The sequence below is a fragment of the Streptomyces filipinensis genome, from assembly GCF_014649495.1.
In the GTDB taxonomy this organism is placed as follows: Bacteria; Actinomycetota; Actinomycetes; order Streptomycetales; family Streptomycetaceae; genus Streptomyces; species Streptomyces filipinensis.
This window is the reverse complement of sequence record NZ_BMTD01000015.1, coordinates 55480-169579: the sequence shown is the minus strand read 5'-3', so window position 1 is coordinate 169579 and position 114100 is coordinate 55480. Positions and strand designations below refer to the sequence as shown.

97 protein-coding genes and 14 pseudogenes (2 of these 111 running past the window's edge) are annotated in these 114100 nt (G+C 69.2%); 63 read left to right on the top strand and 48 right to left on the bottom strand.

Annotated elements, in window-relative coordinates:
• From IE244_RS29530 to IE244_RS29500, 7 genes are all read left to right on the top strand, one after another.
• Positions 1–274: the end of a hypothetical protein gene (locus tag IE244_RS29530; RefSeq protein WP_191876601.1), read on the top strand. Its footprint begins 749 nt before the window's first position; 274 of the gene's 1023 nt are visible here — the last part of the coding sequence; its start codon lies beyond the left edge, outside the window; its stop codon occupies positions 272–274.
• A gap of 1135 nt (positions 275–1409) precedes the next feature.
• A complete protein-coding gene (locus IE244_RS29525) occupies positions 1410–1991 on the top strand; it encodes a hypothetical protein (protein ID WP_191876600.1) in 582 nt (193 codons plus the stop codon).
• A complete protein-coding gene (locus IE244_RS29520) occupies positions 1988–3760 on the top strand; it encodes a ThiF family adenylyltransferase (protein WP_191876599.1) in 1773 nt (590 codons plus the stop codon). Before IE244_RS29525 ends, IE244_RS29520 begins: the two co-directional genes overlap by 4 nt.
• Complete coding sequence (locus IE244_RS29515; protein WP_191876598.1) at positions 3757–6138, top strand: ATP-binding protein; 2382 nt, start codon at positions 3757–3759, stop codon at positions 6136–6138. Before IE244_RS29520 ends, IE244_RS29515 begins: the two co-directional genes overlap by 4 nt.
• Positions 6135–6824, top strand: a complete 690-nt coding sequence (locus tag IE244_RS29510) for a hypothetical protein (RefSeq protein ID WP_191876597.1) — start codon at positions 6135–6137, stop codon at positions 6822–6824. Before IE244_RS29515 ends, IE244_RS29510 begins: the two co-directional genes overlap by 4 nt.
• Before the next feature lie 35 nt (positions 6825–6859).
• Entirely contained in the window at positions 6860–7843 is a 984-nt protein-coding gene (locus tag IE244_RS29505; RefSeq protein WP_191876596.1) for a hypothetical protein, read from the top strand.
• Between the two features lie 172 nt (positions 7844–8015).
• The gene (locus tag IE244_RS29500; RefSeq protein WP_191876595.1) at positions 8016–9233 is read left to right on the top strand and encodes an acyl-CoA dehydrogenase family protein; all 1218 of its coding nucleotides are present in this window, start codon (positions 8016–8018) and stop codon (positions 9231–9233) included.
• Here IE244_RS29500 and IE244_RS29495 read toward each other — a convergent pair.
• Positions 9217–10344, bottom strand: coding sequence for an FAD-dependent oxidoreductase (locus tag IE244_RS29495; RefSeq protein WP_191876594.1), 1128 nt, complete (start codon positions 10342–10344; stop codon positions 9217–9219). The two genes, IE244_RS29500 and IE244_RS29495, sit on opposite strands and share 17 nt — an antisense overlap.
• Positions 10345–10415: 71 nt before the next feature.
• Between IE244_RS29495 and IE244_RS29490 the strand changes: the two genes are divergently transcribed.
• The 3 genes from IE244_RS29490 to IE244_RS29480 all read left to right on the top strand — a co-directional run bounded on the left by IE244_RS29490 (position 10416) and on the right by IE244_RS29480 (position 12357).
• Complete coding sequence (locus IE244_RS29490) at positions 10416–11096, top strand: TetR/AcrR family transcriptional regulator (RefSeq protein ID WP_191876593.1); 681 nt, start codon at positions 10416–10418, stop codon at positions 11094–11096.
• 326 nt (positions 11097–11422) lie between these two features.
• Positions 11423–11632 carry a hypothetical protein gene (locus IE244_RS29485; protein ID WP_191876592.1) on the top strand — a complete coding sequence of 70 codons (210 nt, stop codon included), beginning with the start codon at positions 11423–11425 and terminating at the stop codon, positions 11630–11632.
• Complete coding sequence (locus tag IE244_RS29480; protein WP_191876591.1) at positions 11629–12357, top strand: restriction endonuclease; 729 nt, start codon at positions 11629–11631, stop codon at positions 12355–12357. The genes IE244_RS29485 and IE244_RS29480 overlap by 4 nt, the downstream gene beginning before the upstream one ends.
• Positions 12358–12583: 226 nt before the next feature.
• On the opposite strand, the pseudogene IE244_RS29475 reads toward IE244_RS29480, so the two are convergent.
• Positions 12584–12951: pseudogene (locus IE244_RS29475) on the bottom strand (FtsX-like permease family protein); the annotation flags it as partial.
• Between the two features lie 129 nt (positions 12952–13080).
• Positions 13081–13467 (bottom strand): annotated as a pseudogene (locus tag IE244_RS43055) (AfsR/SARP family transcriptional regulator); the annotation flags it as partial.
• A 441-nt stretch (positions 13468–13908) separates the two neighbouring features.
• Between IE244_RS43055 and IE244_RS29465 the strand changes: the two are divergent.
• The 7 genes from IE244_RS29465 (at position 13909) to IE244_RS29435 (ending at position 25539) form a co-directional block, all read left to right on the top strand.
• A complete protein-coding gene (locus IE244_RS29465) occupies positions 13909–14463 on the top strand; it encodes a PASTA domain-containing protein (RefSeq protein ID WP_191876590.1) in 555 nt (184 codons plus the stop codon).
• Between the two features lie 212 nt (positions 14464–14675).
• Complete coding sequence (locus IE244_RS29460) at positions 14676–17939, top strand: hypothetical protein (protein WP_191876589.1); 3264 nt, start codon at positions 14676–14678, stop codon at positions 17937–17939.
• Between the two features lie 5 nt (positions 17940–17944).
• Positions 17945–22543 carry a peptidoglycan-binding domain-containing protein gene (locus IE244_RS29455; protein ID WP_191876588.1) on the top strand — a complete coding sequence of 1533 codons (4599 nt, stop codon included), beginning with the start codon at positions 17945–17947 and terminating at the stop codon, positions 22541–22543.
• A 35-nt stretch (positions 22544–22578) separates the two neighbouring features.
• Positions 22579–22995 carry a hypothetical protein gene (locus IE244_RS29450; RefSeq protein ID WP_191876587.1) on the top strand — a complete coding sequence of 139 codons (417 nt, stop codon included), beginning with the start codon at positions 22579–22581 and terminating at the stop codon, positions 22993–22995.
• On the top strand, positions 22964–23464 hold the full coding sequence (locus IE244_RS29445) for a hypothetical protein (protein ID WP_191876586.1): 501 nt from the start codon (positions 22964–22966) through the stop codon (positions 23462–23464). The genes IE244_RS29450 and IE244_RS29445 overlap by 32 nt, the downstream gene beginning before the upstream one ends.
• Before the next feature lie 1145 nt (positions 23465–24609).
• Complete coding sequence (locus IE244_RS29440; RefSeq protein WP_191876585.1) at positions 24610–24861, top strand: hypothetical protein; 252 nt, start codon at positions 24610–24612, stop codon at positions 24859–24861.
• 207 nt (positions 24862–25068) lie between these two features.
• Positions 25069–25539: a hypothetical protein gene (locus tag IE244_RS29435; RefSeq protein WP_191876584.1), complete on the top strand. Its 471-nt coding sequence runs from the start codon at positions 25069–25071 to the stop codon at positions 25537–25539.
• Positions 25540–25676: 137 nt separating this feature from the next.
• On the opposite strand, the gene IE244_RS29430 is transcribed toward IE244_RS29435, so the two are convergent.
• Positions 25677–26024: a hypothetical protein gene (locus IE244_RS29430; RefSeq protein ID WP_229854401.1), complete on the bottom strand. Its 348-nt coding sequence runs from the start codon at positions 26022–26024 to the stop codon at positions 25677–25679.
• 2 nt (positions 26025–26026) lie between these two features.
• The gene (locus IE244_RS29425; RefSeq protein WP_191876583.1) at positions 26027–27148 is read right to left on the bottom strand and encodes a carboxylate-amine ligase; all 1122 of its coding nucleotides are present in this window, start codon (positions 27146–27148) and stop codon (positions 26027–26029) included.
• A 342-nt stretch (positions 27149–27490) separates the two neighbouring features.
• On the opposite strand from IE244_RS29425, the gene IE244_RS29420 reads away from it, so the two are divergent.
• Positions 27491–27661, top strand: a complete 171-nt coding sequence (locus tag IE244_RS29420; RefSeq protein WP_229854400.1) for a hypothetical protein — start codon at positions 27491–27493, stop codon at positions 27659–27661.
• Between the two features lie 71 nt (positions 27662–27732).
• On the opposite strand, the gene IE244_RS29415 is transcribed toward IE244_RS29420, so the two are convergent.
• Positions 27733–28467 carry a dienelactone hydrolase family protein gene (locus IE244_RS29415; RefSeq protein WP_191876582.1) on the bottom strand — a complete coding sequence of 245 codons (735 nt, stop codon included), beginning with the start codon at positions 28465–28467 and terminating at the stop codon, positions 27733–27735.
• Between the two features lie 506 nt (positions 28468–28973).
• Between IE244_RS29415 and atpF the strand changes: the two genes are divergently transcribed.
• A complete protein-coding gene (gene atpF, locus IE244_RS29410; RefSeq protein WP_191876581.1) occupies positions 28974–29483 on the top strand; it encodes a F0F1 ATP synthase subunit B in 510 nt (169 codons plus the stop codon).
• A gap of 193 nt (positions 29484–29676) precedes the next feature.
• Here atpF and IE244_RS29405 read toward each other — a convergent pair whose 3' ends face one another.
• The 5 genes and pseudogenes from IE244_RS29405 to IE244_RS29385 form a co-directional block, all read right to left on the bottom strand.
• Positions 29677–30111, bottom strand: coding sequence for a VOC family protein (locus tag IE244_RS29405; protein WP_191876580.1), 435 nt, complete (start codon positions 30109–30111; stop codon positions 29677–29679).
• 273 nt (positions 30112–30384) lie between these two features.
• Positions 30385–30987, bottom strand: coding sequence for a dihydrofolate reductase family protein (locus IE244_RS29400; protein WP_191876579.1), 603 nt, complete (start codon positions 30985–30987; stop codon positions 30385–30387).
• A 791-nt stretch (positions 30988–31778) separates the two neighbouring features.
• Positions 31779–34703, bottom strand: coding sequence for an AfsR/SARP family transcriptional regulator (locus IE244_RS29395; protein ID WP_191876578.1), 2925 nt, complete (start codon positions 34701–34703; stop codon positions 31779–31781).
• 502 nt (positions 34704–35205) lie between these two features.
• Positions 35206–35452: pseudogene (locus IE244_RS29390) on the bottom strand (helix-turn-helix domain-containing protein); the annotation flags it as partial.
• Positions 35453–35514: 62 nt separating this feature from the next.
• Positions 35515–36312, bottom strand: coding sequence for an alpha/beta fold hydrolase (locus IE244_RS29385; protein ID WP_191876576.1), 798 nt, complete (start codon positions 36310–36312; stop codon positions 35515–35517).
• Between the two features lie 36 nt (positions 36313–36348).
• Between IE244_RS29385 and IE244_RS29380 the strand changes: the two genes are divergently transcribed.
• Positions 36349–36969 carry a TetR/AcrR family transcriptional regulator gene (locus IE244_RS29380; RefSeq protein WP_191876575.1) on the top strand — a complete coding sequence of 207 codons (621 nt, stop codon included), beginning with the start codon at positions 36349–36351 and terminating at the stop codon, positions 36967–36969.
• A 371-nt stretch (positions 36970–37340) separates the two neighbouring features.
• On the opposite strand, the gene IE244_RS29375 is transcribed toward IE244_RS29380, so the two are convergent.
• Positions 37341–38222 carry an AraC family transcriptional regulator gene (locus IE244_RS29375; RefSeq protein ID WP_191876574.1) on the bottom strand — a complete coding sequence of 294 codons (882 nt, stop codon included), beginning with the start codon at positions 38220–38222 and terminating at the stop codon, positions 37341–37343.
• A gap of 338 nt (positions 38223–38560) precedes the next feature.
• On the opposite strand from IE244_RS29375, the gene IE244_RS29370 reads away from it, so the two are divergent.
• Positions 38561–39676 (top strand): serine hydrolase domain-containing protein, encoded by a 1116-nt coding sequence (locus IE244_RS29370; protein WP_191876573.1) that lies wholly within the window; start codon positions 38561–38563, stop codon positions 39674–39676.
• Between the two features lie 493 nt (positions 39677–40169).
• Here the strand turns inward: IE244_RS29370 and IE244_RS42320 are convergent, their stop codons facing one another.
• The 3 genes from IE244_RS42320 to IE244_RS29360 form a co-directional block, all read right to left on the bottom strand.
• A complete protein-coding gene (locus tag IE244_RS42320) occupies positions 40170–41015 on the bottom strand; it encodes an endonuclease/exonuclease/phosphatase family protein (protein WP_229854399.1) in 846 nt (281 codons plus the stop codon).
• Entirely contained in the window at positions 41012–41662 is a 651-nt protein-coding gene (locus IE244_RS42315; RefSeq protein ID WP_229854398.1) for a fascin domain-containing protein, read from the bottom strand. Before IE244_RS42315 ends, IE244_RS42320 begins: the two co-directional genes overlap by 4 nt.
• Positions 41663–42288: 626 nt before the next feature.
• Entirely contained in the window at positions 42289–43152 is an 864-nt protein-coding gene (locus tag IE244_RS29360) for a LysR family transcriptional regulator (RefSeq protein ID WP_191876572.1), read from the bottom strand.
• A gap of 92 nt (positions 43153–43244) precedes the next feature.
• Here IE244_RS29360 and IE244_RS29355 point away from each other — a divergent pair, with 92 nt between their 5' ends.
• From IE244_RS29355 to IE244_RS29335, 5 genes are all read left to right on the top strand, one after another.
• Positions 43245–43979, top strand: a complete 735-nt coding sequence (locus IE244_RS29355; protein WP_191876571.1) for an SDR family oxidoreductase — start codon at positions 43245–43247, stop codon at positions 43977–43979.
• A gap of 420 nt (positions 43980–44399) precedes the next feature.
• A complete protein-coding gene (locus tag IE244_RS29350; protein WP_191876570.1) occupies positions 44400–45215 on the top strand; it encodes a phosphotransferase in 816 nt (271 codons plus the stop codon).
• A gap of 154 nt (positions 45216–45369) precedes the next feature.
• Positions 45370–46116, top strand: a complete 747-nt coding sequence (locus IE244_RS29345) for a phosphotransferase family protein (RefSeq protein ID WP_191876569.1) — start codon at positions 45370–45372, stop codon at positions 46114–46116.
• 446 nt (positions 46117–46562) lie between these two features.
• Positions 46563–47114 carry a GNAT family N-acetyltransferase gene (locus IE244_RS29340; RefSeq protein ID WP_191876568.1) on the top strand — a complete coding sequence of 184 codons (552 nt, stop codon included), beginning with the start codon at positions 46563–46565 and terminating at the stop codon, positions 47112–47114.
• 553 nt (positions 47115–47667) lie between these two features.
• On the top strand, positions 47668–47838 hold the full coding sequence (locus IE244_RS29335) for a hydrophobic protein (RefSeq protein ID WP_191876567.1): 171 nt from the start codon (positions 47668–47670) through the stop codon (positions 47836–47838).
• Between the two features lie 203 nt (positions 47839–48041).
• On the opposite strand, the gene IE244_RS29330 is transcribed toward IE244_RS29335, so the two are convergent.
• Entirely contained in the window at positions 48042–48269 is a 228-nt protein-coding gene (locus IE244_RS29330; protein WP_191876566.1) for a hypothetical protein, read from the bottom strand.
• A gap of 565 nt (positions 48270–48834) precedes the next feature.
• Entirely contained in the window at positions 48835–49989 is a 1155-nt protein-coding gene (locus IE244_RS29325) for an oxygenase MpaB family protein (RefSeq protein WP_191876565.1), read from the bottom strand.
• Between the two features lie 726 nt (positions 49990–50715).
• Here IE244_RS29325 and IE244_RS29320 point away from each other — a divergent pair.
• Positions 50716–51052 (top strand): annotated as a pseudogene (locus IE244_RS29320) (hypothetical protein); the annotation flags it as partial.
• A gap of 674 nt (positions 51053–51726) precedes the next feature.
• On the opposite strand, the gene IE244_RS29315 reads toward IE244_RS29320, so the two are convergent.
• A complete protein-coding gene (locus tag IE244_RS29315) occupies positions 51727–52260 on the bottom strand; it encodes an RICIN domain-containing protein (protein ID WP_268252917.1) in 534 nt (177 codons plus the stop codon).
• A 532-nt stretch (positions 52261–52792) separates the two neighbouring features.
• On the opposite strand from IE244_RS29315, the gene IE244_RS29310 reads away from it, so the two are divergent.
• Both IE244_RS29310 and IE244_RS29305 read left to right on the top strand, forming a co-directional pair.
• Positions 52793–53128, top strand: coding sequence for a cupin domain-containing protein (locus tag IE244_RS29310; protein WP_191876563.1), 336 nt, complete (start codon positions 52793–52795; stop codon positions 53126–53128).
• Positions 53129–53356: 228 nt separating this feature from the next.
• The gene (locus tag IE244_RS29305) at positions 53357–53872 is read left to right on the top strand and encodes a hypothetical protein (protein ID WP_191876562.1); all 516 of its coding nucleotides are present in this window, start codon (positions 53357–53359) and stop codon (positions 53870–53872) included.
• A gap of 1157 nt (positions 53873–55029) precedes the next feature.
• Here IE244_RS29305 and IE244_RS29300 read toward each other — a convergent pair.
• A pseudogene (locus IE244_RS29300) lies at positions 55030–55698 on the bottom strand (Orn/Lys/Arg family decarboxylase); the annotation flags it as partial.
• Between the two features lie 240 nt (positions 55699–55938).
• Between IE244_RS29300 and IE244_RS29295 the strand changes: the two are divergent.
• The 5 genes and pseudogenes from IE244_RS29295 to IE244_RS43240 form a co-directional block, all read left to right on the top strand.
• Entirely contained in the window at positions 55939–56079 is a 141-nt protein-coding gene (locus tag IE244_RS29295) for a hypothetical protein (RefSeq protein WP_191876561.1), read from the top strand.
• Positions 56070–57083, top strand: a complete 1014-nt coding sequence (locus IE244_RS29290; RefSeq protein WP_191876560.1) for a DNA topoisomerase IB — start codon at positions 56070–56072, stop codon at positions 57081–57083. The genes IE244_RS29295 and IE244_RS29290 overlap by 10 nt, the downstream gene beginning before the upstream one ends.
• A gap of 384 nt (positions 57084–57467) precedes the next feature.
• Positions 57468–57971 (top strand): P-loop nucleotide/nucleoside kinase family protein, encoded by a 504-nt coding sequence (locus tag IE244_RS29285; protein WP_229854397.1) that lies wholly within the window; start codon positions 57468–57470, stop codon positions 57969–57971.
• 97 nt (positions 57972–58068) lie between these two features.
• Positions 58069–58245, top strand: a complete 177-nt coding sequence (locus tag IE244_RS29280; protein ID WP_373305788.1) for a hypothetical protein — start codon at positions 58069–58071, stop codon at positions 58243–58245.
• 78 nt (positions 58246–58323) lie between these two features.
• Positions 58324–58422, top strand: a pseudogene (locus IE244_RS43240) (IS5/IS1182 family transposase); the annotation flags it as partial.
• Between the two features lie 564 nt (positions 58423–58986).
• On the opposite strand, the gene IE244_RS29270 reads toward IE244_RS43240, so the two are convergent.
• Positions 58987–59481 (bottom strand): cupin domain-containing protein, encoded by a 495-nt coding sequence (locus tag IE244_RS29270; protein WP_191876559.1) that lies wholly within the window; start codon positions 59479–59481, stop codon positions 58987–58989.
• An 81-nt stretch (positions 59482–59562) separates the two neighbouring features.
• On the opposite strand from IE244_RS29270, the gene IE244_RS29265 reads away from it, so the two are divergent.
• Positions 59563–60414, top strand: coding sequence for a LysR family transcriptional regulator (locus tag IE244_RS29265; protein ID WP_229854396.1), 852 nt, complete (start codon positions 59563–59565; stop codon positions 60412–60414).
• Between the two features lie 944 nt (positions 60415–61358).
• Complete coding sequence (locus tag IE244_RS29260) at positions 61359–62018, top strand: hypothetical protein (RefSeq protein WP_191876558.1); 660 nt, start codon at positions 61359–61361, stop codon at positions 62016–62018.
• 392 nt (positions 62019–62410) lie between these two features.
• Here the strand turns inward: IE244_RS29260 and IE244_RS29255 are convergent, their stop codons facing one another.
• From IE244_RS29255 to IE244_RS29230, 6 genes are all read right to left on the bottom strand, one after another.
• Positions 62411–65455, bottom strand: coding sequence for an ATP-binding protein (locus IE244_RS29255; RefSeq protein WP_229854395.1), 3045 nt, complete (start codon positions 65453–65455; stop codon positions 62411–62413).
• Positions 65456–65547: 92 nt separating this feature from the next.
• Entirely contained in the window at positions 65548–66120 is a 573-nt protein-coding gene (locus tag IE244_RS29250; RefSeq protein WP_191876557.1) for an RNA polymerase sigma factor, read from the bottom strand.
• Positions 66117–66389 carry a hypothetical protein gene (locus tag IE244_RS29245; protein WP_191876556.1) on the bottom strand — a complete coding sequence of 91 codons (273 nt, stop codon included), beginning with the start codon at positions 66387–66389 and terminating at the stop codon, positions 66117–66119. The genes IE244_RS29250 and IE244_RS29245 overlap by 4 nt, the downstream gene beginning before the upstream one ends.
• Positions 66390–66643: 254 nt before the next feature.
• Entirely contained in the window at positions 66644–67822 is a 1179-nt protein-coding gene (locus IE244_RS29240) for an acyl-CoA dehydrogenase family protein (RefSeq protein WP_191876555.1), read from the bottom strand.
• A gap of 507 nt (positions 67823–68329) precedes the next feature.
• Positions 68330–68527: a transposase gene (locus tag IE244_RS43235; protein WP_191876554.1), complete on the bottom strand. Its 198-nt coding sequence runs from the start codon at positions 68525–68527 to the stop codon at positions 68330–68332.
• Between the two features lie 158 nt (positions 68528–68685).
• On the bottom strand, positions 68686–69612 hold the full coding sequence (locus tag IE244_RS29230; RefSeq protein ID WP_229854394.1) for a dihydrodipicolinate synthase family protein: 927 nt from the start codon (positions 69610–69612) through the stop codon (positions 68686–68688).
• 71 nt (positions 69613–69683) lie between these two features.
• Between IE244_RS29230 and IE244_RS29225 the strand changes: the two genes are divergently transcribed.
• The 5 genes and pseudogenes from IE244_RS29225 to IE244_RS29210 all read left to right on the top strand — a co-directional run bounded on the left by IE244_RS29225 (position 69684) and on the right by IE244_RS29210 (position 75225).
• Positions 69684–70667 carry a LysR family transcriptional regulator gene (locus IE244_RS29225; protein ID WP_191876552.1) on the top strand — a complete coding sequence of 328 codons (984 nt, stop codon included), beginning with the start codon at positions 69684–69686 and terminating at the stop codon, positions 70665–70667.
• A 514-nt stretch (positions 70668–71181) separates the two neighbouring features.
• Positions 71182–73239, top strand: coding sequence for a hypothetical protein (locus tag IE244_RS29220; RefSeq protein ID WP_191876551.1), 2058 nt, complete (start codon positions 71182–71184; stop codon positions 73237–73239).
• A 142-nt stretch (positions 73240–73381) separates the two neighbouring features.
• Positions 73382–73807 carry an HIT family protein gene (locus tag IE244_RS29215; RefSeq protein ID WP_191876550.1) on the top strand — a complete coding sequence of 142 codons (426 nt, stop codon included), beginning with the start codon at positions 73382–73384 and terminating at the stop codon, positions 73805–73807.
• Positions 73808–73917: 110 nt separating this feature from the next.
• A pseudogene (locus IE244_RS42305) lies at positions 73918–74329 on the top strand (site-specific integrase); the annotation flags it as partial.
• A gap of 65 nt (positions 74330–74394) precedes the next feature.
• Positions 74395–75225, top strand: a complete 831-nt coding sequence (locus IE244_RS29210; protein ID WP_229854393.1) for a TetR/AcrR family transcriptional regulator — start codon at positions 74395–74397, stop codon at positions 75223–75225.
• Between the two features lie 502 nt (positions 75226–75727).
• Here IE244_RS29210 and IE244_RS29205 read toward each other — a convergent pair.
• Both IE244_RS29205 and IE244_RS29200 read right to left on the bottom strand, forming a co-directional pair.
• On the bottom strand, positions 75728–76576 hold the full coding sequence (locus tag IE244_RS29205) for an inositol monophosphatase family protein (RefSeq protein WP_191876549.1): 849 nt from the start codon (positions 76574–76576) through the stop codon (positions 75728–75730).
• 169 nt (positions 76577–76745) lie between these two features.
• Positions 76746–77423, bottom strand: a complete 678-nt coding sequence (locus IE244_RS29200; protein WP_191876548.1) for a macro domain-containing protein — start codon at positions 77421–77423, stop codon at positions 76746–76748.
• Positions 77424–77536: 113 nt separating this feature from the next.
• Between IE244_RS29200 and IE244_RS29195 the strand changes: the two genes are divergently transcribed.
• Positions 77537–79153: an ADP-ribosyltransferase domain-containing protein gene (locus IE244_RS29195; protein WP_191876547.1), complete on the top strand. Its 1617-nt coding sequence runs from the start codon at positions 77537–77539 to the stop codon at positions 79151–79153.
• A gap of 326 nt (positions 79154–79479) precedes the next feature.
• On the opposite strand, the gene IE244_RS29190 is transcribed toward IE244_RS29195, so the two are convergent.
• Positions 79480–79773 carry a DUF1330 domain-containing protein gene (locus tag IE244_RS29190; protein WP_191876546.1) on the bottom strand — a complete coding sequence of 98 codons (294 nt, stop codon included), beginning with the start codon at positions 79771–79773 and terminating at the stop codon, positions 79480–79482.
• A gap of 188 nt (positions 79774–79961) precedes the next feature.
• Between IE244_RS29190 and IE244_RS29185 the strand changes: the two genes are divergently transcribed.
• On the top strand, positions 79962–80864 hold the full coding sequence (locus IE244_RS29185; RefSeq protein ID WP_191876545.1) for a LysR family transcriptional regulator: 903 nt from the start codon (positions 79962–79964) through the stop codon (positions 80862–80864).
• A gap of 1321 nt (positions 80865–82185) precedes the next feature.
• Here IE244_RS29185 and IE244_RS43225 read toward each other — a convergent pair.
• The 3 genes from IE244_RS43225 to IE244_RS29170 all read right to left on the bottom strand — a co-directional run bounded on the left by IE244_RS43225 (position 82186) and on the right by IE244_RS29170 (position 85007).
• Entirely contained in the window at positions 82186–82629 is a 444-nt protein-coding gene (locus IE244_RS43225; protein ID WP_191876544.1) for a GNAT family N-acetyltransferase, read from the bottom strand.
• 96 nt (positions 82630–82725) lie between these two features.
• Positions 82726–83262 (bottom strand): SMI1/KNR4 family protein, encoded by a 537-nt coding sequence (locus IE244_RS29175; protein WP_191876543.1) that lies wholly within the window; start codon positions 83260–83262, stop codon positions 82726–82728.
• Positions 83263–83792: 530 nt separating this feature from the next.
• Positions 83793–85007 (bottom strand): cytochrome P450, encoded by a 1215-nt coding sequence (locus IE244_RS29170; RefSeq protein ID WP_191876542.1) that lies wholly within the window; start codon positions 85005–85007, stop codon positions 83793–83795.
• Between the two features lie 675 nt (positions 85008–85682).
• Between IE244_RS29170 and IE244_RS29165 the strand changes: the two genes are divergently transcribed.
• On the top strand, positions 85683–86027 hold the full coding sequence (locus tag IE244_RS29165) for a hypothetical protein (RefSeq protein WP_191876541.1): 345 nt from the start codon (positions 85683–85685) through the stop codon (positions 86025–86027).
• Between the two features lie 212 nt (positions 86028–86239).
• On the opposite strand, the gene sigJ is transcribed toward IE244_RS29165, so the two are convergent.
• Entirely contained in the window at positions 86240–87157 is a 918-nt protein-coding gene (sigJ, locus tag IE244_RS29160; protein WP_191876540.1) for an RNA polymerase sigma factor SigJ, read from the bottom strand.
• A 100-nt stretch (positions 87158–87257) separates the two neighbouring features.
• On the opposite strand from sigJ, the gene IE244_RS29155 reads away from it, so the two are divergent.
• Positions 87258–87626, top strand: coding sequence for a hypothetical protein (locus IE244_RS29155; protein WP_191876539.1), 369 nt, complete (start codon positions 87258–87260; stop codon positions 87624–87626).
• Between the two features lie 223 nt (positions 87627–87849).
• On the opposite strand, the gene IE244_RS29150 is transcribed toward IE244_RS29155, so the two are convergent.
• A complete protein-coding gene (locus tag IE244_RS29150; protein ID WP_191876538.1) occupies positions 87850–88452 on the bottom strand; it encodes a hypothetical protein in 603 nt (200 codons plus the stop codon).
• A 341-nt stretch (positions 88453–88793) separates the two neighbouring features.
• Between IE244_RS29150 and IE244_RS29145 the strand changes: the two genes are divergently transcribed.
• Positions 88794–89531 carry a hypothetical protein gene (locus IE244_RS29145; protein ID WP_191876537.1) on the top strand — a complete coding sequence of 246 codons (738 nt, stop codon included), beginning with the start codon at positions 88794–88796 and terminating at the stop codon, positions 89529–89531.
• 65 nt (positions 89532–89596) lie between these two features.
• Here IE244_RS29145 and IE244_RS29140 read toward each other — a convergent pair whose 3' ends face one another.
• Positions 89597–89929, bottom strand: coding sequence for a helix-turn-helix domain-containing protein (locus IE244_RS29140; RefSeq protein WP_229854391.1), 333 nt, complete (start codon positions 89927–89929; stop codon positions 89597–89599).
• Between the two features lie 238 nt (positions 89930–90167).
• Positions 90168–90449, bottom strand: a complete 282-nt coding sequence (locus IE244_RS29135) for a metal-sensitive transcriptional regulator (RefSeq protein WP_031174001.1) — start codon at positions 90447–90449, stop codon at positions 90168–90170.
• Between the two features lie 356 nt (positions 90450–90805).
• On the opposite strand from IE244_RS29135, the gene IE244_RS29130 reads away from it, so the two are divergent.
• The 5 genes and pseudogenes from IE244_RS29130 to IE244_RS29110 all read left to right on the top strand — a co-directional run.
• Positions 90806–92164, top strand: coding sequence for an MBL fold metallo-hydrolase (locus IE244_RS29130; protein WP_191876536.1), 1359 nt, complete (start codon positions 90806–90808; stop codon positions 92162–92164).
• A 39-nt stretch (positions 92165–92203) separates the two neighbouring features.
• Positions 92204–92569, top strand: a complete 366-nt coding sequence (locus IE244_RS29125) for a rhodanese-like domain-containing protein (protein WP_191876535.1) — start codon at positions 92204–92206, stop codon at positions 92567–92569.
• Complete coding sequence (locus IE244_RS29120) at positions 92566–93309, top strand: sulfite exporter TauE/SafE family protein (protein WP_191876534.1); 744 nt, start codon at positions 92566–92568, stop codon at positions 93307–93309. Before IE244_RS29125 ends, IE244_RS29120 begins: the two co-directional genes overlap by 4 nt.
• 173 nt (positions 93310–93482) lie before the next feature.
• Positions 93483–94088 carry a rhodanese-like domain-containing protein gene (locus IE244_RS29115; RefSeq protein WP_191876533.1) on the top strand — a complete coding sequence of 202 codons (606 nt, stop codon included), beginning with the start codon at positions 93483–93485 and terminating at the stop codon, positions 94086–94088.
• A gap of 109 nt (positions 94089–94197) precedes the next feature.
• Positions 94198–94462: pseudogene (locus IE244_RS29110) on the top strand (transposase family protein); the annotation flags it as partial.
• A 100-nt stretch (positions 94463–94562) separates the two neighbouring features.
• Here the strand turns inward: IE244_RS29110 and IE244_RS29105 are convergent.
• A complete protein-coding gene (locus tag IE244_RS29105; protein ID WP_191876532.1) occupies positions 94563–95039 on the bottom strand; it encodes a hypothetical protein in 477 nt (158 codons plus the stop codon).
• A 570-nt stretch (positions 95040–95609) separates the two neighbouring features.
• On the opposite strand from IE244_RS29105, the gene IE244_RS29100 reads away from it, so the two are divergent.
• The 3 genes from IE244_RS29100 to IE244_RS29090 all read left to right on the top strand — a co-directional run bounded on the left by IE244_RS29100 (position 95610) and on the right by IE244_RS29090 (position 98057).
• Positions 95610–96353: a TIGR03084 family metal-binding protein gene (locus IE244_RS29100; RefSeq protein ID WP_229854390.1), complete on the top strand. Its 744-nt coding sequence runs from the start codon at positions 95610–95612 to the stop codon at positions 96351–96353.
• 560 nt (positions 96354–96913) lie between these two features.
• Positions 96914–97141: a hypothetical protein gene (locus IE244_RS29095; RefSeq protein ID WP_191876531.1), complete on the top strand. Its 228-nt coding sequence runs from the start codon at positions 96914–96916 to the stop codon at positions 97139–97141.
• A gap of 496 nt (positions 97142–97637) precedes the next feature.
• Positions 97638–98057, top strand: coding sequence for a hypothetical protein (locus IE244_RS29090; protein ID WP_191876530.1), 420 nt, complete (start codon positions 97638–97640; stop codon positions 98055–98057).
• 160 nt (positions 98058–98217) lie between these two features.
• On the opposite strand, the gene IE244_RS29085 is transcribed toward IE244_RS29090, so the two are convergent.
• Positions 98218–100011, bottom strand: coding sequence for a TnsA endonuclease N-terminal domain-containing protein (locus IE244_RS29085; protein ID WP_191876529.1), 1794 nt, complete (start codon positions 100009–100011; stop codon positions 98218–98220).
• 81 nt (positions 100012–100092) lie between these two features.
• Between IE244_RS29085 and IE244_RS29080 the strand changes: the two are divergent.
• Positions 100093–100293: pseudogene (locus IE244_RS29080) on the top strand (transposase); the annotation flags it as partial.
• A 127-nt stretch (positions 100294–100420) separates the two neighbouring features.
• Here IE244_RS29080 and IE244_RS29075 read toward each other — a convergent pair.
• Both IE244_RS29075 and IE244_RS29070 read right to left on the bottom strand, forming a co-directional pair.
• Positions 100421–101008 (bottom strand): histidine phosphatase family protein, encoded by a 588-nt coding sequence (locus tag IE244_RS29075; protein WP_191876528.1) that lies wholly within the window; start codon positions 101006–101008, stop codon positions 100421–100423.
• Positions 101009–101479: 471 nt separating this feature from the next.
• Positions 101480–101917 carry a cupin domain-containing protein gene (locus IE244_RS29070; RefSeq protein WP_191876527.1) on the bottom strand — a complete coding sequence of 146 codons (438 nt, stop codon included), beginning with the start codon at positions 101915–101917 and terminating at the stop codon, positions 101480–101482.
• A gap of 310 nt (positions 101918–102227) precedes the next feature.
• Here IE244_RS29070 and IE244_RS29065 point away from each other — a divergent pair, with 310 nt between their 5' ends.
• Entirely contained in the window at positions 102228–102518 is a 291-nt protein-coding gene (locus tag IE244_RS29065) for a nuclear transport factor 2 family protein (protein WP_229854389.1), read from the top strand.
• A gap of 68 nt (positions 102519–102586) precedes the next feature.
• Here the strand turns inward: IE244_RS29065 and IE244_RS29060 are convergent.
• A pseudogene (locus IE244_RS29060) lies at positions 102587–103322 on the bottom strand (transposase).
• On the bottom strand, positions 103295–104476 hold the full coding sequence (locus IE244_RS29055) for a serine hydrolase domain-containing protein (protein ID WP_191876526.1): 1182 nt from the start codon (positions 104474–104476) through the stop codon (positions 103295–103297). The pseudogene IE244_RS29060 and the gene IE244_RS29055 overlap by 28 nt, the downstream one beginning before the upstream one ends.
• A 220-nt stretch (positions 104477–104696) precedes the next feature.
• On the opposite strand from IE244_RS29055, the gene IE244_RS29050 reads away from it, so the two are divergent.
• The 4 genes from IE244_RS29050 to IE244_RS42285 all read left to right on the top strand — a co-directional run bounded on the left by IE244_RS29050 (position 104697) and on the right by IE244_RS42285 (position 106778).
• Complete coding sequence (locus tag IE244_RS29050; protein WP_191876525.1) at positions 104697–105341, top strand: dihydrofolate reductase family protein; 645 nt, start codon at positions 104697–104699, stop codon at positions 105339–105341.
• Positions 105342–105674: 333 nt separating this feature from the next.
• A complete protein-coding gene (locus IE244_RS42295) occupies positions 105675–105938 on the top strand; it encodes a transposase family protein (RefSeq protein WP_229854388.1) in 264 nt (87 codons plus the stop codon).
• Positions 105939–106037: 99 nt separating this feature from the next.
• Positions 106038–106349 carry a transposase gene (locus IE244_RS42290; protein WP_229854408.1) on the top strand — a complete coding sequence of 104 codons (312 nt, stop codon included), beginning with the start codon at positions 106038–106040 and terminating at the stop codon, positions 106347–106349.
• 246 nt (positions 106350–106595) lie between these two features.
• Positions 106596–106778, top strand: coding sequence for a hypothetical protein (locus tag IE244_RS42285; protein WP_229854387.1), 183 nt, complete (start codon positions 106596–106598; stop codon positions 106776–106778).
• A gap of 248 nt (positions 106779–107026) precedes the next feature.
• Here IE244_RS42285 and IE244_RS29035 read toward each other — a convergent pair whose 3' ends face one another.
• From IE244_RS29035 to IE244_RS29020, 4 genes and pseudogenes are all read right to left on the bottom strand, one after another.
• The gene (locus IE244_RS29035) at positions 107027–107995 is read right to left on the bottom strand and encodes an SGNH/GDSL hydrolase family protein (protein WP_191876523.1); all 969 of its coding nucleotides are present in this window, start codon (positions 107993–107995) and stop codon (positions 107027–107029) included.
• Between the two features lie 800 nt (positions 107996–108795).
• Positions 108796–109113 (bottom strand): annotated as a pseudogene (locus IE244_RS29030) (transposase); the annotation flags it as partial.
• A gap of 8 nt (positions 109114–109121) precedes the next feature.
• Positions 109122–109199: pseudogene (locus tag IE244_RS29025) on the bottom strand (hypothetical protein); the annotation flags it as partial.
• 153 nt (positions 109200–109352) lie between these two features.
• Entirely contained in the window at positions 109353–109502 is a 150-nt protein-coding gene (locus tag IE244_RS29020) for a hypothetical protein (protein WP_191876522.1), read from the bottom strand.
• A 338-nt stretch (positions 109503–109840) separates the two neighbouring features.
• Between IE244_RS29020 and IE244_RS29015 the strand changes: the two genes are divergently transcribed.
• The 3 genes and pseudogenes from IE244_RS29015 to IE244_RS42280 all read left to right on the top strand — a co-directional run.
• The gene (locus IE244_RS29015; protein ID WP_191876521.1) at positions 109841–110971 is read left to right on the top strand and encodes a methyltransferase; all 1131 of its coding nucleotides are present in this window, start codon (positions 109841–109843) and stop codon (positions 110969–110971) included.
• A 356-nt stretch (positions 110972–111327) separates the two neighbouring features.
• Positions 111328–112911, top strand: a complete 1584-nt coding sequence (locus IE244_RS29010) for a hypothetical protein (protein WP_191876520.1) — start codon at positions 111328–111330, stop codon at positions 112909–112911.
• A gap of 127 nt (positions 112912–113038) precedes the next feature.
• Positions 113039–113233 (top strand): annotated as a pseudogene (locus IE244_RS42280) (aminoglycoside phosphotransferase family protein); the annotation flags it as partial.
• Positions 113234–113407: 174 nt separating this feature from the next.
• Here the strand turns inward: IE244_RS42280 and IE244_RS29005 are convergent.
• Both IE244_RS29005 and IE244_RS42275 read right to left on the bottom strand, forming a co-directional pair.
• Positions 113408–113764: a hypothetical protein gene (locus tag IE244_RS29005; RefSeq protein WP_191876519.1), complete on the bottom strand. Its 357-nt coding sequence runs from the start codon at positions 113762–113764 to the stop codon at positions 113408–113410.
• Between the two features lie 176 nt (positions 113765–113940).
• Positions 113941–114100, bottom strand: a pseudogene (locus IE244_RS42275) (IS5/IS1182 family transposase); its annotated part runs 35 nt beyond the window's last position; the annotation flags it as partial.

Genomic DNA, 114100 nt, shown 5'->3' with positions numbered 1-114100 from the left:
TGTGGACACGGCGGCCGTGTACGGCGTGATCCCCCTGTTCATACGCGACCCGAAGGCCGCCACGGAGGTCGTCAAGACACGCTGGCAGGTGCTGAACGGGCTGTTGAACGAGTACGCCGACATGCTCCCGTTCGCGGCCGAGGAACTCGGCGTCACGCCGACGCAGTTGCTGCAGAGCCTGGCGCAGGGCCGCGTCCCCACAGCCGACCGGGACGCCGGCCCGTCGTCCCCCGACGAGATCGGACAACTCGACGAAAGGAGGCGTCCCGCATGAACTCCGGACCTCACCTTCAGCAGGAGAACGGCCGGGACGAAGAGCCCGGCGTGGGCGGCACCGGCACGGACCCGCATCCGGCACACGCCCCGGGGGACGCTCGCGGTGGTGGCCCCGGCAGCGGCGGCGGACCACACGGCACGACACGCGGGGGGAACCGCGTCCGGGGCAGCGAACACCTTCCGCACGAGGTGAACGACCCTCCCGAGCAGCGCAGGCGCTGGGGCCGGCAGGATGCCGGGGCCGGGCAGGACGGCGGTCAGGGGCGGCCGGGTCGGACGCGTGGGGGAGAGGGCACGGGGCATTCCCCTGAGGGTTCGGGACAGCGTCGCGAGGGCGGCGGCCGGGGTCAAGAGCGTGGAGGGGAGCGGGCCGGGCAGGAGTCCGGTCAGGGGCGGCCGGGTCGGACGCGTGGGGGAGAGGGCACGGGGCATTCCGCTGAGGGCCCGGGAGAGCGTCGCGGCGGCCGGGGCCAGGAAGGTGGCGGAGAGCGGCCCGGGCAGGGCACCGGGCGCCCGTCCGAACACCCCGTCAACCAGAGGGGACAACAACAGGAGCCCGGTGGCGGAGGATTCGTGCCGAGCTGGCCCGCGCCCAGGCAGCGAGATGTGCACGCTCCGGGCGGCTGGCACATCGAAACCCGCGCGGAGCTGGAACAGCGGAGCCGGGGGCACCGCCCGGAGCAGGGCGAGGGTCAGGCCGCGCCACCGGGTGACCACCGGCAGCCGGCTCGCGACGCCGGAACACCTTCGCACGGCGGCACACCCCAGCGACTGCGCTCGAACGACGCGGCCGACGGAAACCCGACCGACGCGTACAAGACCTTCGACGAACGCCGTGGTACGGGAGGTCGTGCCGATTCGTGGCAGAAGGAGACGGACCCCAAGCAGAGCGGCCGCGCTGAATCGACGCAGCGGGACCGGACGGACTTCTCCTCCCAGATCCCGCGGCCCGGCGAGAAGGGGCCCGGGGCGCCGGGAGACGCTCACCGGTCGACGGAAAACCGGCCGCAGGAAACCGCTCCGCAACAGCGGACGGACTTCCACACCTCGATCAGCGGATCCCGCGCCGAGGGAACGAGCAGTTCCCACGACGACAAGCCGCCCTCGGGCTCGGGGATCGGGGGGCACCGCGGATGAGCAGGAACTCCGGCGACCTGAACGAACTGCGAGACATCATCATGCAGGCGCAGACCAGGCAGGACCCCTACCCGCAGGATCCGGCGGCACGGATCACCGTCGGGCGGGACGGGCAGATCTACCGGGGCGATCCGACGGACGACGAACCGGTCTCCCGCGTGCACCACGGCACCTTCGCCGGGGCACGGGCCCTGTCGCGGCGCCTGGCGGCGGACCAGCGGTTCGCACGGACGCGCATGCCGGTGGGCACCGTGTACGTCGACGAACCGGACGTGTGCGGATGGGCGTACTCGATCACGACCGAACTCGCCGAGCATTACACCCTTTTCGCGTTCTTCGACGGGCGCGAGTACCGCGTCAAGCTGGTCGAGCCCGCGCTGGAGCAGCTCGTCCGGCTCGGGATCATCGGGGCGCACGACGGTCATCTGTACGCCGACGGGACGATCTGCCTGTCGGAGACGCGCGGCGCGGGTCAGCCGACGCTTGAGGAGGCGTACTCCAAGTCCGTTCTGTGGGCGCTGGGCATGGGATTCGTACGCAACGGCCACAGGTTCCCGTTCGCGGCGGAAGGGCGGTGATCCCCGTGATGCGGGTCAGGGTCACCGATCACGCGCTCGCCGCGATCGTCGACCGGATCGGCGCGGTGGCACCGGAAGCGGGCGGTGCCCTGCTCGGGCCGCCCGGGACCGATCTGGTCACGCATCTCCTGCCGGACGAGGAGGCCACCGTCACCCATGTGCGGTACCGCACCAGCGCCCGGCTGATCGAGGAGGTCGAGCGCCTCCAACACAGGGGTGCGGCCCGGTTCAAGGGCATCGTGCACTCGCATCCCGCGGAACTGCCGGAACCGTCGGACCAGGACCTGCGCGAGTTCGGCCGGTCGTTGGCGCTGAATCCGCACCTGGGCCGCTATCTGGCGCCCGTGGTCACTCATGACGAAGGGCCGCCGGCCGCCCACGAGGTGGTCAGCCGTGGGGTCCGGGTGTCGTGGTTCGGCGCGGTGAGCGTGGCGGGTGAGACCGAGGTGCTGCCGATGCATCCGCTCGTGCTGCCGGTTTCGGCCTCACTGACCCGGGCCGGCGCCCAGGAAGTGGGGGAGCCGGAGGTGCTGACCGTGCAGGAGGTCCCGGTGCTGGCCGTGCGCGCCCGCTTCGACCAGCTGCCCTCGGTGTCGGCGGTGCTCTTCGGCGTGGACTTCCCGGCCACACCGCCGACGCTGGTCGCACATGGCTCGCCCATCGCGCTCCCGTGGAATCCGGCGGCCGCGGCCGCCGACCGGCTGGCTCTGGCCGTCACGGCGGCCAGGCGGCCACGCCGTCGGTCAACCGCGCCTGGGATCGCGCGGCTGCGCGAGGCTCCGGCCAGGGCGTCGGCCCTGCTGACGCGCCGGCACGCGCGCCGCGGCGGGAGCCGCCTGTTCGCACGGAGTGCGGGCCTGCTCGCCCCCGAGCTGGCTGGACGTCACGTCGTCGTGGCCGGGGCGGGATCGGTGGGAGCGTACGTCGCCGAGTGCCTGGTCCGCTCGGGTGTCGGTCGGCTGACCCTCATCGATCCGGAGTCCGTGGCCGCGGAAAACCTCGGGCGCAGCCCGTACGCGGTGCGCGACATCGGCCTCCCGAAGGTCCGCGCCCTCGCCTCCCGTCTCGTAGCCGTGAATCCGGAGCTGGTGGTCCGCGCGGTGCGGCGGCCCGTTCACGGCCTCGGCGCGCGGAGCCTGGCCGAACTGCTGGGCGGCAGCGATCTGCTGGTCGCCGCCACCGACGACAGCCGGGCCCAGCGCCACCTGGATCATCTCGCGTACTGGAAGGGGGTTCCGGCGGTGTTCCCCGGGCTGTACCGGGGCGCGGCAGGCGGCGAAGTGATCATGACCTATCCGGACGCGGCGTGCTGGGGCTGCGCCACGGCAGGCGTGCGCGACCTGTCGACCGGCACCTCCCTCGCGCAGCCGACCGACTACGGTACCGGCCGTCTGATCGCCGAACCGGGCCTGGTCGTGGACATCCAGCATGTCGCGGCCGCGGCCACCAAGATCGCGCTGGCCCTGTTGCATCCGCCCGACGGAGAGAGCGGGGACGCGCGCATCGCACGGTTCCTGACCGTCGCTCGCGAACGCGGCCAGTCCTATGTGGCCTTCGGCACCGAGCCCGGCTACTGGCTGTTCGGACACGTGCTGCGCGAGGCGCCGGGCCAGCATGCCTTCCAGAGTGTCTGGATGACGGTCGAACGCAGGCCCGACTGCCCGGTGTGCGGTGCCGAGGACACCAGGACCGACCCGCTGGCGGCGACGGCTCAGGACGTCTCCATCGGCCGCCTGCGCCATCTCCTGCGAACAGGTGGGCGATCATGAGCGCCCCACGGGAACCGGGCGGTTCACCGACGGTGGCCGGCGTCACCCTCGCGGTCGTCCGGCTGCCCGCCCAGGCCACGGTTCCGGCACCCGAGGGCGCGCCGCGAACGGTCGACGACGTGCTGCGGCTGAGGCTGACGGAGTTCCTCTCGGGCATACGGCCCTGCGACAGCGTCGCCGTACACGCCCGGGTCCGGCGCGATCCGGCGGCGGGGACGGCCCGGGTCACCCTGCGGCTCACAGGGCAGCCCCAGACGGTCGCCGGCCACACCGACCGCTTCCGTGACCTCCTCGCCGGACTGACCGATCTGGAGACGACCGACGGCGGGCGGACAGGTGCTGACGGCGCGCTGGTGTGGCGGTTGAGCGCCGGACCCGCCGGGCGGACGCCGGGCCGGCGCCTCGCGTTCTGGCCGCCCGACGGTTTGCGGTGGGCCCCTCTGCTGGACGCCGTCGAGCGTGCGGCCGGGGCCTGCGCTGTCCGGGTGGCGCTGACACCGCTCGCGCCACCGCGCACCGTTGTGCCGGTGCTGCGCCGGGCGGTCCGGCGCCTCGCCGGGCAGCCGACCGCCGCCGCACCGGACGAGGCGGGAGCCGGCGAGGCGGCGGCCCAGGCGGCTCCGATGGCCGCGCTGGACGCCTTGGACCGTGCGCTGGTGGCCTTCCACGCGACCCTCACGGTCACCGCGGACGCCCCCGCCGTGGCGGCGGAACTGGCGGCGGCGCTCGGCGCGCCCGGTCTGTCGCCCGAGCCCGTCCCCGCCCTGCCCCGCTCCGGCAACCTGGAGCTGGTCCGCGCCGGGGCGATCGTCGCTCCGCACACCGCGGCCGGCCTGCTGCCGTTGCCCGCGCTGCCCATGGAAGCCGTCACGCGCCACACCCGGCGCCCCGCGATCGTCTCCCGCTACGCCCCGGAGCCGGAGGGGCCGGGGGTATGGCTCGGCCGGTCGGCCGGCGGCCGGCCGTACCGACTGCGGATGCCGGATCTGAATCAGCATCTGCTGGTCACCGGGATGACCGGATTCGGCAAGACGACCACGGTGATGACGCTGCTACGGCGCATGTGGCGCGAACACGCTGTGCCCTATCTGGTCATCGATCCGGAGAAGACCGTCTACCTCCCGTTGGCCGCCCGAGCCTTCAGGCTCGGTCACGACGGGACTCAGATCAACCCGCTGGCCGTCCCCGAGGGGGTGGACCGGAGCGCGTTCGCGGACACCGTGGCCGAATGCCTGGACTCGGCCACGGGGTTGTCGGCCTCCTGGCCATTCGCGGCGGCGGCGCTGCGCAACGCGGTCAGTGATCTCTTCCAGAGCGACGAACCCGCGACCGTGGCCACGCTCTACCGGGCCGTCCTGGAACAGGCGTCTGTGCATGGCGGCACCGGCGAGCAGGCGGCCAACCTGCGCGCCTCGCTCGGACAGCGGGTGCAGAGCCTGTTGGCGGGAGCGGGGGGCGACGCGCTGGCCGGTGGCCCGGGGGCCGGACTGGACTGGGGACGGCTGCTGGCCGAGCCCTCGGTGATCACGCTGGCCGACTTCGGCGACCGTGCCGCCAGACAACTGGCCTTCGGTCTGCTGCTGGCCGGGCTCGTGGCCTATCGGCGAGCGCATCCCCTCGCGGGCTTCGGTCATCTGGCCGTCCTGGAGGAGGCGCACCTGCTGCTCGGCGGCGGCCATACGCCCGGCCCGAGCGGGCCTCAGTCGTCGGCCGCCGCGGAGGCGGCCGCGACGGCGATCGCGACCCAGCGCTCCTACGGCCAGGGGTTCGTCCTGGTCACCCAGAGCCCGAGGCAGCTTCCCGAGGCGGTGACCGGTCTGTTCCCCAATCTGCTCACGCACCGGCTCCACGGGGAACCGGGGCCCGGCGCGGTCGGCCAGGTGGCGGAGCAGGTACCGATGCTGGGCCGGGGCGAGGCGTTCGTGGTGACGGCGGGCGGCCACCCGGAGCCGGTATGGGTGTCCGTGACCCCCGAACCAGCCAAGCCTGCGGACCCGTTCGACCCGGCTGTGTCCGGTCCGCCTGCGAGCGGGCGGACCGAGCCGGCCGAGCGGATCTGGTGCCAGGCCTGCCCTCGCCCCTGTGCGGCCCGGCACTGGCTCCGGCTGCTGCCCGAGGTCGAGGACGAGCTGGCGGGTGTCCCCCAGGAAGCCCAGGCGGAGGCCGCTTTGGGGGCACTGGGGGACCGGGTGAGGCGTGACGCCATGCGCTTCACCTACGAGGAGCTGCACGCCGGTTTCTACTGCGTCATCGCCCGGGCACTGACCCGGGCGCGCGCCGCCGACCGGCGCGGGGCAGCGGCGGCGGTACGAGAAGCGCGCGTGATGGCCGACCGCGTGGCGGCCGACACCCGACGAGGCGCGGAGCACGACTCATGACCGCCAACGAAGACCTGAACAGGATCCGGCAGGCGATCACAGGCCGGCCCGGCCCCGCTCCTGTCGCGGGGGGACCAGGTGCCCTCACCGGAAAGGGAGGGACACCGGGGGCCGCGGGGAAGGACAAGAAGAAGGGCGGTCCGGCCCCGCTGCCGTCCCGCCCCGCCCCCCTGCCGCCCCGTCCGGCCCCGCCGCCACCCCCGCGCTCGCGGGACCGCGGCCAAGGCATCCTCGGCGGGATCATGTTCCTGGTGGCCGCGGCGGTGGTGATCGCGGGGTGGACCGGCTCCCACGCCCTGCCCCCCTTCGGAACCCACGCACCGTCCTGGTCCTCGGGCTCCTCGGCCGGGGCCGGCGCGTATCCCGGCGTGCCCCCGGACGACGACTCGTACTCCGCCCCCAAGGAGCTTCGGGTCAGCCCCGAGAGCGGCCCGGCCGCGAGCACGGTCACCGTGAGCGGATCCGGGTTCATTCACAACGGCCTGGTGAAACTGACGTTCCACGCCACTTCCATGGGCGAGGTGGAGAGCGACGGCAACGGAGACTTCACCGCACGGATGAGGCTTCCTGACCCCGAGTTCTACGGCCACTTCCCCGGCCAGACGTTCTCCATCAGCAGCACCGAGTACACCCGGGACGGGACCTATCAGGGCAATGGGCCGGACGCCCGGTTCCGGGTCGGCTGAGGCCGACCGGCACACAGACACAAGGAGGTCGTTCCATGGTCGCCATCAGGCGGATCACGACACTGCTGGCAACGGCGGCACTCGCCTTCGTGTGCGGCACCGCACCCGGCGCGGCGGCAGGGCCGAGCGCGTTCAACGACTGCACGGCGCCGGGCCGGGGCGAGGCGTGCCTGTTCCTCACCCTCAAGACCGGCGGGGACGACCTGAGGGGAGGCGGCAACAATCTCACCGTGACGGTGCACACCCGCTCCCAGGGCAGCCTCGCCGTCGGCAACGTCAACCTGGACTCGGGGTGGGCGAACGGCAGCACCCACACGGTCGGCATCAGCCTGCTGAAGCTCTTCCACAAGAACATCGCGGCACGCGAGATCACCACCCTTGGTCTGGCCGCCAACTTGCAGCCACGCTCGGCCTTCGAGGATCCGGACAACTGGAATCTGGACTTCGCGTCGGTCGCGTACCGCGTCGCCGGCGGCCCGGTCAAAACACTCGCTCAGGCCAGCCGGGCCACGCCGTTCCGTTTCACCCGCGATCGCAGCAGCAGGTACCTGCGGATCGACGGCCTGCTCGATACCGGTTTCGAATGGCAGGGATTCCGGGCCATCGGCGCTCCCTGGACGACCGAGGGGTCCGATCCCAAGGGCGTCGACGTCAAGCGGGGCCTCGCCCGGTCCGGGTCCAACAACGCCTGGATCCGCACGTCGAGCAGGAACTGGAACGCAATCCTCCAGACGATCCCGGTGAACCCGCATCAGAACTACGTGCTGCGGGGATGGGTCCGCACCTCGGGTCACGGCGCGGGCGCCGACGTGAACACCGCCTTCTTCGGCGTTCGGATGGCCGGACTGTGGCCGCCGGTGGAGCGGCATTTCGGGCCCAGCCCCGCCCACCGGTACCAGGAGGTCGTCCAGCCGTTCAACCCCGGCAACCGCACATCAGTGACCGTGTTCTGCGGGTTCTGGGGGCTGGGCCGGGACGGCTGGATCCAGTTCGACGATCTCTCGGTGCTGCCCGCCTGAAAACGGGCTGTGCCCTCCGCCGACGGTGACGGGTGGTCGCCTTGGCCGATGGCGCGGCGGACCGCGAAGGTGGCCGCCCGGACGGTGGAGCGCGGGCAGGCATACGGATACGGTGCCGGGACTGGCCGACGGCCTCTTGCCCGACCGGTTCACGTGCCAAGGAGGACTTCTCATGACGATGGGCGCCAGAAACCGCGCCGCGGAACCCGCCCCTCACCTCGAACAGGCCACGCCGCCCGGACGGGCCGCAGCCTTGGTCGAGTTACTCCGACGCAACGCCGCCCGCACCGAACAGGACCGCTGTGTGGCTGCGGAGAACATCGCGGCTCTCGATGAGGCCGGCCTGTTCAGCCTCACCGTTCCCCAGCGGCTTGGCGGGCACCAGGAACGCATCCGTACGCTGGTCGAAGTGAGTTCCGAACTCGGCCGCGGCTGCGGATCGACCGCCTGGACCACCAGCTTGATCAACATCTCGGGCTGGCTCATCGGCCTCTACCCCCAACGAGCCCAGCGTGAGGTCTACGCGCAGGGTCCCGGCACCCGTGCCTGTGCGGCCCTGCCGCCCCATGGGACAGGCAGGACAGCCGACGCAGGCAGTCTCGTCACGGGACGATGGGGCTTCGCCTCCGGGTGTCTCCACGCCCGATGGGCGCTGCTCGGCATGACGCTCACGGACGAGCGCGGCGAGCACCTGGACCAAGCACTGGCCCTGGTCCCGATGGACCAGCTGACGATCGAGGACACCTGGCACGTTGCCGGGATGCGCGGCACCGGCAGCAACACCCTCATCGCCGAAGGCGTCTTCGTCCCCGCCCATCGCATCCTGTCGGTGACGCACGCGCTCCAGGGCGTCTATCCGACCGAGTTCAAGGACGAGTCCCTCTACCGCGCGGCGTTCGTCCCCACGCTCGCCCTGTCGCTCGCCGGCCCACTGCTGGGCCTGGCCCGCGGCGCAATGGAGCTGGTGCTGGCCTCCCTCGCCGTGGGCCGTGGCATTTCGCATACGAACTACGCCCAGGCACGGGAGGCACCCTCCAGCCAGATGCAGATCGCCGAGGCGGCGTCATTGATCGATACCGCCACCCTGCACCTGATGCGTGCCGCGGACGATGCCGACAGCTGGGCGGCGAGTGGCCAGAGCATGCCCCTGATCAACCGGACCCGGGCGCGCATGGACATCGGCACGGTCGCCCGCTGCTCACGAGACGCACTGGACCTGCTGCTGAACGTCCAGGGGGCCCGGAGTTTCGCCGACGACAGTCCGCTGCAGCGCATCTGGCGGGATCTGGAGACCGGTACGCGGCATGCCATGGTCAACCCCGCCATCGCGACCGAGATGTACGGCCGGGCCCTGCTCGGAATCGAGGACCAGATCACCCCGCTGATCTGAACCCGTCAGGCTGGAAGAAAGCGAGCAGTTTCCGGGCGGCGTCCGGCGACATCAGCAATTCCTGCATGTCCGCGGACATCCGGGCGGCAGCGCTGGTGCGCTCGAACATCTCGCGTTCGTATTCTTTGACGGCGGAGGGAAAGTCGTCCGGGTGCGCGGCCAGCGCGAGACCGAGCAGGGCGCCGTCGAGCAGCGCCATGTTGGCGCCCTGGCCCACCGGCGGCATCAGGTGCGCGGCATCGCCGAGCAGCGTGACGTCTGGTGTCGACGGCCAGGTGAGGCCGACCGGGAGACTGGTGATCGACCGCGGCACGACCGTGTCGTCGCAGGCCGCGATCAGCGCGGTGAACCGTGAGTCCCAGCCGGGGAGCAGGTCGATCAGCCGCGCCCGGGCGGCGGCCGGGTCGTCGAACGGGATCCCGCTGGTGGCGAACCAGTCCTCGTCGGTGTGGTAGAAGCTCAGGCCGATGCGGACGCGGCCGTCGCCGTTGCGCTGCGCCCCCAGGGATATTCCGTTGCCGAGCACCCAGTAGTTGCCGCGCCCGACCATCGCCGCGAGGTCCGGGTGCGTGCGGTCGATATCGGGAATACCGACCTCGACGACGTTCTGGCCGATATGCGCCGGGCGGGCGTCGGTGAGAAGCGCCCGGACCCGGGACTGCGCGCCGTCCGCGCCGACCAGCAGGTCGTACGCCGCACTGCTGCCGTCGGCGAAGTGCAGCAGGCCGCTGTCGGCTGATGTGAACGCGTGCCCCCAGCGCACCACGTCGTCGGGGAGGGAATCCAGCAGCAGGTTGCGCAGATCGGCACGGTCGACCTCGGGTCGATCCAGCGGGGCGTCGTCGGGTGTGTCCTCCTGGAGCAGCAGGGTGCCGTCCGGCTCTAGAAGGCGCATGTCCTGGCCTTCGCCTCGGGCAATCTCGAGGAACTGGTCGATCAGACCGGCCTCGCGCAGCGCCCGCTGGCCGGAGTGGATGTCGAGCATGCCGCCCTGACCGCGCGCACCGCGTGACGACTCACGCTCGTACACGACGGAGTCGATGCCGTTCACATGCAGCACACGGGCGAGAGCCAGGCCGCCGAGGCCGGCTCCGACGATGGCAATGGTCATGGTTGCCTTCCCTTTGATACACCGTACTGGCCGATACACTGTATCGTGTGATGCGATGTATTGTTAGCGGCATGTTGGTGTGGGAGAGGCCGGAGCCGGCGAATCGACCCGTTCCGGCCCCGCTGAACCGAGAGCGGATCGTGCGGGCAGCGATCCAGTTGGCCGACGCGGACGGCCTGGAGGCGGTGTCGCTACGCAAGGTCGCCACCGCGCTCGGCGTCGGGCCGATGCGGTTGTACAACTACATCGCCAGCAAGGAGGAGCTGCTCGACCTGATGGTCGACGCGGCCTATGCCGAGATCCGGCCGACCGGAGACGGCTGGCGGGAGGCGCTGCGGTCGCTTGCCGAAACCACTCGGCAAGCCGCTCACGAGCACGAATGGCTCGCCGATCTGCTCGGTGGCCGACCGCAGCTCGGGCCGCACGCGCTGGCCAAGGGGGAGGCCGTGGTGGCCGCGCTGGACGGCGTTGACCTGGACGACGTCATGCCCGTGGTCTCCGCGGTCAACTCGTATGTGATCGGTGCGGTGCGTCGGGAGATCGCCGAGCGGCGTGCCGAGCGGGCCAGCGGGATGGACGAGAGGCGTTGGCAGGCCGCACTCGGACCCTATCTGGAGCGGACCTTCGCCACCGGTCGATTCCCCGCACTGGCCACGGTGGTGCGCGATGCCGCCCACCTGGACGCCGACCAGACCTTCCGGATCGGCCTCGACTTCCTGCTCGACGGCATCGCAGCCCGCATCTCAAGGTGACGCCGCCTGGCCGAAGAACGCCCCTGACCGCTCGCGCGGCGCCCTCACCACTGAAGTCCCCCTGAGCGCGCACAGCCAGCGCCGAGTGCCGTCACTGGTCATGACACCGGGCCAGCGTGCGGACTGCACGGTGGCGTGCCCGGGGACTTGTACGCGACCTGGCCTCACCGACCGATCCACCGCGCGGTATTCGGCCAGGTCCGATTGCTTTGTGCCATTCGTCGGCAACCCGCCTCCAACATCGCTAAGGCGCAGCTACACATGAAGCCGGGGTGGCGCGCTGTCGTCCCATGGTGATGGCCGGTCGTCGGAGGAGGTCGGGACGGTTGGTGACCATCGACGTCGCCGTGCTGCTCGCAGTCATCGTGTTCTTCCGGCTACGGCGTCGTACGGAGGCCCGCAGCCGCTCCGACGAGAAGCTGACCGTCGTCATCGTCCTCGCCCGGGGCATCCTGATCGCTCCCACTCCAGCGGGTCAGGGAATCCTCAACGTCATGGGGCAGTTGGCAAGCGGCGTCACACAGGCCGGCCGATGAGTTCCCGTTCACGCAAGGGCGCGGCGCAGGCCAGGCGCTCGCCGGCGCGGCGGCGCCCCCGCACGTCGGCCAGGCGAGGGCAGCGTGCGGATGACCGGCTGATCGGTCTCCTCGTGGCCACAGTCCTGGTCGTCGCCCTGGTGGTGACTGTCGTCAACTGGCTGTTGGCCCACTGGTGGGTTCTCGTCGTCGGCGGCGTTCTTGCCGCACTGGCAGGCGGCGTCCGGCTCCACCAGAGGCAGCAGAGCGCGCGGTGGGAAGCGGTCCGCGCGCAGGGGCGGCGCTACGGTCTCGTCCAGCTGGATGCCCTCCATCACTCCGGGTTCGAGGACGCGGTGCGGGACCTGATGCGCCGTGACGGCTGCCGCGATGCGGTGCGTGTCGGAGGTGGAGGCGACCTGGGCGCCGATGTGAAGGCCACCGACCCCTACGGACGGCGCTGGGTGATTCAGTGCAAGCACCGGCGCAACGGGCTCGCCGGCTCCGCCGTGGGCACGCCGGACCTGCAGGTCCTCAACGGCACCGCTCGCCAGGTACACGGTGCCGACGTCGCGGTGATCGTGACGAACGGCCGGGTCACCGCGCCGGGCGTGGCCTTCGCCAAGCAGCAGCGCCTCCACGTCGTCGACCGCCACACCCTCGGAGTATGGGCGTCCGGCTCGCGCCCCTTGTGGGAGCTGCTGCGGGCCGTCCCACCGCCCCGCAAGCCGACGGCCCTGTCTTGAACAACCGTGGACGGGCGGCCGTAGCTGCACAGCCGGTGAGGCGCCCGAGCTGTCCGACCCCGCCCCGGCCGCCCAACTCCCGCCTATCAGCGCCCCGGTCGTCACCGCGTGCGCCTTGACGCCGGCTGAGTACACCGTGGATCACACCGACATCGACGAGCACTGGCTGACCGCCGCGGAGATCGACACCTGCCGGCACAGATGTCCGGCCGGTGCCGGTCCGTGGTCACTCGTGTACGCCTGCCGGCTCCACCGCCCCGCGGCGCAGGGAGAGGCCGGCCGGAGCGGCCGCCGAGATCACCGCGAGCAGCGCGCAGGCGCCCAGGGCCGCCGCGAGCGCCGTCCACGGGATCTCGATGGAGGTCCAGACCGAGAGCAGTCCAGCGCGCTCCACATGCCCACCAGATCGAGCCCGGCGACCAGCGCTCCCAGCAGTCCGCCGACCATGACCACCAACAGTGCCTCGGCGCCCACCAGCCGGAGCACCTGCCACCTGGTAGCGTCGGCCAGCCGCAGCACAGCCAGCTCGCGGACCCGGTCGGAGGTCGCCCTGACCATCGTGTTGGCCAGCGAGATGCCGGTGCAGAGGAGGGCCGGGCGGGGAGGTGCGCACCAGGGACGCCTGGGTATGGGCGAGGTACCCCGAGACCGACCGGACGACCCGGATGGGCTTCTTCCTGGTCCTCGGGATCGCCACCCGTGGCGGGCCGGCATCCGGGTGAAGCGAGCGGACGGCTCGACGCCCAGCTCCTCCCGCAGCAGCCACTGGAACGAGCGGTGGTGACGGACCGCTTCGATGAGATTTCCTTCCGCGAGGTGCGCGGAGACGGCGGCCCGGTGCGCGCTCTCCCGGAGCGGCTCAGCGCGCACGCTCTCCCACGCCGCCTCCAGGGCGAGTGCCGGCCTGCCCTCGCGGACGAGCGCCTCGGCCAGCGCGTCGAGGGCGTGCAGCCGCAACTGCCGCAGGCGCTCAGGTTCCAGCAGCACCCAGTCCTCGTCCCAGCCGGGCAGCAGGTCCTCTCCGCGCAGCAGCCCCTGCGGGAGCTGGGCGGTGGGCGGCGGCCCGCCGCCCTGGACGACACCGAGCGCGGTCTCGGTGAAGGCGTGCACGCCGACGTGCAGGGTGTCGGCGGTCACGAGCGAGTCCCCGGAGCACCGGACCAGCGGCTGATCACCCCGCGGGAGCTTCCACAGGGTGGTGCGCAGGCTGCCCCTGGCGTGCTCCTCGGTGACCTCGGGCCACAGGGTCCCGGCGAGGACGGTGCGGGACACGCGTCTGCGCAGCGCGACGAACGCCAGCAGGAGCTGCCCGTTGCGGCACAGCTCGACCGGCTCGGCGCCGCATTCCAGCCGGAAGTGGCCGAGCAGTCGCAATTGGGGAGGGGAAGAGGGGGAAGACACCGTGAGCCTCTCGACAACAGTCTCGGCCGGTGCGGCGGGACCGTGCAACTCCGCGGTTTGCGGACCCGTCGGCCGACGACGAGACTCGGCAGAGGGAACTCCACCAAAGGCACGGCCGGTCTTCCGGATCGCCAGCGGGAGGACGGAACCATGGGTGTTCTCCGTTTGCAGACGAACGACCCGGCGACCATCTCGTGGGGGCACGTCCAGGTCCTGCTGTGGATCCTGCTGTCCACCGTCGTCGCCATCGGGATCGTCCTGGTCGTCGCCCGGCGTGTGGTGCCGAGCCGCACGGCGTCGTCGAACAGCGTCGTGCGCAGCTGGGTGGCCATGGCACTGGTCACCGGCCTCATGGCGTTCTGCGCGGTGGCCTTCGCTGTACGGGACACCAACCTGCGCAGCACGCTGATCGGAGCGCTCGCCGCGGCCGTCGGGTCGGCGGTGGCCTTCTACTTCTCGGGCAAGGCCGCCGAGGACGCCCGCAAGGATGCGCTCAGCGCCGCGTTCGGGGGCGAGGAAGTGGTGCCCGACCTGATCAGGTGCACCAGGGACGAGGCCGCCGTGAAGCTGGGCGGGACCACGCTGAAGCTGGAGCTGGCACCCGACTCGGGGCCGTCCGCGGCACCGGCCGCCATCTCCCGCCAGGACCCCGCCAAGGGAGCCACGGTTCCCCGGGGCACGGCGGTGAAGGTGACGTTCCCCTGATGTCCGGTGGTGGCCCCATGACCGATCGCACGCCCTGATGTGACGCACCGTCACATTTGGTTGAACAGCCAGTGGTTGACGGTGCAATCACCCGCTGTCGCGGCCGGCTCCGGTGGCAGCCCCACGTCGCCGGGGTGAGAATCGGAGGAGAGGGGAGCGGCGCCGACGCGCTTCGCACACTGTTCTCACGACCTCGAACGAGGCGTTTCCTCATGGCTTTCCATCCGACACGTCCTGTCGTCCTGAGGCTCTTCCCGGCTCACGGCGGTGGCGGCGGTGGTCACGGTGGCGGTGGCGGCTTCCGCGGAGGCGGTGGCGGCGGCTTCCACGGCGATGGGGACGGCGGAGACCGGCCCCGCGGCCCGCACGACTGGGGTCCGCAGCGGCCCCCGGATCCCGGACCGCCGCCCCACACCCAGGACGGGATCGAGGGGCCGTTCCGCGTGGTGCGGCCGGCGGACATGCTCGTCGTCGACATCAGCCTGGTGAATCTGCGCCTGGACGGTCGTCGTCTGGTGCGGCGGGACGCGGGTGCACCGGCGTTCGTCCTGGCCGTCCTGCCGCCGCAGCACGTCGTCGAGCAGTCCTTCCCCGCGGACAGCGCACCCCCGCCCGAACCCATCAAAGCCGTCACCGCCGGCCCGACGACGCTGGCCTTCTCGGTGCCGGACGAACCGCAGGGCCTGGACCTGTCGCTGGCGGCACTGCTCGACTGGGCGCGGCTCGTGCCGTTGACCGTGCCGACCGGTCTCTCGCTCCCGGACACCCCGGGGACGACGGTCTTCCGGGACGCCCCCAGGAGCGTCCTCGAATTCCCCACCCGGCTGCTGCTCACCTACGACGACCAGGTGGAGTGGTCGAGCCGGCCGGAGCCCCACCAGGCCGACGGGCGTGCGGTGTTGTGGCACGCGCGGCTGCACGGCACAGGGGACGGAGACGTAGCGCTGCGGGCCTTCTCGACGGTGCAGGGCCGGCCGCGGCTTCCTCTGGACGCCCCGCTCGGCGACGACGACATGGCCGACCTCGTCACGCTCACCAGCCGGGCCGAACTCATCCCCCCGGGCGGGCCGCCCCTCGACGTCCCGAGCGCGCCGTTGAAATCCGAACAGTTCATCGTGACACCGCTCGGCGCGTCCGCACGCCTGCACGGCGTCTGGGACGCGCCGGTCGACGACGAGTTCCGCTACCAGGCGGCCGGCCGGCCCTTCCCGCGCCTGGAGGCGTACGACCACATCACGGGCCTGGGACGCGACCAGTACGTCCGCGTCGTCACCCGCGGCCACATGTGCCTCGGTCACCGGGCGTCGCACGTGCACGAGTACCGGCGGGTGTTCGTCGCAAGCCTGGCCGACGGGATCGTCGCCTACGTGCGGCGTGAGGACCGCGTCATCATCAAGGAGCCGGAGGTCTCGTACGAGCAGAAGGACGGTTACACGCACGCGGGACGCGAGATGCCCTTCACAAGCCTGCGCATCACCGACCGCGTCACACCCGTGATCAAGCCGCCGGACGACCCGCCGTCGGAGCCGGCCTTCCCTGGGGGGCCGCTCAGGGACCAGGTCGCTTTCTGGGTGCGGCTGCTGAGCGACGGGAGCGACTACCTGTTCACCGTGATCGGCACGGACCACGAGGGCAGGAAGGTCAGCTTCCGCATGCCGCTGGTGTTCGTGCCCGACGGACGTCTCGTCGATCCCGAGGCAATGCCCGGGGCGGACGGCAAAAAGCCGTTCACCGACGCCGAGACGCTGCTGCACAGGCTGTACCTGGAGGACAAGAACCGCATGAGGTGCAAGCTGGACGGTCAGGTGATGGCCATGGCCCAGCCACCGGACGACGCTCCCGGCAGCACCAGCCACGCGGTCGGCGAGCTGACCTTCGGTCTCGGTACCTTCGTCCCCTTCAACCAGGCGGAGCAGGGCCGCTACAGCGTAGGCAGGCCCTACGTGCAGGAGGCGCAGGTGCGCGTCGAGGCCGTCGAGCAGTTCACCGGGATCACCGGGGACAGGGAGGTCGTGTTCGACGACACCTACCTCGAACGGTCCATGGAGGCGCATCCGGCGGGCGCCTACCTCAACCTCAGGGAGCCGGTGAAGCTCGCCCTCGGCGCGGAGAAGGCCGGCGGGGTCGCCAGCCCGCAGACCGCGCTCAAACTGATCACCGCACAGGCCGGTGTCCTCCCGGACGCCTTCACGAAGGACGCGAGCGGGGCGATCGACCTGAGCGGCATCAAGGCGGCGTTCGCCGGAGCGAAGCTGCTGGGCGTGATCCCCCTCGACCGGTTCCTGCAGGTCATTCCGCCGGACCACCACGGCACGCTCCAGCAGCTGGACGACAAGCAGCTCGAAGCCGTCCTGCAGGACGCCAAGGGCCTGCTGCCTGCGCCGGTGCTGCGGGTCCGCGACCTGGCCGACGGTCAGGGCAAGGAACTGCGCTACGTGTGGAAGACCCAGCTGGGCAAGCTCGGGGCGTCGGCGCATCCGCCGGAGAACGAGCCCTCGATGCTCCCCGTGGACCTGGAGGGCGCCACCCTGACCCTGGACGCCCGGACCGTCCGCTCGCCGGACGCCGTCGCCCAGGCCACCGTGCAGGGCAGCCTGACCGACTTCACCCTGGACTTCCTCAAGACCGCCCAGGTGCACTTCGACAAGGTGGAGTTCCGGTCCGGCGCGGGCAAGAAGCCCGACGTCACGGCCAGTGGCGTGGAACTGAAGTTCCTGGAGAGCCTGGAGTTCATCAACACCCTGCGCAGTGCGCTGCCCGCCGACGTCTTCGGGTCCGGTGCCTATGTCGACGTCGATGGCAAAGGGATCCGGGCGGGCTACAAGTTCGCGGTCCCGAGCCTCGGGATCGGTGTCTTCACCCTGTCGAACGTCTCGCTGGCCGCCGAACTGGAGATCCCCTTCGACGAAGAGAAAGCCGTCACGTTCCGCTTCTCCGTCGCCGAGCGGCAGCACCCCTTCGGCGTCACCGTGTCCCTGCTCGGTGGCGGCGGCTACTTCTCCATGGTCGTCGACACCAACGGCCCCCAGCAGATCGAGGGCGCCATCGAGTTCGGCGGTGCCGCGGCGCTGAACCTCGGTGTGGCGAGCGGCGGGGTCTCGATCATGGCTGGCATCCGCTTCTCGCTCAAGAAGGACAAGGAGGTCGTGAACGGGCAGGTGCAGCTCGTGGACGTGGTCTCCCTCTCCGGCTACCTGCGCTGCAGCGGCTTCCTGTGCGTGCTGGGCCTCATCACGGTGTCCGTCGAGTTCTACCTGGAGCTGACCTACGTGAAGCACGGCCGCCAGTCGGTGGTCTACGGCAGGGGCACGCTCACGGTCAGCGTCCGGATCGCCTTCTTCAGCAAGTCCGTGACGCTCGAACTCGAACGCAGCTTCTCCGGAGCGCCCTGCGACCCGGACTTCCGCACGTGCGTCCCGCTGGAACCGTCCTGGCGCGAGTACTGCGAAGCGTACGCCCCCCAACCCCACGGGTGATGTCCATGCCTGTCGAACAGCACCTCAACTGGACGGTCCTGCCGGGCGGGCTCTCGGCGGACGGCACCCTGGCGCGGGTGTCGGTGTTCGTGGCCCCCCGGCTGCAGCCCGACGGCCCGAATCCGACACTGCACGACTTCCCGGACTTCCTGGACTGGCCGGAGAGGATGAGGGCGGCGACCTTCGAGTTCGCCACCGCCGACGCCCCCGCCGACGCTCCGGCCCCTGCTCCGGCCGACGGCACCCCGCCACCGCCACCACCACCGCTTCCGCCGCCGCCCGTCCCCTTCACCGGCCTGCTCCGGCCCCAGGGCCCGCCACCGGTGTCGAACCTGTGGACGAGCCTGTTCCACGACGGCACACCCTTGGAGCCGTTCCCCGCCGATCCGGACAAGCGGGACCTGTGCAGCTACTCGTCTCAGGGAGTGCGTCACTACACCAAGGACGTGTACGCCACGGCGGCCAAGAACTCGCCCGAGACACCGCCCTCGACCCTGGGCCTTCTGCGGGGCCAGAGCGTCGGCGAGCCCAAGGACCGGCTGGCGGACAAGAAGGAGGCCATCCCCACGAGCGCCCAGGAGTACGTGCCCACGGAGCTGAAGGACCTGGACAGGTTCCACCGGCCCTCGCAGGCCGCCCGGTCCGCGACCGGCGCGGCGCCGGCCGGGCCCAGGACGCTGGCCGCCGGCCCACCACCGGCCGCCGGCCCACCACCGGCCGACGGGCAGCCGCCGGCCGACGAGGAGGAGCCGGCGCCGCCGTCCCCGCCGCCCGCCGACTTCCACACGATGCTCACCTCGCTCGGCGACCACCCCGTGCTGCTCCGGCAGCTCGGACTGGTGCTCACGTTCGACCTGCCGGCGTCACAGCTCCCCGATTCCCAGGGGGACAAGGTGCTGACCGTCGTCCCGCACTGGAACTCGGCACTGAGCCCCCACTCGCACGACGTCGCCTGCCTCACCCGCTACTTCTTCCACGAGGACCCCGCCCCTTCCCGGCCGCCCGCGCCCGGCCGCCGCGTCTTCCTCCCCGCGGCGCAGTCACCGGCCGAGGGCGACCCGCTCGCCTCGCCGTCCCGCGGTCTCGTCACGCTCACGACGGAGGGCTACGGCGTCGAGCAGGCGGACATCGACGGAGCCGCCCTGAAGATGCTCGGCGTCCCGGAGGACGCCACGGGGCTGTCCCCCGTGCACACCCAGGGGATCCTGCTGATCCGGAAGGACCGCAAGTGCGTCCTGCAGCAGGAGTTCGACCGGGCGGACCAACACCGCGTGGACTTCGGCGCGGTGGTCGCGTTCAAGCGCGAGCAGGCGCAGGGACAGCCACAGGCCGCCCCGCAGGGGGATGCGCAGGCCGAGGAACCGGTCCGGCCCGTCCTTAACGCCCAGGACCTCGTCCGCGGACACCGGATGGACATCTGGGACGACCACCGGAAGCGGTGGTTCTCGCTCCACGCGCGCGAAGTGGAGTACCGGCAGCCCCAGAACGGGCTGCTCCTGCCGACGGCCTCCGACGAAGGCTTCTTCCAGGCCCACCTGGTCTCACCGCCGAGCGATCCGGCGCTCTACGTACCCGAGACGCTGGCCGTCTGGCGAGGTTGGTCGCTGTCCGCGCCCTTCCCCGGTCTCGTGCTGGGCACCGACGAGGGAGACCCCGACACCCACCGTGCCCCCAACCCGGCGGTGCCGCTCAGCAACGAGGTACCGCCGGGACTGCCGCTGGAGATCACCGTCAAGGCGGCCGTCGGCTCCCTGCCGACCCTGCGCTACGGCCACCCCTACCTGGTACGGCTGCGCACCGTCGACCTGGCGGGCAACGGTCTCGACCTGGAGCACGCCGACGCCATGATGCGCCTGCCCGGCCTGTCCGCCCCCGACCCGCCGCTGGTCTTCCAGCGGTTCGAGGCCGTTCCGGCGCCGGCGGTGGTGCCGAGACTGCCCCTCGCCGAGGGCGCCTCCACCTTCCGCATGGTGATTCGCAGCAGCCCCGGGGACCAGCCGCCACCGGCCGGTCCGCCCGGACCCCCGGAGACCGGGCCGAGGGTCTCGCTGGCCAACGTCAAGCCCGGCCTGGAGAACGACGACGTCGCCGTCGTCCAGAGGGCACTCATGGCCCTCGGTCACGACCTGCAGGGCGGCGCGGACGGCAAGTTCCTCAAGCACACCACGGACGCCTACGCCGAGGAGCAACGGGACCAGGGTCTCACCGGGAGCGACGCCGACGGCACACCCGGCTGCCTGTCCCTGACCGAGCTGGGCCGCAAGGCCGGCTTCACCGTCGACTGCGGGCCCGGCTCGGAGCCGGCCCCGGCGCCCGGAAGCACGGCGGAGCAGTTCGCCGCGGAGTTCAACCGGCTGCCGCTGGTCACCGGCCAAGGACACGAGCCCTACCGGGGCGTCGACGAACGCCATGTCGTGGCGCCGAAGACATCGCTGCGGTGCGTGGAGTGGCACGGGCTGCTGGACGAGGCCATCGGCTCCACCGACCACGCCGTGCAGGACGCGGTCTACGAACTGGCCGTGCGCGAGAGCGACTCCCTGGACGACCCCGGCCCGGACGTCAGGCTGAAGCCCGTCGGCTCACCGGCGGCGGACCCCGACCATCCGGTGATGACCGCCCTGCACACGGGCGAACAGGTCGAGATGCGGGGCCTGCCCGACCCGCTGGCCCGGGGAACCGTCCTGTTCGGCCTGCCCGGGACGGCCGACGGGGAGCCCTTCCCCGTCCCTTGGGACGGCGATGTCTGGCACCGCCCGAAGTCCTTCCGGATCCGGTTGGCCGAGGGGACCGCGCCGCCGAACTTCGACGAGGAGTCCCGCGTGCTGACCGTGTCGCTGCCCAAAGGCGCGGTGGCCACCGTCCGTGTGTGCTCCGGCATCGACTTCGACGCCGGCCTCATGGGGATGGCGTCGTGGTGCCTGGATCCCCCGGAGCCGAGACAAGGAATCGTGCCGCAGTCGGCGGAGGAGGCCGAGGCGGAGAGAAAGGCCGAGCGGCAGAAGGCCGAGCACGCGCTGGACCTCGCCGCGGCCAGCCGGCACTGGATGTTCACCCCCTGGCACGAACTGACGCTCGTCCACGCGGTCGAGAAGCCGCTGCGCACCCCCGTCCTGACCCTGTTCCCGCCTCCGCCGGCGGCCCCGCGCCCCGAGAAGGCCACGGCGCAGCACCTCGCCGGCACCATCGCGCTGGACGAGAACAGCACGGGCCGGGTCGATCTGGTCGCGGAGTGGACCGAGGTGACGGACGCGGGCCCCGACGGGCGTGCCACCCAGTCCGTGACCGCACCGGTGTTCGGTCTCCTGACCGCGCGGGCCGACCCGGCCGGCACCCCCGGCCAGGATCCCGCCGTCCTCCAGGACGGCGTCCTGACCTTCAGCACCGAAGCGGCCGAGCACAAGGCCGCAGCGGGCGCCACGCCCCTCATCCACAAGCACGAGTTCGGCGACACCAAACACCGCTCCGTGCGCTACCACCCGCTCGCCGGCAGCCGGTTCGGCGACTACTTCCCTCCCGCCTTCGCCGAACCCGGCAGGAGCGAACTGACCGTCCAGGGCGCCGCCCGGCCGTACTCCGTGCCCAGCAGCGCGCCCCCCACGGCGCCGCGGGTCCTGTACTGCGTCCCCACGCTCTCCCTGGAGCAGGACCACGGGACGCCCGACGCCATCGTCCGCCGCCGGCGCGGCGGAGGCATCCGCGTCTACCTGGGCCGCCCCTGGTACTCCTCCGGAGACGGCGAACTGCTCGGCGTCGTCCTCGGTGAGCCGCCCGGCGGCGACCCCAAGGACCCACAGGACGCCTGGGTCACCCTGATGGGCCGCGATCCCCTCCACCGTTCCGCGCCCGTCGTGGCCCCGACCCCGGAGATGTTCACCAACGCGGTGGGGCCGCCCGTACCGCTCACCCTGCACCCGCATCCGCGGACCGCTCCGCTCCCCGTCAAGGTGCTCGGATTCACTCCGCAGTTCGACAAGGACGAGAAGGACGGCCGGTGGTTCTGCGACCTGGAACTGGACACCGGCGACGCCTGTCTGCCCTTCGTCCGGCTCGCTCTGGTCCGGTACCAGCCCGACTCGATCCCCGGAGCCGAGATCTCACCGGTCGTCCTCGCCGACGTGGTCCGCACCCTGCCCGACCGGGAACTGACGGTACGGCCCGGCCGGACGGTCTCGGTCGGCCTCACCGGCCCCTCCTGGGACCCGACCCGCTCCCTGCCGCCGACGATCACCGCCACGCTGCAGCGCCGGCACGACGTCATCGGTGACGCGGACCTCGGCTGGGTGACCCTCGACGACACCGCCACCACCCTCACCTCGGTCGAGGCGGAGTCCTCGCACCGACCGACCTACGGGGGCCAGGTCACCGTACCGCCCGTGCGGACCGGGACGCCGCTGCGGCTGCTGGTCATGGAGACCGAGGGCGTCCCGCCCGACGGCCCCGCCCCGGCCACGCCCCCGGGACCGGTGATCTACTGCGACACCGTCGACCTCCCGCCCGTGCACGACGACCACGACGACCACGAGAACGACGACCGGCACGACCGCGGCGGACGCGACGACGGCGACGACCGACGCGGGCCCCACGGCGGCGGCTTCCGCCACTGACTCGACACTCCCTCGACGCGTACATCACCCCGGACATGCCGCAGCAGGAACAGGAGGAAATCGTCATGTCCGACGAAAGGCTGCAGGACACGCTGCCCAGTTCGCAGACCGACACCGCCGACCGCTTCGAGGCGGCGCCCGACCCCGACGGGACGCTGATCCCCATACCGAAGGAAGCGCCGGCCGGGACCCCCGCCTGGGACGACGCCACGATCAACGTCAGCCCGCGCCAGAACAGCGGCTACTACGTGACCATCTACAACGGACCGCCCGAAAGCACCTCGGAGATGGAGGAGTTCGTCGGGGAACTGCTCCAGGAAGCGTCCCTCACGCGGATCGCGCAGATGTTCGCGCAGACCGCGGCCGGTGGTGTCCAAGATCTGTCACTTCGCGCACTACGGAAGCGGCGGGGAAGGCCACGTGTGCGGCCGCAAGGGGCGGGGCAAGGATAGCGCCAACCACCTGTTCACCAAGGCCCACCTGGCGTCATGGCTGCGCGCGCGTGACATCGCTGCTGAGTTCATTTACCCCGAGCTCCGCGGCTCCGCCGTGGTGGTCCACCTTGAGGACGGGCGGACCGTCCTGGTCCACCTCGATCGCAACCGGCCCGTCGACTGGGACGGGGGAGTGTGGGAGACCATCCTGGGGCCCGGTGTCGGCGTGCCTCCCGGCCCCCTTGCCCAGCGCGGCTACGTTCACCGGATCCGTTTCGACGACCGGCCCGGTGGTGGCCGCACCATGCAGTTCGGCACAGAGGTCCCCGGTGAGGGAACCACCTGTGGTGGCAGCGCGTCGACGGCGGCGTGTAGCGGGGGCAGGGTGTCGAAGTCGATCTCTCCGCAGGGGGATACGCGTGCGGAGGTGCCGTCGATCGTGGTGGTGATGTTCATGCTGGGCGTGCCCCCTTCCGGGGGTTGGTGAGCCCGAAGGCGCAGCACCCCCTTGAGGGGTGTACGACGATGGAGGGGACTGGGGGCCCGGGGTGGGGGCAACGCCCGAAATCCCCAAAGACGGGCACTCAAGGATGCCAGTCGGTCTCGTTGTCCTCCCTCCTACCGTCACACAGACGCCCTCGCCGCCACGACTGCCTGCACGAGAATTTTCTGTGAAGCCCGCCACCGTCAGGCCGAGAGAACCGGCCCCGGCAGAGCAGAGCAGCAGCTCAGAGCTGCTGCCCGTCCGGCAGACGTTCGGGCACCTGCTGGCGCGCACACGGGGACCGGGGCTCACCACCTGCTTGTCCTCGTCTCTGCCGTCTGCTGAAACGACCGGGTGAGCCTGAGGCACTACGGGCCTACGGGCCACGCTGCCACTTCTCCCGGGTCACAACTCCCGGGATTCGGCCGCCTCCAGGCTCCTCACGCAGCGGCTGTGCAACCGCCGTCCCTCATTCCCAGACGACCGCCAGCGGGGCCCGGCCTCGTCCAGACGGGAGCCAACCACAGCGCCTTCACCGAGCCCGGCAACACCCTGCGGCGAGGGGGGACAACCACCCTGTCGAGCGACGCCGCACCACCCCGTCAGGCGGTCCATGGATGGAGGTTCGCGAGTGGCGAGCGCCGGCCAGGACCACCGTGATGAGGGCGACCACAGGCCCGACCACGAGGCCAACCATGCCCGTCGCGACCCCGACCACTGTGCTGAGCGCGCTACTTGGCCATTCGGAGTGTTGCAGTTGGCCACACCACCTGGGCTAGCAGGTCTGCCCGACCGTCATCCTCGCGCCGTCCGGAAAAGGAGTGCCAAGCAGCGAATCGCCACCGGCAGACCCTGATCGCTTCAAACTAGGTCTCATGTCTACGCTGTGGAGCTTGCTTGCTGCCCCCGCCGGGGCCGTCGCAACCACGCTGATCGGTGTCTTTGCGGGAAGTTCGGTCAGCAGGAGGGCGCAAGACCGACATTGGGACCGGGAGCAGTTGGCGGCAGCATGCGCACGTGTACTTCGCGAATCATCAGGGTTGCTCCTGAGCCTCAGTGACGCGGAATTGGCTCGCCCTAGCTCTCTCCCTCAAGGCGTCGTCCACCCGACCACCATTGACTGGCGGCCATGGAATGAGGCGCTGAGCATGGTGAACCTTGTCGCTGACAAGGACATCGCAGAAGCCGCTCATATCCTTGATGAGCAGATATGGCGTGTCCACACCAAGATCAGGCGCGGTCTGCCCCCCGAGGAGGACTGGTTCATTCTGCGCTCACGCGTGGAGTCGGCGCGGAACAACTTCATCGTCACCGCGCGCCGCCGACTCTCGCCCACCGGAGGGGCGCTTCAGCGTTTCTCCGGGCGCCCCGCTCCAGACGACCCGATCTGGACCGCATGAGCCGATCCAGACGAAGGGCAGACAGTGGAAGCCTGAGCATCAGAGTGGCCAACTGAAATGCACAGCGGTCAAGTAGCACGCTCAGTCACAACCACGTGTGACTGAGCGCTGCAGTTGGCCACTCTGAGCGCCATGGTTGGCCGCGAAGTGGCGATCACAATGGGGATACACCGTCCAGACGGGAGCACCAGGTGGCAGGCTCGCTCCATGGCAGATGACGTCGTGGGGAGTCAGGTCGCCGACCTTCAGGCAGAGTGCGCAGAACACGTCCAGAAGAACCGCTTCCGCCGGCGGTTCTGGCGGTTCACCCATGCCGCGCTCGGATTGCCAGCCGCCGTGCTGGCCGGGATCTCGGGCGCAACGGGGCTCTCTTCAACAGACGCCCGTGTCCCAGCGGCCGTACTGGCGCTGGTCAGTGCGGGACTCAGCGCTGCCATCACCTTCCTGAAGCCGGAGGTGCATCAGCGAGCAGCTCACGCACGCAGCAGGGCCTATCTGGCATTGGAGGTCGAGGCCCGCTTCGCACTGACACAGGCAGCATCCAGGGGAGAAGCCGTACCGCTGACCGTCTACAGGGACCTGCTAGAGCGCCGAAGGATGATCATCGCAGGTCAGCTCGACGAACTTGTGCAGCGGGTTGCTGTGGAGGCCGGTCCAGCCGAGGCCGGTTCTGGGTAGTTGCGGTACAGGAAGTAGCGCTGAGCGGTGGCCGGCGCAGCGGCGGTGCCGAGGAAGATCACTCAGGCGTGCTGCCACCGTGGTCCGCGCCAGTCGGTCCTATATCGCCCCACGGGCCACGGAGGCTGTACATGGCGTCAAGGCCGGGTGGATGCCTGCATGCCCGCGTGCCAGGGAGTGGCGTCGAAGATCAGGCGGATGGTATCGATCCGGCCGTCGGCGCGGCGGAGGTGTTCGGCTGTGCGTTGAGTGCCAATGGCCGGGACCGAGGTGTGGACGTCGTAGACCAAGGTTGCTTCGGTTTCGCCGTACAGTTCGCTGATCATGTCGACGCCGGTCACGATGCCCAGGATTGCGTCCAGGCCGCTGAGGTGATGGTGTGTGCTGTCGGGGCCCGCGGGGGTGATGCGTACGAGGGTGGATCGGCGGTCGTCGGGGTCGGGATCGCGTCGGACGAGGCCGTCGAGAAGGCTATGGCCGGCCATGGTCAGGTGACTGGACGGAAGGCGGTTGCCGCCGGGGAAGGGTGGGCGGTCATGGAACGGATCAGGTGATCGACGACATCGGGTAGGTGACGTCGACGGCCGTAGGCTGCTCTTTGGCGTTCGGCGCCATTTCCATGGGCGAGTAGATGTGCTCGTGCGGCGTGCACAGGTGGAAGATCGGTGGCGCTGAGGGCGCTGTGCACCGTGTGTGTCAGGCGTCCCATGAGTGCCCTGGCAGGTTCCGCTTGGCCTGTGCGCAGGTTGATGCCGGCGCCGGCCAGGCCGTCCCGGGCGGCGCGCCAGCATGCGGCCTTCAGCATCTCCGGTCGCGGCTGCGGGGCGGACTCGCCACGGCGGATGGCTGTCAGGGCGGTGATGGCCAGGCCCTTGACGACGCCGGCGAGGAACACCGTGTCGTCGACGGTCGGCGTGGCGTCGGCAACCCGGACTTCGAGAGTGGGCACGTGATGGGACGGCCGGATGTCCCAGTACAGTCCGCCGCGATCCATCACGGTGCCTGAGCCGAGGAGACTGTCGACGAGATCCTGGAAGTGAGTTCGGGACGGGAAGTAGGGGGGTGGGCCCGCTACGGGCCACCGCCCCCAGGCCATGGTGCGCCAGCTGGCGTAGCCGGTGTCACGGCCCGCCCAGTAGGGCGAGTTGGCGGAGAGGGCGATGAGCGCGGGCAGCCAGGGCCGCAGGTGGTTGCTGAGCTGTACGGCGGTTTCCTCGTCCGCGACACCGATGTGCACGTGACACGCGCACGCGCTCTGTTCGTCATCCAACGCCCCGAACATGGCGACGCTTTGCGCGTATCGGTGGCCGAGAGTGAAGGGGGGTGGTGTCTGCTGGCCGAGTACAGGAGTGCCGCTGGAGATGACGGCTAGCCCCAGGCGGGCGGCGACGGTCGCGACGGCAGCGCGTGTTGAGCAAAGCTGGTCGCGTAAGTCCGCCAAGTCGGTGTGGGGGTCGGTGCGTACCTCGACCTGGTAGCGCGTGAGCTCGGTGCCTACCCGGTCACCCAGTTCCGCGGCGGCCTCTGCCACGACTTTCTCGGCCTCCGCTCTTACCTGGCGGGAAACGGGGTCAACCAGCAGGTACTCCTCCTCGACGCCGACGGTCACCGGCAAGGAACTGTTCGGCGAGCGGTGACGCCCCCTGGTTGTCACCGGACAGCTCCCTCGGTGTACGTCCACGCTCCGCGCTTCGTAGCGACCATCCTGTCACTTAGCGTGGTCGAGCGATCGTCTGTCAAGACGTCGGGCGGTCGCACCACATGGAAAGAGACAAGGCAGGAGGCCGGCGAGGAGGCCGCGAATCCGGCTGGAGAGGGCGTTGTGTCGCTCGGCCTCGCGGAGCCGGCCGCACTCGACCGCGTCCTGGGCGAGTAGCCGCTCACGGGCGACTCGGGCCCGTGGACGCGCGGCGTCCTCACTGGTTTCGACTGGGGCGGCCACTTCGCCGCCATGGAGGCGCCCGAACCGCCCGTCGTCGCGGCTTATCACGTAGAGCGCCACGCGGTGGAGTGCGAGATCAATCGTCTCGAACGCCACCGCGCGGTCGCCACGAGATACGACAGGCTTGCCGGCCCCTACGAAGCATCCGTGCTGGTCGCGGCCGTCGATCAGTGGCTGTGACCAGGCACTCTCACAACACTCTCCCGGACGGCGGAGCCGTGCACTTCAGGTTCGGTTTCCGGGCCGCAGCCTCAACAGTTGGCCAGAGTGCGGCGGAGGAGGGGGAGCAGGTGGTCCCAGTGAAGCTGCAGTGCGGCGGAGTTGAAAGCGTCGGTGTCGGCCATGGTGAATCCGTGGACGGTGTCGGGGTAGATCTCAGAGGTGTAGTCGACACCCGCGGCGTCCAGGGCCTGGTTGAGTTCGCCGAGGGCCTCCGGCGTCAAGTCGGTTTCGGCGTGGCCGAAGTGGACCTGGGCGGTGAGGCGGCGCAGGCTGTCAGGCCCGGCGGCGCCCACGGGGGCATGGAATCCGGCGACGGCGGTCACCTGTCCGGGGTGCGCCGCGGCGGTGCGCACCGCCAGGAGGCCGCCTATGCAGTAGCCGGTCACCGCGACGGGTCCGGCGCTGGCCTCGGGCTGGGCGGTGAGGAAACCGAGGTAGGCGTCGGCGTCGCGCAGGGTCCGTTCGACGGTATGCGCCTCGATCAGGGGTATCAGCCGACCCATGACCGCGGACCGGGCCTCTTCTCCGATGTGCTCGGGAAGTTCGACCACTGGTGCCGGGCCGTGACGGTAGAAGAAGTTCGGGACGAGCACGTAGTACCCGTGGCGGGCCAGTTCGCGGGCCATCTCCCGCAGCACGGGCCGCAGGCCGAAGCCGTCCGCGTACATCAGCACCCCTGGGTGCCGCCGGCCGTCGTCAGGGAAGGCGGCGAAGGCATCGGCCTCGCCGTCCGCGGTGGGAATCTGCAGCATCTTGGTGGGCATGAACTCTCCTGTCGTGGTTGATGTGTCCTGTGATCAACACGACAGAGGCGGAGCCCGCGCAGCAGTACAAGATCCCCGATCGAACAGCGGGCCCGCACTGACCCGTACGGCGCTCAGAAGAGCACCGGGTCACCGATCCGTGTGTGGCGCAATGCCGTCCCGGTAGTCACCCCCACAACCTAGTCCACCGAACAAAGCCGACGCCAGCACCCCCGCTCACAGCGCGGCTCGCGAGAACGACCTCGGCCAACGCCTCGGATCCTGAACCCCGTCGACGCGCTGCCCGTGACAGGCTCGGCTCACCGCTCGGCGACGGCAGCGGGCGGTCGGAGCTGGTGCCGGTGAAGTCCATGGTCCTCACGGACGCCGTCCGCCTGGTAACCGTGCACGAGGTCGCCAGTCGACTGCAGTTGTCGCCGGTCGATGGCGTGCCGCCCCCAGGTGAGGGGGAAACTCTTACCCGAGGCTTACCGTAACGCTTCCGTAACGCCCACTAGGGTTTTGGCATGGGCATTCTGATACCAGGATCCGCAGAGACGGTCGTCGCCGTGGTGACCTTCGCTCTGGTCTTCCTCTGCATGACCAAGGTTCTCCTTCCGCGTATCAACAAGGTCCTCGACGAGCGCAAGGACGCGATCGAGGGCCAGGAGAAATGTGCTGAACAGCTGACAAGGGAAGCTGGTGAAGTCCTCGCCGAGTATCGCGCGGAGCTGGCCGAGGCCCGACACGAGGCGGCCCGCCTGCGTCAGGAGGCTTTGGAGCAGGGCACGCAACTGATCGCCCGGATTCGAGCCGAGGGCCTCCGGGAGCGCGAGGCGATGATCGTTGAAGCTCACGCACGTCTCGCGGCCGATCGTGTCATCGCCGAGACGGAGCTACGGGGAGACATCGTGTCATTGGCCACGGAGCTGGCAAGTCGGGTGGTCGGTGAGCCCCTCGGAGATCTCGCCGACAGCGAGATCGTGGACCGCTTCTTCTCGGACCTGGATGACCGGAGCGCTGCGGGCTCGCACTGAGCTCGTGTTCGACGGATCGCGTGCCGGAGCCGTGCCGGTGTCGTTGCGGTCAGCGCAGGGCGAGACGATCTGTCCGATCGGGAGTGATCGTCCGCCTGGCCAACCCCGCCCTCATGGGGTAACTCTCTCTCCCCTTACGAGACCAGAAAGACCGCAGGGAGGCGGCTCCCCACCTCCCCGGTTCGCAGAGTGCTCAGTCGATACAGAATTCGTTGCCCTCGATGTCCAGCATCGGGATGCACGACTCGTTTTCCTCATCGGCATACAGTGTTCGCACATGGGTCGCACCGAGCGCGACCAGTCGTGCGCACTCGGCTTCGAGCGCGGCGAGGCGCTCGTCCCCCACGAGCCCGGTGCCGACCCGGACGTCGAGGTGCACCCGGTTCTTAACGATCTTGCCTTCAGGGACGCGCTGGAAGTACAGGCGCGGGCCCACGCCTGAGGGATCACTGCAGGCGAACCATGATCCCTGCTTCTCAGGAGGAAGGGTGCGGTTGAATTCGTCCCAGGTCGTGAACCCTTCCGGTGGCGGCGGTATGACGTACCCCAACACTTCACACCAGAAGCGAGCGAGGCGCTCAGGTTCTGCGCAGTCAAAGGTCACTTGGAACTTCTTGATCGCTGACACCGGCGCACCGTACCGCGTACCAAGGGACCCTGGCCGTTGAATTTCCCAGGCGGATCCGAAGGATCCAGCCTGACCGGTCACCTTCGTGTGGCTCCCTGCGGTGATCGGGATGGCTGAGGCTTCCGGCAGAGTTCGACGGGGACCGACGAGTTCCTCTGTGATCAACGGTCAGAGATCATGGTTGGTGCAACGCGGCCGCCGGAGCGGACGAAGCGTGTATGATCGAAACCGCTGCATGGGGACACGAGAGACCGAGGAACTCTCAGATGCGGTTCAGCGGATTCGGTCGTAGACGAGCGCCAGCGTGCCGTGTTCGCCTGCGGTCTGGCTGACGAGAGTCCACTTGCTCGCGGGCAGGCCGTCGTCGAAGAGACGCGGTCCGCCGCCGAGGAGGACAGGGAAGACGGTGAGGGCCAGCCGGTCGACCTTGTCGGCCGCCAGCAGGGCCTTGATGACGCTCGCGCTGGAGAGTACGAGGATGTCGCCGCCTTCGGTGGCTTTCAGGTTTGCGGCGACCTGGGCGCTCGGCTTGTTGACGATTGTCGCCCGCTCCCAAGGGGACTCTTCGAGCGTGGAGGAGAGGACGATTTTGTCGGTCTCGACGAGCCACTTCGCGAAGCCCTGGTCGCGTGGGTCGGCGCCCTCCATGCCGATGACGGTAGGCCAGAACCCCAGGAAGCCCTCGGCGTTGACACGGCCGAGCAGCGCGGTCGTCGCCGGTTCCCAGAGGCTGGTCAGGTGGTCGCGGGAGACGTCGGTCACGGCGTAGGGCATCACCCAGCTCATGTCGAGCGGGTTGTCCGGGGCGGCGTAGTGGCCGTCGAGGGAGAGGGCCATGTTGGTGACGATGCGGCGGCCGTCGGTCTGCCGGGTCATGTCGGGCTCCTTGTGTCTGTGCCGTAGGTGTCGTGGTGGGTGGCGGGGCCAGTTCACCTCGGGGACGGAGCCGGTCACGGCTTCTCGACATCGCCGACCAAGTTTTTTTAGCTTTCGTGGATGCGCCGGTTGAGTCGTCTCGTGGTGGCCCGGGTCCACGGCATCGCGCCGGGGCGAGAGAGCTCGCTGCATGGCTGCGGTGCGTGAGATTCGGAATATGGCGGAAGACGACGACCGCGAAGCTGTACGTCGCCGCCGCATGGCTGGAGGAGCGGGCCGACACCACCGCCCGCCACCAGCGCGCCCATCGCGCCCCGCCGGATCCTCGGGGGCGCGGCCGGGTCATGTCGTGCAGGGCGCGTAGCCGCGGGCGGAAGGAGCCGTGGAGCAGGCGGGCGTAATCGGCGGCCTTGTACGGAACAAGACGGCCGGGGCGTAGGACCGCACCAGGGCCCTCAGTCCGGCCTCTGAGTCCACCCGAAGGCGGACGAGCCCTTGGAAGCCGTTGACCGACTTCCCGTGGTCGGGATCGGCCACCAGGGCCGCGCACTGGTCGGCGGAGCGCTCGTCGAACACCCCGAGGAATCCCAGACGCCGGTCGAGTTGTCGCTGCTCACCGACCCGAGCCCGTCCCGTTCGCCGACCTGCACCAGCACACTCATCACGACGGCCTTCCTCGTGAACTCCTTGGCCTCGCCGGAGAGTTCAGGACCACGAGGAAGGCCCCTCTCATGCCCTGGGATCACTTCGAAGAGCGACCGCCTCAGAGGCGCCGATGTCAAGGAACAAGCTCACGGCGACGACGGTCGCGCCGGAGCGTTCGTCTGGTTCATGTCGCCGATGGTCTGCCACAGCCGCATCGCTCGCCCGCGGTGGCGGTGCGCCAGGTGGTGGTCGCCCGCGGCGGCGTCCAGATCGCCGATCAGTTGCCAGCACGCGGCCTCGTCCTGGCGGTCGCCGTGCCGGTGGAACAGGTGCGCCGCGCGCTCCAACGCCGGGCTCGCCCCGCCCCGGTCGTGTTGACCGGCGTACACGCGGCCGACTTCCAGCAGCGTGTACGCGGCGCACCGCTCGTCCGCCAGTTTCTCGAAGGTGGCCAACGCCTGCCACAGGCAGCGCAGTGCCTCGTCCGGATCACCGCGCCGATCGTGCAGTCGGCTGAACCGCCGCAGCACGACGGCCACGCGGTGCCCGTCGTCGAGGGCCCTGGCCTGGCGCAGGGCCCTGTCGAACCAGAGCTCCGCCTCGTCGAGTTTGCCCTGCATGAGCGTCATCACGGCCATGGAGCAGGAAAGCTGCGCTTCGATGTGCCGGTCGCCCTCACCGACCGCGATGGCCAGCGCCTGCTCGACTCGTTCGAGGGCTTCGTCGTCACGGCCCTGCACCCGGCTGACCGTGCTCAGCATCGCCACCGACAACGCCTCGCCGCGCCTGTCCCCACGGTCCCGGCACAGCCCGACGGAGGACTCCAGAGCACGGGTGGCCCGGTCGAACTCGTCTTGGTAGATGTACAGCTGGCCAAGCCCGCGCAGCAGCACCGATGTGCCGCGAACGTTGCCGGCGGCCTCGGTCGCGTCCAACGCGAGCCGGTGCCCGTGTTGCCAGTCCTGATACAGGCACCGGTGGTCGTAGTAGGTCGCCGTGCCGGCCGCCAGCTCCCAGGCCAACTCGTCCAGGCCCCAATCCACGGCCAGTTTCACCGCGCCGAGCAGGTTGTCGCGTTCCGCGTCGAACCAGCCGAAAGGATCGGCCATCAGCCGGTCCACGGCCGCATCGGGCAGTCGCCGGCGCGGGGCAGAACCGGGCGCGGCTGCCAGCAGGCCGGCCGCCGGCAGACGATCGGTGCCGCGTCCGATCAGCTCGAGCCAGGCGGACAGTACTCGGATGATCGCGTTCCGCTTGTCCGTCGTCGGCAGGGAGGCGGCGATCTCCACGGCACAGGTCCTGATCAGGTCGTGCAGTCGGTAGCGCGGCTGGCCGATGGCGTCGGTGGCGGTCAGCCGCACCAGGCTGGCATCGACGAGGGTGTCCAGCACCTCCTCTGCGTCCGAGCGGTCCAGCAGCGGGCCTACCACCCAGCCGGGCAGGGTGTAGGGGCCGAGGAGGCCCAGCAGGCTCAGCGCGCGCACCGCGTCGGCCGGCAGCAGCCGTAGGCTCAGTTCGACGCTGGCTCGCACGCTGAGGTCCCCGATCCTCAGCTCGGCCAGTCGCCGGGACTCGTCCTCGATCCGTTCCCGCAGCACACGCAGCGACCAAGCCGGGCGGCCCGTGAGCTTGCCGCTGGCGATCCGGATCGCCAGCGGCAGGTTGCCGCAGCAGTCGAGGATCGCGTCGGCCTCCGCCGGTTCCTGCTCGACCCGCCGCCGCCCGACGATGCCGGTGAACATCTCCCGTGCCTCCGCCGGGCTCAGCACGTCCAGGTCGATGTGCCGGGCGCCGGGAAGTTGCGTCAGCAGAGTGCGGCTGGTGATCAGCACGGCGCAGCCGTCGGCCCCGGGCAGCAACGGCAATACCTGATCGGCGTGGCCGGCATCGTCCAGCACCACCAGCATGCGGCGGTCCACCAACAACGACCGGTAGAGCGCGGCCCGCTCGAACAGGCCGTTCGGGATCGCGCTGCCGGCGATCGAGAGCGCGCGCAGCGCCTCGGCCAGCATCAGCCCCGGGTCCCGCGGCTCGTCCGATGTCGCGGCGAGGTTGAGGTAGAGCTGGCCGTCGGGGAAACCGGCGCTCGCCAACCGCGCGGCGCGGGTCACCAGGCTGGACTTGCCGACGCCGGGACCGCCCACGACGACGGTGACCGGGGCCCGGTTCGGCGCCGAGCGGTCGAGCAGCCCAGCGATCTCGGCCAGCGCCTCGGCTCGGCCCACGAAGTCGGCTACGTCGAGAGGCAGTTGGCGCACGGGCATCGCCATCGCCGGCCCGGTGGTCGGCGCGTCAGGACTTTCCGGTGGTGCGTCTGGAGGACCGCCTGCCGGGACTGGAGCCGCCAGGGCGGGATCGGCGGTCAGGATGCGCCGATGCAGCGCCTGGAGCGGCGGGGTGGGATCGACGCCGAGTTCGTCGGCCAGTGTCCGGCGCAGCCGCTCGTACACCTGCAACGCCTCGCCTTGTCGCCGACACCGGTAGAGGGCGACTATCAAGTGTTCGGCGACGTGCTCATCGTAGGGGTGCTCGCGGAGCAGGACGGTCAGTTCGTCGATGACCTCCCGATGGCGCCCCAGGTCGAGTTCGATACTCAGGCACCGTTTGTGCGTGGCCGCGCGTTTCTCGTGCAGCCGTGCCGCATCGATTTCCAGGACCCGGCTGGAGATGTCGGCCAGGGCGTTACCGCGCCAGCAGGCCAGCGCCCGCCGCAGCGCGACAGCTGTCTCCGACGGGGTCGCGTGCTGTTCGGCGAGGCGCCGCTCGTGGTCGAACTCCAGCAGGTCGAGCTGATCCGGGGCGAGGTGGATCTCGTAGCCGCCGCGCCGCGTACTGATCAAGGAGCCGGGTGCTCCGCACGCGACGAGGTTGCGGCGCAGACCGGAGACAGCGTCCTGGACCTGACGGACCGCAGTGGCCGGCGCGTTCCCGTCCCACATCACGGCGACGAGCCGTTCCATGGCGACCATGTTGTTGGCATCGACCAGGAGCGCGGCCAGCATCTTGGCCTGCCGCGGTCCGTCTAATCGGACGTCGCGTCTGGTGATCTGAGCCTGTAACGGCCCCAGCACGCCGAATCTCATGGTCCCCCCGGCACGTGACGATCAGCGCCGATCCCTCGGCTGACCTGGCACTAGGACGAACCTAGGACGGCCGACGGACCCGTCTCCACAGCGTCACCGTAGCGGGGCTCACCGAAGAGCGGATACTCCGGTCGGCATACGTCCAGGCGGATTCAGCCATGGCGGTGAGGATGAGCAGCAGTACGACAACTGCCACAACGCCCGCGTCCACTTCCAGCGGTCCTCCGCGTATCGGGCCGCCGACACGCGGCGCGCAGACGCGCGATCTGCACGGACGCAAAACCTGTCACCTGGCGCGGCATCGCCTTGGGTGACCGACACAGGTACACCGACGGGGCCGAGTTCGGCGGCGTCTCGGACGCGAACTGCTGAGCATCACCTGACGCCGACGGTGGGGCGCGGTGTCACCTCGATCGAGGCTCACCCCTTGCGTGGCGTCGGCCATGAACACGCCGGCGTCGCGCCAGGCGCCGTCCTGCGCTCACGGCGCACGGCAGCTCACGGCGCGCCCTGCTTGGCTGAGTTCGAAGGCGATACGTCCTGCGGACCACTAGTGGTTTCGGCGCATCTGCTCGATCTGCTCCACTACCTCGCCCGGTGTGGCTGCGGGTTGACTGTGGGGTGTGGAGGACCGCTCGTGCAGGCCGAGCTCACCATGACGGCGGTACCGCCCACTTGGACGCGCGTGCCCTGGAGATGCCCATCTCCGCAGCAACGTGGGCGATCGGACGTGACACGCATCGCTCGACGAATCACCTGCGGCCCTCAATGAAGAGAGGTGCGTCGGCATGGGCGCCCATCAGATGGCGGCGAGGTTGTTGAGCAGGTGGCCAAGCTCTGCCGGCGCCTGAATGTGGGCCAGGTGGCCCTGGCCGGGGAGTTCGTGGACTCCGGCGTGAGCGACGTGCTGCCGCACGTGGTCGAACGACGTTCCGTAGGGGGCGGTTCCGCGGTTGCACTGGCCGATGATCAGGTCGACTTGATCTGCCTGTCGCGCCATCACATCCGGAGGCGGCGCCGCGTTGAGCGCGCCGAGTTCGGCGTACAGCGGTCCGCTCAAGCGACGCAAGATCGCCCAACCGTGCTGATCGGCCCGGAGATCCTCGACATGCGCAGCGGAGAAGCCGGAGATCTGCCGATTGACGATCTCGACGCAGCGATCCCAGTCTGCAGTCTCCTCTGCCGTCTTCAGGTCCGGCAGTGCATGGCGTCCGAATGGCTGCATCACCGGCTCGTAGGCGATCACCTGGGGAATCGGGCGATCGTTGGCGGCCAGCAAGGTGATCAAGCCGCCGTAGCTCCAGCCGAAGAGAGCCCTCGTGCTGTCGAACTCGTCAAGGACCACGCCGAGGTCGTCAACCTCTGTCTGCAGTGAGTACGAGTTGGTCAACGGCCCCGAGGAAGCACGTCCCCGACGGTTTACGACTACCACTGAGGGCCAGGCGTCGATGGTGCCCGCAACACGGCGCCACGTATGCGCATCACTCATCACGCCCGGAACGACGACGAGGCCCGGGGCATCCGGCTCGCCGTACACATCGACCGTGACCCAGCTGTCCCCGCCGACCGACAGCCTCTTCTGAATCGTTCGCTCCATAAATCTATTATGGAGCGAACGATCTACAATGCAAGCGTGACCGAACGCAACCGTGGACGCCCCCGAGCCTTCGACCGCGACCGTGCGGTCCTTGAAGCCGCTCGCCTCTTCTGGCGACGCGGCTACTCCGGCACCTCGACCCGCACCCTGACCGCGGCCCTCGGGCTTTCCACCTCTAGCCTCTACGCCGCCTTCGGCAGCAAGGCCGGACTGTTCGAGGAAGCGGTGCGGACCTACGCCGAGCGCTACCGCGAGATCTACCAGCAGGCTGTCGGCGAGAAGGACATCCAGACAGTCATCGAACGCGTCCTCACCGACTCGGTCCACGAGTTCACCCAGCCAAGCGACACGCACCCCGGATGTCTCATCAGCAGCGCCGTGATGACCGACAGCACGAGCACGCTCGATACCAGCGCCTACATCGCCGAACTGCACAGCTCGAACGAGCAGGCCCTCCTCGTGCGCATCGAACGAGCGATCCAGGACGGGGAACTAGCCGCGGGCACCAACGCAGCAGTCCTGACCGGGCTCATCCAATCCATCTGGCACGGATTGTCAGTGCGATCCAGCGTCGACACGGCTCGCGAGGACCTGCTCGCGACGGCACAACTTGCTCACCAGCTGATCTGCCAACAACTCACGTCACCAACGCCCTGACCCGCAACAACTGGTAGGCGGGTCCAGCGGTTCGAAGCGGGAAGGTGCGGCCATGGGCGAGAGTGCGCAGCTTTGACGAGACGTCCTAGGAGAGCGTCAGGGGATGTCTTCACGGACTTCCCTCATCCTGAGGCAACGCCGGCTGCGCTTCGACTGCTGGCGGCGGCGACGCTTTGCTGAGCTTCACACCAGACAGCAGGCCCTGGATCGTGGCCGGGGCGCCGATCCCAAAGATGAAGGCCGGCCAGGGCCCGCTGATCTGATCGTGGGCGGCAGCGGCCAGAAGGCCCCCTGGTACCACCAGGCGGCGCCCCCCGCCAGGCCCCACAGCGTTGCGCCCAGGTTCTGGCGGACGGTCTGCCGCAGAGTGTTCACACGCCGGCGTTGCCGCTACTCCGCTCGATCGGGATCCACAGCTGGGAGTCGGTCTCTTCGCCGATCTCCACCGGCTGCGTCCGCAGGAGCTCCGGACCTGGCCGGCTCACGTAAGGGTTCGAGGGGAACCACTGCGTGAACACGGCCCGCCACAGCTCCTGGAGCGCGCTCGGATAGGGACCATGGTTGTCGAAGACCGCCCAGGTCCCGGCCGGCACGTCGAGGGCGTCGAGCTCCTCGGCGGCCGTCTGGGGGCTGGTAGCCACGCCGGTCCAGTAGTCCGCCTCGGCGCCCTCCTCCCGGCTGTCGGTCAGGTACACCGCCGCCGAGAAGATCCCCTCCGGCTCCCGGTCGGCCAGCTCCTTCATCCGTACGATCGCCTGCTCGTCCAGGCTCTCCACGTGCGCCGCGGCGGCCGCGTTGACCCCCTCGTGCACGAGGGGGACCCGGGCCTTCCTGCCGACGACCCGAAACGACTCCTTCTCCACGATCCGGTACCGCATGGCCGTACTACCTTCGACGACGACGCGGAAGGACATGCGCGGCTGCGCCGTGAGCACCGCACCCGCGCGCCGGGCTTCGCCCGGCCCGATGCCGTGCACGGACCGGAACGCCCGGGCGAACGCCTCTCCCGAGCCGTACCCGTACCGCACCGCGACATCGAGCAGTGTCAGCTCCCCGGCCAGCACCTCGGCCGCAGCGAGCGTCATGCGCCGGCGCCGCACATACACCGGGAGCGGCATCCCGGCGAGCGCGGAGAACAGCCGCCGGAAGTGGTACTCCGACACCGCGGCGATCCGGGCCACCGCGGCCACGTCGACCTCCCGGTCGAGGCAGGACTCCAGGTGGTCCAGCGCCTGATTCAACCGCTCCAGCACGCGTATCCGTCCTTCCTTCTCGCCTCAACCCCGTAGGAACGCACACCCAGCCGCAGGAGCCGCAGCGGCCGGACCCAAGACCAAGCCGGAGTCGTCTGCCGCGAGCGGCGGCCCGGGCTGTGATCAGTGCTGCGATCTCGGGGCCGGCCAGCCTGGCGTGACGCGCGAACCGGACGAGTGGTCCGGAGCCTGGGGGACCAGATACCGATACAGCCAGTCGAGCCGTCGACCGCGAGGCCGCCTCCAGGTGCGGAGACGATTCATTCGCGCGCCGCCCGACAGAATCCGTGCGGGGATTGTCGGGCAGGACGCCCCGGCGTTACCTGAGGCTTGCGTCCATGACTGATATTAAGGGGCTATGCGAACCGCGGTTCGCCGCAGTCCGTGCAACCCTTGCAGCTTCGCTCGGCAACGACGACGTGGGCGCCTCGGTCGCTGTCTACCTCGACGGCCAGCCGGTGGTCGACATCTGGGGCGGGTACGCCGATGCGGACCGCTCCGTCAGCTGGGAGCGCGACACCCTCACGGGCGTGAACTCGACGACCAAGCCCATGACCGCCCTGTGCGCCCTCATCCTGGCCGACCGGGGCCAGCTCGATCTGTCCGCGCCAGTCGCCGCCTACTGGCCCGAATTCGCCGCGGCCGGCAAGGAGAACGTGCTGGTACGACACGTTCTGTCCCACACTGCGGGTCTGCCGGACCTGTCCGGGCTGACGGCGGTCGAGGACCTCTACGACTGGCAGAGCGTGACAGCAGGACTGGCCGCGCAGACCCCCGAATGGGAACCGGGAACGGCCGCCGGGTACCACGCGCTCACCTTCGGGTTCCTGGTCGGTGAGATCGTCCGCCGTATCACCGGCCGTAGCCTCGGCGAGTTCTTCGCCGAGGAGGTGGCCAACCCGCTGGGCGCGGACTTCCACATCGGGCTCTCCGCCGAGGATGACCGCCGCGTCGCACCGCTCGTCCCGCCGCGATCACTGACCGACGAGTACGCCTCCACCGCACCGCCTGGACCGGGCGGCATACGTCGGGAATACACGGGTGCCGCGGTCCGGGTCAGGGATGCCAACTCTGTGGCTTGGCGCCGTGCGCAGATCCCGGCGGTGAACGGCTTCGGCAACGCTCGGTCCGTCGCTCTCGTCCAGTCGGTACTGGCAAACCGGGGTTCCGCCGGTGGAGTGCGGCTGCTGTCCCCTCAGGGCTGCGAGCCCGCGTGGCAGGAGGTGTTCCGCGGTGAGGACCGCGTTCTGCGGACGTCGATGTCCTGGACCGTGGGCTTCGGCAAGTTCGGCAACGCCTTCGGTTGGGGCGGATGGGGCGGCTCGCTGGTCGCGAGCGACCCTGATTCACGTATGTCGGTGGCCTACGTCATGAACCAGATGATTGACCGAGAGCAGCAGGAGGACAACCGCGGTATGGAGATCATCATGGCCGCCTACAGCGGACTGCAGTGACAACCCACGGGAGGGGGAGGTCCGTGCGTGCGCGGACCTCCCCGAACGGATCCACAGATCCGCCGCCACTTCGACCAGCCGGACCTGTCCCACCGCCTCAACCGAGGCAGTCACGGCACTCATCAGGTGCTACTTCCATGATGGGGAGTCACACCGTAAGTCCCGCCCTGGGCTGCGGCGTTCATCCGGCGGTGCCGGATGCCCGTGTCGGCTGGGGCGAGGTGAGTCGTCCATGATCAGGCTGAGGGGTGAACCCGAACCGGTCGTGTCCGGTGCCGGAGGTCAGCTCAGCGGCATGGCGCCGGGTTTGCGAAAACGTGTCGGCCGGCAGCGCAGTGACGGCGGATCAGCTCCTCGCGGCCGAGGACCCATCGGCAGAGGCTGGCAAGCCCGGCGGGTGAGCGGTCGCCGGTGCGGCAGTCATCGCGACAGAACCGGCGCCCGTCGTATGACGGGCGCCGGTCTGTGGGAAGAAACCTGTCAGGGTCGGCGGTCAGGGAAGCAGCGTGGTCGAGCGCAGGGCGTGGTGGTCGGAGCCCCAGCTGTTGGCGGAGACCGCGCACGACGTGTGGCCGGCGCCGAAGATGTAGTCGATCTTCGAGTTGTTGACGGTGTTCTGGCCGTCGCGGGCGCTGGTCGCGTCCTGGAGCTGGGCGCACTCGCGGTAGGTGTCGTAGACGGGGTTCAGGGCCTGGTAGCCGTCCCAGCCCCGGGCCGGCGGGTTGGCGTTCAGGTCGCCGCCGAACACCACGCGGTAGCCGTTGTCCTTGGCCTTCTGCTCGTCCGTCGTCAGCTCGTCCCGCTGGTACCCGTGGTACGTCCAGGTGGGGTCGTCATAGTTCGTGCCGCCGGTGCTGAAGTGCGCGCCGCAGTACATCACGGCCTTGGAGGTGATGGCCGCGCACAGAGCGGCCCGCTGCTCGACGGGGTACGTCGTCCCGGTCGAATTCGTGGCCGTGGCAGGGGACTTCAGGATGTGCGCCCGGTACCAGGTGTTCTCGTCCGGCACCGCGACGCTGACGCCGTAGGCACCCCGGTCGCCGTACCCGGTGGCGTCGGCGCACTCCTTCTGCGCGAGGACGGCCGCGCCGCCGCCTGTGCTGACGTTGTAGTAGATCGGTGCGAACCTGACGTCCCAGCCGGTGCCGGTGCGGTTCTCCAGCGCCGTCTCGATCGGCTTGGCGAACTTCTCGCAGGACTCCTCGAAGAAGAGCGCGTCGGGGGTGTAGGTGGAGCCGACGTCGTTGAGCTGGCCGATGACCTGGTCGGCCATGTGGTCGGGCGTGGAATGGTCGTTGCCGCAGCTGGAGTTCTGGTCCCCGCACAGGTTCCAGGTCATGACCTTGACCGAGGTGGAGGTGGGGGCCGACGGAGCCGGCAGGGTCCCCCAGTGCGTGTAGTCGTCGCCGCGGCGCCCACGTGGCTGCTGGAGTCGGTGACGGGCACCAGCCGGAACTTCTCCCAGGAGCCGAGGGGGGTCGTGGTCCGGGCGCGCAGCACCTCGTGGTCGGGGTAGGTGCCCAGCTCGGCGGCGATGTACGCGTCGGCACTCACCGAGTGCAGGGCGTAGGAGGCGCCGCTCGTGTCGGTGCCCTGGTACCGGAGCTCGAAGCCTTCCCAGGAGCCGATGTGGTCGCCCTGGGCGCGGAGCTTCTGGCTGTTGTTGGCGTCCGCGCTGACGAACAGGCCGTTGCTCTCGGCGCGCAGGCTGATCTGCGTGCCCTTGTCGTCGGTGTGCAGTGTGAACCGCTCGGAGGCGGTGATCGACGTGGCATTGGCGTAGAGCTTGGCGTAGTCGCCACCCGAGCCGGTGTCCGGGGCGGAGACGTACTTGCCGTTCCCGACGTTCAGCAGCGCCCACTTCTGGCCGGCGGACTTGGCCAGCTGATCGGACAACGTGCTGGCGCTCGCGGGCGCGGGCCACTGCCACTGGATCCAGATCGCCAAACTGAACAGCGCGGCCAGTACGGCCACGAGTCTGCGCATGGGCGCCCCTCCCGGTCTCACGGCGCACTCCCCGCGCACCGCTTGTTCGTTCGATTCGAAGCGCAGACACTACAGCACCGGATGATCTTGCAAGGGGGTCGTGCACCGCACGAACCCCGCCTCGTTGAGGAGGCGGGGTTCGTTTCCGACTGCCCGGCCCTGTGCCGAGCTCAACGCCCTGCGTTTCGCCCACCGTCAGATTCCGGTCTCGAAGCATCCGCCGTTCTCAGGGACGGACGCCCCTTTGGCCGTGGTCGGGGCGTGCCGCAAGGCGCTGCGGTCACAGTCGTCCATCGTCGTGAACCTGTGGGAGGCGCCGCAGGTGCACGACGGTCCCTCACCGGCCCCCATCCAAAAGCCACCGGTCCTGGCTCAGTACACCTGAGCCATTGCTGGCCACAGAGATCCGCTGGTTCACCTGCACTGCGACAGGGCACTTCTCCTCAAGACTGATCGTCCCGATACCCGTGTCCCGTCTCAGGCGATGTGGCCCCTGCCTCGAATGATCTGGTCCGATTCGCTCGCCGTCCCAGATGATCTGGTCCCGCGGGTCTGCATCTTCGGTCCCGCTGGCCCTGGTGGCACCTGAGCTGTCCCGGGTGCTGACCGATGGGGGCAGGAGCTGGTCATAGCCGTGCGGCCGTGCGGATCAGGCCGGCCAGGGCGAGGGAGCGGCTGTGGGCGGGCCAGGCGATGTGGGTCACGACGGGAGGCGCGTCGGTCAGGGGGACAGCCGTGTGCTCGGCCCACAGCCAGGAGCGGGCGGAGTCGGGGACGACCGCCACGGTGCGTCCGAGGGCGATCAACTGGGCCAGCTGCGTCTGGTTGTGGATCTCGGGGCCCGGGCCGGGCGCGTAGGTGCCCTGGGTGGGCCAGCGGGCGAGCGGCAGATCGGGGACGTCCCTGACATCGGCCAGGGACAAGGTCTCGCGGGCGGCGAGCGGGTGCCCGGCAGGCAGGACGGCAACCTGCCCCTCGGTCGTCAGTGCCTCGCTGTCGAACCCGGCGAGGGAGTTCCACGGCGTGTGCATGAGCGCGACATCAGCGCGTCCGTCGCGCAGCAGCTCTTCCTGCTCGGAAATGCCGCACGGCAGCACCTCGATCTCGGCACTGTCGGGCTCGGCCGCGTAGGCGTCGAGAAGTTTCCGCAGCAGTTCGTGGGACGCGGCGGCCTTCACCGCGAGGACCAGCCGACCGCGGGGGCCGCCAGGGCTGTCGGCACCGCCGGCGCGCCGGGTGCGGCGAGCGGCGGCAGCGGTCGCGTCGAGGGCCGCCCGGCCCTCGTGCAACAGCACCTCTCCGGCACCGGTCAGGCGGACGCCACGGCGGTTGCGCTGCAGCAGGCAGACCCCGAGGCGCCGTTCGAGCTGCTGGATCGCCCGCGACAGCGGCGGCTGGGCCATGCCCAGGCGCTCGGCGGCGCGCCCGAAGTGCAGTTCCTCGGCGACGGCCACGAAGTAGCGCAGCTCGCGGGTCTCCAGGGTGTCCACGGCCGCAGCCTACTCGGTGATACCTGGCAGGTATGACAGGACACCGTATCGGTGTTGGCCGCGCCACTCGTCAGCGAGCCAACATCATCAGCATGAGCGAAACGATGATCGCGCTGGTGACCGGCGCGAACAAGGGCATCGGGTACGAGATCGCGGCCGGGCTGGGCAGCCGCGGGTACCGCGTGGGCGTGGGCGCCCGCGACGCCGCCCGACGCGAAACCGCCGTCGGGAAGCTGCGCGCCGTCGGCGTGGACGCGTTCGGGGTACCGCTGGACGTGACCGACGACCAGAGCGTCACTGATGCCGCGGAACTGATCGAACGGCTGGCCGGGCGCCTGGACGCCCTGGTCAACAATGCCGGCATCTCGGGCGAGATGGGCCCGGGGTGGGTGCAGGACCCGACCGTGCTCGACCTGGAGGTGCTCCGCACGGTCGTGGATACCAACGTCATGGGTGTCGTCCGGGTGACCAACGCGATGCTGCCACTGCTGCGGCGCTCGGCCTCGCCACGCATCGTGAACGTCTCCAGTAGCGTCGGCTCCCTGGCCCGGCAGACGGACCCATACATCGAGATCCCGATCATGGCGGCCTACGCGCCGTCGAAGTCGTTCCTCAACGCCCTCACCGTGCAGTACGCCCGGCAGTTCGCCGGTACGAACATCCTGATCAACGCCGCCTGCCCGGGCCTGGTCGCGACCGACTTCACGGGCTTCCAAGGGCCCCGCACTCCTGAACAGGGCGCGGCCACAGCGATCCGGCTCGCCACCCTGTCCGACGGCGGCCCGACCGGTTCGTTCTTCGAGGACGACGGCGTCGTCCCCTGGTGATCACGAACCCGTCGTGAATCGACGAGGCTCCGGTAGGTCCACGAAACGGTGGAGAAGGACCAGATCGACTGAGACAGCGTCAGGCATCTGCCCGACAGGGACCAGACCGACTGGGATCTCCGGCGACGCGGCGTCTCGACCGACCTGGTCGCCGCAGGCCACGGCCCCGATCCCGGACCAGGTCATCGGAGACGGGACAACCCGATCACGGGACGCCCTCGGTAGTTCGGAGAAGGCGGCAAACTCACCATCACGGCCTTCGTCATCACGGCCTTCGTCGTGGTCCCCGCATCCGTGGCCGGAGCACATGATCAGACGATGGCTGCCTCAGCGTCCGGGGAATGCCCAGGTGGGCGAGCTGTTCGAAGCGTATTTCGGGAACGTCCCCCACACGTCCGAGCTGACGGTAGCGTGATCGGCATGACGGCGGAGGGCGAGACGGCGGAGGGCGAAGCCCTGGTCGGCGGCATGGTGAACGCGGGCGCGGTCTTCCGCCACGGTGCTCTGGTGGAACGCCCGGCGCCGCGCACCGCGCGCGCCCTCCATGCCCATCTCCGCGCGCTCGAAGAGCAGGGGTTCGACGCGGCTCCGAGGCCGATCCGTCTCACCGCGGACGGCCGCGAGCAGCTGACCTTCATCCCCGGCGACGTCGCTCTACCGCCGTTTCCGCGCTGGGCGATGACCGAGACCGCGTTGAGATCGGTGGGAGGACTGCTACGGCGCCTGCACGACGCCAGCGCGGCCATCCCGGTGGACGCATGCGCCGAGTGGCCCCGGTCCCTGGCCGACCCGGCGGGCGGAACGATGCTGTGCCACAACGACGTGTGCCCGGAGAACGTCGTCTTCCGCGACGGCCATGCCGCGGCCCTGATCGATTTCGACCTGGCGGCCCCCGGCCGAGCAGTATGGGACGTCGCCATGACCGCCCGCTACTGGGTTCCCATGGTCGATCCCACGTCCGCGGCAGCTTTCTATCCCGCGGGGCTGGACGCCCCGGCACGACTACGGATACTGGCCGACGGTTACGGCCTCTCCCTGCAGGAGCGCGCTGAACTGCCGGGCGTCATCGAACAGGCGACCGGATCCTGCCGGGCCTTCGTCGCTGGCCGAGTGGCCGACGGTGACCCCGTCTACACCCAGGCGCTGTCCGAGCGCGGTGGTTGGCAGCGTTGGGACCGCATCCAGGAGTGGCTGGTGGCTCACCAAGAGATGTTCACGGCTGCCCTGTTGGGATGACTGGCTCAGGACTCCTGACAAACGTGCTGGGCTTGACTGGTCAGAGGCCTGTGTCGTGCAGGGGGCCGCAGGCTAGCGGGACGCGGTCAGCCGCGTGCATCGCACGCGATAAACCCGGCGACGTCGGCGATCATCCCCGGGATACTGGTCGCCCATGGATGAGGTCAAGGTCGTCGTCGCCCATTCCGAGCGTGCGACTCTGCGCGTCGGTGACGTGTTCCTGAAGGTGGACGCCGATCAGGCGCGCATCGACGTCGAGGTCGAGGCGATGTCCCTGGCGCCGGTCCCGACGCCGGAGGTCCTGTGGCGTAAGCCGCCCGTGCTCGCGATCGCCGCGCTTCCGGGGACGACGCTTGGGCGCCTGGGTGGGCCGTCGACCGGGTCGCCGGCGGCGTGGGCCGCGGCGGGCTCCGTCATCCGCAAGCTGCACGACGCGCCGCTGCCACCCCGGCCGGGCCGGGCCGGCCGGAGCGTCGGGGCGCTGGCGGCGGAACTCGACGACGAGTGCGAGTCGCTCGTGACGAACGGCGTCCTGCCCGCCGACCTGGTCACGCGCAACCGCCAGGTCGCCGAGGCCGCGCTCCGGCCGTGGACTCCGGCGTTCACACACGGCGACTTGCAGATCGCGCACGTCTTCGTCGACGGTGACGAGGTCACGGGCATCATCGACTGGTCCGAGGCGGGCCAGGGTGATGCCCTGTACGACCTCGCCACCTTCACGCTGGGACACGAGGAGCACCTCGACGACGTCATAGCCGGCTATGGCACCGACATCGACCTCGACGTGATCCACGCGTGGTGGTCGTTGCGAAGCCTGCTGGCAGTTCGCTGGCTGATCGAGCACGGCTACGACCCCTTCGCGCCGGGCTGTGAGGTCGACGTGCTGAGATCCCGGATGTGAGGCTGCGCAGGCCCGACTGCCACGTACGCCTTCTGACACATCGACCTCCTTGTGTCAGGAGTCGTAAGACACCGTTTCATTTGGCTGGGTGAGTCGGTCTGCCGGGCATGGCGAAGAAGCGGCTGGCTGGACCTCATCCGACCGACCGCGGACCTCCACCTGCGCAGATGGCTACGAGGCCGAGAGATCGCACCAACGGTCGCCCGCCGAGGCAGAGCCGTCCCAACGTCTTGGTGGGCACCTGCCGGGCCGGCTGGGTGCGAGAAGGGGAGCTCCGTACTGCTTGCGCTGCCAAGTGCGGGAAGAAGGCCGGCGAAACAGAGGGCCCGACCCTTGTGGTCATCGACGTCCGGTCCGCGGGCGGCCGTCGGGGGGTGCTGAAGGCCACCGGCCGGGCGGGCGTGCGAAGATCTAACGATCGGATAAGCGCACTTCGAAGGATGGCTATGTTCGCGACTTCCCTGGGAGACGGGGCCGAGCTGCGGCCTCTGGAACCGTGGCGGGCCGAGGAGTTCCTCGCGCACATGGACCGGGGGCGTGACTTCATCGGTGCGCACATGGAACTGCCCGACCTCGCCACGGACTTGGACTCCGCCCGCAGCTATCTCCAGCTTTACGCCGACAAGGCGGCCTCCGACTCAGGCCGACTGTATGGCATCTGGCTCGACGGCACGCTCGTGGGTGGCGTCTCGTTCCCGAAATTCGACGCCGCCGCCGGCATCTGCGAGGCGGGCTGCTGGCTGGAGCCTGCCGCCACAGGCCGAGGCCTGGTCGGATGTGCAGCACGGCTGATCATCGACTGGGCGTTCAACGAACGCGGCATCCACCGCGTGCAGTGGTTTGTGTCGCCGAACAACACGCCCAGCATCAACGTGGCCAAGCGGCTCGGCATGACCCGTGAGGGCGTCCTGCGCGAGATCTACCTCTACCGCGGCGTCCGCCACGACGCCGAGGTCTGGTCGGTACTGGCGCCAGAGTGGCAAGCCTTGGGCAACTGAGCGGTCCTTTGGTTCTCCGTTTCTCCACGTTCACAGCGGTCGACGATTCGGCACTTGAGCTTCCCGGCGTGTGGGCGGCTCCTTGCCGCCGGACGGAGCGGGGGTGCAGACGGCGAGCCACGTGCTCGGCGAGCACCCGCTCCGCCGCCGCTGCACGCGGTGCGGGCCGCGTGAGGTCAGGGTAGGGGAGCGCCGCTGTCGCCCGCGCGGTCCGTTCCGGCACCCTCGCGCTCGAGCGGCTTATGTGCCCGTGGGTAGCGCTTGGCCCCGGTGACCGGCCGGTTCTGCCGTGGCCGATCTGAGCAGAGTGGTCATGCCGCTCATCGCTGCCGATAGCGGGTGCTGGCTGTGGACATTGTCCTCATCACACCGGTAAGACCTGGTCGGAGCGGCATAGCGAGTGACCGGCCAGGGGCGGCCGCGGCGCGTGCGACATGCAGGAAGGGGAACCGTTCACAGCGCGCACGTGCCCATCGCACAGATAAAGTAACTCCGATTTTCTGTGCTTGTGGGACTGAAGTAAGGGCATCCGGTGGCCAGGAGGTTGATAACGATGGTTCCCCTGCTTCTGGTTCTTCTGCTGGCTCTGATCCTCTTCGGTGCAGGCTTCGCCCTGAAGGCATTGTGGTGGATCGCGGTGGTCGTGCTCATCGTGTGGCTGCTCGGCTTCGTCGTCCGTAGCGCGGATGGCGCAGGCCGCAAGGGCCGCTGGTACCGCTGGTAGACCGAAGGCGCCGGTGGCGAGGAGCGCGCCGCGCGAAAATCACGGGTGGCCCGGCCGGCACGGCCGGGCCACCCGTGTAAGAAGACACCGTCCCAAGGGGGTTGCCACCCGTCCGTGGAACGGGGGTGCCTCTCGAAGGGGTCCCGGTGAGCCTCCAGGGTGAGGCTCGTCGTCATGGTGCAGAGCGTCGGGCGCCGTTCACGTCACGGGGTCCAGGCTGTGCCTTGCCACTGTTCCGGTCCGCCGCCGTGCCACTCGATGATCGGTGACTCGGCCACGTCCAGCTCGTCCACGTCTGCAAAGCCTGCCCGGTGCAGGAGCGCCGTGAGATCGTGCAGGCTGAAGGCCGTGCCGAAGGTCTCGCCGTCGATCTGGATACGGCGTCCGCCGTGTTCGTCCGGTGGGAACACGATCACGCGGCGCTCGGCCATGTCCGAATCCTCTCCTGGCTCAGCCCCGCCCCCGCAGACCGCCTGCCGACGCTAGCGGGTGGACGATCCGGGGTGCGAGCGGACACACCACACCAGCCTTACCTGGGACGAGGTCGGGTGCACTCCCGACTACTCCAGGTCAGGCTCCTCATTCCGGCTGGAGGGTGTCCCGTTTGACATCCACGGGGTTCCCTTCGGCCCTGGCAGTGGGCCAGAGAAGCGGCTCTGACGCCGGCACATTCCGATGCTCAGCGTTCACGCAGGGTGGCCGAGCACTTCAACCTGGAGTGGTGGTTGTCGACGATGCGCTTGAGCGCTGGAAGGCGCCTTCCCTCCCGGTGCCGCGCCTGCCCCAGGACAATGTGTGACACACAGCCGTCTGGCCGCGCTGCCGGCCTCTTCCGGCCAGTGCCGCGTGAGGCGGCGCTGGCACTGCTCCACCCTGCCTGCTGCGTTGCTCGACGGCGGTGACCTGAAGCCACGTGTCCTGTGTGGATGCCTGTCCCGCTGCCCAGCGTGCCCGCTGCGCTTGTGGCACAGCGGGCACAGTGCGCTCGGCCGGTGGTCAGCGGTCGTCGTGGAGTTCCTGGTGCATCTGGGGCTGGTCGTCCTTGTCGTGCTTGAGGGCGTACTCCTCGACCTTGTTGAAGGCCTTGGAGGCCTGGCCGAGGATCGCATCGTAGGGGTTGGTTCCGGTGGCCTTCTGGGCGGTGCCGCCGAAGAGACCGCCGAAGGTGTTGCTGGCGACGGAGTGGCCGGCCGCGGCGATCTTGGCACCGGTGTCTAGGGCCGCGTTGCGGGGGATGCCGGCCATGTCGGCGTACCTGTCACCGAACGCGGCACGGACCATGGCGACGAAGGGGTCGTAGGCCGGTGGGGGCACCATCTCCTGCTTGTAGAACTTCAGGGCCTGCGCGGTCATGAACTTGCCGTCGTCGGACTCCCTCCACTCCTTCTCGCGCTCGATCCTCCAGATCTGGTCGACCAGGTCGGCGTCCTTGGGCATCACCCACTGCTCCGGTGTGCCGAGGTAGTGGTTGACGTAGTGCCAGGCACACATGAAGCCGTGGCGGTCGTCGGCGGAGACGTGCACGCCGAGGTTCTTCAGTGCCTCGAGGATCTGGACGCTGAAGACGCAGATGGCGCCGGCGGTGTACTTCTGCGAGACCGGCTCGCCCCACTTGGCGTAGTCCCACTCGCCGCTCTTCTTGTGCAGCTGGCGGACCGAGGCGTGGACCAGGCGGACCTTGGTCACGGTTGCCTTCAGGGTGCCGTTGCGCAGGGCGCCCCTGTCGCCCATGCCGATGAACAGGCGAGAGGACTGGGACAGGCGCCGGCCCGGTCCGTCCACTCCGCCCAGGCGTCCTGTGGAGCGCAGGGTGAAGGCGCCGGTGGGGGACAGGTACGTGCCGATCAGGCCGACCGTGCCCTGGAGCATGGACGCCTCGCCGTGGTGGTGGTCGAAGAAGCCTTCTGCGGCTTTGACGTCCGCCTCGCTCCAGCCGGGCGGCTCGGCGGTGGCCTCTTTGAGGAAGTTCGCCAGCCTTGGGGGCAGGCCGGAGAGGTCCTGTCCTGGGTGCAGGGTTCCGATCGTGCGGAACAGGCCGTTGATTCCGTCGATTTCCTGATTGTCGATCAGGTCGGACACGAGCGCGTCGGCGGGTGGGTCGCCGGCCTGGTTTGCGGCCTCCATTTCGGCTTCGACGTTTTCGGCTGTCATGGCCATGAGTGTTGTCCCTTCTTCGAGGTGGGGAGGACGGCAGGAGCACACGGAGCCTGCCTGCCCCCGGCCGGGCCATGGGGCAGGCGGTTCGGCAGGCGAACGGTGTGGGGCACCAAGATCCCCGAAAGCAATGCTTTCCCTGCGGTGAGGGGCCTGGCGCGCGCGTACGGGCGGCGTCCGGGAGCATCGGGTATCCGTCACCGTGCTCCGAGATCACCCTTTTGGTCCCGGGCGCGAAGACGTGGACGGGTAGCGCCGCGTCTGCCAGGGGCGCGCATGACGTCAGGCGGTGCGGATGCGGCGGCCGTCCGCCCGTGCCGCCGTGCCGGCCCCGTCGGTCAGAGGGCGAGCGAGCGATGACCAAGCCGCACTCGGGACCCGGGCGACGAGAGGGAGGGAGCCGTGCCGCTGACATACGCGGCCGACTGACCGCGGCTCTCACCCGAACCCGCCGGACAGCCTGGCCCGGTGGCCATGGCAACGGTCCACGCCGGGGCCACGGCGGACCGCCCGCTGCGCCGCACGCCGGGGTGAGCGTGCCGACGGACTGTTCGAGTGACGGAGAAACGATGTTCCCGGCAGTGTCCGGGATACACGCGGACGCGATCCGAAGCACGCCTGAGGATCGGATTTCGCACTGTCGTCTCAGCCGTTGTGGCTGGTGCGGCATCGGTCCCTGCCGACGTCGGCGGGCACATCACACCCCTGGGGGACGGGAAGGCCGGGGCGTCCAAAACGGCCGCCGATCGCATCATCGACCATCTCGGTCCCTTGTTTGCGCTCCAGACCCGCAAGCGGCCCCGCAAGGACACGGTCCTGATCGTGGACGGCACCCTCGTCCACCGCGCACCGCAAGGTCCGCGCCCGCGGCGAGCACATCGTCGCCCGGATGAAGGGCTGGAACATCCTCTGCGACTGCCCGCTCAAAGGCGACGATGTCCACCGCGCTGGGCTCGGCATCGCCCGCCCTGCACGTACTTCCCCGCTGTACAGCAGCCAGGTGCGCGATGTACAACATCGCCATGACGACACGACCGACGCGGGCGATGTGGTGGGCTGAGATAGCAGTCTGCCTTGCCGTGGCCGCCGCGACGCTCAGAGGGATCACCTTTGTGGGCTCGCTGGCAGCCGGGGGCCGTCACGCGACCCTCGACGCCGCGCCGTCGACTCTGTTGATCTTGCTTTCCATCGGTGCTGGCATCTTCGTGAGCGGTCGGTTCAGGGCGTGGGGGTTGCGTCGCAGAGCTGCACCCCCGCATACACCTTGAACACCGTTGTGGAAGCGATGTCACCATGAGTTCGAATGGCACTGCCTCCGCGCGATGAGCGGTGAGCATGGCCCCTGCTCTGGTCGCTTCGTCGGGGGCCATTCTCGTGTTCAGCTACGCGCCTGCCCTTCGGTAGACCAGCCCTGGACCGTGCGACAGCGTCGCAGGTGGCGGCGAGCGACCGCATGGCGTCGTCGGCGCCAGTTCGACCAGCTCAGGGCGTGGTGTCGTCCTCGGCGGCCGCGAAGGTGCGGTGGTAGGGGACGATGAGCTGCCACGGAGACGCCGAACCTCCGCCCGTGTGAACTGGATTGCCCCGGCTGATGTCGGAGTACCAGGACCCGTCCGACGGAACGCGTACGCTCCTGACCCGCCGGACAGACCCTGGGGCGTGACGGTGAGTCGGCTCTCGCACGGTCCCCTGAAGGGGGGTGCGAACGCCGCGTTGGTCCGGAACGGACGGCCTTCACTGGATGTACTTGAGGGTCCACTTCTGATTCGGCAGGCCCTGGTTGTCGTTGGTCACGACCGGTGACCGGTTCGCGCCGTTCCAGCCGCGGTCGGGTTCAAGGACGCGGCCGTAGAGGTTCGCGATGCGTGCCGGGTCGGACTGGTGCGCGGGGTCGACGTACCACAGCTGGTCGACGTCGGTGAAGCTGCTGTCGCAGCGAGACAGCCAGGTCGCCCAGCCGCTCGGGCCCTGCGCGTAGCCCGCGAGGCACTCACCGTTCCTGCGGTTCACCATGTGGTAGCGGCCCCGGCCATCGGCGTCCAGGTCCCAGAGCTGGTACGCCTCCGTGGTGCAGTCCCACACTCGCACGCGGTCCTCACCCGATGGGAAGCCCATGCAGCGGCCGGTGCCCTGGTTTCTGACCTGGAACGGTCCGACCGAGCCGGCGGCGGAAGCCGCTGCAGCCGTCTCTGCTTGGGTTTGCGGTTCGGCCGCCCCCACGCCCGGGGCTGCCGCAATGAAGATGGCAGCCAATGTCGTAGCGAGCATGGCGTGTCGATTGCGTGGCTTCACGTGTTCCCTTTGTTCGACTGTCCACGAGGCCGTCAGCGCAGGTTCTCGCGCACAACAACCACGCAAGAGGGGTTCCGCCCTGAAACCCTCCTAACGGGTGGGGCGGGAGCTGCAGTGGTGCCGCGGTGCTTGTTACTCGGCGTCGGCGTACAGGCGCCGCCCCAAGGGGCGGGCGTCACGCGACTCGTCCAGCACCGAGACCCCAGCCGCTGAGCGGGGTTGGGACGGACCCTGGTACCGCGTCCGCACCGACCAGTTCGAGGTGTCGTTCTTGCCCAGCACGGGCGAGGACCTGGACGACGTCTGCAATATCGACGTCGAGGTCCGGCTGACGGGGGACGGCTCCCGCTGGAGCGCGACCATGTTCACTCTCGCCGAGGTTGAGCGTCTGATGGAGAGGTGGTCCCGAACGTCGACGACGAGTAACCCCCAATTCCGAATGATCAGTAAGTACTCGTAACGGGATCTTGGCTGCTGGGGGACTTGGACGTAGCACCAGGCTCTCGCCATGGAGATCATCAAGGGCACGGGGGTGTGGGCGCACCCCGGTGAAGGCGACAGCGACTGGGTTGAGCAGCTGAGGACATCAGATCTGTCGGTGGGGACGTACTGCATCCCAGTCGGCGGACGCGACGCCCAGAGTCCTCACAGAGTGGACGAGATCTATGTCGTCACGGCCGGGCGCGCCAAGATCGTGACGCCGGACCGGACGGCCATGGTAGGTCCCGGAGCGGTGATCTTCATGCGGGCGGGCGAGGAGCACCGGTTCACCGACGTATCCGAGGACTTGGCGTTGCTCGTCGTGTTCGGTCCAGCATTCGGGTCGCGCATGCCCGAGAGGTAGGCACCGCAGGACGCGGGGTCGCCGCGGGCGCATGGGGGACGCGCACCGTGATCGGGGAACGGTTCCCCACACAGGTGTGACCTGCCCGATTCCGGCACCCTCGTCGCGGCCGGAGCGCGCGGCGAGGGTGCTCGCCGTGGAAGGGGCCGGAGCGCCCCGTCCGGGTACTCGTGCGACACCGCCGCACGCGGGCGGAGAGAAGCGAGGGCACGAGCCATGACGACACCAATGCCGGGCACCCGCCCGCAGAGCCGTGGGGTCCGCACGGACCTGCTCGGGATCTACCTCAACGACCATCTGGCAGGTGCCACGGTCGGAGCCGGACGCTCCCTGTTCGCGGCCCGGTCGCATCGCGACCCGCCGTTCGCGGAACCGCTACGGAACCTCGCGTGCGAGATCGGCGAGGACCGTGCGAGCCTGCTCCGCATCATGCGGAGCCTGGGCGTGCCGGAGCGCCGTTACAAGGTCGCGGCATCCGGCGCGGCCGAGCGACTGGGGCGCCTGAAGAGCAACGGGCGCCTCTTCAGACGTTCACCGCTGACGCTGGTGATCGAACTCGAGTTCCTCCGGCTGGGGGTGGAGGGCAAGGAGCTCGGCTGGCGCACCCTGCGCTCCCTGGCCGATGCGGACGACCGCCTGGACGAGCAGGAGCTCGACGGACTGATCGCACGGGCCGAGCGGCAGATGAGCACGCTGGAGGAACTGCGTGTGAGGGCGGTTCAGGACGTGTTGCTGAGCGGCTGACGCGGACGCGTCCCGGGGACTGGACGCGAGCGGCCGGGGTCGGAGGCGACCGGCATCTGCTGTTGCGCCGCCGGGATATGTTCGGTCCGGCACATCCGCGGCCCAGGACGCATCGGCCTGGTCAGCCTGGCTGGTTCTCCGGCTCGGCATAGGCGGAGTAGCCCGTTCCAGGGCCACGAGTAGGCGTCCGGAGCCGGTGCGCAGCGCCGCCTGCTCGGTGTCGAGTACACCGGGAGAGGCCAGGGTCTTGAGGAGTTCCCGGTGGCCCGGCGTGCGGAGGCGAGTCCGGCCGACGCACCGGGGTCAGCGGGCTCGTCGTGGGGACCGCTCACCGCAGGGCGAGGGCGGGCAGGACGGCCAGCAGCGGATCGGGAGCGGCCGCCGGGAGGGTGTGGGGGCGGGTCTGGTGTCCATGACCCGGTCCGCTCGTGATCCGCGCGGTGCCGCAATCGTCGTAGGGGATTGAGCCGAAGGCTCTCGTAGGACCAGCGCCGGGCCGCCCGCAGATCGGTCGGGACATCGCCCAGCCAGCGGGCCCGCTCGTCCCGGTCATCCGGTACGTCAGCCGCTTCCCCGGTAGCCAGCTGGTCCGCCGCGTCGCTGAGCAGCCCGGCGCTGTCGACGCACAGCTGGTGGCACAGCCGCCCCGCGCGGCGGTCGTAGACCCGGGGGAGACACCAGGGCGTCGACGCACAGGCTCACCGGGGCGCCGAGTGGGGTCTCCAGCAGCCGGTAAACGATGTCCATGGGCCCCTTGGGAGCCGCAGGCGATGCGAACGGGCGGCTTCGGGCGTACAGACCTCGGGCGCCGGAGCGGGCGTACAGCGCCCAGGCGAGGACCGCGGCGGTGCCGCGGCCTTCAGCGCCTGCACCCTCATCTCCCGCTCTGGACCCCGCTCGGTGACCGACCGGCGGACCGAGCGGCCGACCGCACGCACCCACGTCGCCAGGGACGTCGCCCGCTGGTCGCATGAGCACGTCAGCGCATCGCCCGGGCTGCCGGATCGCCGGGCCTGCACCTGGCCGGCCCCGGCGGACCACCCGGGGCCGAGTCCGCTGTCAACGGTGCGCCAGACCGTCAGCCGGGCTCGCGGCCGGCAACGCGCTCCCGGCGATCAAAAAGCTGTCACCGAAGCTGCTCAGCAGCCTGTGCGTCATTACTGGGCGACCACCCGGATCGTCTTCAGCTGCGTGTCGGCCGCGTCGGGCAGGTGCATGCCTGCCGCCACTCTGCTGGTGAGGTATCGCAGGACCGGTTCGGTGAGGCGTTCGCCGGGGAGTACGGCGGGGATACCGGGCGGACAGGGCGTGATCATCTCGCCGGCCAGCCGCTCCGCCGCGCGGTGCGTGGGTACGTCCTCATGGGGATCGAAGTAGGCGTCGCGGGGCAGCCGGGCCTGTTCCATCCGCTGCTCGGCCGGGGACGGCACGTCGACGCGCGGCGCGTCCCGCAACTCGTCCGCGTGGTCGGCGAGGTCACGCAGGGCGGCGAGGAGCCGGCCGGCGGTCTGCTCGTCGTCGGCGTGGGTGAGCTGGGCGCTGAGGCGCCGGTGGTCGAACAGGTGCATGTCGAGGTGGTGATGCTCGCGCAGCCAGTCGGCGGCCCGGTAGCCTGTGGTCCCCAGCGCCTCGATGTCCATGACGACCGGCAGAGGGTCGAACTCGGCGGCGCGGCCGGGTCCGCGGAAGTCGTCGGCGTCGTTGACGTGGAAGCCGTCGATCTCCTCGATCGCGGCCCGGGTGCGCTCGGCCAGCCGCGGCGCGTGGTCGATGAGGTCGTGGCCGTGCTGGGCCGTCTGCCGGCGCCATGCGTCGATCCCCGCGTATTACCCGACAGGCATCCATTCGTACGAAGGGACCTGGATCATGGCCGTGGGAGCCGGTGCCCGTTGCGATCGGCAGAGCGATGCACCGGGAACGATCGTGTGGGGAGCGCGCTGCCGAGTGCGGGCGCGTGTTCTCGTGACCGCACAGTCCCAGCGTTCGGTGAATGCGATGGTCCGGCTGATGCGCGACCATGGCCGGCCGTCGTGCTGCTGGGCGCGGCTTCGGTGTTCCTGGCGGTCATGGGGACAGGCACCTCGGACGCCGTGGTGCTGTGCTGCTTCGCCACCGTGTGGCCGTTGAACTCGCTCCTGGGTCAACGGCTGCTGTACCGCGCGAGCCCGCACGGCGGATCCTCCGGCCGGGACCGGCGATGCGCCTGAGAACCAGTGACGTCCACGCCCGCGGCTACACCCGGCGGCGCTGTGGCCGCGGCTTCCGCTACCTCGGCCCCACCGGGACGACCATCACCGACCAGGCCGTGCGCGAACGCATCACCGCTCTGGCGATCCCGCCGGCCTGGCGGGACGTCTGGATCTGCACCGCAGCCAACGGACACATCCAGGCCACCGGAACCGATGCGGCCGGCCGCCGCCAGTACCTGTATCACCCGCGGTTCCGCGAGCAGCAGGAGGCGGCCAAGCATGATCACGTGCTGGAGGTGGCCGCGGCTCTGCCCCGCCTGCGCGAGCGCGTGGCCACGGACCTCGCCCGGCGCGGCCTGTGCCGCGACCGCGTCCTGGGCTGCGCAGCGCGACTGTTGGACCTCGGCTTCTTCCGGATCGGCAACGAGTCGTACACCAAGGACAACGACACCTATGGTCCGACCACGCTGCTGCGCGAGCACGTCACCTGCCACCGGGGCGAAGTGTGCTTCACCTATGCCGCGAAGAACGCCAGGGAAGTGTCGCGGACAATCGTCGACGAGCCGGTGCTCCGCGCGACGAGGGCACTGCTGCGGCGCCCTGACAACGGCTCACGTCTGTTCGCCTACTGGCAGCGCCGGGCCTGGCACGACGTCCACGCCGCAGACCTCAACGCCTACCTGCGTGACGGTACGGGGACCGACATGACGGCGAAGGACTTCCGTACCTGGCACGCCACTGTCCTCGCCGCCGTCGCGCTCGCCGTCTCCGTCCCAGTCGCCGACGTGTCCGCCGCCGCCCGGAGACGGGCCGTGCGCCGGGCCGTCCGCGAGGTCGCCGACTACCTCGGCAACACCCCGGCCGTCTGCCGGGGGTCGTACATCAACCCACGCGTCATCGAGCACTTCGAGGACGGCCGCACCATCGCCTCCGCCCTCGACACCCTCGGCACGGACAGCACACTCGGCAGCCCCGCCACCCGAGGCGTCGTCGAAGAAGCAGTGCTACACCTCCTCTTCTAGCGGTGCCGTCCCCAGGCTGACGTTTCCAAGGACGGCACCGGCATACTCGGCGAACAGACGACACACAGAGAGCAGATGAGCGTCGTGACCAGGCGGTCCGAACAGAAGCCCGCACTTCGAGTGGCCGAGTCCGGCTGGGCGAAGGCACGTCACCTCCCGCGCGGGAGTGTGCGAACGCGCATCGCTGCTGTTGCGGACGAGAACGCGTCACCCGCCGCGCACACGAGTGGCGATTGGAACATCGTCCGAGGCGACGACTGAACGTCGACCGCCGGTCCGTCACCCCGGGCTGCTGCGTGCGCTGCGCGAGGCCGACCCGGATCATGTCAGCGGGCGCACTGCCGGCCACCGAGGTCGGGGCGTCCTCGGGACTAATCTGGTTCGGTGACACAGCGAGTGAGCACCGTGGTGCTGATGTGTGGTCTTCCGGGAGCGGGCAAGACCACCTACGCGATGGATCTGGTGCGACGCGGTTACGTGCGCCTGTCGATCGACGAGGTGGTCTGGCAGCGACTCGGGCAGCGTGACGCCGGCATGGTGCTGGAAGCGGAGGCGTTCGACCAGCTCAAGGAAGAGGTCCGCCGCGAGCAGCGGCAGGAACTGGTCGAGCTGATGCTGGCCGGGTGCGATGTGGTGGTGGACTACAGCTTCTGGAGTCGTGCCGCCCGTGATGATTACAAGGCGCTGATCGAGAAGCACGGCGGCCGCTGGGAACTGATCCACCTCAAGGCCGACCAGACGACGCTGGAACGTCGCCTTGAGGCGCGGAACGGCGAGGAGGGCCCCAACTCCGTCACTGTGGACGAGGCGCTGTTCAGCCGCTACCTGACCAAGTTCGAGGAACCGGCTGGAGAGGGTGAGCAGGTCGTCATGCAGCCCTCTCCCTGAGGACCTGAAGCCGTTCAGCGGAAGTGATTACGGTGGTTGGAGTTGGCGATCATGAACTGACGCAGCGAATCGGGCACCAGCACCGCAATGGGACATGATGCCGCGATCAGCGGGCCCGTACGGCAGGGTCATCGCCACCGCGGGCGACCTCGCCCGGCTCGCCCGGATGCACCTTGCCGCCGGCGTGGCCGAGAACGGCACCCGCGTGCTCTTTGAGAAGACAGTCGCCCTGATGCAACGTCGCGGCATGCGCTGCGCCCCCAAGACCGGCTGATCGGCTACGCCGACCGGCCCGTGCGGCCACGGACCGGCCAACCACCGAACTGGCGCCTTGCGAGGCCCTGGCCTACCCGTTCAGTCCTCGCAGCGACTGGGCAGATACCGCTGGGTCTTCGAGCGCACCATGTCCTGGCTCTCCGGCTGTCGCCGACTGCACCGACACTGCGAGCGCCTGGGAGTCGGTGCGTTCAAGTCAACGTCACATCGCCCCCTTCGGTGGCAGTTGGGGGGAGTCCCGTTCGTACAAAGGCCGATGCGGGCACGCTGATCGTGTCCGAGCTGGTGGGCAACGCGGTCCGCCACACCCCGTGCCGTTTGATCCGGGTGTCCGTCCGGCGCGTGTCGAACGATCTCGTACGGATCGGCGTCACCGACAAATCCGGCCCTACCGAAGATGGGTCCGGTCGCCGGCGGTGACGAGGCTGGGCGCCGCCTCGTGCTGATCGACGCGCTGTCGCACCGCAGGTGCTACGACGAATCGCGGTGGGGCAAGACCGTCTGGGCGGAGCTGGCGGTTGCGGCACGCTGACCTTGTGGCTGCTACCCGAGGACGAGCCGGCGGGCGGCCGCCGATCCGGAGCGATGCGTGGAGCTGGCCGTACCCCGCCGCACGGAGGACACGATCACACTTGGAGAAGGCCCGGTCCGTCGTCCGAGGGGCCCGACGACGAAGGGCGGGAACGCACGGCCCTGCCGGTCGAGAGGAGGGCGGCCGTGCCGTGCCGTCCCGTCGGCTTCAGGCGAGGTCGGTGGCGGGCTCGGTCGCGTAGCGGCTCATCGCGTCGACATTGGCCTGTGGCGTCAGCGGTCGACCGGCTGCGAGTACGGCCTGGAGGTCTCGGAAGTACTGCACGTACAGGTCCGGGGTGAACGTGCTGAGCATGACCGCGGGCTGGTCGGTCAGGTTGGCGAAGGTGTGCGGGGTACCGGGCGGAACCATCACGAGCGTGCCCGCGGTGGCATCGTGGTCCTCGTCCCCGACGGTGAACCGCACGGTGCCGGAGACGATGTAGAAGCCCTCGTCGTGTCGGGCGTGGCGGTGCTGAGGTGGCCCCTGGGTGTGCGGGGCGAGGACGGACTCGGCGATCGCGAGACGGTGCCCGGTGTGGCTGCCGTCCTCCAGAACCCGCATGCGCGTGGTACCCAGAACGATCATCTCGCCGTCGCCGGGGCCCACCACCGAAACGGCGGGGTCGGCCTGCGGTTCGCTGGTCTTGGTTTCGTCGGTCATGCCGACGAGTGCACCGCCGGGACCCCGTCAGTGTCCAAGACCCATCCCGCAACGCCGATACCCTGTGGGTATTGTTGCAGCGTGGAGCTACGGACCTTGCGCTACTTCGTGGCGGTCGCCGAGGAACTCCACTTCGGCCGGGCCGCCACCCGACTGCACATGAGTCAGCCGCCACTGAGCCGGGCGATCAAGCAGTTGGAGGCCGATATCGGAGCCCTGCTGTTCACCCGTTCGCCTGTCGGTGTCACGCTCACTCCGGTGGGCACTGTGCTGCTCGACGAGGCGCGGGCTCTACTCGACCACGCCGACCGCGTCCGTGTCCGCGTCAGCGCGGCGGCCGGCGTCGCGACCCTCACCGTCGGCATCCTGGGCGACGGCACCGACCCGGGAGTGGCCAGGCTCGCCGCCGCCTACCGCCGAGACCATCCCGGAGTCGACATCCGCATCCGCGACACCGACCTGACCGACCCGACGTGCGGGCTGCGCGCCGGACTGGTCGACATCGCCCTGACCCGGGCGCCTTTCGACGAGACCGCCCTGACGGTGCGCGCCCTGCGAACCGACCCGGTCGGCGTGGTCCTGCGCGCCGACGATCCGCTGGCCCGCCGCGACCGGCTGCGGCTGGCCGATCTGAGCGACCGCCGCTGGTTCCAGTTCCCACAGGGCACCGACCCCCTCTGGCAGTCGTATTGGAACGGGGGCAGGCCGCGCGCGGGCCCAGCAGTGCGCGCCGTCCAGGAATGCCTGCAGGCCGTGCTGTGGAGCGGCACGGTCGGCCTCGCCCCGCTCGGACACGACCTGCCTGCAGAACTGGCCGTGGTACCGCTGATCGACATGGCACCGAGCCGAGTGGTCGCGGTGTGGAACGAAGGTGACACCAACCCGTTGATCCGATCCTTCGTCGAGATCGCGATTACCGCGTACCGCCACTGAGCACCGGCAACGGATGCTGCTGCAGCTTGGCTTCTCGATCTGGTGGACGATGGGCTCATTTTCAGTGTGCCGGGCCCGAGTCCGGTCGGCAGAGCGGTGGCCTGTCGGCCATGGCGACGCGAACGGCTCCAGGGCCGGAAGTCTTCGGGTTCGGGCTGAGACGCTGCGGGTGTCAGGCCGCGCAGGCAGCGGCGGTGCTGGGCGACAGTCCGTTCGCCGGCGTCGCTCAGGCTGTGCCAGCGATGCCACCTGTCGGCGACATGCACCGCTTGCGGCGCTCAAGCCACCCCCCAACGGCTGTTCAGGTGCGCTGTCGACGGCACGTGGGAAGAAGATCCTCGCCGCCGTCCTCGCGGCAGCCGACGCCGTCGACGGCATCGACCGGGCTGTGGCGGTCGGCTCCACCGTCGTGCGGGCCCAAGTGAGGCAACGGAGGGAGGCGGAAGAAAGGTGGCAGCAGCGGCTCCAGCCGGCCCACTCGCTCATCATGAACGGAACAACGGCGGTCAGACCGACATGGCTGGCTGCTTCCGGCCGCCCACGGTGCTGGAACCGCTCCGACGCCAAGATCGACATCATCCGCGCGTCCGCCCACTTGCCCCTCGCAGCTGCGCATCGCGCAACACACCCTCGGCAACGAATCCCAGCTTTTCGAAGACGTATCAGACGATCAGCCGGGTCGCCTCAATCGCGCGGCCACGGTCGCGGCCGGGCCCGTGGGCGGCACTTCCTCTTCCTGGGGAGGCATCGCGGAGACGCGTTCTCCGGACAGTCTGCCTCCGTGGTGACCGGAGCCGATCGCCACGCCAGCCCACGATTGTGTCTGCCGGACAGTGACCAGGCCCCTGCCAGGCTCAGGACCACCTCAAATGCCTTACCAGTGGCCAAGGTTCCTTTTAGGCTGGCGTATCTCGAACCTCCGGCAGAAGGCGAGAAACGTCCTCATGGTGGCAGGCCCGGAAGCAACCGTCGTCGCGAAGGCCGCGGGCACCATGCTCCGCGGGCTGTCAGAGCGAGTCACCACGACACCGGCATGGCCCGGCATGCGCGAAGCGCTGTTGGAGCTCCACGAGATCCTTAACGACTGGTGCCAGGCCGCGCAGAGGACCGGCGAAGCACTGGAACGACTCAGGTCCCAGCACCTCACCCGCAGTTACGTCAAGTACATGGCCGGTGTGGGCAACGGCGGCGGCCGTTCGGTTCGCTTCCTCGGGATCCCCTTGAGGCAGGGGTACATCGAGATCGCACAGCGCGACATCAAAGCGATCATGGAGACCTCCGCACCTCTAGCGCAGCGTTGGAGTTCGGCCAAGCGCCGCCAAGCAGCTCGACGTACGTTGCGCAGACTGATGGGCATCTACTGCCCCGAACTGCTGGACAGCTTTGATCGCGCAGTGGAAGGTCGCGTCGACTGGGTGACGCGCCACCGACAAGACATCGAACACGCTCTTGAGCACGGGCTGCAGCCCGGCACGCTGGCAGACATGATCCGGGAAACCGCGCGTACGACCACGGCGCTGGTCGCCGCACGCGATGACATGAAGCGTCTGATCCTGGAGCGCTACCCGATGGGCGCTCCGATCGCAGAAGAGGAAACTGCCTGAGCACGGTGTGGGACTGACGTGGGAATACCGATCCGTTTTCCGGTCCCCGACCCTGTTTCCAACGTGCCGATGCCGGAGTCCGTGAGTCCGCCAGTCACCCGCCGTACATCCGGCCCAGGGCCACGCGGACCTGCCGGCCGCCGTCATCGATCGGCGGGTAGACGACGACCTGCGGCATCCCGGTGGTCTCGCCAGGGTGCGGCGTGCGCCGGGAGTGCGCATGCCTGACGCCGGCGCGTTCGTAGTCTGATGTAGGTTCTCACTTTCCGCGTCATGCAGCGACACGGAGGCACAGCCGGGTGTTTGGGCGCCCGATCCAGACCACGCGCCCGAGTCGCGGGGCGCCCGCGTCGGGGCCAGCCCACGGGGCCGGCGGCTGCTGCGCGGCATCGTTACCACCGGGAGAGAGCCTGGAACTCTCTGGCGAGACGGAAGCCGTCGGTGCCGATCTTGCGGGAGACGGAGGAGAGCAGTCGCTTCACACTCTGTTCGGTGATGCGCAGTTGCTTCGCGACCACCGCTGCCGGATGGCCTTGGGCCGTCATTTCGGCCACGCGTCGTTCATGAGCGGTGAGGGTGTCCCTCTGTGCGTGGCGCAGTGGCCGCAGTCCTGCTGCCAGGAGTTCCTCTCTGGCGTGGGCGGCCAGTGCCTCGGCACCACAGTGGACTGCGGCTTCCAGGCCACGGTAGAGGCGGTCAGCGGCTTCTTGCAGTTGGCCGTTCCGGGACAGGGCGGCGCCGTATCCGACCAGGGCCCGGGCCAGTTCGTACGCGGCGGGGGACCGTTCCAGGTAGTCGACGGCCTCGGCGTACAGGTCGAGCGCCGCCGGCCCCCTGGTCACTTCGGCCTCGGTGTGGAGTGCCTGGCCGATCGCGGACGCCGTACCGAAGTGCCGGGCCCGTTTGCCGGCTTCCCGCGCGAGGCGGACTGCCTGGTCGGGGGCGGTGAGGGCGAGTGTGGACGCCAGGTGCAGCTGCCAGGGGCACCAGGTCGGGTTGCGCCAGTTCCGTGAGTCCAGCCGGTCCCCGACCTCGGACAAGAGTCGCTCGGCCTCGGACTGCCGCCCCTCGGCCAGGAGCAGTTCGGCGTACACCGTGCGGGGATCCGAGTAGATAGCGGTGTTCGGAATCACCTCGCCATAGCGGTAGGAATCGGCGAGCTCGCGCGCGTCGGTCGTCCTCCCGCGGGCGACAAGGGTCTGGATGAGGGCGCCGATGGCGAACCATTGGGCGGGCACTGCGCCTTTCACCCGGTCGGCAGTGTATAGGCCCTTCCGTGCCATTTCCTCCGCTTCGGGAAGGCAGCCGCCACGGAAGAGGGAATAGGCCAAGAGGGCCTGCCCGACAGCCAGGTGGGAGCCGCGCCAGCCTTTGGCCTCGCACTCGGCCATCCCCTTGGCGAACAGCTCCTCGGCCCGTCGTGGCTGGTCGCAGTACATGAAGACCAAGGCGACGGAAGCGGGCACCTCGAAGCCCCGGTTCTCATCAGTCCAGCTCAGTCCGCCGCGCAGGGCCTTGTCGGCATAGGAGAGGGCAATCTGCTGCGGCTCGCCGCGCATCATGGCGTCCCAGGCTCGCAGGCCCAGGATGGACCGCTCTTCCAGACCGCGCCCGGTCAGGTGCTCGGCCAGCCGTGCCAGCCGGCGCGAGCGGGCGGACGGGTCGGGCTCGTCGGTGCGGAACGCGCTCCATACGAAGTGATCGGCCTGCATGCGCAGCCGGATGCGTGGGTTGGTCGCCTGCCGTGCCTCGTCGTCGGCCAGGGCTGCCGCCTCGGCCACTTGGTCGGTGTGGGCCAGCGCCTGCGTCAGCCGATGGACGATGGAGGCCCTCAGAGAGGGGGCGACTCCGGGTTCTGCCAGAGCCGCCCGGAGATGACTGACCGTGGCCCTGGGATCGATCAGGAAGGTCGAGCAGGCCAGTTCATGGAGGAGCGCCGCACGGTCCTCCGGCAGGGGCGGCTCCAGCAGCGCCCGGCTCAGGACTCGTGAGGCGGCCTCCGGCGCCCCCGCGCGAAGGTACTCCCGCGCGGCATCCCGCAGACACTCGACTGCTTCGGGCCTGCCTTCGCAGGGCACCTCCAGCAGATGCCGGGCTGCGGCAGTGGGACCGAACCCCGCTGCGCGGACTGCTTGCGCCGCGAAATCGTGCAGGGCGACTCGCATGGCCGCGGGAATGCCCCGGTAGATCGCCGAGGCGATCAGCGGATGTACGAACTCCAGGTCACCGCCCTGCCCGGGGGCGTCTGTCAGGATTCGCGCGGCGCGCAGTGTTCCGATCGCCCCGGCGGCCTCCTCGCTGTCGATGACGGCGACGGTAGCCACGAGATCCGGTGAGACGGGGGTGCCCAGAACGGCGGCGGCCCACGCGAAGCGGACGGCCGCCGCACCGAGTTCCTGGAGGCGTTCGAGCAGGCCGTGGCCCCTGGTCGCCGAGGCCAGATGCCGCACCACAGGCAGCTCGTCGTGCGTGCCTGTGACTTGCCGTTCGCCGAGCCGAACGGCGAGTTCGGCGACCTCCAACGGCGTTCCTCCGGTCACCATCCAGCATTCCATGCAGAACACGTCCTCGGCTCCCTCGCCCACCTTCTCCTTGATGATTCGTGCCACGCCGGACGGCGTGAGTGGCTTCAGGGCGTAGGGGCGGTTCCTGTGACCCTCCACGAGCGCGCGGAGGGTGCTTGCCTCGCGAGGCAGTTCGTCCGGCCGGTAGGTGACGACGATCAGCAGTGGGAGGTCCTCGGCGCGTGGGGCGAAGGATGTGATCCAGTTCAGAGACTCGACGTCGGCCCAGTGGAGATCGTCCAGGAGCAAGACGACGGGTGCCTTCGTGACCGTGAGGCGGGTCATGACCCAGTCCAGGCCGTCGCGCACGCCGGTCGGGTCCGGTGCCCGAGCGGTGTCCGGCGCCGTGAGTCCGAGCGCGGCGGCGACGATGTCGTACCAACCACCCAGGAAGACACGGCGCTCCGCCTCGTCCATCGCCGCCAAGGCAGGCTGCATCAGCTGACGCACCACGCGGAACGCGGTCCCTTGCTCCGTCTCGCCGCCCTTGCCTGAGAACACCGTGAACCCGTGTGTCGCGGCCCGGGCGCGCACTTCCGCGATGAGGGCTGTTTTGCCCAGTCCGGCCGTGCCGGTGAAGGCGAGCAGCCCGGTGCGCCGCAGTCGCCGTACACCCTTGACGGTTCTGCCCAGTTCCGCCAACGCTTCGTCGATCGCACGGAATTCGCCGTGGCGCTCCAGCAGGCAGACCTCGGTGGTCGGCTGCCGCAGCTCGTGAGTCGCATGCTCTACCGCATCAGGTCGCTGACCCCGGGGAAGGAGCGCCGACCGCTCGAATTGCTTCTGGGGGGACGGCCTCTCTTCGGCCATCCACTCCCTCAACTCATTCCACCCTTCGATGGCACTGTGCGTCGAAACCTGTGCATCGTCCACACGGTGGAGCTGCTTGAGGAGGTCGTCAGCCCTGACGGACCCGCTGGACGCCGACGGGGGGGTGGGCACGTCTGACCAGTCCTGGCCGTTCCTCATACTGCTGCCTCCTCTCCTGGACCGTCGTCCCTCCACTCGGATGGAAAGACGACCTCGTCCCCCAGTTCCGCGACCAGTGTGTTCCGCGCGTTTCTCAGATGGACCCGTACGGTGCTCGCAGCGATGTCCAAGTGTGCGGCGATCTCATGGTTGGTCCACTCGCCCTGCCACTTCAAGAGTGCCACCCGTCGCTGAGCACAAGGCATGCTGTCGATGACCTTCCAGCACTTCTGCAAAAGGAGATTGGAGATCGCCGTCCGCGGCGTCTCCAGCTCGGACACCATGTCCTGGCCGCTGACGCTCTCTACACAGCGTCGGGCTGCTCCCCACTGGTCGAACACCTTGTTCTTCAGCACCCGGTACAACCAGGCCCGTTGAATCCCCTCGCTGCGGGTACGCAAGGTCTCCCACTGCAAGGCAGCGGCCTTGAACGTCTCCTGAACCAGGTCGTGAGCCATATGACGATCACCACCGAGCAGCCGGTTGGCGTACTGGACCAACCCATCGCGGAGCTGCATGTACCGGGCCGCAATCTCGTCCCAGTGCAGGGGCGGGATTCGGGGCGTCATGAGTCCCGCTCCGGAAGCGATACCGACCCGCCTCCGACCTGAATCAACATTTTCGGGCCCCCCATGCCACCTTCCTGCGTCACTACGGTGCCGGGCGGCGCCTGCGTGGTGATGGCCAGCAGAGTCTTGCGGCGCGACCTCTCCGAAAGGGTCTTCATCACTCCACCGATGAATAAGACGCAGCAGGCGGACTGCCACGGCAACGTGTGCCGCACGAAGGAGGCCCCCTCAACTGCCCACCCCTGCACCAGGGCTGTGATGGCGTTCATGCCTGTTCATCTCTCGCCCCACCAGAAGTGTTTAGTCGACGTCAACGGCCGAGCCAACGCGTTACGGCAGGCTTCATCCCAGGGTGCAATCAAATTCGAACACCCATTTTGCCGCAGGTGTTCAGTTCACATGTATGGCGGACAACTGCGGGGGCTGATGGTGCTGCGCGTCGACAGAAGCGTGGCCTTCGATCGCAACGCCCGGAATCGGTCGGCGCCGAGTGGTCAGGATCCCCGTAGGCGGTTCCGGATGGTCAGGTCAGGTCGAGGAAGTTCCAACGGGTGTCCGGCTGAGCGCCGCTCAGCCACTTGCCGCAGTTCTGGAGCACGACCGGGCTCGAGGTTATGTGCTGCGCGCCGGTCCCGAGGTCGCGCAGGAAGCGGTCGACCGGGCCACGGCGGATCGCCGCCGAGCCGGACCAGCGGTGTACGGTGCGGCCCACCTCGTACACGGTCGAGGTCGTGTGGTTCAGGACGAGGCGGATCAGAGTGTCCTGCTCCGTGCTCGGCAAATCGCCCTGGTCCAGGGTCTGTTCGACGTCCGTCCAGACGTCGTTCACCCAGGCCCGGGCTGCCCGAAGTCTGGCTTCCGCCGTCGCGTACTCGGCGTGGAACTGGGAGGTGTCGACCGCGGCGCCCCGCGAACCGGTCCGCGCTGCGGCGACGCGTTTCAGCTCGTTCAGAAGGCGCCGGCCGACACCGAGGGCCCAGCCCGTGTGCCCGATCGCTGACAAGTTGACCAGGCCGAGACGGTAGACGGCGCCGCCGTTGACCGGGGTGTCCGTGGTCGCGACGTAGGTGTACTCGTGCGGTACGTACACATCGGTGCAGTGGTAGTCGATGCTGTGTGTCGCACGCAGCCCGAGCACGTCCCAGTTGCCGTCCAGGGTCACCTGCGACTTCGGCATCGCGAGGACCCGCAGCTCACCGGTGCCCTCGACCTGGACCGCGCTGTGGATGTGGGTGGCGTGCGCCATCCCGGAGGCGAACTGCCACTGGCCGCTGACCCGGTAGCCGCCCTCCACAGGGACGGCCCGGCCGGGGCGTGTGCCATGCCCCGAGAGCAGCGCGTACTTCCCGTTCGGCACGTCGGGGAACAGATCGGCCGACGCCTCCACGGCGAGGTACGCCGCGGTGGTCCCAGTCATCAGCTGCAGTGCGAACATGGTCCACCCGGCCGCGGCGTCGTGGTAGCTCGCCCGTTCCGCCGTCTCGATCAGCTGCCGGGGCGCGAACTCGTATCCGCCGAGGCTCAGCGGGAGCTCGGCCCGTACGATCCCGGTGTCCAACAGCGCCCGCGCCGTGTCTTCCGGCAGCCTCCCCAACTCCTCGGCAGCGTCGGCCCGTTCATCGAGTACTCCGCCGAGCGCATCGATCCGCTCCAGCACCCCCGCCAGTTCCGCACTGACATGCAGCTGACCCTTGTCCCCCATGAAATTCCTCTCCTCGTGGACTGTTCCAGATCGTCTCACGTACCGGCCCGGCCGCCCGGTCCAGAGGCTCCAACCAGAGGGAACGGTCCGGCTGTTGAAGTCGGCATCGTCCGCTCGACTCATCTCGTCGAGCCGCGGCACCTGCCCTTCGGCGCCGGCAAGTACAGGCAGGGTCCAGACAGGACGCCGACGGCTACGCCTGCTCGGTGGGGGAGCGTCGTGAGTTCGTGCAGGATGAAGGCCGCGCCGAGGGGTCTCTCCGTCGATCTGGATACGGCGTACGCCGTGTTCGTTCGGCCGGAAAGCGATCACGCGGCGCCCGGTCAAGTCCGAATCACCCCAGCTCAGCCCTATGCTTCCGCCCGCACCCACAGACCGCCTGTCGGCGCAGGCCCGGATGCAGGAGACGCTGAGCCATCTCGCCGACCACGTTGACGAGCTCTGTCGTCGGGCTCCGTGACCAGTCCGCCTGGCTAAAGGAGGCGCAGGTCCCCCGGATGTTCCTCTTCAAGGATCTCGACCAGCCAGCCGAAGGCAGTCGGTCCAGGGCCAGATGAAGACCTTCTCCCAGGTGCCGTCCAGAGTCCACCTCCGCAGACGGTTGTGGGCGCGCTTCCAGGACCCGAAGTGGTCGGGCAGCTCTATCCGCGACGTACCCGTGCGGTATTGGCACGCGATCGCGTCGATCGCGCGCCCGGTGCTCACGCCACCGCCCTCCGCGCTTCGGCGTCCGGTCCGGCAGCAACGGCTCGATGCGTGCCCCTGGGCGTCAGTCAACGACACACCAGACCAACGATCCGGTGATCTGAAGAAAACGGTCTGGCCCGGCCGTGGTTGCGGCCGCTGGGGACCACCTGCCCATGTCAGGCCGCGGCCTCCTGGTGGGCGTGGTGGGTGCGGGCGGTGGCCAGGCCCGCCGCCCGCCGGACCGAATCGGCGGAGGCGGCCAGCAGCGGCAGCCGGACGGCCGGGCTGGGGATGCGGCCTTGGGCGTGCAACACACCCTTGACAACGGTCGGGTTCGGCTCAGCGAAGAGCGCGGCGGACAGCCGGGCCAGCTCGGCTCCCAGCCTGCGGGCCGGCCCGGCGGCGTCGCGCTGCCACAGCGAGATCAGCTCGGTGAAGTCAGCGGTGCGTACATTGGCCGACGCCAGGATGCCGCCGCGGGCGCCCGCCGCGAGCAGCGGCGAGATGACGGCGTCATCGCCGCCGAGCACCGCGAAGCCCGGTGTCTGCGAGCCGAGCAGTTCCATCGCGGCTGCGTCGATGGCGCCGGTCGCGTATTTGACGCCGACGACCTCCGGCAGGTGCCCGAGCGTGCTCAGCGTGCTGGTGCTGAGGCGCTGACTGGTGCGGTACGGGATGTCGTAGACGACCAGCGGCAGGCCGCCGTGTTCGGCGAGTGCCGTGAAGTGTGCCAGCGTTCCCGCCTCACCGGGCCGGGTGTAGGGCGGCGCGGGAACCAGCGCCGCGGCGACGTCACCGCTCTGAGCGAGCTCCCGCAGCGTCGTGATGGCGGCGGCGGTGTCGTTCGTGCCGACACCGACGATCAGCGGAGCTCCGTGTGCCTGGCAGGCGGCCGCACAGATGCGGACCACGGCCTGCTTCTCCTCGGTGGTCAAGGTGGCGGCCTCGGCGGTGGTGCCCAGGGCGACGAGTCCGCGTGCTCCGCCGACTGACAGCGCGTCATCGGCGAGCCGGGCGAGCGCGTCCGGGGCAAGGCGCAGGTCGTCGGTGAACGGGGTTACCAAGGGGACGAACAGGCCGGTGAGCTTTGCTTCGGGCTTCATACGCCCAGCCTGGCCGACGCAGACACAGTAGATCCAGTTCATGTTTCTACGCCTATGCGTAAGCTCACCTTATGCTTGATGTCCGACGTCTCCATCTGCTGCGCGAACTGGACCGACGCGGCACCATCGCGGCCGTGGCAGAGGCGCTGACCTTCACCGCCTCTGCCGTCTCCCAGCAGCTAGGCGTGCTTGAGCGCGAGGCGGGCGTGCCCTTGCTGGAACGAAGTGGCAGACGGGTGGTGCTCACGCCCGCGGGCCGCACCCTCGTCACCCACGCTGACGCGGTCCTCGAACGCCTCGAACTGGCCGTCTCCGAACTGGCCGGGGCGCGCGAGGGCATCGGCGGGCCGCTGCGGATCGGGACGTTTCCCTCTGGCGGCCCCGCGATCGTGCCCGCCACGCTGGCCGAACTGGCCCGGCGACATCCCGCGCTGGAACCGATGGTGCAGGAGATCGACTCGGCGCGGGTCTCTGACTGCCTGCGCGCCGGCGAACTCGACGTGGCTCTCGTACACGACTACGACTTCGTGCCCGCGTCACCTGACACCACGGTCGACCAGGTGCCCCTGTTGGAGGAGCCGATGTACCTGGCCACGGGCGGCCCTGCCGACGGCGCTCTCGCCACCGGCCCCACCGACGCCGCTCTCGCCACCGGCCCCACCGACAGCGCTCTCGCTCCCGCCCCTGCCGCCTGCGGCGACACGCTGGCGGAGCTGCTGGGACCGTGGGCCGCGTCCCCGTGGATCACGGCCCGGGACGGTACGACCGGTCACGCGATGGCCGTACGTGCCTGTCAGGCGGCCGGTTTCCAGCCGCGCATCCGCCACCAGGTCAACGACTTCCGCACGGTCCTGGCGCTGGCCGCCATCGGACAAGGTGCCGGATTTGTACCGGAGATGGCCACCGCACACGCCCCCGACGGCGTGGTCCTGACCCGGCTGCCCCTCTTCCGTCGCTCGAAGGTCGCCTGCCGCGCGGGCGGCGGCACGCACCCGGCGATCGCAGCATTCGTGTCGGCGGCGCGAACAGCGGTGGGCACCGGCCGTGCCTCCTAGCCAGGGACGCAGACCGGAGAAGCCCATGCGGTCACAGCAGTGGACGGCTCCGAGGGACGACTTCGATATTCAGGGCCGCGGCCCGCTGCGGCGCCCCTCCCGGGAATCGCGGTCACCCGGCCGAGCACCTCTCCGGGCGCCTTGGCCTTCGGCGATGGCGATCCGGGCGACGCCGGTGAAGGGCGCTCTGGCACGCCGCGGCGATTCCCGGTTGCCCTCGAAGTCGCTGACCCGCCGGCTGAACCTCGACCGCAAGACCGTCCGCCGTTTCCGCGACACCGGCCTCGACCAGTTGCTTCGCCGAGGCACAAGGCCGTGCCCAACTCTCTGATCCACGGCGCAGACGACTACGACAGCATCAGCGAAGATGTCACGACGAGCAGCAGAGCCGCACGGATGCGCTGACGGAACTGTGAGGCGGGGAGGCCGGCGTCATCGGGGCGAAGTACAGCCATAGGTGACCGCCGGTCAGGCACCACGCTCCGTTGTCAGACCCGTACGCCATGATCTACCCATGGAGCGTTCGAGCACGGTACGGGGACACGGGATGACGGCAGGGGCACTGCTGACGGCGCGGGCTGAGGTCGTGCCCCTGGACGATCACCGCGTGGGGACCGCGCTGGACGGGCTCGTGGACGGCTCGGGGTACTGGAGCGGCTCGGGGGCGCTGGCCGGTATCGAGCGGACGGCGCGTTATCTCGCCGGGACGTGGAAGCCGGCCACGCCGGACGAGGGTCCCGGAACGGCCGGGGAGGGCTCCTGGGCGCGGTTCATCGGGCGCATTGGTGCCGTGGCATTCCGTGCCGCTGTGGAGCCCACCCGCGATGAGCGGCGTCGGCGTCTGCTCGCGCTGCTGGAGATCTGGGCGGACAGCCCCTTCGCCGAACCCGGATCCCGGATGCGCACCGGGCTGGTGCGGGTGGCCGGGGGAGCCCCCGCGGCCGTCCGGGACGAGCGGGGGGCGGCCGTCGCGGTCGGCTGGGCCGCCGGCGGGCTGCGGAGGTTCGTCGACCTGCGCACGGGGGAGGAGGATCCGCCGAGCCTGGGGGCGATCGAGGAGGTGCGTGACGTGCCGCGCGGGGGGTGGGGCAGTGCCGAGCAGGTGCGTCGACTGGTGCACCTCGTCCAAGAGCGCGGGCCGGTGCCGTGGGACCTCGATGCGGTGGCGGTGCTGAGGGACGGCACGGGGATGGGGCGAGCAGCGGCGTCCTTCGCGTTGGCCGGGATGCTCGCGTGCGGGTATCTCCCGCGCCTCGACGACACGGAGCGGAAGATTCACCGGCTCAAGGTGGCCGAGATCGAGGACGGTGTCCGCGAGCCCGGCCGGATGGGCTCGCTCGACCGCCTTGAGCTGGCGGCGGACGTGCTGCCCGAGGACCCCGCCCAGCTCTGGGAGCCGCACGGCATGCGCGCGGTGGCGGAACGGATCGGGCAGGGGTGGCTGGAGCGCTACGGCCGGCGGACCGTGGTCCCGGAGCGCACCTTCAGCGCGGTCATCGAGCTGCATCCGTCCCGGCTGTCGGCGGGTCGCTTCTGCGCGGCGTTCACCGACCACGCCGCGATACGCGGTCTCGGCTCGAACCTCGACACCTGGATCCGGAACAGTGACTTCCGACCCTTCCCGACCGCCGAAGACTGGGGCCTTGTCGATTTCGGGGACACCCTGCGTGCCGTCGTCCCGAACCTCTTCTGGGTCTACGCGGAGCTTCCCGCAGGTGACCCGGTACGCGCCGGAGCGCCCGGCCTCGTACGCGCGCTGCAGGAGCGGTTGAACCACCCGGGCCTGCTGCTGGACGCCGGCAGTCTCAGCCACGCGGTGGGTCGTACGGTTGCCGATGTGCACGACCGGTTCGGCTCGCGTCCCTACGTCGGCCCGGAGCCGCTGGACGTCGCGAGCGTCGATGACGGGCTGACCGTGGTCGTGGACGGCACCGTCGACCGCAGGGGCGCCCGGTCCCAGCCCGAGCTGTACTTCCGCCCGGCGTTCCACGGGGACGACGACCGCTCCCGGACGCTGCTGGCGGCCCGGGCGGGCTCCCGCTACGACCCTGAGCTCGGGCTGGTCGAGTGGCTGCGCGGACCGGCATGCGCCCGGATCGTGGAGAGGATCGAGGGCGCTGCGCTTCCTTCGGGGTCGTACGAGACGAATCCGGTAGTCTCCGCACCCGACGTGCTGGGCCAGGTCGTCGGCGAACTCGGCATCGACGAGGACGCGGCAGCGCTCTACCTGCAGTTGCTGACCCTGCGCGCGCCGAGCGACCGGAACATCCGCATGTGGAACGGCTGGAAGGCCGCACGGCACCAGAAGGCCGGCGCCGTGCTGGTCGAGCGCGGCCTGGTCATCGAGGACAAGCGCGCCCGAGCGGGCCGTCAGCTCTTCCTGCCGGGCGAGTGGATCCACGCAGGCAAGCCCTACCAGCCCATGGAGGCGTGGAAGGCGGAACTGCTCGGGGTGGAACGCTCCTACAACGGCCGACTGGAGAACCCGCTTCCTCTTCCCACCCGCACCCTGCCTGAGCTGTTCGCGCACGCGTGGGAGCTGGTCCAGGGGGCACGGGAGCCCTCGCCGTAGGAACTCCGGTGGCAGGCAGGGCTCGCACAGCAAAAGGCGCAGCGTGGCTCTGTTCACGAGCTTCGGTTCTGGCTCAACCTCTGTGAGCCCGGAGCGGTTCGGTGCTGGATGCGTCGCGTGCCGCCTGTGGCAGGCTCAGCCCATGTACTGCACTCTCTGCCGACTCATCCGCGAAGACGCCGCGCGTTGGGTGGCTCGTGAAGCTGTGGCCTGCGCCTTCTCCCCGCTGGATCCTTTGGCGCCCGGGCATACTCTCGTTGTTCCCACACAGCACTACGCGGACGTCTTCGACACCCCACACGACGTCCTCGCTGCAACGATGGCACTGGTCCAGCGCGTGGCCGGGGCCATGAGGGCCGCCTTGGACGCCACCGGAGTCAACATCCTGAGCGCCAGCGGCCCGGGATCGGAACAGTCGGTGCCGCACCTTCACTTCCATGTCGTTCCACGGTGGATGGGCGACGGAATCTCGACCTGGCCGGCCGGACGGTCCGAGCACGTCTTGACCGAGGACCCTGACGCGACGCTCGCCGCGTTCCTGGCTCGGGAGCGGCCTCACAGAGGTTGAGCCAGAGCCCGTTCATGGACATGGCCATGCCTGCGACACAACTCAGCCCCCAAGCCTCGGCGCTCACACAGAGCGCGCGTGGGCGTGGTGATTGCCATCGAAGACTCTGGCTCGTCGCCCGGCGCGAGGTGCACCTGCGGGCCTGTGGCGGATGCGGTACGAGACCGCCGCCCGGGCGGAGGAGATCCTCGGCGTGAACATCGAGGACCTGAACGTGGCGGGGCGCCTCTGCCCGGTCAAGGCGAGGGCGCCCGGACCAAGGTCCGCCGCCGCGGCCAGGCGCGCGAGGACTTCGTGCTGGAGCCCGTGTACCGGGACGCCGGCACCGGCCGGCTGCTGCCCCGGCTCCTCAAGGTCCGTACCTGCGGAACGGTGTTCGTCACCCACTGCCGCTGGGGGCCTGGCAGGGTCGTCGCCCGGAACGGGCTGGGACCTGCACGAGTACCGCCACTCTTCAAGCCCTCCCCAGAGGCGATCGCCGAGCTCACCAGCCTGCTGGCCCCCGGCGGCAACAGGAGCTGAGCCTCGACCGAATCGTCCGCACAGCCATCGACATCGCCGATACCGAAGGACTGTCGGCGCTCTCCATGCGCGGCGTTGCGGCACGGCTCGGCGTCGCCGTCATGTCGCCCTACCGGTACGTCACCAGCAAGGACGACCTCATCCTGCTCATGGCGGACACCGCATTCAGCGAGGAGTCCTACCCCGCCAACGCCCCCGAAGGGTGGCGTTCCCGCATCGAACTCGGTGCTCGGACCCTCTGGGCTCTCTACCGCAAGCACCCGTGGCTGGCCCAGATCGCCTCTCTCACCCGACCTCTGTTCCTGCCCAACCTGATGGTCCACGGCGAGTGGGTGCTGGGAGCCCTCGACGGCCACGGATTCGATCCCACCATGCTGTTCGACATCCACGTCCTGCTCTACAGCCATGTTCAGGGCCTGGCTGTGCACCTGGAGATGGAGGCGCACGCCGAAGCGGTCACGGGCCAGTCAGAGGGCCAGTGGATGGAAAGCCGCACCCCCGTTCTTGAGAAACTGGTGGAATCCGGCCGCTTCCCGACCTTCACCAAGGTGGTGGGAGCCTTGGACAACGGCTATGACCTGCGTCTCGATGCCCTCTTCGAATGCGGCCTCAAGGCACTCCTCGACGGGCTGACTTCCATCGTCGAAGGCCAGGAAGTTGTCACGTGGACACAAGATCGAGTTCATCGAGGACCGGATCCACGCTCCTTCAGGCTACGGGGGCGCACCCGTCAGCGACGTGGCGGATACGACCAGAGATCACCCGGGTTCATGGTCCCGGCCAGAACAAGCGCTTCAGTCCTCGTCGGTGGCGTGCTTGTCGCGCAGGAGCCTGTCAGGTGCCGGCGGCCCTTCAGCACCTCGGCCTCGATCTGCGGGCGCCTGGCCAGCACGTAGTCGCAGACCGTGGAGTACGCCGCCATAAGTCGTACTCCTGGGCGAGACGTTGATGGATCCGGCGCGCGGTGTGCTTCTGCTTGCGCGGCGCACTCGTGTCTTCGCGCAGCATCGCGTCGATCCACGGCTTGGCCGGGGCCAGGACCGTGGCCCGCGGAGCTGGCTTCTTCCGAGGCGGCGGAACAGCAGACAAAAGGGCCTGCCTTACCGTCCGGCGGTGCACTCCGTACTTCTCCGCCAGAGCCCGCTGCGACAGCTCCGGATCAAGACGCTTGTCCCTCCGGATCGCAGCGAACAGCTCCGTCCGCGACAAACCAATCCCGGCCTCCCGGCACGACCGTGATCAAGCAACACGGCCTCCGACATGAACCGTGATCGACGCACAAACCCTGCCGTCGCCGGGCGGGCGGAGCAGTGCATTCACTCCAAGAGGGGCACGTCGCGGACCTGCATGTCGGCCCACTGGCGCGAACGCCGCCGCCCTGCCGCGCGGCCCGCCGTACTACTCGCTCTCGTCGAGAGCCCGATAGTCGCGGCTGCGCGGCAAGCCCTTCACCAACTCCAAGAACCCCTCATGCAGCCGACCGTTGGTGACCAGCACCGACATGTCGCCTTCCAGGACGGACGTTCCGCTCAGGTCGGTCACCCGGCCTCCCGCCTCTGTGACGATGACCGGCATCGAAGCGACATCCTCATAGCCCATCGGCGGACCGGCGATGACGCCGGCATCGGCCCGGCCCGTCACCAGGGCCACGATCATGCCTGTTGAGGGCACCAGAAGAACCCGGCGGTGAAGAGCGCAAAGGAGTTCCTCCGGCCATCCAGCCGGATTGTGCATCAGCGTCCTCGCCCCTCCCAGAGCAGTCCGCTCCGTGACCCGCGCACGGCGGCCCGACTGCAAGTCCGGCTCCGGGCCAGGCAGCACCCAGCAACCCAGACCACGACCCGCCACAACCATCTGCTGACTCATGGGCATGTTGACCACACCGATAGCGGGCCCGTGTTCGTCCTCGTAGGCGAGATCGTTCGCGAACAGCGGTACCCGGTGCGTGAAGAACTTCGTGCCGTTGATCGGGTCGATGATCCAACGTCGCCCCGATGACCCGCCAGTCGCACCCCCCTCCTCTCCGAAGATCCCGTCGTCCGGCACCCGCCGGCTCAGCTCATCCCTGATCAGCTCTTCAACCGCCACGTCGATCTCTGTGACCTCGGTGCCGTCCTCCTTGAGACGGCTGTGCCAGTTGTCGCTGAAGAAGCCTTGCGCCGACATCTGCCCGGCACGACCCGCCAGGCGGACAGCGAAGTCCAGAAGCGCGCGATCAACGGGAGGGGCATCGAACACGTAGTCCATCCGTCGAGCCTTTCACGGCCCTCTGACCACCGGGGGGCCAGATCAACTTCTCACGCCGTCGAGCCACTTCTGAGCCGTGCCGTGGAGCCCAATGAGGTGCTTACAAACACAGGTTGCGTGTGCCGGGCCCAACCGCTCCGGCGGCAGCAGGCGGCGACACAGCTCATGTTCACCGACGGGATGACGCCCGGTTGGGCGGCGCTATGCGTACCCGGGTTTCGGTGGGGGCGCTTTCGATGTCATCGAGTTGGGCGGTGATCGTGCTGCGCAGGTTGTCGTAGTCGTCGAAGCAGTAGTCGTTGAACAGTGTGTAGCCCGTCCACATCAGGTTGGCGCACACGCGTGCCGGTACCCGGCCGGTCTGGGCGCCCATGCCGACCAGTGCCACCGACTCGATGCTCCCGGGTGCTTCGTTGTTCTGGTGGTGGATCGCCTGGAACGCGGCGGCGCACGCCAGGGCCACGTTGAGGGTTTCGCTCACATTCTGCGAGGACTGTTCCATCGTCGGCGTCGAGATCAGGAACTTCGGGTTGGTCGCCCCGGACGGAACGCACACCGCGCTTCCCACCGGGAGCCTTCCCTCGAACTGGTCGCGGATCGCCCGCTGGACGCGCAGCTGGATCCCCGCACCGAGGTGCCGCTTGAGGACGGCGTCGACCCCGCCGTTCATCAGCCCCCGCGAGTTGGTCGGGCTGACCCAGGCGTCGACGGTCTCGTCGAGGATCGACCCCTTGCGGATCTCGATCCCGGGAGTGTCGGCGAACGCCGCCCGCCACGCCTGCACCACCCTGGCGTTGATGTCGGTCAAGACCACCTTGAGCGGCGGCTGCACACGGTTCACGGTCATCTTCCACACTCCCGTCGGGAAAGAGGCCTTCCAGTGATCACGACGCTACAGGGCCCCACTGACAACGCAGTTGGGAGATCGCGATGTCGTACCCCGCTGCTAGCCTCCCGGCCATGATCAATGCCAACGCCCCAGCCCAGCCCGAACCGAACGACCCGCTCGCGCTCGCCGAACTGTTCAAGGACGGCGGTGAACCGTGGCTCCCGCTGCTGAGGCCGGTCATCGAGGCGCAGCCCAACGCCGCCTCGTTCATCGGCCCGGGCCGGGGCCCGGATGTGGTTCCTGTCCGCGAACTGACCTTCCAGGCGCTCAAGCCCAATCCGCCCCACAAGTGGAAGGTCGTCATCTTCGGGCAGAACCCGTACCCGCGGCCGGAGAGCGCCACCGGTATCGCCATGTTCGACAACACCTTTCACGACTGGAAGGACAGCCAGTTCGGCAGGGTCGTCAGCATCCGCTGCATCATCAAGGCGGCGGCGATGTGGAAGTACGGCATCCCCAAGAAGACGCCGATCGCCTACGTCCGCGCGCTGCTGAAGAAGCAGGACACCGTCCAGCCGCCGGAATGGTTCCAGGCGATGCTCACGCAGGGCGTACTGCTGCTGAACGCGGCCCTCACCGCCAGCAGCGACGGGCCGAGGGGAGCCGACCCGCACACCGGGTTCTGGCGTCCGGTCGCCGAGCGGATCGTCGAGGAGATACTCAAGGCCAAGCAGAACGCCGACGAGGAGGATCGCGGTGTCGTCTTCGCGTGGTGGGGGGCGCACGCCCGCAGTCTGAAGCAGGTCGTCCTCCGGCTCCAGAAGAAGTACCCCGAGGTCGAGGTCCGGCACATCGACCACTGCAACCCCGCCGCGCAGGGGGACATCTTCTGCGACGGCGACCACTTCGAAATGGTGAACGACGCCCTCGCGTCGGTGGGCGCCGACACGGTCGACTGGCTGCCGAGCCGGGGGTGGGACACGATCGCGGCGGGTGCCGGCGGGGCGGGCGGCGACGTCGCCGAGCGCATGGGCGCGTTCATCACGTCCACCATGGAGCTGCACCAGCTGTACCTGGAGCGGCTCTCCAGCGTCAAGGACGAGGGCCTCGTCCTTGACGCCATCACCGGCGTGTTCGACACCCCGCTCATGGACTTCCGTGACGCCGTCAGCCCTGTGTCCAAGCTGCTGCGCGGTCTCGACCGGCACGTCCAGCGGTCGCACGAGTTCGGCAAGCTGCGGGCGGACGAGGGCACCGGGAGCCTGTCCGCCGACGCCGTCGCCGCCCTCTACCTCTACACCTGCGAGTCCGCGTTCTACCGGGAGATCAACGCCATCCTGCGCAACCCGGACCGGTCGAGGGTCGTCCCGTACCTCCCCTACCTGCGACTGCTGTTCTCAGCGGTGTCGGGGCTTCCCGCCCGCAAGGAGCCCTTGTGGCGCGGAGTGCCGCTGGACCTGCGGGCGCAGTACCCGGTGGGGCGGACCGTGACCTGGTGGGGCGTGTCCTCGTGCACATCCGAGCTCGGCGTGGCACGAGCGTTCCTCGGCGGTCGCGGCAAGCGGACGCTCTTCGAGGTGCAGCCCGTACGGGCCGTCGGCATTCGAAACTTCTCCGCGTTCACGGGCGAGGAGGAATTCATCCTCCTGCCCGGCACGCAGCTCGAGGTGGTGGATGTGAAGACCGAGCGTGGCGGTCTGTGCACCGTGAAGCTGACCGAGTCGGAAGAGCAGCCCCTCGTGTCCTGAGCAGGAGTGAACGTGCCGGGGTCGCCAGCCTGACGGTCATGAGTGCCTTGTTCGTCGGGTGACAGAGGGCCAGCCACATCTCGAGCTGACGAGCCGTTTCGGTCACAGTCCGCACACCCTGGTGCGTCCGATCGGAAGGGTAGGCTCATCCGACCGAGAAGTCTGCGCACTCGACGTTGCTGAAGGCGATGTGCAGGCGAGTCTCGTCGACGAGGTCAGCGAGACAGTCGAGCTGGCCCGGACGTCGCGTCGCTTCTTCGATCCGCCCGACAGTCATCAGGCCGTCGAGGTCGTCGACGACGAACAGCGATGGCTGGGCCCGCCGGTCAGTCGATGCCTTCGATGATGCGGAAGTCGCGTTCGACGCCGTCGGGGAGGGCCACCAGTGCCTTCTGGTATGCCTCGCTCTCGTATGCCGCGACGGCTTGTTCAAAGCTGTCGAACTCGATCAGAACGACGCGTTGCGTGAGTCCGGCCTCGTGGGCGACGACTCGACCGCCACGGGACAGGACGCGCCCGCCCCCAGCCTGGACAGCCGAACGGGCCAGCCTGTTGTAGTCGGTCAGCCTCTCAGGGTCGGAAATGGCGGGGTAGACACTCACCCAGTAGCCCTTAGCCATGGAACCTCCTGTGTTCGGCCGGACCCGTCCGACTTCGAATTGACACTCAGATCGACCGATCCCGGCGACCGGTACTGCGGTCACTTGAATTGGTCATACGCGCAGGTTAGGGCTTGATGTGCGGTCGAGGGAAAGACCGGTACGGGATAGACTCAGAACGGATCGTTATCAATCGGCAGGGAGGGCACGTGGCGCCGGATACGGTGAGCCTGCGGTACTTCCTGGTGCTGGCACAGGAGTTGAACTTCACCCGCGCGGCCGCACGGATCGGCATCGCACAGCCCGCACTCAGCGCCCGGATGCGCCGATTGGAGGCGGAACTCGGTACGGCCCTGCTGGTCCGCAACACGCGTAGCGTCGTATTGACCACGGCCGGTGCGGCTTTGGCGGAGTCCGCGCCGCCCGCGCTGGCGGCGCTGGACCGGGCATGGGATGCCGCCCGGAGCGCGTCGGCCGGTGAACTGGGCACGCTGCGCCTCGGATACAGCCTCAGCACCGGGGCCGAGACGGCACCGGCCCTGGTGGACAGGCTGATTCGCGACAACAGCGGACTTGAGGTGGGCGCGGTCCCGATGGCGACACCGGAGATCACCCCCGCGGTCGCCGACGGCCGCATCGATGCCGGGATCACCCGCGGTGAACAGCCGGGCCGTGGCGTACGCCGGTTCCTGCTGCGGCGTGCGCGCGTCGGGGTCCAGCTGGCGCAGCACCATCCGCTGGCCGAACACCCGGAGATCGAGATCGCCGACGCGGCCGCGTATCCGCTGCGACTCCCGGACCGTGCGGCCAACCCCGTGATCCACGATCAGCTGTCCGCACTCTTCCGAGACACCCGACCACACCCCCGATTCCACACGCCCGCAGTCTCTTTCGACATGTCTCAGCGCGACCTGCGCGACGGGGTCACCCTCGCCCCGGCCGGAGAAGCCGCGGTCACGGCACAACCGGCCGGTCTCACCTGGCGACCGCTGCGGGGAGCGCCCAGCCTGACGATCCAGCTGGTCCTCCCACGCGAGCAGTCGCCGCTACACCGCCGCATCCGTGCCGTCGCCAAAACCCTGGCGCACGAGCTGCACTGGCTACCGGACTGACGCGCAAGAGGTCAAGCGAGACGGACGCCTGCGGTGGCGAGGCCGAAGACCTTGCGCCCGGCGGACTTCGCGGTCATGACGACGGTGGCCTTGCTGAATGTCCGACACGACCTCGCTACGCCGGCGGATCAGCATCCGATGATGGCCCCGGGTCCGGTCCGAGTCGTCCACCGCGGCGACGTCCTCGCCCAGCCCGAGATCTCGGCGGATACCGCGCCTTCGCCGACGCCGAACCGGACAAGCACCGGTAACCGGCGGGAACGCCCGCCGTCAACGGCGTCCATGACGTCGGTCAATGCTTGACGCCAACCACTGTTCCATTGCTCCCCGAGGCCGTACAACGTTGGTGGCGCACGGTCCCTGACGGTCTGAGCGTCTCCCAGGCCCAGTCCGGTGTCGACAAGCTCGCCCACCGCATGGACGAGCGACGGCTTCCCATCCGCGGAGTGTCCACCACGGTTGATGAACTTGCAAAGTTCGAAGCCCTATTGGACATCCCGGTGAGGCCCCTCCCGGCCGAGCTGGAGGTTGAGCGGACGGTCAACCCGCAGAGCCTGGTGCAGTTCGACGGCACTGCTACTCCGTCCCGCCGGGCTTGCCTGGCGTCCAGGTCAAAGTACTGCACCGCCTGGGCGAGAACGATCTACGGATTGCCACCGCAGGCCGGGCAGTGATCGCTCAGCACCGCCGGGCCCTGGGGGGCGCCGGTCAGACCATCCGGGGCGACGGCTAGGTGAGAAGCAGCGCCGTACCGCCCTGTGGCTATCCAGCAGCCACAACCGGGCCGGCCGTGACCTGAGGAGGGTTGGGGAGCAGTGACGCAAGGTTGTCCCGTACGAAGTCGGCCGCCCTCTTGATCGACTCTTCGGCCCCGGCTTGGTCTTCAAAGACACTGGTGGAGACCATCACTCCCGCCCCGGAGTCCACCCAGTAGTAGGCCACGAACCCGGGGACCTGGCGCAGGAGAGGCACGAACCCCTCATCCACTCGGCGTCCTGCCTCGGCAGGATCGGTCACCCCTTCGTACCGCCGAACTACTGCGTACATAGCTGATCTCCTCACGGATCCCAAGGTCACGTCACGCGAAAGGACATACCCCCGACCGCGTGTCTCTCGCTCGCGGGACCTCCGCAAGGCACTCGGATAGGCGCATCGGTGGTCCAAACCGGGCATCTGCTGTGACCGGGCATGGGTGGGCCGAGGCTGCACGGAACTGCGGGCAGAGCCTTGAAAACTCTCAACGATCAGCCACGTGGAACAACACTTCAGGTCAATACACCTAAGCCACTGTCTGGACAACCGGCGGGCCTCTCTTTCGGGATCAGACCGACGAGGTGGCCCCACGGTTCCGCACGTGCAGATGACCCTCCAGCGGGCACGGGGGGCGAGGTGGGAGGACGGCTTCAAGGGCATAGCCCGTCTTCTCGGCCACCCGGCAGGACGCCGGATTGCCCACGTTGTGGATCAGTTCCAGGCGAGCCAGGGCTTCCCCCTCGTCGGTATCGAAGGCCCAGGTCGTCAGCATCTCGACTGCCCGGGAGGCCAGACCGAGGCCACGCGAGGGAGCACCGGTCCAGTAGCCGATCCCGGCCACGGGTGCCCGCGCCGCCCGGCCCTTTGAACACGATGTGACCCGCCACCTGGCCCTGCGCGAGGACCGCGAAGCTGTGAGCCGCTCCCGGGTCTCCCAGCCCGCTCGCTGTGCGGCAATCCAGCGCACCGCGTCTTGCTGGTCGGCTACCCGATGCGACGTCCAGCGACGCACCTCCTCATCATCGGCCAGCGTCGCCAGCGCGGTGGCTCACGAGCCTCCCACGGGCGCAGCGTCAGATCTGCCGAGCTCAGTTCCACGGTCATCGCTTCACTCGGCGTCGCTGGAGCCGGGCTCGAACGTCGTGCCGAGGTCGTAGTGCGCGATCCCGAAAGGCTGAAAATCGGCATCCGCGAGAACCCTGTAGAGGAATTCCGAGGTGGACATGTCGTACCGGTGCCATCCGCCGACGCCGTGGGCTCTCGCGAGGACGGGGTAGTGGCCGGGCCGCCCGGCATCGATCAGCCAGAAGTACTCGTCGGCCCATTCGGTGGAGCCCCAGGGGACCAGCCCCTTGCCGCCCGGCGCGTAGATCGCATAGGGCTCGACGGCGGAGACCTCTCCGAACTTGCTGTCCTGGTCGACCGACAGGGAAACCCGCCACTCTGTCAAGAAGTCGAACGTGAGGCCTTCGTCGTGCCCCAGAAAGTAGAGGGAATCGCTGAAGACGCCGCCGCCGAACACCTCGTAGAGCTCCTTGTAGTCCGCCGGCAGCGCAACCCCCAGCTCTCCCTCGATCGCCGCCCAGTCGACGGAGATCCCGAGCGGCTCCCACCCGGTCAGTTCCATCACTCGCTGAACCCACATGCAACGATCTTTTAGCACCAGGCTTCGTTCCGCCGTCGCGGGGCCCCTCGTTTACCACGTCAAGATCGGCACTTATTCGCACCCAGCCGACCTTGGCGGGTTCATCAGTCCCGGCTGTCGTCGATCACCGGCTTGTACGGATCCCGACTTTCCATGCCCGCGTCCCTCGCAGACGGCTCGCCCTTCTGCCGACGGGAGGTGCGGGTGGCCGCCCCGCACTCAGGGTTCCGACACGGCCCCCGCCCCCACACCGGAACCCAGACCCCCAGGGTTTTGTGCCGCCGAACGACCGCCTCCACGGACTGTCCGCAGTCAGGACAGACGTGTTTTCCACCGTCCATTCCTCCAGGTTAGAGCCAGGGGAACACAGGCGCATTCACTGCTGTGCCGGGACGGACGTGCCCTCGCCCACAGGAATGCACCGAAGGGCTGAGAGGGACCAGGCGTCAGCGGCCGAGGGTCCTGGGACGACGGGGGAGAGGCCAGCGGAGCGCCGCTGGGCGGGCCGGGGTGGCCGGCCCGCCCGGGATTCACCAGGTGACCGGCAGGCGCAGCGGGAACCGGCGGATGGTCTTGGTGTCCCATCGGAGGTCGTCGGGGGCGACGTCGAGCCGCAGGTGGGGGAAGCGGGTCAGCAAGCCGGAGACCGCGCTCTCCAGCTCCGCCCGTGCGAGTGGGGCGGCGAGGCAGTGGTGTCCTCCCCAACCGAAGGTCATGTTCGGGTGTACCGGCCGTTCGAGGTCGAGCGTGTGCGGGTCGGGGTACACCGACGGGTCGCGGTTGGCGGCCAGGTAGGACACGTGCACGTAGTCGCCGGCTCTGATGGCGGTTCCCTCGACCTCCACGTCCTCCAGCGCGATGCGTGGGATGCCCACGCCCTTGCGGAAGGGGATGAACCGCAGGAGCTCCTCCAGCGCGCCGGGGAAGCGGTCTGGGTCGCGCAGGAGCGCGGCCCGCTCCTCGGGCCGGATCAGCAGCTGGTAGGTGATGTTGCTGATCTGGCAGGTCGCCGTGTCGTTGCCGCTGAGGATGAGCGTCACGGCCAGGACCGCCAACTCGTCGTCGCTCAGGGGTTCCACCCCCGGCGGCATGGGGGCGTTGGCCATCGCGCTGAGCAAGTCCTCGCCTGTGGAGTTCCGCCGGTCAGGGACCATGTCGGCGAAGTACGCGCGCAGGCAGGCCTTGGCGTCGGCCGCGTCCTGCCGTGCCTCCGGAGAGGTGGCCAGTAGCCGCATGGTCCACGCGCGAAGTTGCTCGCGGTCGGCTTCCGGAACGGCGAGCAGCTCGCAGATCGTCACGTGGGGCAGCGGGACCGACAGGTGGGCCACCAGATCCACGGGTGGCCCCGCCTCGGCCATCGCCGAGAGCAGCCCGGCCACCACCCGGTCCACGGCCGGCCGCATGTCTGCCACCCGCTCCCGTGTGAACGCCTGGGCTGCCACGTGCCGCAGTCGCGTGGCGTGCGGCGGGTCCGTCACGTTGATCGATTCGGGCGACACGATGGGCTCGGGCGTCATCCTCGGATAGTCGCGTCCGATGATCGCCGCCCGGCTGAATCGCGGATCGCACGTCACCTGACGGACTCCGTCGAAGCTGGTGACCAGCCACGCCTCGGTCTCGCCGTAGGGCAATCGGATCCGGCTGACCGGTCCGCGCTGCGCCAACGAAGCCAGCGAGGGGTCGAACTCCAACGCGTGAGCGAAGTCGAAGGGACAGTCGAGAACTGCCGGGTCGTGGATCGGCATACAGCCTCCTTCGCGCGCCGCCGGGCGCGGCATTTCCAAGGGTTCGGGTCTTTCCCCTGCAGGCCGTTCAGCGTCGTTACGGCGGCCGCACGGGGCTGAACGGCTTTGGTTCAGGCAGCCGCAGAAGCCGGGCTTGACGGGCCGGTGTCACCCGGACTCGGACGTCTTGACGTCCATGCCGAAGACACCGGCGAGCCGATCCCCGCCGTCCCCTGCCGGCCTCGTGCGGGAGCTGTGACAGGGTGCTCCCAGCTGAAGGCCGACCGGTTTGTGAGGAGCGGGCGTTCGTCCGCGCCCCTTCGCGGCTATGAGAAGGGGCGCTTGTCCGGTCAGCTCCACTGCCGGCGTGATGGCCGCCTGGCCAACAGCGATCTCTTCGGGCCGGTCCCGATCCGGGACGCGGCCGCGTCCCTGACGCCGGCATCGGAGAGAAAGGCCTGAAGAAGGTCATCTCTCCTAATATGCGATAGGTCGACGTTCCTCGCAGAACAGGCGCTCCAGGCAACGAACTGGCCGGACATGGGGCCGCCCGGCGCTACGGAGCCGGCCCCGCTGCAGGACCCCCATCGACCGGGTCCGCCACGATCCGCCTCGCCCAGGAGATCCCACCCACCGGGCCCGGCCCTCGCCCCCTGGGGTCGGTACGGCGGATCATCGCAGCGTAGGCTCCCTGGCATGCACAGCACCTTGGTGGAGCACGCGCGGTGCCTCTACGGAGACGAGTACCGGTCCACGCCGGAGTGCGGTCTGGAGCATCAGGAGCACTACTTCGTCGAGGAGCTGACCTTCGCCGACGCGGACTCGATCCTCGCCATGTTGCGTGAGCTCTGCCCGCACGTGGTCGACGGCCGTCTGCCGGTGTGGGTCCGCAACCTGGCCTATCGGCTGGTGCTCTTGCAGCGGCCGGACGAGCCGGCGCTGATGCGGGAGGCTGCCGAGAACCTGTGGTTGCACGGCCCGGACTGGGACCACATCGCAGCGGACCTGAAGAGTCAGGCGGACGCTCTGGAAGCGGGCTGATCGCGGCTTGAGCCAGAGCCGGATCGAGGCCAGGGTGATGGTGCCTGACCTGCAAGATCCATCTCGTCAAGGAGTGGGGCCGTCGGCCGCCGGCCCTGCTGGTGACCCCCGGCCCCTCGGGCGACACCCCCGCCTCCACCACCTGAGGCTGGGGCAACCCCGTAGGACTTCCGAAGCCGGCCACTTGGCTGTGGTGGTTCCAGGACGGCCTGCTAGCCCTCCCGCGCCCAAGGCCGCAGCTTCTCCGGGTTGCGGACCGCCCAGATCCGGGTGACGAGCCCGTCGGAGACGTCGAACGAGGCCACGGTCACGACGACGCCGGCGCGCTGGGCCACCAGTCCCGGCACACCATTGACCGACCGCTCCAGAAGTTCGAGCCCCGGAGCCTTGTCGGCGATGGCCACCATGTACTGGGCGATGCGCGCGCCACCCTCGACCGGGCGCAGGACGGCGCCGACCATACCGCCGCCGTCGGCGGTCATCACGGCAGCCGGGTTGAGGAGACCGACGAGGGTGGCGATGTCCTTGGTCTCCCAGGCCTCTTTGACGCGTCTCACCACGTCGGCCTGGCCGGTCGCCGCCACCGGAGAGCGCTCGGCACTGACCCGTCGCCGGGCGGAGGCCGCCAGTTGCTTGCAGGCCGCAGGGGTCCGGCCGAGAACCTCGGCGATCTCGGCGAAGGGGTACCGGAAGACGTCGTACAGGACGAACGCGACCCGCTCGGCGGGCGTCATCGACTCCAGCACGACGAGCAAGGCCATGGCCACCGATTCGTTCAGCACGATCTGGTCGGCGGGGTCCGCAGGGCCGGCGGGGTCGGTGTCGCCCGCGTGGTCCCACTCGGTGCGGTCGGGCAGCGGCTCGGGCAGCCAGGCGCCGACGTAGCGTTCACGGCGGGCCCGCGCCGAACCGAGCAGGTCCAGGCAGATGCGGCTGGTCACCGTCGTCAGCCAGGCGCCGGGGGACAGGATCTCCTCCTGCCGGCTTCGCGGCAGCCCGTACCAGCGTGCGTATGCGTTCTGCACGGCGTCCTCGGCCTCGGTCACCGAACCGAGCAACCGGTAAGCTACATTGATCAGTTGGCGTCGCTCGCCGACTACCTCATCTGCGCTGGTCCCCACAGTCCCCATGGTTTCGGCCGCCCCCCGCCTTACCTTTCGCAGGCCCGTGTCGTCGGGCTGGTGAGACCTTATCGAGCAACTGCCCGAGGGCGGAAAAGGGGACTGTGACATGGCCACTCAGGTGACGGCGAACGCGCAACGAGGCTCCTCGTTCCTCCAGATCGCGATCGCCCTGCAGACCCTGACCATCTTCCTTCAGGCGGTCTCCGCAGGGCTGCTGCTGACCTCGTCCTACGGGGAGACGCTGCACGGCGTCGGAGCCCGTGTGATGTACGGCGCGTCGATGCTGTACGTGCTCGCGGCGGTGTTGGCGTGGAAGCCGGGCGGTGGCTCGCCCCGCCCTGTCTGGCACGCGTCAGGATTCCTCGTCCTCGCCTCGGTCCAGGTCGTGCTGGGTGTCGCCCACGTCCCGTCGGTCCATCTCCCGCTGGGTGTCCTGATGTTCGGCCTGAGCGTGCTGGCGCTGGCCCGGCGCTGAGGTCCGATACGGATCGCGTCGGAATCGACCTGTCCTGAACGGTCGATCGCGAAACGACTCTGAGGAGGGTGAGCGGGGGAGTCGGATCGCGGTGAGGCCGCGAGGAACGCGACCGAGGCGTGGGAGGATCACCACGCCTCGGTGAAGCGCGCCGGGGGAGAGGGGTGTTGCGGCGCGGGCACGCGGGTCGCGGTACGTCTCCCTGACGGCCCACGCCATTCGATCACTCGGCCGGTGAAGACGAGTCGCCTGAGTGCCGCTGACTGCTGAAGCCGCTGATCTCCTCGTGCATCGCCCGAAGCTCGCGTACCGCGGCCTGGAGATCGCAGTCCTCGGGATGGGTGAGGGCGTCCTCCCAGTGAAAGTACATCTGGTCCGACCGGGTCCAGGCGAGAAGGTCGACGATCCGGGTGAACGCCGACGGGGCGTACGGCGGGACCAGATCCTCGTCGTCGGCCAGGTATGCCGTGGTACGCAACTTCCGCCCCGCCAGCAGGCGCAGCCAGGCCGCCGCGGCGTAGGCCGACTGGGACACGAGGTGCCGCTCCGGGGCCTGGTCCTCGGAGTAGCACAGCCCCACCTCGGTCAGCTGCTCATGCGCCGCGTCGACGTCGGCCGGCTCTCCCGCGGCAGCCTTGCGCAGCTCACGCACCGCGTCCGAGGTCGACAGCACGGGATCATCGCTGAGCTCCTCGTCCTCTCGCTCAACGCGGTCGAGCAAGGGAGCCATCAGGCCGAACAAGCGGGCCGGCCGTTCCCCAGGGCCCAGCTTTCCGGCGACCTCGTCGATGAGTCCCAGCACGTCGTCGTACGTCGTTTCCGCCATGCGCGTAGGGGTAGCACACGGCACTGACACCCGGCGGAGGGCCCGGCTTGATGCCCTTGATCCGTATGCGCGCGTTCTGGGAGAGGGCGGACACGCTGGCCAGTTGTTGCGCAAAGTAACGGCGTGTTCTCGTGCTGGCTGACATCATCAGCTCTACGTCGCGGCAGCTCTCGATGTGTGGGATGCGGCGAGAGGACTGTCCGCTGGTGTGACGTGCCGGGAGGGAGTTCTGCTTGGCTTGCGCATGCTGATGAGGCCCGGTCTGTCCGCGTAACGTCTTGGGGGCGCCTTCTATGAGTTGGCATCATGCCTGGGTAGCCGATTACGCGTTACCGGCCACTGTGAGCGCGGTCATCGCGTGGGTCGGGCTGGCGCGTGAGTTCTCCGGCAAGGGACGGCTGCTGGGCAGCTGGGCGTCCTGCGGTCTGATGCTGCTCGTGCTGGCGTTGATGGGCGTGGTGGCGGCCGGCGCGGTGGTGCTGCTCCCGCACGCGGCGTCGATTCCTCCGGTGATCGCGGGTGCTGCGACGGGGGCCACCGCGCTGCCCCGACGCAGACAGGACGAGACCACTCAGCCGTACGTCAAGTTCATGACGCTGGGCATTGCTCTGGCCAGGGAGCGGCTGGTGCAGCGTGTGCATCTTGACGCCTGCGCCTGGTCGGACCGTTTCCTCCACGGTGTGGAAACCTCGGCCCAGCTCCGGGTGTTCGTCCACGACCTCAAGCTGTATCTGCTGGAACGGCATCCACTCGCCGCTGAGGCGAAGACGGTCAACGCCATCTACGCGGAGGTCGAGAGGGCGATCGACGCGGCGCTGGACGTGCAGACACGGATCGACGAGGCATGCCGGCAGGCGGACCGTGAGCCGGCGGATGATGAACTCATCGCGCGGCGGCAGGCGTTCGGCACCGCGCTCGCACAGTGCGGGCACCTGCTGCGCTTCGCCTACGTTCACGGCCGACGGAGCGAGAACGAGGAACTGCGGGCCCTGCGGGCGAAAGCGACGTCGAACGACGCCTTCCATCATCCGGCGCTGCCACCGCAGCGCCGCTGGTTCGACCGCTGGATGAGCCGCTGAAGGAGGACGGCACAGTGATCCGCCGCCGTGCGAGAGCTTTGAGACACGGGCGCCGGCCCTCACGCTCAGCGGTGGGCGGGCAGCCCGCTGCTCCGGTAGGGCGGTGTGTCCGTGTTGCCGCAGACACCGGCGTCAGGTGATTGGGCTCGGGCACGGAAGGTGATCTGCACGTCGGCATCCAATGCCTCCGCTACGGCGGCGAGCGTGCGGACCGTCAGGTTCGCGTCACCGGACATGATCTGGCTGACGCGGCCCGGGCTGACGCCCATCGCTGCCGCCAGATCGGAGCGGGTCTTGCCCAGCCCCGTCAGCAGGCCGGCAAGGGAGGCCGTGGCCTGCCTCGCTATCCGGGCAGCCGCTAAGTTGGTCCGGCTCTCATCACGGGCGAAAATTCCCAAGGGGCACCCCCAACTCACTCAGAAGCAACGCTCGTTGCCACCCCATGAGGATGCCACCTTTAGCTATGACTAAAAACGCGGTTGGTGAAAAAAGTACCCCCCGCGCTCCCCTCATGGGTCGCTGGCCTGCGGCAACACGTCGGTGAGTCGACGCAAAGTCACTCTGACGGGTCAGCGGGCTCGCCTTGGGCCCCGTACGGCGGCGTCCTGGCCCGACCCCGCTGGGGGCCCGGCCGGCTCAGGCCAGTGAGAGGAAGAGCTTCTCCAGTCGCGCACGCATCTGCTCCCGGTCTTCGCCGGCGGCCAGCTCGGAGTCGCTGAGACACCGCTGCAAGCCGGTGGCGATCACCGCGAAACCCGCCTTGTCCAACGCGCGAGAAGCCGCGGCGAGCTGCGTGACCACGTCCTCGCAGTCCCGCCCCTCCTCGATCATCTTGATCACCCCGGCGATCTGGCCCTGTGCCCGGCGCAGCCGGTTGACCACCGCCTTCAGCTCCTCCGCCGCCATCCCCAGTTCCACGATCCACTCCTCCGGTATACCCCTATGGGTATCCTACCCGGAGGTCGGTGCCGGGGGGCGGTGAAGAAGCCCACCAGGCGGCCCCCGCCCCCGGCTCCACCAAGCCGCGCCCTGGCTCAGCCAGGATGCGCCCCGGCTTGACTGGGCGGCCGGTGTCGACCGCGGGACCAACCGCTCTGATCCGGCCATCCTGCCCTGCCCCCTCCATGCCCCGAATGGCACCTCCCACCAGCCATGACAAGCGCTGAGCCGGTCGATCAATCCCCTGCCCGCACTCTCCTGTCTGAATACCCCCGGGGGTACCTGTGCTACGGTCTCCATATACCCAGGGGGGTATTAGTGGAAGGGAGTGCCCGATGTTCTTCGTCGACACCATCGAGCTGGAGGGGCTGGGCAACCGCAGCTATCTGGCCGGTGGCCGGCGCACGGCCGTGGTGGTGGATCCACCGCGGGACATCGACCAGGTCCTGGTGGCCGCCGCTCGCCAGGAGGTGCGGATAGCGCACGTCGTGGAGACCCACATCCACAACGACTACGTCACCGGCGGCCTGGAACTGGCCCGGGTGACGGGCGCCGCCTATCTGGTGCCCGCCGAAGCGCACGTCGCGTTCCCCCACGTGCCGGTGGCCGACGGTGACGTGGCGGACATCGACGCGGGGCTCACGCTGCGGGCGGTCGCCACCCCGGGCCACACCCCGCATCACACCTCCTACGTGCTGGAGGAGAACGGCCTGCCGGTGGCCGCGTTCACCGGTGGTTCGCTGTTGATCGGCACCGTGGGCCGACCTGATCTGGTCGAACCCCGTCTGACCGAGCACCTGGCGCGCGCCCAGCACTCCTCGGCGCACCGCCTGGCGGCCGGCCTGCCGGACGAGACGCCCGTGCTCCCCACCCACGGCTTCGGCAGCTTCTGCTCATCGGGGCAGGCCGAGGGCGACGCCACCACGATCGGCAGGGAGAAAGCGGCCAACGCGGCGCTCACCATGGACGTGGACTCCTTCGTCACCCGCCTGCTGGCCGAACTCGACGACATCCCCGCCTACTACACGCACATGGGGCCGGCCAACGCCGGCGGGCCCGCACCGGTGGACCTGACCCCGCCGGCTCCGGCGGACGCCGAGGAGATCGCCGCCCGGCTGGCGGCCGGCGAGTGGGTGGTCGATCTGCGCAGCCGTATCGCGTTCGCCGAGGGGCATGTCGCCGGCTCGTTCAACTTCGAGGCGGACGGCAAGATCGCCACCTACCTGGCCTGGATGATCCCGTGGGGCAAGCCGGTCACACTGCTGGCCGAGTCCTCTGAACAACTGTCCTTCGCTCAGCGGGAGTTGGTCCGCGTCGGCATCGACCGCCCCGCGGCCGCCGCCACCGGTACGCCGGATCGGTGGGTGCCGGAGGGCAGTCGGCCTGTGTCCTTCCCGCGGTCCACGTTCGCCGGGCTGGCCGAGCGAGGCACGGACGGTGTCGTCGTCCTCGACGTACGACGGGCCTCCGAGCGGGCCGCCGGGTACATCGGGGGTTCCGTGCACATCCCGGTCCACGAGCTCCACCAGCGGATCGGCGAGGTGCCGGCGGGCCCGGTGTGGGTGCACTGCGCCGGCGGGATGCGGGCGGGGATCGCCGCCTCGCTGCTCGATGCCGCGGGCCGTGACGTGGTGGCCGTGGACGACGGGTTCGCCGCCGCGGCCGAAGCCGGGCTGAACGTGGTCACCGGCTGAGCCGGACACCCTTTCCCTGAGCTCCCGAGAGGTTGCGTGATGTCCCTTTTCCTGCGCGGTGAAGACCGCGTCACCGTCGACGAGGCCCTTCGATGTACGGGCGGCGTGGATGCCCCGGCCGTCCTGCTGGACGTGCGGGAGGAGCCCGAATGGAACGCCGGGCATGCACCCGGTGCCCTGCACGTGCCGCTGTCCCTCCTGGCCGCGGGGGCGGCCCTGCCCGCCACGGCCCAGGGCCGGCCGCTGGTGGTGATGTGCCGCAGCGGTCACCGCTCGCGGCACGCCGTCTCCCTGCTGACCTCGCGCGGCGCCGAAGCGGCAGACGTCGAGGGCGGCATTCGGGCGTGGGCCGCCGCCGGGCACCCGGTGGTCGACGCACGCGGGAACAACGGCTCCATAGCATGACCGGTCTGGTTCTCGCCCTCGTCGCAGGTGCAGTCGTCGGCCTCGCCCTGGGCGGCCTCGGCGGTGGTGGCAGTGTCCTGGCGGTGCCCGCCCTGATCTACCTGCTGGGCCTCACCCCGGCGGAAGCGACCACGGCAAGTCTGATCATCGTCACCTGCACGTCGGTCACGGCCCTGACCGTCCACGCCCGGGACGGCAACGTGGCCTGGCGCACCGGGCTGCTGTTCGCCGCCGCGGGCATCGTGCCGGCGATGCTCGCCGGCGCCGCCGCCGACCACCTGCCGCAGACCGCGCTCACCGCGGCCTTCGCCGTCATCGCGGCACTGGCGGCCTCGCGGATGCTCCGCCCCGGACGCACTGAGCCCTCCGGCCACATCCACGCCGGCAAGGCCGGTGCCGCCGGAGCCGGACTGGGCGCGGTGACCGGGTTCCTGGGCGTGGGCGGCGGCTTCCTCGCCGTACCGGCCCTCGTGGGCGTCCTCGGCCTGGCCATGCGTACCGCCGTCGGCACCAGCCTTCTGGTCATCACGATCAACTCGCTGGCCGCACTCGCCGCTCGCGCCGGCGCCGGAGCGCACCTGCACTGGACGGTGATCGTGCCCTTCACCGGGGCGGCGATCCTGGGAGCCTGGGACGGCAAACGCCTGTCGAAGAAGGTCCAGGGCAAGACGCTGCAGAGGGTCTTCGCCTGGCTCCTGCTCACCGTGGCCGTTTTCATGCTCGTCGACGTACTCGTATGAGCACATCGGGCCGACAGGTCGAGGTCAGGCGCGCCCCGCCCGCCGCGAGCCGTACGGCCCTCACCGGTACCCGGCACCCGTCAAGCCACAGACCCGACCGCTGACGTCCACACCCGACGAGGTACCCAGCCCGCCCCTCCGGGCAGTACCCACCGACCAGGAAGACGACTCGCATGACCGCCCCCACCACCCTCGATCCCCACCAGGCCCGCTCCCGCATCCACGAACTGACCGTCGTCGACGTGCGCACACCTGGCGAATACGCGGGCGGACACCTGCCCGGCGCCCTCAACATCCCGCTCGACCAGCTCGACCGGGCCCTGCCCGACCTCCGCACCGCCGCCGAGAACGGCGACATCCTCGTCGTCTGCGCCTCCGGGACCCGCTCGGAGACCGCGTGCCGCGTCCTCGCCGAGCACGGCATCACCACCGCCACCCTTGGCGGAGGGACCAGCGCCTGGGCAGCCCAGGGCCACGACCTGCACCGATCCGAGGGCACCACGACGGCGACGTGGAGCATGGAACGCCAGGTCCGGTTCACCGCCGGTTCGGTCGTTCTGCTGGGCCTCCTGCTCGGCCTGGTCGTCCACCCCGCGTTCCAGCTGCTGTCCGCCGGTATCGCCGGCGGCCTGGCCTTTTCGGCTCTGACCAACACATGCGGCATGGCGTCCGTACTCGCCAGGCTGCCTTACAACCGGCCCCGCCCGGCCGACCTGGACGCCACACTCGCCCGGCTGCGCGGCATCCGGCACGGGCACCTCGACGAAGAGCCGTCCTGACGCGTACTCCGGAGCGTCACAGGCCGGCCGACACGGCTTCTCGTGGAGGTGCCTGGCGATCAGGTGGCTGGGTAGCGTGATCCATGTGCCGGGTGAGGAAGTGATGCAGGAGGGCGTCCCGGTGCTCGGCGATGGCGCCTATCTCAACTGCGAGCGGGTGGTGCCGCACCGCAAACGTCCCGGGCGACCTCTCATAGCCGAAGGGCGAGGAGGACGACAACGCCGCGCACCGCAAGGTCCGCGCCCGCGTGGATCACGTGATCGGTCGGATGAACAACCACAGGATCCTCCGCGACTGCCGGCAGCGCGGCGACGGCCTCCACCACGCGGTCCAGGCCGTCGCCCCCATGCACAACCTCGCCCTCGCCTCATGAGCAGACAGCCCCGCGCACGAGCTCTGACCTGCTCGGGCGCAGCCTTGTGCGACACCCTTCAAGGGCTGTCCCGTAAAAGATCTCCGGAGTCGGCGGTGCGCTACCCCATGACCGCGCGGGCCGCGTCCAGAAACGCCAGCCGGTTGTCCTCCAAGTAGTCCCGCACGCTCTCACCGTCAGGCAAGCCTTCCCACACCATCCGGTTGAGGTCGAGGAAGTACGCGCGTGCCGCGTCGTGCACGGGCAGGGGGAACTGGATGCGGATGAGCCGCTCCGCAACCCACAGTCTGTTCATGACGTCCTGCGTTGTGCGGAACCAGGCGTCGGTGTCCCCCCACTCGGAGGGCCGACTGAAGGCGGAGCGCTCGGCCTCGGCCCCCACCTCGATGAATCGCTCCAGAAGCGCCAGCCGTTCCCCGCGCCGGGCCTCGGACAAGGCGATCTGCTGCCGTTGTCGTTCAGCGCGTTCCGCCGAAAGTTGAGTCCTGTGCTGGACGAGGTAGGACAACGAGCCACCGAGGACAACGCCGCCCAGCGATATGAGTGACACCCAGACCTGACCTGACCTGGCGGTCATCGTGCCATGCCGTCGATCTTTGAGACGATCTCCACGACGATCTCCGACGCGTCGCGGGCACAATGAAAGCCGCGTGCAATCAACGGAGTTGAAGTGTCGGCCGTCGGCACACGCCAAGCTGACCGTGCGAAAGGCAGTCGCTAGCCGGGCCAGCACGGTGCGGCCTCCCGCGGTCCTACACGGACGCGGACGTGACCGCCCGAAGGTTACGCACGGGAAGGAGCGGCCGGATGACCCTTCCACACCTCATCGGTCAGGCCGGACGGACAGCAGGGGCCGCTGACGGCCTCGGAGTTGTCACACTGGCACACACCACGTGATCATTCCGGGGCCGTCGCCATGCCCGGAGAGCAGATCGCCACCGTCACGCGTCTCGCATGACCAGCCGGCCGGACACGCTCTGCGCCGCCGTCGAGGAAGCACGGTGGTCCCGTTGTGCCACGAGCCCCACCACCGAGTGGGCAGACTCCGGCGTCATCGGAGTCTGTCCGCAGACTTCGTCTCCGCCGTCGGTCAGGAAGGAGTGACACCATGGCGCACATGTTGAACTAAAACCTCGCCGTCCCCGATGTGGATGACGCCGGTGTCCTGTCCGCGCTGGTCGCTGAGGGCGACGAGCTCGACGTCCTGGTCAGGGCAGTGGACGACTGGTCCGTACCGACACCGGCACCGGGCTGGACGGTCGCCCACCAGATAGCCCACCTCGCGTGGGCGGACGCGAACGCACTCAGCGCCTTACGCACTCCGGAGGCGTTCGGTGCCGAGCTGGGGCGGGCGGAAGCCGAAGGCAGCGGGTACGCAGACAAGGCCGCCGCGGCGGGAGCGGCCACATCGCGGTCGGTACTTCTGGACGAGTGGCGGGCCGGTCGAGCGGAACTGGCGGCGGCACTGCGCGACACGCCGTGGGACCACGCGTTCCCCTGGTACATGTCTGAGGTGACCCCGGCCCTGATGGCGCCCCTTCGTCTGATGGAAACCTGGGCACACGGGCAGGACGTCTTCGATGCTGTGGGCGTGGTACACCGCCCGACGGATCGACTGCAGCACGTGGCGTCGCTGGGGGTGTTGGGACGGGCGCTGTCCTTCGCCGCCGTCGGACTACCCGAGCCGGCGGACCCCTTCCGCGTCGAGCTGACAGCACCTGACGGACGGACCTGGGTGTGGGGCCCCGGGGCTGCCGCGCAACGGGTACAGGGCGGCGCTGTCGACTTCTGCCTGTGTGTCACCCGGCGTCGCCCCTGGTCTGATACCAACATGACGGCGACCGGCGAGGACGCCCAGATATGGCTGGAGGTGGCGCGCGTCTTCCTCTGAATGCGTGTCGGGGGCCTGGGTCATGCGAGACGCGTGACGGTTGCGACCCGCTCTCCAGACACGGCGACGGTTCCGGAATGATCAGCACCCCGCTCCGCTGAAGGGGGGTGGCAATGCCAACACATGACCGTTACCACCACCACCGCCGCGGCGGCTGGGACCGTCGGGGTGATCACCGTGGCTGAGGCTGGTTCGTCGGGTAACGTCGACGGACCCGTCGGCCACCACGCCCTCACCGAGGGCGACAGCTTTCGTCCACCGCCCGCTGCCGGCGATCCCGCGGCAGCGACCACGCTCCCACACTGGGACCCACGCATGGCGCTCATGCCACCGCTGTCCTGTCGCAGCGAAGTCAGTTGGTCGGAAGCCGGTGACCTGGACGGACTGGATTGGTTGAGACGGGAGCCCGTGGACGGGAGCCTGGGAGCCGGTTTTGGACGTAGAGCCTGATGGCGCCGTAGGAGATCGAGGTCTCGTGCTAGCGACTGCATCCTTTGGCCTATTGCGTTTTCGTCCCTGTGGAGGACGATCTTGCGGCACCGCTGCGAGAGGGTTGATCCGTGCGAACAACCATCGGATACACCGTCGAAAGCATCGGCTACGTCGTAGGAGCGCAGGGGCTCGTCAGCTTCGTTTCGCGGACCTTCTTCGGCACGGAGTGGGGCTGGCTGCACAACGTCGTCGACCTTCCGTCCACCGCTTACCTCGGCATCGTCGTCGTGGGGCTGGCGCTCATCGTCGGCGGGGTGAAGACGCGGAAGGCGCCCGAGCGCCAGGAGGCCGCCTGACCGGCGGGCCCTTCATCCGGCGACTCCCATGCTCTCGGGACCTTGGTTACGCGAAGTCCTTGAAGGCGAGCTGCTGCGGGATGTCCGCTAGGGCGCGTATCGGGTCGTGATCGATCCCTGGATTCGACCCCGCTCCGTGGCTCTGGTCCGGTAGATCGTCTTGCGTGACTCATGGGCAGCTGGTCGACGAAGAGTGGGAGTTCATCGAGCCGTTCCTGCCGATCGGCAGTAGGGCCCATACCCAGAGGGGCTGCGGCTGCAGTTCGAGGGCGTGATCTGGCGGTTCACTCCACCACGGCACGCACGAAGCCGCCGGGATTCACCTGGACGAGAACATGCTCACCCTTTTGGAGAAGGCCGCCGCCGAGGAGCAGGCGGCCAGGTCAAAGGGAGCGACCTCGAAGGACAAAGGGGCAAGACGTCGAAGTCGTCCCCGACCAGGAGGAACGACGACGCGTCCTGCGGCAACCGCGCCATCAAGGCCGTGGTGAGAAGTGTGCGCCCGATCGAGGGCCGCTCTCAACTGCACCGCGGGCGGATCTTGGATGCCCGGCATGCCCTGGAACCCATGGCCCCTCACCGGATCCCTCCGCCAGACGCGGACCGGATGTACAGGGAGCTGGACTCGACCAGCGTTGACACGCTGGTGGTCTCCTGGCACAAGAACGTCCTGGAGGCTTTGGCGGCCTATCCGTACGAGGCTGCGGTCCTGGTGTGGCCGGCTCTGAAGCAGGCGGAAGTGCTGCGGCCCGGCGGCCCGAAGACGAACAGCTTTGGACTGGCGCCGGCCCTCATGCCGCTGGACCTTCTGACCGTCGGAGAGGTCGGCGAAGCCGTCGAGCGGCCACCGCACGGGGTTTCCTCGAGCGCGCGGGCGAGGACAGTGTCCACGTCGATCCCGTCGCGATTCGCGTGATCGGCCGGCGCGGCCTGGCTGCCCGGTTCCGCTCGGACTGGAATGCGGCGAAGGCCAGCGAGCCGACTCCCCGGACGTCTTCCTGGGACAGTCGGCGGAGACGTCCGCTGAGTGACGGGCGGGCCAGCCCCCGCCGGGCCGGTTCCTGAAGAGTTCTGGGCTACTCGGCAGGGAGACGGTCGAGTGCGGGCATGACCGGGTCCGATGGAGTGCGGGGACCGTTTGATGGTGGGGCCGGGCGGAGCCGGTAGGGGCGGCTGTGCCATGCCCAGCCGCGCTTGAGGATCAAGGAACCCAGGCCCAAGGTGTCCAGGGGCAGGGAATCGGCTGCTGTGATGACCTGCGGCCAGGTGAGCTCTCCCTGCGCATCGAGGGCGGCGGCCAGCGCCGTCTCCAGACGTGGGTCGACCGTGCGGTGTTCGAGCAGTCGGCGGGTGCGGTAGCCGTCCGTGGCCACGAGTCCCCAGCCCCGGGCCCGGCAGAATTCCTCGGCGGCCCGGTACTTGGCGACGTTGATGGCCATCGCCATTTCGTAGACCGGTTTGACCTCGATGAGGACGCAACGGCCATCCACAGTCGCGGCCAGCAGATCCGGGTAGTAAGTGCGCTGTTGCCCGGCAAACTCGTAGCTGATGGCCAGGGGTTGTTCCTGGTAGTACGCGATCTGCGGCGCGAAGCTGAGCAGTTGGATCACTCGCAGCTCTGTCTCTGACTCGTACGACACATCACGGCCCAGCTTCGGGCAATGCCACACTCCGAAGCATCCCCGGTCGGTTTTCTCCTGCTCCCGGAGGGTGCCCAGTTCAGTGCGATGCGGGGCCGGTTCGGGCTTGCCGAACCAGGTGATCTCGCTGGCCAGCGCTTCCCAGCGTCGGCTGGCACGTTCGATACGTCGCTCCTGTGTCGCTTCACGACGGGCCGACTCGTGCCGCAGGATGCGTATCGTCGACGCCTCTGCAGCCAGGTTGTCCGCACGGACCTTGTCCGCGCCGGCCAACCGTGCCAGAAGGGGTATCGCCTGTCGAGGCGTGACCGAGGGCAGCAGCACGTCTGACAGGTCCAGTAGCCGTTCCGCCGCCGACGGCCCTGCCTCGGGCGGAATCCGCTGCACACAGCTCAGCTCGGCCAGTACCTGTCGGAGCTTTCGCGAAGCCGGAGCGTCGCTTTTGGCCAGACGGCGGATCGCCCTCGTCTGCAGTTGCCGAACTCTCTCCGGCGACACGCCGAGGGTCTCTGCGACCTTCTCCAGTGTCTGGGCCGATTGATCGTCAAGTCCCATGCGACGGGAGAGGACCTCCCGGTCCCGCTCCGCGGGCATCTCACCCACGGCCGCGGCCACCAGCTCCCTCAAGACGAGCACTGTGTCAGCATCGCGTTCGGCGATCAGTGGCCAGTCGGCCGTCAGGCGCACGGCGCCCGGGCACACGCACTCAAGCAGCCAGTGATCCAGTAGCAGCACTTGGCTGTCGTGCCACAACCGCCGGGCCGCTGTCCGCCGTACGGCCACGGCCTTGGCTGCCAAGTCGTGAACCACTTCTCGGGCTAGGAAGACCTCGCGGCGCTCGGGACGCAGCACATGGCCGGTCACGTGCTCCCAGTCCGCCAGCACCTCGGCCGTCAAACTCGCCGCGGCGGCCCCCCGGGGCTGGGTGGACGCGTGCCCCCTGTGACGCTCATGCCGTTCACGGAGACGCCGCTCGGCACCCACCTCCCGCCATGCGTAGCCAGGATCTGCGGCCAGTCGAGACCTCAGCCAATCCAGCGGATCATCGACGGCCGAGCCGGACTGCAGTACGAACCGGTCCAGACGCGCGTGAACACCGCCCGTCGTACGGCCGTGCCGTTCAGCGAGCTCGGACAGAGCCAGTCCTTCGCGCACACCCTCGACAAGCTGAGCGTCCTCCTCTTCGCTCCAGGCACAGCCACGCCTCGCCCCGGCCGCCTGATCCTGCACGTTTCTCCCCCTCGGTTCCGGCATTTGTGGGGGCAGTATGCCTGCTGGCGCTGACAACACGCCGCTACGGATGCTGCCGGCGGTGCGCCCCAGGTGTGGGCAGCCATCGTGTTCGTGGCCACCACGGGCTGTACCTGGCGCCAACTACCAGCGGGCTTTGGCCCGTCAGGACCAACGGCACACCGGCGGTTCGCCGGGTGGAGCCGGGCCTGGGTCTGGGCCAAGCTCCACCGGCTGGTCCTGGACGAGCTCGGCGCGCGCGGCGCCCTGGAGGGTGTGCGGTCGACGTCGCCGCCTGCACCGTCGCTATGAACGCGAAGCGGAACACTTCCCGGCCTTCGGCGGGATCGCCGCGGCGCTCATGTGCTTCCGACGCCGCTCGCAGCAGGCGTGAGGCACCGCACCGCCGCTACGGGACGTTCCAGGCGGCGATGAACGGCTGCCCGTCCTCGGTGGCCAGGAAGCTCAGCGTGCCTGGATGAGGATGGCCGAGCAGTCGGCTGGCGGAGGCGTCGAGGCCGAGCCACCGCACCGTGAGCACGCGGGCCAGATGACCATGCGCGACGACCGCGACATCGCCCTCCTCCAGCAGCGGCCGGACCCGGTCCAGCACCGCGTCCGTGCGCGCTGCCACCTGCTGGAGCTGCTCGCCAGGATGGTCGTCGTCGCCGGGAATCACGCCGTCCCGCCACAGGTCCCAGCCCGGCTTCATCTCCTGGATCTGCGCCGAGGTCAGGCCCTCGTAGCCGCCGTAGTCCCACTCCAGCAGATCGGGATCGGGCCGGACGCCGGCCAGGCCCGCCAGCTCGGCCGTCCGCATAGCGCGGCTCAGCGGGCTGCTGAAAACCGCCACCAGATGGCGTCGTGCCAACCTCGGAGCGAGCTCCTTCGCCGCGGCCTCACCCGCGTCAGTCAGCGGAACGTCGGTACGGCCAGCGTGCTGGCCCGACAGGCTCCATTCAGTCTGGCCATGCCTGATCACTATCAGTTCACCCATGGCCGCTCACGATATCTGATCATGCGTCACGGCCGACCATTCCTCGCCTTCGCCGCCACCACCCGCACCCTCATCTGCGACGGCTGACTCGCCAACTGAGATGCTCTCTTAGAACTCTCACCTGCCGGTGAGCGCGGTCGCCTGACCGCACCGTGCGCTGCACGTGGCTGACGGGCGCGGCCCAGCCCGTCCGGTGGAGAGGTGAGGGCCTGGGCCGCTCGCGCGACGGGTTCACCATCAAGCTCCACCTGAGCGCGGATGGCCGCTCCCGCCTACTGCCCCTGATCGTCACACCTGGTCAGCGAGCTGGCTGCGCGCAGTTCAAGCCGGTGGTGGAGAAGATCCGAGTCCCGAAGATCGGGCCGGGCAGGCCCCGCAAGAACCCCGACGGCCAGGCCGCCCGCCTGCGCAAAGGCTCATCCGGCGCACGGCCACCTGGCTTCCACGAAGAGCCCGGTTCGACTGCGCCGATCAGGCGCAAGAGCAGCAATAGCAGTAACAGATGCATGCCCCGAGGCGGCCTACCTCGAACGAGTACTGCTTCCCTGCGGGGATGTACATCCAGTCGCCGGAGGTGAGTTCTTGTCCGTTGTAGTGAATCGAGCCTGTGGCGATGAAGCGCAGGCCAGGCCCTCCGTCGTGTGAGTGAGGTGGCGCCTTGGCTCCAGGCTCAGCCACCGTGATGTAGAGCTGAGTCGGGCAGTTCATGTAGAAGGGCAACTGCCACTTCTTGAACCCTGAGGGGACGTTGTCGACCACAAGTCGGTTCAGCACTTCGTCCATGCCGGGATCCCTGGACGTGATGATGCGGTCTTCCGTTTCGAGGCCACTCGCGCGAATGGCGTCCGTAATCCTCTTGACGCCGTCTTCGAAAGTAAGCCGGTTGGGGTCGAAGGTGTCGTTCGCCACTTCTCTTCTCCTTTGGAGGGCTGCCAGTACCTGAACGCATTCCCCACTGGCATATGCCCCCCAGGGGGAAGGTTGCAGATTTCACTGCAATGGCTGCCCGCAGCCGCATCACGCAGGGACGTTCCAGCGAGCAGATCCCCGGCATCGGCCGCTTTGGCCCAGCGGGCGAGGCGTTCGCGGGTGCTTGCCGCCTTCTTGACGGCTGGGGCGCGGCGGGGGGAGGGGGCGTATCTCTGTGTGGCCCGGCTGATTCGGATCCGCCTGGGCTCGTGACGGTCGCCCACGCCGGCCGCGGCGAGTGGAGGCGCTCATGCCTGCCGGCGCCGCCTTCCCCAGGAGGCTGGTGGGGCGTGAGGAGATCCGTAGCGCGATGGCGGTGTACTACGAGCAGCAGGTCAAGGGCGACCGCTCGCCGAACTTTGAGAAGTCCGGGTACGTGCTGCACACCACCTCCGATCCCGACGTGTTCATCACCGAGATCGATACGGTGTTCGATGCAGACGGAGACGACGTGACTGTCTCGCTGGTACAGATCTTTCGCATCCGCGAGGGGAAGATCGCTCGATTGCGTGACTACTTCACGCCCGAGCTGATGAGCTGAGGACATCCGAGCGGTTCCCGCTGCAGGCATGCGCTGACTTTTCGGCCGCTCCTTGGCCCGAGTTCGGATCAGCGGGCGGACCAGAGGAAGATGCCAGCAATGTGGAGTCCGGCCAGATAGATGGCCGCGGTCTCCTCGTAGCGGGTCGCGTGCCGCGCCACTGCTTCAGGCGGTTGATGCATTGCTCGACGGTGTTGCGCTGCTTGTAACCCTCGCGGTCGAAGGCCGGTGGCCTGCCGCCCCGGCTGCCCCGTCGCCCGGTGGCGCCGCTGATCGGCAGGCACCGGTATGACAGCCCGGATTCCGCGTCTGCGCAGGTGGGCGCGGATCGCGCGGGACGAGTAGGCCTTGTCCGCCAGGACCACGCCCGGCCCCGTGCGCGAACGACCACGCCGTCGGGGCATGCGCAGGTGGCCGACGACGTCCGTGAAGGCGGGACTGGTTCGCCGGCCGGGGCCCCCTTTCGCGGGCCCCGGCCGCATGCTGGTGAGCCCGCACGATCGTAGAGTCCACCGATACGGCCCAGCCCAGGTCTTCATCGGCGCGGGCCTGGGCCATCAGCGCGGTGAACACCCGCTCCCAGGTGCAGTCAACGGCCCACATCCGCATCCGGTTGTAGACGCCACGCCCGTTGCCATACCGCTCCGGCAGATGCAACCACTGCGTTCCGGTCCGGAACTTGAAGGCAATCGCGTCGATCACCTGGCGGTGACACCACCGGCGACCACCCCGCTGCGGTGTCCGGTCCTGGAGTAACGGCTCGATCCGCGCCCACCTCACGGGGTCCAGGGGCCCTCGGCGCACAGTGCGTGGTCGATCAGGGAGCTGGCCGCTTTCTCTTGGGCCAGTATGTGCTCCGGGGTGTCGCCGCGCGCCTCGGACATGGAGACCACGGCACTTCGCCCGGCGTCGTCGCTGACGCCGTTGAGGGTGATGTAGCCGCCGTCCCCGCCCTCGTGGCTCCAGTAGGTTCCTCCGCAGCTCAGGGGGCGTTCGACCAGGCCGAGCCCGTATCGCCCGCCGGGCCACAGCTGTTGGACCTCCGCGTTCACGGAAACCGTCTGCTTCATCTCGGCCAGCTGCCGCGTCGGTAGCAGGCGGCCCGCGAGCAGCGCGCGGAGGAAGACGTTCTCGTCCCGCGTGGTCGTGACCCACGAAAGGCTCTCGTGGTCCACCGGTATCTGGTCGGTGACGTCCACCCGGGAACGGGGGCCGAAGAGCTGGTAGGCCTGGGCGTGCGGCTGGGGCAGGGTGGGCGAAGTGCCCATCCACCGGGTCTGGTCGAGGCCGAGCGGGCGCAGGATGCGGTCTTCGATCTCCTGGTGGGCGGATTGACCGGTGGCCTTCTGGATGATCAGGCCGAGCAGGACGTAGCCGGTGTTGGAGTACGCCCAGCCCTTGCCGGGCGGGAAGTCCGGCGCGTGGGCCACGGCGCGGGCAACCAGCTCCTCGGGGCCGTAGACGTCGTGGCGCTGCTGGTAGTACTCCTTGGGCGTGGTGTATCCGGGCAGGCCGTCAGGGATGCCGCTGGTGTGCTGGAGCAGTTGGCGGATGGTGACCCGGCTGCCGTCGTTGCCCTTGTTGTGCACCACTCCCGGCAGCCAGTGGTCGACCGTGTCGTGAAGGGACAGCCTGCCCTCGGCCTCCAGTTGGAGGACCACGGTGGCGACCAGCGTCTTGGACGTGCTGGCCATGCGGAAGTAGCCGTTGGAAGGGACCGGGCGGCCGGTGTCCAGGTCGGCGGTGCCGCTGGTGGCGACCGACTGTCGACCGTCAGGTGCGATCACGCGGACTTGCACACCGCTGATACCGAGGGCGTGGATCGCCTCGGCGTCCTGGCGCAACCGCTCCACGGGGGAGGGCCCGGCGGGCTTGACGCCGGTGGCGGCCCCGCAGGCCGTGAGCAGCGTAGCGACACCAAGTGCCATGGCGAGGTGCTTTCGCGGAATCGAACTCATGGCTGAACGCTAGTTTCGCCCCCTCACGGAGTGCGATCCGGCGAACCCCATGATCGAAGGGGGGATACCCCCAGCGCGTGCTTTGGGGCTTCAGGAACAGACTTTGCCGCGCAGTGAAAAAAAGTTGCGGGCCGCTGTCGATCCGGCCGCGTCCCGTTCGACGTCATGATGTGCGGCGCCTTGCCACACAATGACGCGACAGGACCTGACGAGGGAACACGTGGATCAACTGCTGCGAGTCATGAATTTCAACGTCTCAAGTGACGGGATCGGTGCCGGTGAGCACCAGAGTCTCGAGAGACCGTTCGGCCTCGACCATCCCGAGAGGCTGTTCGCATGGGCCGGAGCCACGGCTAGCTGGCCCATGCGCACGGATCCCGGAGGGAGCCGGGGCCTCGACGACTACTTCACGCGAGACTTCGCACGCGACATCGGCGCCGAGATCATGGGACGCAACAAGTTCGGACCCCAGCGCGGGCCCTGGCAGGACGATGAGTGGCGCGGCTGGTGGGGGGACGAACCCCCTTTCCGCACCCCGGTGTTCGTCATGACCCACCACGCGCGTCCTTCGTTCACGCTCTCCGACACCACGTTCCACTTCGTCGACGGCGACCCGGCCACGGTACTCGCGCAGGCGCGGGAGGCGGCGCAGGGAAAGGACGTCAGGCTGGGCGGCGGGGTCACCACGATTCGGCAGTTCCTCGACGCCGCCCTCGTCGACACCATGCATGTGGTGGTCTCGCCGGTGAAGCTCGGGTCCGGACTACGACTCTGGGAGTCCCCCGATGAGCTGCTTGACCGGTTTCACCTGGAGGTCGTGCCCAGCCCGAGCGGGGTGACGCACCACCTGTTCTGGCGAGGGTGACGCAAGGGCCCGCTCAGGGCCGGCTGAAAAGGCTGGCCAGGCACTCAACGACCAGCCGTTCAGCTGATTCGCCTTGATCAAGGGGTCAAAGGCGGGTTCTGACACCTGCAGGCCGCGCCTCGACGGCCCGCCGCCCGCACGGGCTGCGGGCCGTCCCACGAAGTGGCGTCATTGCTCGGTTCCGGCACAGATCTTGGGAGTCGTTGCAGAGCGCTACGTCTGTGTTCGATGGGGAGGACACGGGTTCGCGTGAGACCGCCTACGCCTTGGCGTCTGCCGATCTGAGTTGACGCTCCCTCAGTACCTGGCGGCCGCTGCCGCGGTCGGTCGTGGATGTCGAGGTGGTCACGTCCGCGTTCGGCATGGTCGAGGCGGAGACGAGGGGGCCGCGCTGCCGGGGCTGCATGCCCAGACTGCGGCTGCCTTTCGGACCGAGTCCACGACCGCTACCAGCGCAGGCTGAAGGACCTTCCACTTGCTGAGCAGTGCTTTGTGATCCGGCTGACGGCCCAGCGCTTCATCTGCGGGTCGGCGGACCGCCCGCGCCGACGTTCGCCGAGCCGTTCTCCCAGCCGGCCGCCCCGTACGCATGGTTGACCACGCGGCTCACCCCACGCCCTGGAGCGAGTGGGGCTGGCGCTGGTCGGGCGGGCCGGCGCCCGGCTGGCTGCCCTGCTGGGCTTCGGCGCGGGAAGAATGACCTTGTTACGCAGGGTCCTGGCATTGCCCGATCCGCGGTTCAGCACGCCGCGGGTGCTGGGCGTCGACGACTTCGCGGTCCGGCGTGGCCAGACCTACTGCACCGTCTTGACCAGTGTCGAAGACCGTCGTGTCGTCGATGTGCTTCCGAACCGTGAAGCTGGACCACCGGCCGCCTGGCTGATCCGCCATCCCGGCGTGGAGATCATCTGCCGGGACCGGGCCGGTGCCTACGCCGAGGGACCGCGGCCAGCGTGTGGACGGGGGTCCATCCAGGTGCCCAGGCGTGGCAGGATGGCCTCATGTTGATCCGAAAGGGCGATGCCGCGTAGGCGTCCCAAGGCCATCCGCGCAGAGCGGTGGCGGCCACGATGGCAGTATCCGGTCCTGAGGGTCCGCGGTGTCTCCGCGCGGACTCGTGCAGCGATCCGTCGGGTCGAAGACGAGGAGATGTGGCCCAACGCGGTCGCGCATGCGGTCTCTCGCTTCGAGTCGGCTTTCAGGCAGCCTGGACGGTATCTGAACGCCTCTGAGGCCCATTCGCCTGGGATAGAGGTGGAAGACGCCCGTGATGACCTGGATCGGGCGATGCTGCACCTTCCTCCCGGAGCCAGACGGGACTTGGGGCGACTGATCACGCGCATCGATGAGGAATTCGCGCGCCGCACCTTGCCCGAACCCAACAACATCGAGTTGGCGATGTTCGGCTGGTGGTGGACCAGAATGCGAGAACGCTGACGGGCCCCGGCTCGCCCCCTGCAATCGCACGACACCGTTCCCCGCCCCGCGATCGCTCCCCAAGATCTGTGCCAGAACCCACGTTTCATCGACATCGATCACGCGGCAGCTCCGCGGGTCACTCCCGAACTCATGTCGAAAACACGTCCACCCAGGAAGGCGGAACTGGCCTCTGGCTGGTGCCAGAGGCCAGTTCGCTGTCGGATCGTCGGCCGGGTGCCGGGTGCCGGGTGCCGGGTGCCGGGAGCTCAGCTGATGGCGTTCAGCATCGCTTCTTCGACGTGGTCGGCGGCGTTGCGATGGCCGAGGGCGTTGGGGTGCACGAAGGACAGCTGGTCAGGGAGGGTGACGAAGCCTTCGACCCACTTGTTGGCGTCGCAGGCGCTGTGGTTGTGGGAGGAGGTGTAGAGGTCGACGAAGCTGGCGGCTTCCTGGGTGCCGGTCGAGTCGTCGATGGCCCTGTTGAGGGGTTCCAGGACGTCCTTGCGCAGCCACTCAAGGTCGCCCTGGGTGATCGTGCCGAACTTCGTCAGGTCGCCGAAGCCGCACTTGGAGGTGTCCTTGGGGACGATGGTGGGATAACTGACGGCCAGGATCTTCGCGTGTGGGGCGCGCTCATGGAGTACGCGCAGCATCCGGTCGTATTCCTGGCGCACCTTCTTCAGCCGGGCAGGGATGCCGGCGCCCAGGGCGTCCTTGCACGGGGTGCCCTTGCCGTCGCTTTCGCCGCCCAGCTCCGGGCACTTCATGAGGATGTCGGCGAAGCCGAGGGTGTTTCCGCCCACGCCGACGGCGATGACGTCGGTGGCGGGGCCCACCGCCTCGGACTGAGGGGGCACCGCGGGGAAGGGATAGTCCGGGTCCTCGGAGATGGGCGGAAAGTGACGGCCGATCGGGTGCTGGGGTGTGTCGGTGACGTTCTCGATGGTGGCGGCGCCGCAGCTGACGTTGGTCAGCTCGAAGAGACCGCCGAGGTCGCGGTCGATGACCTGGGGGTAGGACCGGTCGGTGCGCTCGCAGCCATCACGCGGGACTTCGAAGGTGTTGCCCGCGGCATGGATGACCCCGGCGGTGTAGGAGTCGCCCAGGGCGACCCACTGGTGCTCCTCGGCCCCAGCGGCGGGTTGGGCCCCGGCGAACTGCGCGGGGACAAGAGCGCTGGCGGCGAGAGCTGCGACCGAGGCGAGCAGGGCGAGACGAATGCGAAAGCGTGCCACGAATCCTCCAGGGATACGGTGTCGGCGTCGCTTTGACCATAAAGAGACCGTTACTTAACGCACTAGATTCAATACGGTCAGTAGTCGACAGTCGCGGGACGCGTCTGTGTGGGGGACGTGGGTTCGGCCTGTTGACCGGGCGCGCCCTGTTCGCGACCGCCTTGGCGCGACACTTGCCCGATCTGGAGAGACCCTTGACTGGCTGGGTGATCCCGTCCTGAGGTGCACGTTAGCGGTGACTGTCTTGTTCTCGATCAGCGACAAGCTCCTCCAGCTGCTACATGCAACAGTTTCGACACCAGAGTTCACGAGTTCGGACAGCAGCCTGGGGCCAACGGATTCGAACAGCTTGGTGTCGATGGATACCTTCGATGGCGGTGGCGCTGGTGATCGATGGCTGTGTGTCGGCCGCTCGTTCGCGACGGACGGTGGTGGGTTGTCGGCGTCGGCGGCGTGGAGGACTCCGCGGATCAGCAGGTCGAGGTCGTCCGTGGTGGTGCGGTAGTTGCACAGGCAGGCGCGCAGGACGGTGTGGCCCATGAGGGCGTTCTCGCCCATGCCGCAGGTTGCGTTGATGACACCGGCCAGCAACTCGGCGATGATCCCGGCCGGTGAGGGAGGGGAGTTGACCCAGGCGAAGAACGCAGGGTGCGACTGGCGCCGCAGGGAATCGAACACTCCGGCGCATGAGTGCTGTTGAAACTGGTGAACATCTGCTGTCGAAACTCATGAACAGAGCCATCCAGCCGTTCAGGGTGGCGAAGACTCAGGACCCACGCATCATGCTCCGCAGCCACCCGTTATCGCCGGGCCCAGAGGAGGGTGGCGGCGGGGTGGAGGGCAGCCTGGTAGGTGAGGGCGAGTTTGTCGGTTCGCATGGCCAGGCCGCTCCCTTGCTTGAGCCGGTTGATGCATCGCTCGATCGCGTTGCGTTGCTTGTACGTCTCAGCGTGGAAAGCCGGTGGCCGCCCACCGGTACGGCCTCGCCGCAGGCTGTGGCGGACCTGATCGGAGGGCTGAGGGATGACCGCGCGGATCCCGCGTCGGCGGAGATGCTTTCGGATTGCGCGGGACGACTACGCGCGGTCCGCCAGGACGGTATCCGGTCGGGTCCTTGGTCATAGTGATGCAGCGTGCGGACGCTCACGCCGGCCAGCTTGGCCACCTGCCCCACGGTCCACTGATCCTCCACGGCACCGACCATGCAGCCTGACGCCACGTGAGGGTCGACCTCACTGACGGCAGCAAGAGCCGAACGCGAAGCAGCGGTCCGAGGCGACTCCAGCAAGCCAGAGCGATGGTCTGGTTCAGAGAGGCCTGGAACCGGAGAGAGTGGCCCCGCGGCGCCCGAGTGACATCAAAAGTCATCGACCTTGACCACCATGCCCGCCCCAGAACGACTCCCGAAGTCGCTGCGAAATGACTGCGGATGGTCACCGGGGCCGGCGCCGCTTTGGCCGGTCACGTCGTGGTGGCCGGGCCGGACCCAGGTGAGGGCGGTGGTCATCATCGGATGGTGCATGAACGCCCGCCGCAACGCACGCGACTACGAACGTCGCCCGCAGCACTCCCAGTCAGCGGACGAAAAGGCCCCCCGCTGACCTGGCCGAGCTGGGTTTGGAAGCCGAGCCGCACCTGTGCGAGTCTGCTGCCACTCTTCCGAAAGGGCTGACCCTGATGCTCGGCATGGTTGTCTGGGACGTCCGATCTCGCGCTTCGACGCGAGAGCGGTAACGACCACCTGCGTCAACGCACACGCCTGTCCGATGGACAGGCGTGGGTTCAGCCTGCTCCCCGTCGAAGTGCTCTTCGTGCCCCTGCACGTTCGACCACGAGGAGTACGTGGTGTCCACCATCCACTGGACCACAGGCCACACCCACCATTCCGCCCGCTGGCATTCCGAGATCGCCGCACCCCTTCCACAGCGAACCGTCGTCGCCGATGACCGGATGAAGGCCAACGACGCCTACCGCCAGGCATGTGAGGGAACGGCCCTGCTCTGGCAAGGCGACTTCCACAACGCCCGGCAACTGCTTAGGGCGATGGGCCGCCGCCTCGACCGCAAATCGCCCAGGACCAGCACTTCCCTGAGCGAGGCCTTCCACCTGCACCGACGCAGCAGCAGTCACCGCGCCCTTGTCCTCGGAAAGCTCCTGGTGGTGCTGGACGACGACTTCAGGCTGGCGTTGCGCCGAGCTCCCGACGTTCGCCAGGCATGTCTGGAAGCTTATGGCCCCCTACGAGGACCCACGGCTGTCTCGCTCCGGGAACTGCTGGGGGTGATCGGCGCTCACCAGTGGCGCCTGAAAGGGGTCGACGTGCCGGCGCTCGGCACCCGGATCCACCCCCACTACGGCGTGTTCGCGCCGGTCAGAGGCGAGTACGTCGACCTGGTCGCCCATACGCCTCTGCCACCGGAGACCCGGCACAGTCCCGCCACCAGTACAGCGTTCGATCTCGGCACGGGAACCGGCGTCCTCGCCGCGGTCCTGGCCCGCCGTGGAATCAACCGCGTCGTGGCCACCGACATCAACCCACGCGCCCTGACCTGCGCCAAGGAGAACGCCCACCGGCTCGCACTGACCGACCGTATCGAGGTCTCGGGCCCCGGCCTGTTCCCCGAAGGCCGCGCCGACCTCATCGTGTGCAACCCGCCCTGGCTCCCCGCCCGTCCGACCAGCCCCATCGAGCGAGGCGTCTACGACCCAGACAGCGCCATGCTCCACAGCTTCCTCGCCGGACTTTCCGCCCACCTCCGGCCAGGCGGGGAAGGCTGGCTCATCCTGTCCGACCTGGCAGAGCACCTCGGCCTCCGGACACGTCCGCAGCTGCTCGACGCCATCCAGGCGGCACGCCTCCGCGTTGTGGACAAGATCGACACCAAGCCCCAGCATCCACGCGCCAGGGACGCCACCGACCCACTACACGCAGCACGAAGCGCCGAGACCACGTCCCTCTGGCGTTTGACAGCATGACCGGCAGTCCCATCACGCAACGGCGGTATCTCACCTCCCAGTTCCCCAGGTGAGCACATCCCGTGGGCGACCTGGCCACGCCCACGGGATGACCCGGTTCCCCGCCAAGCCTGAGGATCGAAAACACCTACCTAGCTCATCCTGGGCGCGGACCGTGCAGCGGCAGAGTTCGCCTGGACGATCACGTTGATGACACGAGGGCTCAACCGCCGCACGAACCGTCCCGCCGAACGCCGCGACGTCGTCGCCCGCGGCTACGTGATGCCAGAAGCCGCCTGAAGTCGACCCAGCGGGATCGACGGTGCCTCGTGTCGGCGGGCTTGCCGTCGTGCGGTGGGCCAGGCGAGCATGCTCGGGTGGCAGCCGATGGGTTGGAGCAGAGCCTGCTCGACGCGGTCCGCGACGGCGAGATGCTGGACCTGGCCGGCGACGGGCCGGTCGACGAGGCCGCGATGCGGTCCTGGGACAGCACTCACACCGTCTCGGCGGCGTTGATCCGTGACCTGGTCCGCGGCCGCCGGGACATCGAGGCGGACCCGCACGGGCTGCGGCTGCGCGGGGCGCGCATCACCGGCCGCGTCGACCTGGCGAACATCACCAGCGATCTGCGCGTCGAGCTGGTCGACTGCTTCGTCCCCGACGGTCTGAACCTGTGCGACAGCCAGTTGCCCGGCCTCGTGCTGGACGGTTCCTGTTTCGGGCACCCCGAGGGTTCGCACGACCCACCGGTTGACGCCGCACGCTTCACCGCGCCGGTGATGACGATGCGCGGAGCGATTGCCAACGCCGACACACCTTCCGGCGCGGTCCGGTTCCTCGGCGCCCACCTCGGTCTGCTGGATTGTGACGGTGCGCGGCTGGCGAACACGTCCGGTCCCGCCCTGCACGCCGAGTTTCTGCGGGTCGATCACAGCGCGTTCCTCCGCGACGATTTCCGGGCCACCGGCGTCGGCGAACAGGGCACGGTCCGGTTCGCCTACGCCCATCTCGGCCGGCTGGCATGCGACGGGGCGCGGCTGGAGAACACCTCTGGCCCCGCCCTGCACGCCGACGGTCTGCGGGTCGACCGAGCCGTGTTCCTCCGGGCCGGGTTCCGGGCAAGCGGCGCGGTCCAGCTGGTCGATGCCCACCTCGGTCTGCTGGATTGCGACGGGGCGCGGTTAGAGAACATGTCCGGACCGGCCCTGTACGCCGACGGTCTGCGGGTCGACCGAGCCGTGTTCCTCCGGGCCGGGTTCCGGGCAACCGGCGCCGGACACTCCGTGCTCGCCTTGAACGGCGTGTCGGTCGGTTCGCTGTGGTTGGACACCAGCGGGGTGACTCGGTCGGGTCAAGCTACGGGGGCCCTGGTCGGCATCGACGGGCTGGCCTACGGGGACCTGCCGGCGCCGGTCGGGTTGTCCCGTTGGCTGGAGCTGTTGCGTGACCACACGCCCGGCTACTCCGCTCAGCCGTACCAGCAGTTGGCCGCCGTGCACCGGGCGGCCGGTCACGACAGCCAGGTGCGGGACATCCTCATGGCGCAGCGGCGGGACCAGATCGACCGCGGCGGGCTCCGGCGGCGTGACCGGGCCTGGGCCCGATTCACCGGGCTGGCCCTCGGCTTCGGTTATCAACCCTGGCGAGCGCTGCTGCTGTTGTTCGCCGTCCTCGCCAGCTCGGTCGCGATGGCGGTCGTCCTCGGCGGCCCGGGCGGCGGCCTGGAGCACACCGCCCGCGCGAGCACACCCACGACGCCCTGCAGCGTCGTGGAGCGGGTCGGCGTGGGTCTGGACCTGGGTCTGCCGGTGGTCAAGACGGGGGCGGGGGACCTGTGCGCCCCCACCGGTACCCGTGCCGGGCAGACCCTCACCGTCGCGGGCTGGCTGCTGCAGCTGGCCGCGTGGGCGTCGGCCACCCTGTTCATCGCTGGCTTCACCGGCGCCGTGCGTAAGACCTGACGATTGGCCGAAATGAAGACACGCCCGAAATCAAGATCGGCCCGGCGAGAAAGTGGTGGGCTTGACCTGGTCAGAGATCTGTGTCGCGCCCGAGGCCGCAGGCTGGCGGGACGCGGTCAGCACGTAAATCGCACGCGATAGACCCGGCGACGTGTTCCTGAAGGTGGACGCCGATCAGGCGCGCATCGACGTCGAGGTCGAGGCGATGTCCCTGGCGCCGGTCCCGACGCCGGAGGTCCTGTGGCGTAAGCCGCCCGCGCTCGCGATCGCCGCGCTTCCGCGGACGACGCTTGGGCGCCTGGGTCAGGAGCAACTCGGTACACCGGGGAACGGCCGAGACCCTGCTGCTCCCGGTGGCCTCCGCCCGGGGGAGAGTTCGCCTGGCGGAGGCCGGTGAGCTGCTGCTCCTGGCGTCGGTCGCGTCCGGCCCGTATTGCAGGGCGGAGTTCACCCTGCTGCCGACGACGAGGCGTCAACAGGGTGACAGCCCATTCGGTCAGTGCCTGCCGGTCATGAACACCGAACGCAGCTTCAGGCGGTCCGAGGCGGGTTGCCCGTGCGGACGCAGCGTCCACGAGTCGCCGGTGCAGTCCGGCTCGGTGAACACCATCACCCACTCATCGGTGTCGTTGTGCGGGGCGAACGCAGGCTCGGAGGAACCCGGGTCCGCGACCTCAGCCAGTGGGATGCAGCCTGGGCTGACCGGGTCATGGAGCGTCACCCTCTGAGGCGCGCCGCTGAGGCTGATGTAGGAGTAGGAGAAGTCACCGGTGGCGGCGCTCGCGGAGGTCGGCAATGTGACAATGAGAGCGAGCGCACCGAACGCGGCGGCAGCGGTATGGCGAAGGCGCATGAAACCTCATCCGTCGAACGACGACTCCCTAGGGAGCCGGGCGGACCCGGGCGGTAGCTGGGTCCCCGTGTCCTCCATCCCCAGGCAGCGGATCCTGATACGCGGTGTCACTCTTGCGAGAGCTGAAGGATCGATCCTTCGAACAGCGCGTGAGTGAAGAGCCCGCCGCCCCTGATCCGCCAGCCCCCACTACGCGCCTCGTGGTCCGGCCTGGTGCGAGGGCGGCCGAGGGCTTCATCTGGACGGTGCTGGGCGGGCTCGGTGCGCTTGCCAGGTCTGCGCGGCGCCTGCTTGCGTGCGCCGGCAGCGTGCTGGTGAGCACGGCACACGGTGGAG

Bases quoted from the DNA above. Each gene is read 5' to 3' on its own strand.
- IE244_RS29270 (WP_191876559.1), bottom strand. From the start codon at position 59,481: ATGACCGACGAAACCAAGACCAGCGAACCGCAGGCCGACCCCGCCGTT.
- IE244_RS29420 (WP_229854400.1), top strand. From the start codon at position 27,491: ATGGAGGCGCCCGAACCGCCCGTCGTCGCGGCTTATCACGTAGAGCGC.
- IE244_RS29120 (WP_191876534.1), top strand. From the start codon at position 92,566: ATGACCGGTCTGGTTCTCGCCCTCGTCGCAGGTGCAGTCGTCGGCCTC.
- IE244_RS29350 (WP_191876570.1), top strand. From the start codon at position 44,400: ATGACGGCGGAGGGCGAGACGGCGGAGGGCGAAGCCCTGGTCGGCGGC.
- IE244_RS29385 (WP_191876576.1), bottom strand. From the start codon at position 36,312: ATGGAGCGAACGATTCAGAAGAGGCTGTCGGTCGGCGGGGACAGCTGG.
- IE244_RS29465 (WP_191876590.1), top strand. From the start codon at position 13,909: ATGGGTGTTCTCCGTTTGCAGACGAACGACCCGGCGACCATCTCGTGG.
- IE244_RS42320 (WP_229854399.1), bottom strand. From the start codon at position 41,015: ATGACCTGGAACCTGTGCGGGGACCAGAACTCCAGCTGCGGCAACGAC.
- IE244_RS29125 (WP_191876535.1), top strand. From the start codon at position 92,204: ATGTCCCTTTTCCTGCGCGGTGAAGACCGCGTCACCGTCGACGAGGCC.
- IE244_RS29130 (WP_191876536.1), top strand. From the start codon at position 90,806: ATGTTCTTCGTCGACACCATCGAGCTGGAGGGGCTGGGCAACCGCAGC.
- IE244_RS29150 (WP_191876538.1), bottom strand. From the start codon at position 88,452: ATGGCGGAAACGACGTACGACGACGTGCTGGGACTCATCGACGAGGTC.
- IE244_RS29290 (WP_191876560.1), top strand. From the start codon at position 56,070: ATGCGCCTGAGAACCAGTGACGTCCACGCCCGCGGCTACACCCGGCGG.
- IE244_RS29480 (WP_191876591.1), top strand. From the start codon at position 11,629: ATGAGTTCCCGTTCACGCAAGGGCGCGGCGCAGGCCAGGCGCTCGCCG.
- IE244_RS29200 (WP_191876548.1), bottom strand. From the start codon at position 77,423: ATGACCGTGAACCGTGTGCAGCCGCCGCTCAAGGTGGTCTTGACCGAC.
- IE244_RS29335 (WP_191876567.1), top strand. From the start codon at position 47,668: ATGGTTCCCCTGCTTCTGGTTCTTCTGCTGGCTCTGATCCTCTTCGGT.
- IE244_RS29515 (WP_191876598.1), top strand. From the start codon at position 3,757: ATGAGCGCCCCACGGGAACCGGGCGGTTCACCGACGGTGGCCGGCGTC.
- IE244_RS29415 (WP_191876582.1), bottom strand. From the start codon at position 28,467: ATGCCCACCAAGATGCTGCAGATTCCCACCGCGGACGGCGAGGCCGAT.
- IE244_RS29355 (WP_191876571.1), top strand. From the start codon at position 43,245: ATGAGCGAAACGATGATCGCGCTGGTGACCGGCGCGAACAAGGGCATC.
- atpF (WP_191876581.1), top strand. From the start codon at position 28,974: ATGGGCATTCTGATACCAGGATCCGCAGAGACGGTCGTCGCCGTGGTG.
- IE244_RS29305 (WP_191876562.1), top strand. From the start codon at position 53,357: ATGCCGGGCACCCGCCCGCAGAGCCGTGGGGTCCGCACGGACCTGCTC.
- IE244_RS29245 (WP_191876556.1), bottom strand. From the start codon at position 66,389: ATGAACGCCATCACAGCCCTGGTGCAGGGGTGGGCAGTTGAGGGGGCC.
- IE244_RS29210 (WP_229854393.1), top strand. From the start codon at position 74,395: ATGCGCGGCGTTGCGGCACGGCTCGGCGTCGCCGTCATGTCGCCCTAC.
- IE244_RS29170 (WP_191876542.1), bottom strand. From the start codon at position 85,007: ATGCCGATCCACGACCCGGCAGTTCTCGACTGTCCCTTCGACTTCGCT.
- IE244_RS29500 (WP_191876595.1), top strand. From the start codon at position 8,016: ATGACGATGGGCGCCAGAAACCGCGCCGCGGAACCCGCCCCTCACCTC.
- IE244_RS29240 (WP_191876555.1), bottom strand. From the start codon at position 67,822: ATGGGGGACAAGGGTCAGCTGCATGTCAGTGCGGAACTGGCGGGGGTG.
- IE244_RS29115 (WP_191876533.1), top strand. From the start codon at position 93,483: ATGACCGCCCCCACCACCCTCGATCCCCACCAGGCCCGCTCCCGCATC.
- IE244_RS29400 (WP_191876579.1), bottom strand. From the start codon at position 30,987: ATGACCCGGCAGACCGACGGCCGCCGCATCGTCACCAACATGGCCCTC.
- IE244_RS29075 (WP_191876528.1), bottom strand. From the start codon at position 101,008: ATGGGTGAACTGATAGTGATCAGGCATGGCCAGACTGAATGGAGCCTG.
- IE244_RS29020 (WP_191876522.1), bottom strand. From the start codon at position 109,502: ATGACCACCGCCCTCACCTGGGTCCGGCCCGGCCACCACGACGTGACC.
- IE244_RS29430 (WP_229854401.1), bottom strand. From the start codon at position 26,024: ATGGCCGGCCATAGCCTTCTCGACGGCCTCGTCCGACGCGATCCCGAC.
- IE244_RS29340 (WP_191876568.1), top strand. From the start codon at position 46,563: ATGTTCGCGACTTCCCTGGGAGACGGGGCCGAGCTGCGGCCTCTGGAA.
- IE244_RS29260 (WP_191876558.1), top strand. From the start codon at position 61,359: ATGGTGGCAGGCCCGGAAGCAACCGTCGTCGCGAAGGCCGCGGGCACC.
- IE244_RS29435 (WP_191876584.1), top strand. From the start codon at position 25,069: ATGGCAGATGACGTCGTGGGGAGTCAGGTCGCCGACCTTCAGGCAGAG.
- IE244_RS29220 (WP_191876551.1), top strand. From the start codon at position 71,182: ATGGAGCGTTCGAGCACGGTACGGGGACACGGGATGACGGCAGGGGCA.
- IE244_RS29005 (WP_191876519.1), bottom strand. From the start codon at position 113,764: ATGCGCCTTCGCCATACCGCTGCCGCCGCGTTCGGTGCGCTCGCTCTC.
- IE244_RS29190 (WP_191876546.1), bottom strand. From the start codon at position 79,773: ATGGCTAAGGGCTACTGGGTGAGTGTCTACCCCGCCATTTCCGACCCT.
- IE244_RS42295 (WP_229854388.1), top strand. From the start codon at position 105,675: ATGTCGAGGTGGTCACGTCCGCGTTCGGCATGGTCGAGGCGGAGACGA.
- IE244_RS29310 (WP_191876563.1), top strand. From the start codon at position 52,793: ATGGAGATCATCAAGGGCACGGGGGTGTGGGCGCACCCCGGTGAAGGC.
- IE244_RS29230 (WP_229854394.1), bottom strand. From the start codon at position 69,612: ATGAAGCCCGAAGCAAAGCTCACCGGCCTGTTCGTCCCCTTGGTAACC.
- IE244_RS29325 (WP_191876565.1), bottom strand. From the start codon at position 49,989: ATGACAGCCGAAAACGTCGAAGCCGAAATGGAGGCCGCAAACCAGGCC.
- IE244_RS29205 (WP_191876549.1), bottom strand. From the start codon at position 76,576: ATGGACTACGTGTTCGATGCCCCTCCCGTTGATCGCGCGCTTCTGGAC.
- IE244_RS29215 (WP_191876550.1), top strand. From the start codon at position 73,382: ATGTACTGCACTCTCTGCCGACTCATCCGCGAAGACGCCGCGCGTTGG.
- IE244_RS29250 (WP_191876557.1), bottom strand. From the start codon at position 66,120: ATGACGCCCCGAATCCCGCCCCTGCACTGGGACGAGATTGCGGCCCGG.
- IE244_RS29315 (WP_268252917.1), bottom strand. From the start codon at position 52,260: ATGCTCGCTACGACATTGGCTGCCATCTTCATTGCGGCAGCCCCGGGC.
- IE244_RS29510 (WP_191876597.1), top strand. From the start codon at position 6,135: ATGACCGCCAACGAAGACCTGAACAGGATCCGGCAGGCGATCACAGGC.
- IE244_RS29065 (WP_229854389.1), top strand. From the start codon at position 102,228: ATGCCTGCCGGCGCCGCCTTCCCCAGGAGGCTGGTGGGGCGTGAGGAG.
- IE244_RS29455 (WP_191876588.1), top strand. From the start codon at position 17,945: ATGCCTGTCGAACAGCACCTCAACTGGACGGTCCTGCCGGGCGGGCTC.
- IE244_RS29460 (WP_191876589.1), top strand. From the start codon at position 14,676: ATGGCTTTCCATCCGACACGTCCTGTCGTCCTGAGGCTCTTCCCGGCT.
- IE244_RS29280 (WP_373305788.1), top strand. From the start codon at position 58,069: ATGCCGCGATCAGCGGGCCCGTACGGCAGGGTCATCGCCACCGCGGGC.
- IE244_RS29450 (WP_191876587.1), top strand. From the start codon at position 22,579: ATGCCGCAGCAGGAACAGGAGGAAATCGTCATGTCCGACGAAAGGCTG.
- IE244_RS29055 (WP_191876526.1), bottom strand. From the start codon at position 104,476: ATGAGTTCGATTCCGCGAAAGCACCTCGCCATGGCACTTGGTGTCGCT.
- IE244_RS29295 (WP_191876561.1), top strand. From the start codon at position 55,939: ATGGGGACAGGCACCTCGGACGCCGTGGTGCTGTGCTGCTTCGCCACC.
- IE244_RS29105 (WP_191876532.1), bottom strand. From the start codon at position 95,039: ATGACCGCCAGGTCAGGTCAGGTCTGGGTGTCACTCATATCGCTGGGC.
- IE244_RS29525 (WP_191876600.1), top strand. From the start codon at position 1,410: ATGAGCAGGAACTCCGGCGACCTGAACGAACTGCGAGACATCATCATG.
- IE244_RS29330 (WP_191876566.1), bottom strand. From the start codon at position 48,269: ATGGCCGAGCGCCGCGTGATCGTGTTCCCACCGGACGAACACGGCGGA.
- IE244_RS42315 (WP_229854398.1), bottom strand. From the start codon at position 41,662: ATGCGCAGACTCGTGGCCGTACTGGCCGCGCTGTTCAGTTTGGCGATC.
- IE244_RS29370 (WP_191876573.1), top strand. From the start codon at position 38,561: ATGACTGATATTAAGGGGCTATGCGAACCGCGGTTCGCCGCAGTCCGT.
- IE244_RS29165 (WP_191876541.1), top strand. From the start codon at position 85,683: ATGCACAGCACCTTGGTGGAGCACGCGCGGTGCCTCTACGGAGACGAG.
- IE244_RS29195 (WP_191876547.1), top strand. From the start codon at position 77,537: ATGATCAATGCCAACGCCCCAGCCCAGCCCGAACCGAACGACCCGCTC.
- IE244_RS29505 (WP_191876596.1), top strand. From the start codon at position 6,860: ATGGTCGCCATCAGGCGGATCACGACACTGCTGGCAACGGCGGCACTC.
- IE244_RS29440 (WP_191876585.1), top strand. From the start codon at position 24,610: ATGGTGAACCTTGTCGCTGACAAGGACATCGCAGAAGCCGCTCATATC.
- IE244_RS29345 (WP_191876569.1), top strand. From the start codon at position 45,370: ATGGATGAGGTCAAGGTCGTCGTCGCCCATTCCGAGCGTGCGACTCTG.
- IE244_RS29155 (WP_191876539.1), top strand. From the start codon at position 87,258: ATGGCCACTCAGGTGACGGCGAACGCGCAACGAGGCTCCTCGTTCCTC.
- IE244_RS29495 (WP_191876594.1), bottom strand. From the start codon at position 10,344: ATGACCATTGCCATCGTCGGAGCCGGCCTCGGCGGCCTGGCTCTCGCC.
- IE244_RS29490 (WP_191876593.1), top strand. From the start codon at position 10,416: ATGTTGGTGTGGGAGAGGCCGGAGCCGGCGAATCGACCCGTTCCGGCC.
- IE244_RS42290 (WP_229854408.1), top strand. From the start codon at position 106,038: ATGACCTTGTTACGCAGGGTCCTGGCATTGCCCGATCCGCGGTTCAGC.
- IE244_RS29225 (WP_191876552.1), top strand. From the start codon at position 69,684: ATGCTTGATGTCCGACGTCTCCATCTGCTGCGCGAACTGGACCGACGC.
- sigJ (WP_191876540.1), bottom strand. From the start codon at position 87,157: ATGGGGACTGTGGGGACCAGCGCAGATGAGGTAGTCGGCGAGCGACGC.
- IE244_RS29175 (WP_191876543.1), bottom strand. From the start codon at position 83,262: ATGTGGGTTCAGCGAGTGATGGAACTGACCGGGTGGGAGCCGCTCGGG.